Genomic DNA, 115,343 nt, shown 5'->3' with positions numbered 1-115,343 from the left:
TAATGAGACGCCATAATTATATACTTGTTTCTTAATTTAATTTACGCTTTTGATGTATTTCTCACTTTTGTCTGATAGATGACGTTAGGTTTTGTACCTACGTACTCTAATAAATGATACATACGATCTCCATCTTTCAATGCAGTAATCTCACTCTCTTTGTCATTGATATCACCGAATACCATAGCTCCATTTCCACAGGCTGCAGAACAAGCTGTTTGGAATTCGCCATCTTTAACAAGACGTCCATCACGCTTAGCATCTAGAATTGTTTTTTGTGTTTTTTGAATACACATAGAACATTTTTCCATTACACCACGAGATCTTACTACAACATCTGGATTTAATACCATACGACCTAAATCGTCATTCATGTAGTAATCAAACTCATCATTCTTGTTATATAAGAACCAGTTGAAACGACGAACTTTATAAGGACAGTTGTTTGCACAATATCTTGTTCCTACACAACGGTTATAAGCCATGTGATTTTGACCTTGACGACCATGTGCTGTTGCAGCAACAGGACAAACAGTTTCACAAGGAGCATGATTACAATGTTGACACATTACCGGTTGGAATACCACTTGAGGGCTTTCTGCTGGATTTTCTAATTCAGCAAACTCACTTAATGAACTACCTAATCCTGAAATGTTATTTTTCTTATCTAAGTCATCTTTGAAAGAATCTTCAGAAGAGTAATAACGGTCAATACGCAACCAGTGCATATCTCTACTACGTCTCATTTCAGATTTTCCAACTACTGGTACATTGTTTTCAGCGTGACATGCAATTACACATGCTCCACAACCTGTACAAGCGTTTAAGTCAATAGATAAATTAAAGTGATGTCCAATAGAACGATCAAATTCATCCCATAAATCAACATCAGGAGATGTTACGGGAGTTTCTATATGATTAAGAGACACTTGAGGAACAGAATTCCAATGTTTCTTATCTTTTGTATTAAATATCTCTAATGTGGTTTCCTTGATGATATCACCACGACCCATTAAAGTATTATGCAACTGTACACAAGCAAATTCATGCTCACCAGCTACTTTACTAATTGTTACTTCTTGAACTGAATTAAAGCCTTGGTATAATGGGTAAGCATTAACACCTGTCTTCATTTCATCTTTTAGTGCTTTGGAAGTTCTTCCAAAACCAAATGCCATACCAACCGATCCTTTAGCTTGACCTGGTTGAATTAATACGGGCACCTTAGGTACAGTAACACCGTTTACGGTAACATCTACATAGCTTCCGTTAAGACCACCATTAGCGACATTCTCGTTAATTAAACCATAAGCTTTAGCATCAGCTTGTGATACTGTAATATAATTATCCCAAGATGTTCTTGTAATTGGATCAGGAAATTCTTGTAACCATGGATTGTTAGCTTGTTGTCCGTCTCCCATACCTACTTTGGTATAAAGTGACAATTCTAAGTTACCATCTTTTGCAGAAGCTGCTAGAGCTCTTGCTGCAGTACCACCTGTTAAAACAGATGCCGTATCAACGTTATTACCGTTATTTACAGTGGTAGTAGACGTTGTTGTCTTATATCCGTCTTTGTCTTCTTCCTTTATTCCAACACCTACAGCAACATCATGAATAACCCCGCCTAAGAATGTTCTATCTTTTTTATCTTCTAATTCTGTTGTTGTAGAAGTCGTTGTAGTTGATCCATTAGAACCACTTACCGAAGTACCTGTTACAAAAACACCATCTTGAACAGCTTTATTAAATGAAGAACCATTTAACACACTTTCCGTCCAAACAGATTTTAAATAATCTCTATAAGACCCAGACGTTTCTGTCCAGCTCATTAATACTTCTTGAAATTGCTTCGTATCAAATAAAGGACGAATTGTAGGCTGCATCATTGAATAATGACCAGATTTAAATTCGAAATCACCCCAAGATTCTAAATTGTGAGGAGTTGCAGCAATATATTGACAGTTCGATGATGTTTCGCCTTGCTTCATTGAAAACGCAACCGATAAATCTGTCTTTGCTAATCCTTCTTTAAAATCTGAAGCATTTGGTAATGTATACATTGGGTTTACACCATTCATGATGATTGCACCAACTTTACCTGCCTTCATATCAGCTACTAATTGTGTAACTGCTTTATTACTTCCAAGTCTCGTTTTAATAGTTGTTTTAGGATCAAAAGCTTGACTTCTTAAGTGCTCATTAATTTCTAAAACCGTTGTTTGAGCATTCACATCCTGAATCCCAGAAACAACAACACCATTACTACCAGCTTGACTTAATTCTTTTGCTGCATCTTTTACCGCTTTATCTAAAGCCTCTGGTAAAGATCCAGGCAATGCAACACCTGTTACATAACTATATAATTTAGCAAGTGCTAATTTTTGTTGACTCGGTGTTAATGGTACACGCTTATCGGCATTGGCACCTGATAAAGACATGTTCGATTCAAACTGAATATGTCTAGACATTTTACCATTAGCAGGAATACGCTTTTTAGCATAAGCAGACTCAAAACCACCACCTTGCCAATCTCCTAAGAAATCAGCACCAATAGCTACAATGGTCATGGCTTTTGAGAAATCGTAATTAGCCATTCCTCTTGTACCGTACTTAGCTTGATATGCGTCTAAAGTTGCAGACTCTGAAACCGCATCATAAGCAACGTGATTCACGTTACCATACTTAGATTTAAAAGTTGCAATTAATTTATTTGTTGAAGGACTTGGCATCGATTGCGTTAATAACACAATTTGTTTACCATTAAGTCCATTTAATTTCGAAGTCGTTTCAGACATAAAAGTATCCCAAGATATTGCAGACTCACCTTTCATTGGTGACTTAACCCTAAGGTTATCATACAATCCTAAAACTGATGCATTAACTCTAGCATTTGCTATACCGTTAGAAGATGCATCCGTATTATTTTCAATCTTAATAGGTCTTCCTTCTCTTGTTTTAACTAAAACACTGGCAAAATCAAAACCATCTGCAATTGTAGTTGCATAATAGTTAGCAACACCAGGAATAATTTCCGTTGGTTGCACTATATAAGGAATTGACTTAATCACTGGACCTTCACACGCGGCTAAAGAAGCTGCTGCAGTACTAAAACCAACGTATTTTAAGAAATCACGACGCGATGTAGATGAAGATTCTAAGGAATCTTTATCACCCAAAAATTCATCTGTAGGAATCTCTTCCACAAATTCATTTTGTTGAAGCGCCTCAACAATAGAGCTATTCTCGTTTAGCTCTTCAACACTTTTCCAGTATTTCTTGTTTGATGACATAGTGTTTATTTATAATTTTCGATTTGCGAATTTAAGATTTAAGCTTTTAAAAACTTCAATCAATTCCATCTAAATATTTAACTCTTTAAATTTTATTTTTTTCTCTTTAATACAATCCCTAATCTCTTAAGAATTACAAAAAACGAGTTTTAGTAATGACATTTACCACATTCTAAACCACCCATTTGTGCTACAGTTAACTGATCAACACCATATTTTTTAGATAGTTCTTCGTGAATCTTAGTATAATAGTCGTTATCCTTAACTTTTACGTTAGTTTCTCTGTGACAGTTAATACACCATCCCATAGTTAATGGAGAATGCTGATACATGATTTCCATTTCTTCAACAGGACCATGACATGTCTGACATTCTATACCTCCAACTTCAACGTGTTGTGAGTGATTAAAATACGCAAAATCAGGTAAGTTATGGATTCGTATCCATTTCACTGGTTTAGACTCACCAGTATAACCAGTACCATCCCATCCGACAGCATCATATAACTTTTGGATTTCACCATTATAATCAACACTGTACTCATCCATACCCTCAGCTAACGTTTCTGGCGCTACTTCTGAGATTGACTTATGACAATTCATACAAACATTCAATGAAGGAATACCAGAAGTTTTACTCACTCTAGCAGACGAGTGACAGTACTTACAGTCGATACCATTATCACCAGCATGAATTCTATGTGAATAATGAATAGGTTGAACAGGCTCGTAACCTTGATCTACACCTACCTGCATAAAGTAACCATACACAAAATAACCACTAGCTAGTAAAAAGATAATAGCCGTAACCAATACTAAAAATTGATTTTGAACAAAAGCTTTCCATAACGGTGTTCTTTTTTCTTGCTCAGTAACAACTTTAATATCTTTAGCTTCTGCAAAACGATTTAATGTACGATTCACTAAAACCAATGCCATTGCTAATAATGCAAATAACAATGCCAATGCTCCAAGAATTAAATCATTTGACACACCACCCTCTTGCACAGGACCACCTTCCGTCGCAGATACAACAACAGGCTCAGGGGCCGGCGCAGCAGTATAAGCTAACATATCAGAAATATCCTGATCGCTTAACTGAGGAAAAGCAGTCATTGCTGTTTGGTTGTATTCGTTGTAAATCTTTACAGCGTATGCATCACCACTTTTAATTAATGATGAACTATTTCTAATCCATGCGTTAAGCCATGCTCTATCTAAACCTTGCTCATCAGCCAATCTAGCCTCAACATTACGTAAAGCGGGACCTGTCATAGGCTTATCTAATTTATGACATGCTGCACAATTAGAATTAAAGAGCGATTTTCCGTTCACCGGATCACCTTCTTGAGCTATAAGGGAGGTTGAAAAAGAAAGCAATAGAACAAGACAAAGACTAAAAATCTTCGAGGTTAAACTACAGTAAATCACCTGTTTCATATTATAAGTTGGATTATCTTCTAAACTTTGGTACGGTTTTTTCATTAAAAAAGTGAAAAAAGATGTTTGTAAAAAACTCAGGCAAAAGTAACATTTAAAGTCGATTTTGAAAATCTTAGAGAAGTGTTAATAGATAATTTATACTAATTCTAAATAAACTATTTTAAAATTTTATGTGTGAATATTCGTTCCTTAAATATCGACAGCTTGAATCGCAATTGATTACCATTGAAATGACAATAAAAAAAATAGCAAAGGTTACATTGAAAATTTTACCTTTGCCTAATAAATTTAACTTATGAAATTAAAAAATAAAACTTTTGCGCTTATAATTTTAGGTTTAAGCCTAACCTTTGCGTTGCCTGCACAAGAAGGTGTAGTCAATGTAAGCCAAGATAGTGATATTGATAAATTACTAGAATACAAGAAGGATATTAAAACTACTAAGGTATTTAGAATCCAAGTATATCAAAATGTCGATATTGATATGGCGCAACGCGAAAAACAAAACTTCCTAAACTTATTTGATGAATGGCCAGCGGAAATTGTTTGGAACACTCCAAATTATAAAGTTTGGGTAGGTAACTTTGTTAATCGTTTAGAAGCCGATCGTGCATGGGCAAAAATTAAAAAGGAATATATGAACGCTATTATTTTTCAGCCTAAAACGGACTAATAAGATTTCATTTAACTGCATAAAAAAACCGACAATCACTTGTCGGTTTTTTTGTTTTTATAACTTATGAAGTTGTTATTTCAACTTTTTCTTAACTTCTACTTCTTGGAATGCTTCAATAACATCACCTTCTGAGATGTCGTTATAACCTTTAATTTGCATACCACAGTCGTAACCTTTAGATACTTCTCTAACATCATCTTTAAAACGTCTTAAAGCCTCTAATGTACCTGTATGGACAACAACACCATCTCTAATAATTCTGATTCCAGAGTTTCTATAGATTTTACCATTCATAACCATACAACCTGCAATGTTTCCAATTTTAGATACTTTAAATATTTCTCTAATTTCAGCAGTACCTGTCACCTCTTCTTTAACTTCAGGAGATAACATACCTTCCATAGCATCTTTAAGATCATTAATGGCTGCATAGATAATTGAGTATGTTCTGATATCAATTTCTTCCTTATCAGCAATCATTCTTGCATTTCCAACAGGTCTTACATTAAATCCGACGATAATAGCGTCAGACGCTGTTGCTAATAACACATCACTTTCTGTAATGGCACCAACACCTTTATGTATAATATTGACTTGAATTTCTTCAGTAGATAATTTCTGGAATGAATCTGTTAATGCTTCCACAGAACCATCAACATCACCTTTAAGGATAATATTCAATTCTTGGAAATCACCAAGAGCGATACGTCTTCCAATTTCATCAAGTGTAATATGACGTTGCGTTCTAACGGATTGCTCACGTTGTAACTGTGCACGTTTAGTAGCAATTTGTTTCGCTTCACGTTCATCAGAGAAGACATTAAACTTGTCACCTGCTTGTGGCGCGCCATCTAAACCTAAAATAGATACAGGGGTTGCAGGACCAGCTTCTTTAACATCATGTCCTCGCTCATCTTGCATGGCTTTTACTTTACCACTATTCTTACCAGCTAAAACGTAGTCACCAACTTTTAATGTACCTGCTTGTACTAAAATTGTTGATACATAACCTCTACCTTTATCTAAATATGCTTCTACAACTGTTCCGCTTGCTGCTTTATTAGGGTTCGCTTTCAACTCTAAAAGTTCTGCCTCTAATAATACTTTTTCTAATAATTCTTTTACACCAGTTCCTACTTTAGCAGAGATGTCATGAGATTGAATTTTACCACCCCAATCTTCTACTAAAAGATTCATTTGTGCTAAACCTTCTTTTACTTTTTCAGGATTTGCATCTGGTTTATCAATTTTGTTAATCGCAAATACGATTGGAACTCCCGCAGCTTGTGCATGAGAAATCGCTTCTTTTGTTTGAGGCATTATAGCATCATCCGCAGCAACAACAATAATAGCAATATCTGTAACTTGAGCACCACGCGCACGCATCGCTGTAAAGGCTTCGTGACCTGGTGTATCTAAAAATGCTATTTTTTGACCGTTTTCTAACTGTACCCCATAAGCACCAATGTGCTGTGTAATACCACCAGATTCACCAGCAATTACATTCTCTTTACGTATGTAATCTAATAATGAAGTTTTACCATGATCAACGTGACCCATTACGGTAACAATTGGTGCTCTTTCAACTAAATCCTTAGGATCGTCTTCAACAACTACAATGGATTCTTCAATATCTGCTTTGATAAATTCTACATCAAAACCAAACTCTTCTGCAACAATAGTTAATGTTTCTGCATCTAATCTTTGGTTCATGGTTACCATCATACCTAAAGACATACATGCTGAAATAACTTGTGTTACTCCAACTTCCATCATCGTAGCCATTTCGCTTACAGTAACAAACTCAGTAACCTTAATAGTTTTACTTTCTGCTGCTGCAATCTCTTGGTCGATTTCAGATTGTTGACGGTGTTGATCTCTCTTATCTCTACGATATTTGGCTCCTTTACCTTTATTAGATTTTCCTTGAAGCTTTTCTAAAGTTTCACGGATTTGTTTTTGAACATCTTCTTCAGTTGGCTCTTCCTTAACCACTTTTGGTCTTGCAGCATTATTACCACCGCGACCTCTTGGTGCACCTCTTTTATTATCAAAGTTTGGTTTACCAGGTGTATCAGTACCCGTTTTGCTAATTCTACGTCTCTTACGCTTGTTAGCATCACCAGGTTTAGCCGTTTCTACTTTTTTCTTCTTAGGCTTATTAAATTGAGATAAATCAATCTTTTTACCTGTAGTAACTGGACCAGTAAGTTTTTTATATTGTGTTTTTAGTGTCTCTTCTACAGGAGCACTTGGAGTCGTTTGAGCTTCCTCTTTTTTAGAATCTACTTTAGGTTTTGGTTTATTAGCTTCAACCTCTTTTTCAATTTTGCTAACCTCCGCAACTTTTTTAACCTTTTCAACTTTCTCTACCTTTTCAACTTTTTCAGTCGCCTTCGGTTTCTCAGCTTCTTTCGGTTTCTCAGCAACTTTTGGTTCTTCCTTAGGTGTTTCAGACTTTACCTCAGGTTTTTCTGCTTTAGGTTCTTCCTTAACTTCTGGAGCTTTAGGTTCTACCTTCTTTTCGGTTTTAGGCTTTGTATCTAAGTCAATTTTACCGACTTGTTTTGGGCCACTTAACTCAGCTTTAGCCTTAACTACAGATTCTCGTTCTGCTTTTTGCTTTTGCTTCTCTTCAATTTCGCGTTCTCTTTGTTCGCGAAGCTCCTCTTTTTCTTTGAGTTTTGCTTCACTTACCTCTTGAGCTTTTTCACGCTTAGATGCATCTGTCTGAAATCCATCTGAAAGCGTTTTGTAAACCTCTGCCGAAATTTTAGTATTAGGGCTTTTCTCAATTTCCACACCTTTGGATTCTAAAAAATCCACAGCACGATCTATTGAGATATTCAATTCCCTTAATACTTTATTTAATCTTGTTGTTTGAGCCATAAATTGCCTGTAAAATACTTAAATATATGTTATACCAATTCAACTTCAAAATGAATTACAAAATTCATTCCAAAGTAAATGGATATTATTCTTCAAATTCCTCTCTTAGAATTCTAATGACATCTAAGATTGTTTCTTCTTCTAAATCTGTACGCTTCACTAAATCAACAATATCCTGTTCTAAAATACTTTTTGCAGTATCTAAGCCAGCTTTGCTAAATTCTGAAATTACCCAACCTTCAATTTCGTCGGAGAATTCTTTTAATTCCACATCTTCTTCTGCACCTTCTCTAAATACGTCAATTTCGTAACCTGTTAGTTGACCAGCCAAACGAATGTTGTGACCACCTCTACCAATAGCTTTTGACACTTCTTCTGGTTTCAATAACACTTCTGCACGCATGTTTTCTTCATCTAATTTTAAAGATGTTACTCTTGCTGGGCTTAATGCTCTTGTTACAAAAAGTTGAATATTGTTAGTATAGTTAATAACGTCAATGTTTTCATTCCCTAACTCACGTACAATACCGTGAATTCTTGAACCTTTCATACCAACACAAGCACCAACTGGGTCAATTCTATCATCATAAGAATCTACTGCAACTTTCGCTTTTTCTCCAGGAATACGCACCACCTTTTTAACTGTAATTAAACCATCAAAAACTTCTGGTATTTCTTGTTCAAATAATTTCTCAAGAAATACTGGAGATGTTCTAGACATTACAATTGCCGGTTTACTACCCTTTAATTCAACGCTTTCAATAATCCCTCTTACATTTTCTCCTTTTCTGAAGAAATCTGAAGGAATTTGTTTGTCCTTTGGAAGTATAATTTCATTACCGTCGTCATCTAACAAAATAATTGCTCTGTGACGGATGTGATGTACTTCTGCTGTATAAATCTCACCTTCTAGCTCTTTAAAGTGCTTATAGATGTTTGTATTATCGTGTTCGTGAATCTTAGAAATTAAATTTTGTCTTAAAGCTAAAATCGAACGTCTTCCAAGGTCAATTAATTTTACTTCTTCTGCAACATCTTCACCAACTTCGAAATCAGGCTCTATTTTCTGAGCTTCTGATAATTCGATTTCTTGATTTGGTTCTTCTACCTCACCATCTGCAACGACAATACGGTTTCTCCAAATTTCTAAATCACCTTTATCTGGGTTTATAATGATATCAAAGTTATCGTCATCACCATATTTCTTCTTCAATGCATTACGTAATACATCTTCAAGAATTGCCATTAGCGTAACTCTATCTATTAATTTGTCGTCTTTAAATTCTGAAAATGACTCAATTAATGCTATATTTTCCATATATTGATATGAATTAAAATTTTATTTTAACTTTCGCTTCTTTAATATTATCAAAAGCAATAGCTGCTGTTTTAGCGACTGTTACTTTTCCTTTCCCTACTGGCTTAGGTTCTCTCGCTTTCCAGCTTAAAACCACCCCATCTTCGTTCACTTCTGTAAGTTCACCTTCTAAATCTTGATGATCTAAAGTTTTTACTTCTAAATTTCGGCCAATGTGCTTATTGTACTGCCTTGGCAAAATTAATGGAGTTGCTGCACCAGATGATAAAACTTCTAAAGAAAAATCGTGTTCTTCTCTGTCTATGTCGTGTTCAATTGCCCGACTTATAAACATACAGTCTTCTACTAACACGCCATTATCACCATCTATTATGATTTTGACTGCATTATCCCCAGACAAAGAAAAATCTATTAAGAACAGATCTTGCCTTTCTTCTAATGCGTTTTGTAATAAGTCTTCTACTATTTTCTTAAACATTTGTTGATATAAAAAGAGAGGACTTTTCGTCCTCTCGCTTATTCATTTTTAGTAAATAACGGTGCAAATATACGTAATTTATATTAAATCACCCAAGCTATGTAATATGGATTTATTTCCTTAAATTTAGAAAGACTAACATAAACCAACAAATATGAATAGAATACTCGTCCCAACAGATTTCTCTGAGCAAGCAGAAAACGCTTTAAAAGTAGCGGCTATGCTTGCCAAAGCTCACAATGCAGAGATCTATTTATTGCACATGATGGAGATTCCGATGCAACAAACTGATCCCGGTCATGCACAAAGTGATATTCCAGAAACTTTATTTTTTATGAAGTTAGCGAGAAAAAGATTTGAAAATTTGATGGCACAAGACTATTTAGAAAATATTCCTGTTCATGAAACCGTAAAAGCAGACATCACTTTTAACGAAATTAAAAACTCTTGTAAAGAATACGATATTGATCTAATTGTTATGGGATCTCATGGAGCTACAGGAATCAAAGAAATGTTTGTAGGTTCTAATGCTGAAAAAGTGGTTCGTTTTTCTGATGTACCTGTATTGGTCATAAAAAACGAACACAAAAGTTTCAATGTATCTAACTTTGTTTTTGCATCAGATTTTAAAAATGACAATAAAGAAACTTACAAGCAAGCCGTTAAATTTGCGCAAGCTTTCGGATCAAAAATTCATTTATTATTGGTTATTACCTCTAGTAATTTTATGACATCTTACGAAGCCAACACAAGAATCAACGATTTTATAGCAGGACAATCATTTGATAATTACACCATTACCATACATAATGACAACACGGTTGAGCAAGGCATATTAAATGTTTCTAAAGACTTAGATGCCGATCTTATTGGAATAAGCACACATGGCAGACAAGGTATTGCTCATTTTTTTAATGGCAGTATAAGTGAAGATTTAGTCAATCATGCAAAGCGACCCGTGATCACTTTTAAGATATAAACAACAGCAAATCGCTGCGATCTAAAACATTAAGCCTTATCGAATATTATAAAAACGAAAAAATCCTAATCAATACGATTAGGATTTTTTTCTTTTGGTTGGCCTACTAGGTTTCGAACCTAGACTCTTCTGTACCAAAAACAGATGTGTTAGCCAGTTACACCATAGGCCAATCTCTTATTTTGAGGGTGCAAATTTAATACAAAGTTTTACTTTTGCAAAATAAAACAAGAAAATTTTTAAAAATACTTAACGTTACCTTAAAAATGAGCACGTTTAGGTAATAATTAGTAAATTCGCCAGCATTAATAAGCAACGTTTTCATGAAAGATTTTAACTTTAAAAAGTGGAATAACATCTTAGGATGGTCTGTTTTTACCATAGCAGTTGTAGTTTACGGACTTACTATAGAACCAACCGTTAGTTTTTGGGATGCAGGGGAGTATATTTTAACCTCATCTAAATTACAGGTAGGACATCCACCAGGAGCACCATTATTTCAAATGTTTGGTGCCTTTTTCTCCATGTTTGCTTTAGAACCTTCGCAGATTGGAGCCATAATGAATATGATGAGTGGCGTTGCAAGTGCATTTACCATTCTTTTTATGTTTTGGACAATTACTCTATTGCTTGTAAAACTTACCAAATACAACGAAGACAAAAACACGAGCAAAGCTTATGCTATTTTAGGAAGTGCTTTAGTAGGCAGTTTAGCTTTTACATTTACCGATTCTTTTTGGTTTAATGCTGTAGAAACAGAAGTGTACGCCATGGCTACACTAATAATGGCTGTTTTATTTTATTTAGGACTACGTTGGGAACAAGACATGAACGAACCTCGAGGTAACCGTTGGTTAATACTCATCGCTTTTGTTATTGGTTTATCCTTTGGAGTTCACTTTATGGGATTATTAACGATTCCTGCAATTGGATTACTCTATTATTTTAAAAATTATAAAACCATTACGGTAAAGAATTTCATTATTGCAAATATTGCTTCGGCCGCAATTTTACTTTTTATATTTAAATTACTATTGCCTTCAACCTTAAAGCTTTTTGGTTATTTAGAGGTGTTTTTTGTAAATTCTATTGGCTTACCGTTTAATTCAGGAACTATTATTACAGGCCTAATGGTTATCGCCTTATTTTATTTTGGTCTGAATTATACGCGAAAAAATGGCATGAAGCACACCAACACTTTAGTGTTATGTCTAATGTTTATTTTTATAGGTTTCTCTTCTTGGATGATGCTTCCTATTCGTGCGAATGCCCAAGTTGTTATTAATGAAAATAACCCATCGGATGCGAGAGAACTTTTAGCCTATTACAACTTAGAACAATATCCTGAAACACATTTATTCTATGGGCCATTTTTTACGGAAATATATTCTGGAGCAGATAAAGACGAACCATTTATTGACGATAAAAAGAATTATGAACGCGATGATGAGGCTGGGAAATATGTTATTATAAACGACTGGGAAAAGAGCAAGCAGAATTACAACCATGAGCATGCGTCTATACTTCCAAGAATGTGGAGCTCAGAACATGCTGAAAACTACATGATGTTTACAGGCTTAATTGATTTTAAAGTTGACCCTAGTTTACAAACACGCGCGTACAATGAAGCACTTAATGCTGGTTTAACAGAAGAGCAATCTGCACAATATGCCCTTGGAGAAAAACAACAATTTGACCAACTAGTCAATGAATTTAGAAGAAGTGTTGCCAATGGAGAAGTGGACTACGATGGTTATAATCAATTTCTAAAACGTTATGGGCAACAGTATCTGATTATAGAGAAACCTACCTTCATGGATAATATTATGTACATGTTTCAATACCAATTTGGCTACATGTATTGGCGTTATTTTATGTGGAATTTCACAGGACGACAAGATGATATTCAAGGAAGATACACACACAAAAACGGAAATTGGATTTCAGGAATTAACTTTATAGATTCATGGCATATAGGCATGTCTCAAGATAATTTACCAACAGATGTGCTAGACAACAAGGCGAGAAACACCTATTATTTCTTACCCTTATTATTAGGATTAGCAGGTTTCTTTTTCTTAATGTATTCTGATTTAAAACGTTTCTGGGTACTATTAGTATTCTTTTTATTGACCGGTTTAGCTATTCAGTTTTACACCAACGTTAGGCCATTTGAACCTAGAGAACGTGATTACTCCGTTGTCGGCTCATTTTATGTGTTTGCTATCTGGATTGGTTTTGGAGTGTACGCTATTTATGACCTTTTACAATCGCGCTTCAAAACAAAACTTTTAGCTCCTGTAGTCACATTAGCTTGTCTTGTTATTGTTCCTGGAGTTTTAGCAGCAAATAATTGGGACGATCATGATCGCTCTGGTAAGTACACTACAAATTCTATGGCTCGTAAGTATTTAGAATCTTGCGCACCAAACGCTATTCTATTTACCATTGGAGATAACGATACATTCCCTTTGTGGTATTTGCAAGAGATAGAAGGTGTTCGTACAGACGTACGTGTTGTTAATACGAGTCTATTTCAAACAGATTGGTACATTGACCAAATGAAACGTAAAGCTTATGAAAGTGATCCGATTCCTTCACAGCTTACGCACAATCAATATAGAGGTGGCACAAGAGATGTTATTATTAGAAGAGAAATCACCAAGGACACTTTACCTATTAAAGACTTTATGGATTTTGTTTCTAGTGAAAAACCTAGTACTAAATTTAAGTTTGTAGCCGAAAAACAAGGTGAAGATTCTAGTCAGTATCCAAAGCATTTATTGAATTCTAATTATTTTCCTACGCGCAGTATCAGTATTCCTGTAAATAAGGAAATGGTTCTAAAAAATGGTGTCGTTAAACCAAAGGATGCCGATAAAATAGAAGATAACTTGTACACTCAAATTGAAGGTAGTTACATCTATAAAAACCGTCTTTTAATGTTAGATATTATCGCTAATAATAATTGGGAGCGTCCTATTTATTTTACAGGAGGTGCATTTGGATCGGAAGACTACATTTGGCTAAAAGATTATTTACAGCTCGATGGTATGTGCTACAAATTAGTACCAATTAAAACTCCTGTAAACAAAGCAAACCCATATGATATGGGTCGTGTAGATCCAGACCTTATGTACGATATGGTTAAGAACTGGGAATGGGGAGGCAGTGGAGAAGAGATGTACTATGATATTGAAACGAGGAGAAATGGTATCACCTACAGAGGAAATTTAGCACGTTTAATTGAAAGTCTTATTAATGAAGATCAACTAGATAAAGCCGAAGAAATAGCAGATATCGCTATGGAAAAAATGCCAGTAGACAAATTTGGTTTTTACTCGTTACTAGAACCGTATGTTAGTGCATACTATGAAGTAGGAAATGTTGAAAAAGGTCGTGCACTCTACAAAGATGTTGCGAAGAAATATCAAGAGAATTTAGTGTATTACAGCAGTCTTTCAATTGAGGATCAAGATCGTATTGTTGGAGAAGATATTTACGTAGACATACAGCGCTACAGAGCCTTAATCGATATTTTAGTCATCTACAACGATAAAGAATTTGCCTTACAAGAAACAAAAACATTTAATAGTTATTTGAGCTTGTTTGATGAACTTATGAATCGTTATAGCCAAGATGAGCTTCCAGAAATACCAAGTGATTTAGATTTTAATGAAACTATTAAGGACACTGTAGATTTAACAGCTCCAGAGAATTAATAAGGTATGCAGATTATTCCAGCTAAAACGCCAGACTTTGTAAAAGTAGTGTTCCCAAATTTTATCTGGAATATCAATACAAAAAACAAAGAACTCTATTTAACGTTTGATGATGGCCCAACTCCTGAAATTACAGATTGGGTACTTTCAACATTAAAAGTTTACAACGCAAAAGCCACCTTTTTTTGTATTGGTAATAATATTGAAAAACATCCAGAGATGTTTCAAACTATTATTAATGAAGGGCATACCATTGGCAACCACACTTACAACCATTTAAAAGGTTGGAAACATAAAGCCAAGGACTATATTAACGATGTTGCATTAACGCAATCCTTAATAGATTCTACAATTGTAAATTTAGAAGTCGCTAATCAGAAGTCGTCAATCTCACCTCTTTTTAGACCTCCATACGGTAAATTTAAATCTAAGCAAAGCAAACAACTTCAAGAATTAGGCTATAAGATTGTTTTATGGGATGTTTTGTCTTATGACTGGGACAGTTCAGTAACGGAGGAAACTTGCCTTAAAAATGTAACCTCTGCTGCTGAGGAAGGTAGTATAATTGTATTTCATGACAGCGTAAAGGCCTCCCGAAATTTAAAATATGTGCTCCCTAAGGTTTTAGAATATTACAGTGAGCGTGGTTTTGAATTTAAAAGTATAAATTAAAATCTGTCTTGTTGTATCTTCAAAAAACTAAGATCCGACTAAATATACTCTTGTATTATATTAATTAAGGTATTAGCATCTTGTTCACCACTATGTCTCCATTTCATTTCACCATTTTTGTAGATGATTAAAGTTGGTAAACCTTTAACTCGCAATGCTTCTGCAAGCTCTCTATTTTTCTCTACATCAATCTTAATCACTTTAGCTTTATCACCTAATGCAGCAGCGACATCTCTAAGTATAGGATGCATAGCTAAAGATTGATCTTCTCGTTCGGTGTAAAAATCCAGTAGTACTGGAATCTCAACATCTATTAATTCCCCAAATTTTGACATACGTTTTAGTTTTAGTCAAATATATAAGTACTTCAAACTTGCATATACTCTTAATAAGTGAACACTGCAAGTAAGATACTCATATCATAAAAATAAGCAATTCTTTACAATTACGCACTTTTCGAGCCTTTTTTGAGCTCAATCACTGTGATTTCTGGCCAAATACCAACGCGACCAGGATATCCTAGATAACCAAAACCTCTATTGACATTGATATGCTGACCTAATTCTGTATAAATTCCTGCCCATTGTTTATAACGCCATTTTGCGGGACTCCATTTTATCCAGCCCGGAATTTCAATCCCAAACTGCATACCATGTGTATGACCACTTAAGGTTAAATGGTAGTGGTAAGGATCTTTTAGCACTTTCGCTTCCCAATGACTTGGATCGTGTGACATTAATATTTTAAAGTCATCTGCCTGAATTTGAGATGCCGCTTTATTTAAGTCTCCTACTTTTATAAAACCTCCCTTTCCCCAATTCTCTACTCCAACTAATGCAATACGTTGACCATCTTTTTCAAGATAGCGACTTTCGTTTAACAATAAATCGAAACCTATATCTTTTTGTATCGTTTTTAAATCTTCAAGATTTTGAGCTTTTTCTTCAGGTGAATTCCAATCAACATAATCCCCATAATCATGATTTCCTAAAACAGAAAATTTCCCATCCTTGGCTTTCAATCTTCCAAAAGTTTCCAACCAAGGCAACATTTCAGAGGCTTTATTATTCACCATATCACCTGTAAATAATAACACATCAGATTTTTGTTCATTGATTAGGTCTACGGCATATTCTACCTTTTCATGATTATCAAAACTACCTGAATGAATATCACTAATCTGCGTTATTCTATACCCATCAAAAGCGTCAGGCAAATCTTCAAAATGAAGCGTATAACTAAGAACTCTAAAATTGTATTTTCCTTTAAACATACCATACAACAACGAAGACAATGGTATTGCCGCTAAGCCTAAGGCAACTTGACTCACAAATTTTCGTCGAGATGGTAAATAAAACGTATCGTTTTTAGTTACAAACTTATCGTACACACTAATAGCTCCTCTAATAAAATCTTCACCTATTAAAAACGGCAACAACACCATATTAAAAGCCATAAATGCCAATAAAAATCCGAAGGCAAAACTTTTGGCGGTTGTTAACACACGACCTTCACTAGTCGCAGTAAATTGAAAAATAAAATTCCCAACCACGACAATAGCGACACCCAAAAACAGATAATAAACCCAAGTTTGTTTTGTTACTGTTTTTATAGCTTGAAAACCATAAACCGTAAGTATTATAAATAAAATAGCAAATAGTAGCCAGCGAATCATTTTGTTCTTTTTGAATTTACAAAATTAAGGATATGCGATACTACTTATCTTATGAAAGTGTTAAAGGTTTTTCTTTAAGGACTTTAAAGTCATCTAAACTTTGCTATTTTAAATTTACACTAACAAGATCTATAATGTAAAAAGGAATATTGTAAGAACGTTCTTGGCCTGTATTTTACTATATTAGAGGCATTGAAATAAGATTTTTTTTGATGAACTTTAAACTAAACGCCTTTTTATATGCTTTCATTTTCGTAATAGCTTGTCATAGTTATATCCTTTGTTATGGCTATAAGAATTCTAAAAGATTCATATATGAAGCGTAGAAAGTTTATAAAAGCAGCATCTTTAACGAGTGTTGGTTTGGCTGTAGGCGGTTCTTTGATGAGTTGTAATGAAGCAGTTTCTAAAGAATCAAAAGAACAAAACGAAGAAGCTATCGCGGATTTAAAAGGATTACCATTAGTTGTTGCGACATGGCATGTTAAAGCGGCTACAGCGAAAGCAATGGAGATTCTCCAAACTGGCGGAAACGCTCTAGATGCAGTAGAACAAGGTTGCAGAGTTGAAGAAGCTGATAAAAAAAATCAAACTGTTGGCAAAGGCGGATTACCTGATAGGGATGGCAAGGTCACCTTAGATGCTTCTATAATGGACAAACATGGCAATTGTGGGTCTGTAGTATATCTTCAAAATATTACACATGCCGTTTCAGTAGCTAGAAAAGTGATGGAAGATACTCCACACGTCATTCTTGCTGGTGAAGGTGCCAAACAATTTGCCCTTTCCAAAGGTTTTGAACCCGAAGATTTGTTGACAGAAGCCTCAAAAAAAGCTTGGGAAAAATGGAAGGTTGAAGCCCAATACAAACCCATCATTAATATAGAAAATCACGACACCATCGGATTACTCGCCCTAGATAAAAATGGAGACATTTCTGGTGCTTGCACTACTAGCGGCCTAGCTTATAAGCTCGGAGGGCGTGTTGGTGATTCTGCTATTATTGGCTCCGGATTATTTATAGATAATGACATTGGCGGTTGTGTAGCTACAGGTTTGGGAGAAGAGGTTATAAAAACTGTTGGAAGCTTTTTAGTCGTAGAATTGATGCGCCAAGGTAGATCACCTCAACAAGCCTGTGAAGAAGCGATTCATAGAATTGTGAAGAAACCGAATAGTAATTTTATGGATTTTCAAGTGGGTTATATAGCCATTAATAAAAAAGGCGAATCTGGGTGCTACTCCATTCACCAATGGTTCAGCATGACTAAATTTCAAGATGGGGTGAACGCGCAAATTCAATCCGATTACTTTAATAAATCCTAAAACCACTTAATAGTTAACCCTGCTAATATCTCCTTAAATCCTGTATAAGGAGGAAATAACAATTCAGTGACTCCAAACGTATGTTGTTTCATTACGGAGCGTTCATTACTAAACGCTTTAAACCCGAAAAACCCATGACTCTTACCAATACCACTATTATTAACTCCTCCAAAAGGTAGATTATGGTTGGTATAATGCAATACACTATTATTAATACACGTACCTCCTGCCCTGGTGTTATTTAAAATCGTATTCGTATTGGCTTTACTGTTACTATATATATAAAGTGCTAATGGTCGTGGTTTAGAATTAATGTACGCAATGGCCATATCCAAACTATCATAAGTAACAATCGGTAAAATGGGTCCAAAAATTTCGTCTTCGAGCAATTTAGCTTCTGGTTTTAAATCTGAAATTATAGTTGGTTCTATATATTTTGAAGCACTATCGGTTTGTCCACCGACTTCAAATTTAGCATGTAGCGTTTTTGCATTTTCGAGATAAGAACTTAAGCGCTCAAAATGTTTATCGGTGACTATCCTTCCATAAGAACCGGATGCTTTTGGATTATCGCTGTAAAACGTATCAAGCCACTTTTTACACGCCTCTATAAATTGAGTTTTTACACCTGCATCAATCAACACATAATCTGGAGATACACAAATTTGTCCACAGTTCAGAAACTTAGCCCACATTATTTTCTTTGCGGCTTTATCTATGTTAGCTGTTTTATCTATTATAGTTGGTGATTTCCCACCCAATTCTAAGGTTACAGATGCTAAATGTTCCGATGCGGCTTTCATTACAATCTTCCCCACATTTGGAGAGCCTGTAAAAAAGATATGATTAAAAGGTAGCTTTAATAATTGTGTAGAGACCTCAACTTCACCTTGAAGCACTGCAACTTCATCTTCAGAAAAAACATCTGAAACAATCTTAGCCATGAGATGAGATGAATTTGGTGTCATCTCAGAAGGTTTAATAATAACGGTATTACCAGCTGAAATTGCAGAGACTAAAGGCCCAAAGGTGAGATTGAAAGGAAAATTCCATGGCGAAATAATTAAACACACCCCTTTAGGCTGGTACTTTATATAAGAACTAGAGCCCAACATCGCTATAGGTGTGTCCACCCTTTGTTTTCGCATCCATCTATGCAAATTCTGCTTAGCAAATTTTATATCACCAATAATAGCATAGATTTCTGTGAGCTCTGTTTCTACAATGGGCTTTCCTAAATCTTTTTGTAAGGCGTCTTGAATTTGAGTCCTATATATAACCTCAATAGCGTGTTGAAGTTTGTTTAAAGTTTTAAGCCTTTCCTTATAACTACGATTACCTACAGCATATTGATTGATACTTTGTTTTGAAAACAATTCATAATACGGGTTATTCCTAAAATCATTCATAATAATTGTTTATTTACAGGTACTTCAAGCTCATTTTGAGCACTTCGTCGATATTTTTTATTTAGAAGTGTATTTAATCTAACAAATCATATCATTTAACTTAAAACGCAACGCATTTAAAGGGCTACAAGCGCATATAGTGCATTTCATCGGTATTTTTTACGAGCGTTTTCCACTTAACAGTTTATCGACCTATTTCATCTAAAACTTTCAATCACGTTGAATATGTTGCGTTTCTTTGACTCGAAGTTAAAACAAATATAGCTTCCTACAATTATGAAAAAAGGTTTATTCATCATATTATTTTTAACAATGTCTCTTACAAGTTTTGCACAACAAGATGTAAAAACGACTAACGAAACTACAATTGTTGAAACTACTAAAACGGAAAAGCCTGAAACTAATGAAGCTGCTATTTCTCCAGAAATTAAAGCTAAAGTTTTAAAAATGAATCGTAAAAAGAATAACGAAATCATCAGTATCAAATCTTTCAGAAAAAGTCTTCAAATTAGAGTAAAGACTATAAAGCTTTGTTAAACCATTATAAAAAACGCTATTAACCATATTAAAAAAGCCGAAACTCACGTTTCGGCTTTTTTATGTTTATAGAATTCCTAATGGATTAATCTGCATAGTTTAATTCACCATTCGCTTCTTGCTCTTTAAATTTCTTTACCAATTCTAAAGCATCAGGTATCACATCACTACATAATATAATCAATGAACCTTTTACAGCATTTCTAACGGCAAATTTAATCGCTTCTTTTTCTGATGGAATTATAGTCGTTTTCTTATTTGGATCGCGCCTCTTAATCCCATCATCTAGCATCTTAATTAATTCTTGCTCTGTTTTACCTCTTAAACGCTTGTCTTGTCTAATAATAATCTCATCAAACATATCAGCCGCAATCGCTCCCATTTCATTATTATCTTCTACACGTCTATCTCCAATACCTGCAATAATACCAACTTTTACGGTCGCTTCAAGTTCATTAGTAAACGCTTGTAAGGCTCTCATTCCTGCTGGATTATGAGCATAATCGAGTAAAATAGTAAAGTCTTTAAATTCAAATAAATTTAAGCGTCCAGGTGTTTGTGATGCAGAAGGGATAAACGTTTCCAAGCCTGCTTTCATGTCTTCAATACTAATACCTTGTACATGTGCTCCTAAAACGGCTGCTAGCACGTTCTGAATCATGAATTTTGCTTTCCCACCATAAGTCAACGGAATATTTTCAGCCTTCATTAAGCGCATTTTCCATTCTCCTCTACATATGGTTACGTAACCATTTTCATAAACTGCTGTTATACCATTTAAGCGTTGTAAAGCTTTAATATGCGGATTGTTTTCATCCATTGAAAACAAAGCAACATTACAATCTAAACTGCGTCGCATATCGTAAACCAAATCATCATCAGCATTTAAAATCGCATAGCCATCTGGTAAAACCGTTTCTGGCACTACTCCTTTTACTTTTGCTAATTGCTCTATTGTATGAATCCCTTTTAAGCCTAAATGATCTGCAGCCACATTAGTTACAATAGCGACATCACATTTTTTAAAGCCTAAACCAGCTCTCAGTAAGCCACCTCTTGCACATTCTAAAACGGCAAAATTCACTGTCGGGTCTTTCAATACAAATTCTGCACTTGCAGGCCCCGTACAATCCCCCGTCATTAATAAACGGTTCTGAATATAAACACCATCACTAGTGGTATAACCCACACGATAGCCATTCATTTTGGCAATATGAGCCATTAATCTAGACGTCGTTGTTTTTCCGTTAGTTCCTGTAATAGCTATAATTGGAATACGCCCTGTGTCTCCTTTGTTCGGAAATAATTTATCAATTACCGGAGCGGCTACATTTCTTGGTAATCCGGATGTTGGTGCTAAGTGCATTCTAAATCCAGGACCAGCATTAACTTCTAAAACAGCTCCGCCGGTTTCGGATAAGGGCTGTGAAATATCAGTGGTCATAATATCAATTCCACAAATATCTAAATCAATAATTTTAGAAATACGCTCTGCCATACTTACGTTTGCAGGATGTATAATATCTGTAATATCTTCTGCGGTTCCTCCTGTACTTAAATTGGCGGTGTCTTTTAATATTAGACGTTCACCTTCTGCAATAACAGATTCTAAAGTATAACCCGCATCTTTTATAATAGTTAGCGTTAATTCGTTCGTAGTGATTTTTGTCAATACATTTTCATGACCAAACCCACGACGTGGATCGCTATTCACTTTATCTATTAATTCTTGAACTGTAGATGTCCCATCTCCAATCACATGTGCCGGAGTTCTAATCGCTCCAGCGACTAACCTATTATTAATAACTAGTAATCTATAATCTTGACCGACAATAAACTTTTCAATGATAATGGCTCCACTTTTAGAACTTTCTTTCGCATGGTGAAAAGCCTCTAGTGCATCCTCATAATTTTGAATATCTACAGTAATCCCACGACCATGATTACCATCAATTGGCTTAATTACCAAAGGATAACCAACATAATCACAAGCCTCTTGTAAACTGCGTTCACGACGAATAATATCTCCACGAGGTACTTCAACCTCAGCTTGTTCTAATAAAAATTTAGTGTCTTCTTTATCGCAAGCCAATTCTACTCCAATACTACTCGTTTCTGAAGTTACGGTGGCTTGAATTCGTTTCTGATTCGCCCCATAACCCAACTGGCACAATGAATATTTATTTAGTCGTATCCAAGGGATACCTCGTGCTTCCGCTTCTTCAACAATAGACCCTGTACTTGGTCCTAAACGATCGGCTTCACGCAATTCTCTCATTTCCTGAATATCATCAGTCAAGTCGTAAGCTTCACCTGCAATTAAGGCTTCACATATTCTCACTGCAGACTTTGCAGCAAAACGCCCAACGGACTCTTCCATATAAGAAAAAACCACACTATAAACGCCATGCTCTCCGTAACCTCTAGTTCTTCCAAAGCCAGTATCCATACCAGCAAGGGTTTGAATCTCTAAAGCAATATGCTCTATAATATGCCCCATCCAAGTCCCATCATCAACGCGTATAAAAAAACCACCTTCACAACCTTCAGAACAACGGTGTGAATACATTGTAGGAAACATAGCTTTTAATCGCTCCGGGAAACCTTCAATTTTATTAGAAGGTAATTCTTCCATCTCTTCAAGATCGAGAACCATTACAATTAATTTATGTCGTCTTACAGACCAGTAATTAGGTCCTCTCATCGCATTAATTTCGCGTATTTTCATGTTCGTTGGTTTGTTTTAGTTATTGAAAGATTCTAAATATAGTATTTTTCACTAAAAAAAATGGCTTATTTTTGGGCAATATTTTTAGATACAAATTATGCAGAAGATAAAGGGAACTTTAATACCTATTGGAGGAAATGAAGATAAAGGGATTGAAGAAAGCGAAATCTACACACTAGAGTTTATTGACGAAGGTATTTTGTACCACGTCGTTAAAGAAGCTGGAGGAGTTGACGCCAAAATTGTGGTGATACCAACAGCATCTAGTATTCCTGTTGAAGTTGGCGAAAATTATCTAACTGCTTTTTCAACTTTAGGTTGTAAAAACGTTGAAGTTTTAGACATTCGCTCTAAAGAAGATTCTGAAACGGAACATGCTATTGAACTTATAAAAAGTGCTAACTGCGTTATGTTTTCTGGTGGTGATCAATCTAAGATTACCGATAAAATTGGTGGAACGATAATACACACCATTCTAGCGGAACGCTTCGTTAATGAAGCTGGTTTTGTTATTGCAGGCACAAGTGCAGGTGCAATGGCAATGGCCAACGAAATGATTGCTGGCGGAAGTGCTTCGGAATCGTTTATTAAAGGCGCTGTGAATATGTATAAAGGTTTAGGGTTGATTCCTGAATTGATTATAGACACCCACTTTATACGTCGTGGTCGCTTTGGAAGACAATCGGAAGCTGTTGCTAAATTCCCGAATTTAATAGGGTTTGGACTCGCTGAAGATACAGGTATGATTATTAGAAATGGAAATGATTGTACCGTAATTGGGTCTGGAATGGTCATTGTTTTTGATGGAAGCACATTAACGCATAATAATGAAAAAATACTAGAAGAAGGGACGCCAATGACTATGGCAAACCTTACGATTCATGTATTATCTAATGGTGATGAGTACAGTATTAAAACTCGAAAAGTAAAAGTATTGCCTATTGAAGCTCCTTTCATCTAACACTAACATCCCTTTGAAAAAAGGGATCTCATTACTATATACTAGATTTTACTGATTTTTATAAACGTTTCCCAAAATCACACTTCGCGTCTTAGCGCCTTTGCGAGAATATTACACAGAGATGCTCAGAGGTTTCACGGAGATGCGCAGAGAGAAAGATCTTAAGAACAAACAAATTAACAAATAACTAAATATCAATTTTCAAAAACCTGTTGCACAACCAAACTTTGCGCCTTTGCGAGAAAATTGCACAAACACCCATTGGAAGCAATATCTTAATCGTTTTCAACTTTGAAACTCTGAGACTTTGAGACTTTAGAACCTCACAAACCTATCCATAAATAGAAACATCATCAACCCCATCAGAAGATTTCTGTCCACGATACATCCCTTCCGTATTAAATGGCATCGCAATGTTCCCGTTAGTATCCACAGCAATTAAGCCACCATCACCTCCAATTTCTAAGATTCTTTTATGGATGACTTCACTTGAAGCGTCTTTTACCGACATGCCTTTGTGCTCCATTAAACACGCTACATCGTAAGCTACAACACCTCTAATAAAAAACTCACCACTTCCTGTACAACTAATGGCGCAGGTTTTATTGTTGGCATAATTTCCCGCTCCAATCATCGGGCTATCTCCAACACGTCCCCATTTTTTATTGGTCATACCTCCAGTAGATGTTGCTGCAGCAATGTTACCATCTTGGTCGCAGGCTACCGCGCCAACGGTTCCGAATTTGGAATCTTTTTTTGTAGCATGATCTAACTGAAAACCATCAGTATCCTTAATGTCTAACCATTGTTTGTGTCGAAACTCATCATAAAAATAAGATGCATCTTCTAATTTATAATCGAGTTCTTTAGCAAACTGCATCGCTCCGTCACCGGCTAAAAACACATGTTCGCTTTTTTCCATGACATCACGAGCCAAAGACACCGGATTTTTAATTCCTGTTATTAAACTCACGCCTCCAGCATTCAAAGTTTTACCATCCATGATAGAAGCATCCATTTCATGCGTTTCGGTAGCTGTAAACACAGAGCCTTTTCCGGCATTGAATAAATGCGAATTCTCTAATAATTTTACGGCTTCTTCAACAGCTTCAACTGCCGATTTTCCATCGTCTAATAGTTTATAACCTTCATTTAAAGCCGACTGTAATGCCGATTTATACTGTGCTTCCAATTCAGGAGTCATCATCCCTTTTACTAAAGTTCCTGCGCCTCCGTGAATGGCTATTGAGAATGTTTTCATGGGTATCATTTAAGTTTGGAAAATTACAAATTGCTTTTTAAATAAACGCTTTAGTTTTTGTAATTTGCAGGCTGTTCTCATTAGCACAATCAAAAACATTTTACACTATTAGTTTTAAGCACATTTGAGAAATGTCAAAAGCTATAGTACGTAAGCATTTCGACTGCGCTCAATGTGACATTCATTTTCAAATTAACGCAATATCATTTTTTGTTTAGGTTAGCTGACACAAAAAATGATGATTTTTTTAGATGATGCGAGAAAGAAAAATTAAACATAGCCATAGCTACGTTTCATTTTTATTTTGAAGCAGAAATGAAAAAAGGGTGTTTTTTGAAGCTCACTTAAATAAAATATGATATAACATGTCAGATCAAAAACGCCTATTTCTAGTTGATGCTTACGCTTTAATTTTCCGCGGGTATTATGCTTTTATAAAAAATCCAAGAATCAATTCTAAAGGGGAAGACACCTCAGCCATTATGGGCTTTATGAATTCGCTTTTAGATGTGATTAAACGCGAACGACCAGATCATTTAGCCGTTTGTTTTGACAAAGGAGGTAGTGTAGACCGCGTGGAAATGTTCGAAGCTTACAAAGCCAACAGAGACGCAACACCAGAAGGCATTAAAACGGCCATTCCGCATATTTGTAATATTCTTGAAGCCATGCACATTCCAATCATGGTGAAAGAAGGTTATGAGGCCGATGATGTCATTGGTACCTTAGCTAAAAAAGCCGAAAAAGAAGGTTACAAAACCTTTATGGTAACTCCGGATAAGGATTTTGCACAACTCGTTTCAGAAAACATCTTTATGTACCGACCTGTTTTTGGAGGTGGTTACGAAACTTGGGGCATCCCAGAAGTACAAAAGAAATTTGAAGTTACCGATCCTCTGCAAGTCATTGACTTTTTAGGAATGATGGGAGATGCCTCTGATAATATTCCTGGATTGCCAGGCGTTGGTGAAAAAACAGCAAAGAAATTTTTAGCGGCTTATGGCAGTATGGAAAACCTTTTTGCAAATTCACACGAGCTAAAAGGGAAAATGAAAGAGAAGATTGAAGCTAATCAAGAACTCGGTTTATTATCTAAACAATTGGCGACCATTATGCTCGACGTCCCTGTAGAGTTTAATGCAGAAGATTTTGAAATGTCAGAACCTGATATTCCAAAAGTGACTGAAATTTTTCAAGAATTAGAATTTAGACGTCTCATTGATAATTTTAATAAAACCTTTGCACCCAAAACAGAAAACACAACAAATTCAAGCTCGAGTTCAACTTCGAGTTCAACTTCAACTTCTGGCGCAGGCGAAGGTCAATTCTCATTATTTGGAGGTGGAGAACCTTCAGCAACTGAAACTATTTCCGAAAATACTAGAAAAACGTCAGCAACCTATTCTCATTTTTACCAAAGCGTCGCGCCTGGTATGGCAACCAAACTGTTTGTTAAGAACTTAATGAATCAAACGTCTGTGTGCTTTGATACCGAAACCACAGGCTTAAATGCATTAACCGCAGAATTAGTCGGGATTGCATTTTCTTGGGAAGTTGGCAAAGGATTTTATGTCCCATTTCCAGAAGATAGAAATGAAGCGCAAGAATTAATTGAAACCTTCAGACCATTTTTCGAAAATGAAACCATCGAAAAAATCGGTCAGAACTTAAAATACGACATCAAAGTATTAGCCAAATACAATATCGAGGTTAAAGGCAAACTCTTCGATACCATGTTAGCGCATTATTTAATTAATGCCGATATGCGTCACAATATGGACATCTTAGCAGAAACCTACTTAAACTATACACCAATTTCTATTACAGACCTCATTGGTAAAAAAGGAAAGAATCAATTGTCTATGCGCGATGTGCCGTTAGAAAAACTAACCGAATACGCCGTAGAAGATGCCGATATTACCTTACAATTAAAAGAACATTTCACAACGGAATTAGGCGAAGCTAATACTCAAAAATTATTCGATGAGATTGAAATTCCGCTACTGCGTGTCCTAGCAGCCATGGAATTAGAAGGCATTAATCTCGATAAAGAATTTCTAGACTCCTTATCCGAAGATTTGAATAACGACATCGCAACGCTCGAACAAGAAATTTATGCCACAGCAGGCGAGGAATTCAACATTGCCTCTCCAAAGCAGTTAGGTATTGTGCTGTTTGAAAACATGAAACTCGTTGATAAACCTAAGAAAACGAAAACAGGGCAATATGCGACTGGCGAAGATATCTTATCCTATTTAGCAAAAGACCATGATATCATTCAGAAAATTTTAGATTTTAGAGGCCTTTCAAAATTAAAGAGCACCTATGTAGATGCGTTGCCTTTACAAGTAGAATCCTCTACAGGTCGTGTGCATACGGATTACATGCAAACTGTTGCAGCAACTGGACGTTTAAGTAGTAACAATCCTAATTTACAGAATATTCCAATTCGTACCGAACGTGGTCGTCAAGTGCGTAAAGCCTTTGTGCCAAGAAACGAAGAGTACATCTTACTCGCTGCCGATTATTCGCAAATAGAATTACGAATCATTGCTGCTTTAAGTGAAGAAGAAACCATGATTGAAGCCTTTAAAAACGGTGAGGATATTCATGCTTCAACCGCATCCAAAGTATTTAATGTGCCATTGGCTAAAGTCACCAGAGAACAACGTAGCAATGCCAAAACTGTTAATTTCGGAATCATCTATGGTGTGTCTGCCTTTGGGTTAAGTAACCAAACCGATTTATCGCGTGGTGAAGCCAAAGAACTTATTGACACCTATTACGAAACCTATCCAAAATTAAAGGCTTACATGAGTAAGCAAGTCGATTTTGCAAGAGATCACGGCTATGTCTCTACCGTTTTGGGACGTCGTCGTTATTTAAAAGATATCAACTCGCGTAACGCTGTAGTCAGAGGTGCTGCAGAACGAAATGCCGTTAACGCACCCATACAAGGAAGTGCTGCCGATATTATTAAAATAGCGATGATTAATATTTTCAACAAGCTAGAAGCTGGACATTATAAATCGAAGATGCTCTTACAAGTACATGATGAATTGGTCTTTGACATCTACAAACCAGAACTCAAAGAACTCACTACCTTAATTAAAACCGAAATGGAAAGTGCATTTATTATGGATGTGCCGCTTGATGTTGAGGTGGATACGGGGTTGAATTGGTTGGAGGCGCATTAAAGAGAATGATTCTCAAAGGGATTTTTATAAAGGTTTGAAGAATTAGTAAGTTTTTTTTAAGAATATATAAGGATTAGCAAATTAATATATATTCAGTTAAACACTTAACCTTATTAATTATTTAAGCTAAAGTTGTTATCGCTAAACGTGACTTTCTCTTTGTCTTCTTTCAATTTCATTTAGTTTACTCGTCAATAATCTTTTTGCTTCCCATATACTATCTTTTCTTAGAGGTACTCCAAAAATTAATATTGTATTTTTTACTTCGTTTATACCATTTTTAAACTGTATGCTTTTTATTTCCATTTCGTTTGAAGGGTAACAAAGAAATCCATATTTTAAATTAGTGTTACTAAAAGATGAGTAGGCCATTATTTGATGTAAGTCGTGACGATGGTCAGCCTTCAATATTTCGCTCTGACCAAACTTATTATAAAGGTTTGATTTGTATTTGGCGTCAATAAACACTAATAAATTTTCTTTCTGAAAAATAGCATCCGGTTCAATATGTTTCAATTCCCAAGAGTAATGCTTTTTTGTACTAGATTGGAATTTAAAATTTGTATAAAGTCGCCCACCAGTTTCTTTTGCGACTTCCCTAAAGATATGTTGTATAAATTTCTCAAATACATCTGAGAAATCAACACGCCAAGATGTACTATCAACAAGGTTATAGTTTAAAATTTTATTAGCTTGCTCCTTACAGTTTTTGACTATTGGACTGTCTGAAAACCGAATAACCATTTTATTAGTTGCTTTTGAATTGTGATGATGTAATCGTTTTTCAAGAAAGTTTAACTTATTTCGAAGTGTATTTTTTATTCTTTGCGGCGTATTTGCCGATAAGAGTTCGCTTTTACAAATATCAAAAACATATCTAACTTCAGCATATTCGCTATGAAATTCACTTAATACATTGATTCTAGATGGAAACTTTAAACGGTTTTCAACTTTATATTCCGAATTAATATATTTATTCCAATTTATTTGTCCAGTTGGTTGGTTTGAAACTTTTTCAATATTATCAAACTTACGCCATGGTCTCATTGCTAGTGTTTCAAGGGACGAAATGAATTTTACAGCTTCTAAGTACAATGGCGGCCTAAAGTTCTTACCTGATGCTAATGGCAAACTGTCAACTACTTCAGGGCTAATTTCTGTTCCTAGCAAGTTTAGAATTTCAATATAATCTTCAAATCTATCACGACCGGTAAATCTCGGCATTACCACAAAGTCGCCTATTTGCTTTCCAGTATCAGATGCTCGTAGTGGAATAGAACCAATAAAACCAGATGAACGAAACGTTAGTGCGGTACTTTTGTCTGTGCCAATTATATAAGGTTGAACACCCAAGAATTTAAATTGCTCTGAATTATAATCAATAAATTTTTGAAGATATTGCCCAATAACTCTTTTATCTGCTGATTTAAACCATTTTTTTTGCAATATAATTCCTCCTAACTGCCGTGATTGTTCAGTTAAACAAGGGATTTCACAAAACACATCTAATAGTTTTGTCATTCGAAAAGGGATAAATTTATTCGCGATGAGAAGTAGTTATTGAATTCTTCTTTGGCGTTACGCAAGAGTCCTTCCTGCAAATATTCTTTAATTAACGGGAATATTTCGTATTTGATTCTCTTTAGCATTTCGATTTCACTTCCAGCAATAAAATAACCCTCTCCCGGCTGAAGGTTTAATTCAGTGCTTGATGCATACCAATTAAAAATTTCTTCAATTGCAGCAAAATCTTCTTTAAAGAAAAACTCTCCCTCTATTATTTTATTAACAGATACATTCTGAAGCCTTTTGCTTGAGCCTTCAATAATTTTAGGAGTCATAGTATACCAAGCAAACCTTCTTCTTAATGCAAAATCAACGACGGCCAGACTTCTATCAGCTGTGTTCATAGTTGCGATTACATAAAAATTGTTTGGCAGTTTATTTACTTTGAAATTTGGTGAAATCTCAATTTCTACATTTGAGACATTCATCTTGTGCTCGAATAAATAAAAAATTGGTCCTAAAACATTTGAGAGGTTAGCTCTATTTATTTCGTCAATGATTAAAATGACTTTCTCTCTGCTATTTTCAACTGCATACTTCAATGCTTTGGTGAAGTGGCCCAAATATTCCTTATACCGCAGTTTTTCGTTTGCATTGTCAGGTCTAATTCCGAAAATGAAATCTGAGAAACTAGTCTCTGCATGAAATTGTGTAAAAAATGTCCTTTTACCAATTTTGTCTGCAACACTTTTTGCCATTCTTGTTTTTCCCGTACCAGGAGGCCCTTGAAGTACAATATACTTTCTCTCGCTTAGAAGATTTTCTATTTCTATTTCTTCGTTTTTAGTTTCCGTCTTAAGAAAAGGCTCTAGGGCTTCTGAAATTTCTTTACGGTGGCCTTTATTAGAAGGCCAATCTCTGAGTTTAGCATAGCCTGCGACAAAAGCTGAAATAACCTGTTTTCCCTCTTCACTTTCTGGGTCTTCAACAATTTGGCACGTGGGTAAAACTTTAGTATAAGTCTTAATTGTGTTTTTTATGTGCTGCAATTCTGAGCTTCCTACTATTGATTTTGGTAAACCAGTTTCTATATCTGAAAAATCGGATTTACAAAAGCCTCTTTCGTCGGTAAGCTTTGTAAACAATCTTCTAAGTCCTGGATAGGTTGCGAGCTCGTAATCATTTTTAAAACCACTGGAACCAATACCGAGACAAATTAACCAAGGTTTATTCTGGTCGTTGGGAAATATTGTTAATGAAAAGTCATGAAATGGTCCAGATACTTCTTCTTCTGGATGAATAAAACCAAAATATGCACCATTGTCTTTGAGTGCTTCCTGCCCAGTGTTGTTTCTTTCAACATACGGCTTGTTAAATTCGTTATCTGTCTTAGCTCCGAATTGTTCCGCTTTTGCTTTTATGAATTCTCTAATATTTTCTATACTCATGTGTTATATTTAAGTGTCGTATAATAATCTCTAGAAACAAAAGTTTTAATCTTCAGTTTTTAGTTTGTATTGTTTAAATAACTTTTCTGAGTTATCAAACTTCAACAATCCATCAACTGTTAAATTGAATGCTTTAGCAAAAATCGCCATATTGGTTAAGGATATATTTCTCTCACCCCTTTCTATCATTCCAATATAGGTACGATGAAATCCCGTTTTAAAAGAAAGCTGTTCTTGACTCAAATTTTGTTGAGTTCTTAATTTTCGAATTCGTGTACCAAATTCTTTTAATAGAAACTTGTTTACCATACACCGAATCTATACATATTGTATGCAGCAATCAACATACAATATGTATCATTCTATTATATTTGATGTAAATAATTTACTCAGAATGAAAAGATCTAGAAAAACTTTATTTGCCATTTATAAGCATGGAAAACATTTAGGAAATGAAAGAGGAAAAGATGAAAACGATGCCATTAAAAAATATTTGATAGCAGCATTATTTAATGAATTATCAACTGATTTAGAGTTTGCATCCCTTTATCGGGCGAGAATTGCATTGAAAAACATTCATTATTAACTTACTTATGTTATAGAAAGTATTATCACTACTATAATGACTGTTATCGTTTCTAATATAAATATGAATTCCCTTCCACACCCCTAAAGTCCCCTCAAGGGGACAATCCTAACCAAGAAACATAAGCACAAAAAATGAATTTTGTGTACCCAATACACAATCTAAAAATCCTATGAGTATGTTTTTTTCCTTTATCAAATGTCCCCTTGAGGATTATTGAGATGAAAATATATTTTCATTGAAGATACCGAGCGTAGCTCTTTAGGGGTGTTTAGGAATATTTTGAGATGTTCCCCCTAGTTAATCACGCAATTCCCCAACCTTCGCCTCAATAACCAACAACACACTAAACATATTCTTTTTAACGTCTTCATTAGAAAACCTCAAAAAAGCAACTCCATAAGCCTCTAACTCCGTTTGCCGTTTAGTATCATATAAAAAACGATGCTCGTGACTGTCACCATCAATTTCAATAACTAAACCTATTTCGTGGCAATAAAAATCTGCGATGTAATTTAGCATTGGTACTTGCCTATGAAACTGAACATCGTAAGCACGTTGTTTTATATGTTGCCAAAGTAATACTTCAGGTAAAGTACTATTTTTTTCTTAGTTGTCTGGCGAGTTGCTTTAGTTCTGGATTGTATGGAATGATTTTGTTTTTCATTTCACTAATTTATCACTCTTCTTTTTACACCCCTAAAGTCCCCTCTAGGGGACAATATAGACCAAGAAACTTTTGTGTAAAAATTAGTTTTTATTGTTACCATTCATAATATACAATTTTATGAATAACATGTTTTCCTTAAACAAATTTCCCCTTGAGGATTATTAAGGTAAAAGAATTCTTTTATCAAAAATACCGAGCGTAACTCCTTAAGGGTGTTACCCAACCAATCCCCCTAACATTCTCTTCAAGATTAAACAACACACTAATTTAGCAAAAACATCAAACCAAAAAAAAGCCTCAATTATAAAATAATCAAGGCCATTTAAATAAGATTTACGTAACGCTATTTTTTCAAAAGCTTATCTGTATGCGTTTTACCATCTACTGTTACAACATTTAACATGTAAACTCCTGCAGCAAGACTACTAACATCTAATGCATCTACAGAAGTGCGTTCCATCAATTGCTGTCCATTTAAATTATAAATAGACACCTGTGCAATCTGTTCGTTCTGAATACCTGTAATTTTTAATTCATCAGCAACCGGATTTGGATAAATGTGCAACACTGATGCATCCGCAAAGTCTTCAGTACCTAAGGTGCCGCTTTCAAAACTAAAATTATCGTAAAAAGCATCACCACCATAATTGTTATGTAACATATTAAAACCTACAATATCCACAGACGTAAAATTGCTACGTGTGTGTGCTAAAACATCATTCAAATAATACTTTAATTCTGTGGCAGTGACTTCAATTTTAATATTTAACCATGTGTTTGGTGTCCAATCGGCACCTTCAAGATCAACAGTTCCATAATTTATATCATCTATGACATAAATAGATTCTCCATATTCCATAATAACCCCTGCAACAGGAACAAAATCATCATTGGCATCAATACCAAAAAGGGTCATTTCAAAATCAGATCCATCACTTTCTGTTACCATAACATCATACGAAAATGTAAAATCTTCAAATGATTTTGGAGCGTTAAAGTTTTTTGCAGCACCAAAAATTGAGTAAAATTGAGGATTAAAACTCGGCTCATAAGAATTTTTAAAGGCATAAATGCCATCAGTAGCTCCCTCATCAGATACCACTTGATTCTGAAGAAAGACACCTTCGCTATCTACCGAAACTTCCCAACCATTTTGGTTGTTTAGTGTTCCTAAATTATAAGATTCACTGGTTTCAAAGGAAATTGTTTCCTGACTAAAGACACCTCCGGTAAGTAATAACATGAAGGCAATTGTGTAGTTTTTTATCATTTTATTTGTTGTTTAGAGCAATAAAATTAATATAAACACAATGGAGAAACGAAATAATTAACACTTGAAAAAGCCACAATTCAGTAGTCAATTGAGTTTCTGACACCTATACTTTTTAAGATTTAAGAAAGTAAGAACGCTAATACGTTTTCACAGTAATAAAGCAAGAATCACTAGCTATTTAAGAACGGACTATTGCAAGGGTTCACCCGTAGTTACTCCATATCTCCTCCGTATGTACTCCGTATCTAAGTCGGATCATCCTCGGGTATATACCAACCAAGCCTTAGCTGTAACCCTAAGTCTTAACCATACAATAAACTAATGAGATTGAAGTAAACGAACTAAGACTAACGTCGCTTCTTCTTATTTCGCTTCTTACCTTTAAATCGCACCTTATCCTCAGCCGTACGCTGATTAAAAGGCACCGCATCATTAAAGGTGTTTTTAGCGTCACCTGTAGGTTTGTTTTTACGCCATTTTTCAGTTTTCTCAGGCAATAAAACGCTTAGTAAATCCTCACGACCCAATTTATTTAAGGTCTTCTTAATCCACGCTTTATTTTCATCCTTGTACCAGAAGAAAAAACGGTGTTGTTCGTCCTTTTCCTTTTTAGTAATCGGCGTGTTTACTTTCTTTAAGGTGTAAGGATGGTACCCACTGTAATAAATTACCGTAGCAACCGTCATTGGTGTTGGTGTAAAGCCTTGTACTTGCTCTAACTGGAAACCCATATCTTTAGTTTCGGCAGCTAGATTAGCCATATCTTCCACTTCACAAGCTGGGTGATTCGATATAAAATAAGGGATCAATTGAAGCTTCAAGCCTTTCTTAATGTTTATCTTATCAAAACGTTCTTTAAACTTATGGAAGTATTTAAACGACGGTTTACGCATCAATTTCAAAACCGGGTCACTTGTATGTTCTGGAGCCACTTTCAATCGGCCAGAAACATGCTTGGTCATCACTTCTTCGGTATAATCATCTAACTCTTTAGGATCGGCATTTTTATTAAATTCTGGCACCAACATATCATGTCTAATCCCTGAACCAATAAATGATTTCTTCACCTTTGGATGCTTATCTACCGCTTGGTACAATTCCGTTAACGGCTTATGAGAGGTATCTAAATTACTACAAATCACGGGCGAAATACAACTAGGTGCCACACACTTGTCGCAAATAGATTGTACTTTCCCTTTCATCTGATACATATTGGCACTTGGCCCACCAATATCAGATAAATAGCCTTTAAAATCTGGCATATTTGCCACTGTATCTACTTCTTTTAAAATAGATTCCTGACTACGAGACGCAATAAATTTCCCTTGGTGAGCAGAAATAGTACAAAAGCTACAACCACCAAAACACCCACGGTGAATGTTGATAGAGAACTTAATCATTTCAAACGCAGGGATTGGTCCTCGTTTATTATATTTAGGATGTGGTAATCGGGTATAAGGATAATCGAAAGAGGCATCAATTTCTGCTTCCGTCATGGTTGGGTACGGTGGATTAATCATCAAAGTCTTATTCCCTATTTTCTGAAAAATTCGTCGTGCCGCTAACTTATTAGATTCCTGCTCAATGACCTTAAAATTAGAAGCATACTTCTTCTTGTCTTTTAAACAAACTTCATGCGAAGAAATCTCAATATCTTCCCAATTACTATTCTTCGGTATTTTTTCATCTTCTTTTAAAAGAACTGCTGTTTGTAAAACCGTATTGATGCTATTAAAAGGCACTCCTTTTTCTAACAAACGTACCACTTCACGCAAAGGCTGCTCACCCATACCATAAACCAACATGTCTGCTTTAGAGGTTTCTAAAATAGACGGCATTAACTTATCACTCCAAAAATCGTAGTGCGTTACACGACGCAATGATGCTTCAATACCACCGATTAAAACCGGAGTATCTGGCCATTTCTCTTTTAGAATATTAGTATAAACAGTAGTCGCATAATCTGGTCTAAACCCAATATCTCCATTCGGAGTATAAGCATCCTTATCTCTACGTTTCTTATTCGCGTTATAATTGCTAATCATAGGATCCATACAGCCACCTGTTACACCAAAAAATAATTTTGGGGCACCAAGTTTTACAAAATCCTGAAGATTATCATTCACATTAGGTTGCGGCACAATAGCGACACGTAACCCAAAACTTTCTAACATACGTCCTATTACTGCAGGACCAAACGTTGGATGATCTACATAAGCATCTCCGCTAAACAGAATCACATCGAGTGCTTCCCATCCGCGAATTTTCACCTCTTTGTTTGTGGTAGGTAACCAATCTGAAAGTTGTAATTCGTTCTTCACGTTGCAAAAGTAGTTAAAATATTGCCGCTTAGGCAGTACAAAAAGTTAAGGTGTATAATTTGGGCGTTACCCAGGGGTCGTGCTTTCGGCAGTCGCTTTTTTGTGTTGCATATACGCAACAACACAAAAAGAGCTTCAACAAATGCCTCAATCACTAACGCAGGCGTATTTGCCCGCGTCCGAGACTAAGTACAAAGCTATAGTTTACTTATAAATCTAAACCTTTTAAGCTCTCTACACGGTTTCTAATTAAGAAATCATCAATGGTTTCAAAATGCTCAATCACGCGTTTTTCTTTAAACTCAAAGACTTTCTTAGACAAGCCTTGTAAGAAATCACGATCGTGAGACACTAAAATCAAAGTACCATCAAAATTCTGAAGCGCTTCTTTTAATACATCTTTCGATTTTAAATCTAAGTGATTCGTAGGCTCATCGAGAATTAATAAGTTTACAGGTTCTAGTAAGAGTTTCACCATAGCTAATCTGGTTTTTTCACCACCAGACAACACGCTTACTTTCTTATCAATATCGTCCCCTCTAAACATAAAACCACCTAAAATACTTTTAATCTGAGTTCTTACGTCGCCTTGAGCTACTTCATCAACCGTTTGAAAAATCGTTAAACTCTCATCTAACAAAGCTGCTTGGTTCTGCGCAAAATAGCCAACCTTTACATTATGGCCTAAGCTACACGTCCCTTCTACATCAATCTCACCTAAAATGGCTTTTATCATGGTAGACTTCCCTTCACCATTTCGACCTACAAAACAAACCTTCTCACCTCTAGCTATAGACATATTAGCATTGTTAAACACCACATGATCATCATATGATTTAGAAACCTCTTTAACCGTCACTGGGTAATCCCCAGAACGCTGCGTAGCTGGGAAACGTAATTTTAAGGCTGATGTATCTACATCATCAATCTCAATGATCTGTAATTTCTCAAGCATACGCTCACGAGATGTTACTTGATTGGTTTTAGAATACGTCCCTTTAAAACGTTCAATAAACTGCATATTATCTGCAATAAACTTCTGCTGTTCTTGGTAAGCCTTTACCTGATGCGCACGTCTGTCTTCTCGTAATTGTAAGTAGTGCGTATAGTTTGCTTTATAATCGTAAATACGACCCATCGTCACCTCTATAGTTCTATTGGTAATATTATCTACAAAGGCGCGATCGTGAGAAATAACCACAACAGCATTCGCTTTATTCAATAAAAAATCTTCTAACCAAATAACCGATTCTATATCAATATGGTTGGTCGGCTCATCTAGTAAAATTAAATCAGGTTTTTGTAATAAAATCTTAGCCAATTCAATTCGCATACGGTAACCACCAGAAAACTCATTAGTTTGCCTTGTAAAATCCTCTTGTTTAAACCCTAACCCTTTTAATGCTTTCTCCACTTCCGCATCATAATTCACATCTTCTAAAGCGTAGTATTTCTCACCCAAATCAGAAACACGCTCAATGATTTTCATGTACTCGTCAGATTCGTAATCGGTTCGCGTTTCCAATTGCTTGTTGAGACCTTCCATTTCGTCACGCATTTCATACACATGCTTAAATGCTTTGGACGCTTCATCAAAAACCGTAGTATTATCTTCCGTTAATAAATGCTGCGGTAAATACGCAATAACAGCATCTTTAGGACACCTCACATTACCACGCGTTCCACTCTGAACACCAGCAATAATTTTCATCATGGTAGATTTTCCTGCTCCATTTTTGCCCATTAAGGCAATCTTATCGTTGGCATTAATAGTAAACGACACATCGCTAAAAAGGGTGTGTCCACTAAATTCTACCGCCAAATTATCTACTGAAATCATAATCAAAATTTTGAAGCTGCAAAACTACTAAATGGAAAGTCAATATCTTTAATTGTGCATAAAATAATATGAATAGGCTTTTCAGCTAATTCTAATAGTAATTACGTCAAGTACACAACTCACAATCATTTAATTTTATAAAAGATTTTACACTAACAATAAATAAACCCATATGATTATCACCAAAGTATTAGGATTAACAAGTGCACTCACTAGAAGTAAAAAAGCCAAAATTGCCATTTTAGGTCTAGAGATGGCCGTATTAGGCTATGCACTTTACCAACAAAATCAGGAAAAGAAAAATAAGCGCCTTAAATCTTAGTCGTATGAGTTTTTGAAGTAATTTTGTAGTAGGATTTTTAAGATTATGAGTATTATTTCAAAAGACATATCAAAAGCGATTCAACTTTTAACAGCTGAGGATATTGTTGCTATTCCAACAGAAACAGTATATGGTTTAGCAGGAAATATCTATAGCGAAAAGGCCATAAAAGCCATTTTTGAAACCAAGAAGCGTCCGTTTTTTAATCCGCTTATTGTTCATATTCCTTCTATAGATGAGCTTTCTAGTATTGTGGAGTACATCCCAGCAAAAGCACAACTCCTAGCCGAAGCCTTTTGGCCAGGACCAATAACGTTGGTTTTAAAAAAGAAAGCGATTATTCCAGATTTAATAACAGGAGGAAAAGATACCGTTGCCGTGCGTGTGCCTAATCACCCAACAACGTTAGAATTATTACACCGCTTAGACTTTCCATTAGCAGCACCAAGTGCCAATCCTTTTAGTAGTATTAGCCCAACTACAGCGCAACATGTAGAAACGTATTTTAAAGATGATATTAGAATGGTTTTAGATGGTGGAGCGTGCACAAGTGGTATTGAATCTACTATTATTGGTTTCGAAAATGACGAACCTATTATATATAGACTAGGTTCAAAATCATTAGAAGATATTGAAGCCATAGTTGGAACGATTGAAATTAAAAATTCGGTTAAAAGTCAAACGGAAGCTATTCCGGATGCACCAGGCATGTTAGAACGTCACTACGCACCAAAAACAAAAACCATCTTAACAAATAATATTTTAGAAGCAGTAAATCTTCATAAAAACAAACGTATTGGACTATTAACGTTTCAGTATGAAATTGAGCATCCTAATATTGAGGTTCAAATAGCACTTTCAACATCTGGTGATTTAGTTGAATCGGCTTCAAATTTATATGATGTGCTTCATCAGTTAGATAAGATGCATCTTGATATTATTATTGCTGAAGAATTCCCAGATTACGGCTTAGGAAAATCTATAAACGATAGACTCACAAGGGCTACAAAAAGTTAAAGTCTGCGGTCCATTTCTAAACCATCTGATTTTCAGCACAAAAATATTTCAATCAAGGTTTGGTAAATCAATACTTTATCGTAAATTTGCAAACTCTTTTTTAAAGAGAAATGTTTAATCTATTGTGTCATTTAAGACACAATTATAAATCAAATTAGTGTGGATACATTAAGCTACAAAACAGTTTCAGCAAACAAAGCTACCGTTAATAAGGAGTGGGTTTTAGTTGACGCTGAAGGACAAACTTTAGGTCGCTTAGCTTCGAGAGTAGCAATACTTTTAAGAGGTAAGCACAAGCCTAATTTCACGCCACACGTTGATTGCGGTGACAACGTAGTTGTTGTTAATGCAGAAAAAATCAACTTAACTGGTAACAAATGGACGGAAAAAAGTTACATCCGTCACACAGGTTATCCAGGTGGACAAAAAAGTCTGACAGCTACTGAATTGTTTGAGAAAGACCCAAGCAGATTAGTAGAGAAGTCAGTGAAAGGAATGTTGCCTAAAAACAAATTAGGAGCAGCCCTTTTTAGAAATTTAACTGTTGTTTCAGGTACAAAGCATGCTCATGCAGCTCAAAAACCTAAAACAATGACATTAAACGAAATTAACTAAATGGAAGTAATTCACAAAATTGGCCGTAGAAAGACGGCTGTTGCTCGTGTGTACGTTGCCGAAGGTAGTGGCAAAATCACAGTGAACAAAAAAGACATGGCGGATTATTTTACTACTGCAACATTGCAGTATAAAGTAAACCAACCTTTAGCCTTGACTAACAATGATGGCAACTTTGATATTACTGTTAACGTATATGGAGGTGGTATCACCGGCCAGGCAGAAGCAATACGTTTAGGCCTTTCTCGCGTTATGTGCGAGTTAGATCCTGAAAACAGATTAGTATTAAAGCCAGAAGGTCTATTAACGAGGGACCCAAGAATGGTAGAAAGAAAGAAATTCGGACAAAAGAAAGCTCGAAAGAAATTCCAATTCTCGAAACGTTAATATCCAAACAACACTTAATTCAGAACTTGATTTTTCAGGTTCTGAATTATTTTATTTTATTGAAAAGATTCTGAATCAACTTTGGAATCAATTTAAAATATTTCAAAATAAATTTGAAATAAAGTTTAGCATCTAAATGAAGCCAACAGCCTATAGCTAAAAGTTAAAAGCCCAACGGAACATTGCTAATTTAACAGAACGTAAACTATTACAAAATGGAAAAAGTAGAAGTAAAAGAATTACTTGAAGCAGGTGTACACTTCGGTCACCTTACACGTAAGTGGAACCCAAACATGGCTCCTTACATCTATATGGAACGTAACGGTATCCATATTATCAACCTTTATAAGACAGCAGCAAAAATTGAAGAAACTTCTGAAGCTTTAGCTAAAATAGCAGCATCAGGAAAGAAAATCTTATTCGTTGCTACAAAAAAACAAGCTAAAGACATCGTAGCTGAAAAAGCTGGTGCAGTTAACCAACCTTATATTACTGAGCGTTGGCCTGGTGGAATGTTAACTAACTTTGTTACAATCAGAAAAGCCGTTAAAAAAATGGCTTCTATTGATAGAATGAAGAAAGATGGTACATTCAACTCTTTATCTAAAAAAGAGCGTTTACAAGTAGATCGTTTACGTGCAAAATTAGAAAAGAATTTAGGTTCTATTTCTGATATGACACGTTTGCCAGGTGCTATCTTTGTTGTAGATATTATGCGTGAGCATATTGCAATAAAAGAAGCTCAAAAATTGAATATTCCAATTTTTGCAATGGTAGATACAAACTCTGATCCACGTGAAGTAGATTATTTAATCCCTTCAAATGATGATGCTTCTAAATCTATAGACAAAGTCTTATCTATCGTAACTTCTGCTATTGCTGATGGTTTAAACGAAAGAAAAGCTGAACGTTCAGATAAAGAAGGTAAAGCTCAAAAAGGAGAAGCTAAAGCTAAGCCTGCTCAAAAAGCAGAAAAAGCAGCTGTATCTGAAGAAGAAGAATAAATAACATTTATACAATACTAAAAGTCATTTGGTTCTTTTCTTTTTGAAAATTAATTAAATGACTTTTTAAATTTAAAAATTATGGAAAATACTGTAAAAATTACAGCAGCAGACGTAAACAAGCTAAGACAAGCAACTGGTGCTGGGATGATGGATTGTAAAAAAGCCTTAGTTGAAGCTGGTGGAGATTTTGATAAAGCCATTGACGTTTTACGTAAAAAAGGACAAAAAGTTGCAGAAAAAAGAGCTGACAGAGATTCTTCTGAAGGTGCTGCTGTTGCTAAAATAAATGCAGATAATACATCTGGTGTTGCTATCGTTTTAGGTTGTGAAACTGATTTCGTTGGTAAAAACGACACTTTTGTAGCATTAGCTAACCAATTAGCTGATATCGCATTAAATCATGACACAAAAGAAGCCTTTTTAGCTGCTGATTTTGGTGGTATGACTGTTGCAGAAAAATTAGTAGAACAAACTGGAGTTATCGGTGAGAAATTAGACATCACTGCTTTCGAAAAATTAGATGCTCCTTATGTTGGACAATATGTACACATCAACAAAATTGCTGCTTTAGTAGGTTTATCTGCTAAAGTTGATAACGTTGAAACTTTAGTTAAAGATGTTGCAATGCAAGTTGCTTCTATGGGAGCATCATCATTATCTTACAAAGATTTTGACCCTGCTTTTATTGCATCTGAAACTGAAGCGCGTATCGCTGTTATTGAAAAAGACAATATCGAATTAGGACGTTTAGGTAAAACCTTAAAGAATGTACCAAGTTACATCTCTATGGCTCAATTAACTCCTGAAGTTATTGCTGAAGCTGAAGAAGCTGCAAAAGCAGAATTAAAAGCTGAAGGTAAACCAGAACAAATCTGGGATAGAATTTTACCTGGTAAAATGGAGCGTTTCATTTCTGATAACACAACTTTAGACCAAGAACAATGTTTATTAGATCAAAAGTTTATCAAAGATGATAAGCAAACTGTTTCTGATTACGTTGCAACTTATGGTGACGTTACTGTTACTAGTTTTAAACGTGCTACAGTAGGATAATTAAGTAACTGCAAAAGCAGAATTTACATATCTTTTAAAAGTCATTATCCAAAATATGGATAATGACTTTTTTTTTAGCGTTTTTTTCACTTTTACAGATGCTAATAATTACGTAGCTTTGCTCAACTTTTAAATCATCTATTGAAATGAGCCAGGATGATACTAATTTTAAAAGAGTACGTACTTGGCAAATTTTACACAGACTAAAAATAGCAACAGAAACTATCTAATGAAATATAAAAGAATATTACTAAAATTATCTGGAGAAGCCTTAATGGGAAATCGTCAATATGGTATAGACCCTGAGCGACTTTCAGAATATGCTCTAGATATTAAAGAAATAACAGAATTAGGTGTAGAAGTAGCTATAGTTATAGGTGGTGGAAACATTTTTAGAGGTGTCGCAGGTGCTATGCACGGTATGGATCGTGTGCAAGGTGATCATATGGGTATGCTCGCCACTGTGATAAATGGTTTAGCTTTACAAAACGCATTAGAAGATAAAGGTATCAAAACACGTTTACAGACTGCTATTAAAATTAATGAAGTTGCTGAACCGTTTATAAGACGAAAAGCAATGAGTCATCTTAATAAAGGTCGTGTTGTAATTTTTGGTGGTGGAACAGGAAATCCTTATTTCACAACAGATTCTGCTGCCGTATTACGTGCCATAGAAATAGAAGCTGATGTAATCTTAAAAGGAACGCGTGTTGATGGTATTTATTCAGCCGATCCAGAAAAAGATAGTACAGCCGTTAAGTTTGATCAAATTTCTTTTAAAGATGTCTTACTTAAAGGTTTAAAAGTTATGGATACAACCGCATTTACTCTAAGTCAAGAAAATGAATTGCCAATTATTGTTTTTGATATGAATAAAAAAGGAAACTTACTAAAAGTAGTTTCTGGAGAAAATATAGGAACAGAAGTCAATGTTTAAACTTTGGCTTAAACTTTGATAACTCTCAATTAAAAAGTTAACACAATGAACGAAGACATTCAATTTATAATAGACACCACAAAAGAAGCTATGGATGCTGCTCTTAAGCATTTAGCTAAGCAATTCACAAATATTAGAGCAGGTAAAGCTAGTCCTGCAATGTTAGGTAGCGTCATGGTAGATTATTACGGCTCACAAACTCCGTTGAGTCAAGTGGCAAATGTAAATACACCAGACGGAAGAACAATAACAGTTCAGCCTTGGGAAAAAAATATGCTTCAAGAAATTGAACGTGGAATTATGATTGCTAATCTTGGTTTTAATCCCATGAATAATGGTGATACAATCATTATAAATGTACCACCACTAACTGAAGAGAGACGACGCGATTTAGCAAAACAAGCAAAATCAGAGGCTGAAGATGCTAAAATTGGGGTAAGAAGCGCACGTAAGGATGCTAATCATGACATTAAAGATTCGGATGTATCTGAAGATTTACAAAAAAATGCTGAAGCCGATGTGCAAAAGCTTACCGATACTTATGTTAAGAAAATAGACGAAGTTCTAGAGCTTAAGGAAAAAGAGATTATGACCGTGTAATTTTAACACGCATAAAATATAACATCCCATTACAATTGGGATGTTTTTTTTAATATCACAATTAAACATTTTAAATGCGAAAGCACCTGTTTGTCGTTTTACTTATAACGCTTGCATCTTACAGTTATGCACAGCAAACACTTGTAAGTAAAAAAGACTCAACAAAAACAGTTCAAGATTCCATTAAGAAAACAGAATTCTTAAATCATATTGGTAACGGATTTCTTCCTTTTAATTATTTCAATTTAGATTTAAAATACCTTATTAAGTTTAATCAATACGAAGGTGTAAGAAGCGGATTAGGTGGTGTTACTAATAACCGATTTTCTGAACGTTACCGCATCGATGGCTATTTGGTTTATGGTTTTAAAGATAAAGAAATTAAATACAAAATCGGTGGCGGATTTAGAGTTAATGAAGCAACAGACACATGGATTAATCTTGCTTATACTGATGATTTACAAGAAACAGGAAGTTCAAAATTTTTAACCGATAAGCGCTTTTTTACCTTTTTTGAACCACGTTTACTAAACATTGATTTGTTTCATAAACACATTACAAAATCGGTTTCAATACAACACAAAATAACTAATCATTTACTTTCAGAAACGCAATTAGCGACTTCTAAAATAGAGCCAACCTATTTTTACAATTTTGCCATAAAGGATAAAACCTACTCTACCTTTGATTTAAGTACTGTTAAAGCAAGTTTACAATGGAGTCCGTTTAGCACCTATACCACCGAAAATGACAAGTTGAAAGAGACCAAGGATGGTTTTCCAAAATTTACACTTCAATACACACAAGCCGTCAGATCTATTTTAGGTAGTGATTTTAATTTTTCTAAACTCGATTTTAGGACCGTACAACAATTTAAACATAAAAATGATGCCATAACAAGTATTACACTTGTTGCAGGTATTGCAGAAGGCAACACTCCAATAACACATTTGTATCACGCTTATCCAAATAACATTAGAAAAGAAACCATACTTCAGCGTTTTTCTGTTGCGGGTTTAAATAGTTTTGAGACGATGTATTTCAATGAGTTTTTTAGCGATCGGTTTTCAACATTACAACTAAAGCACACTTTTAATCGTTTTAATATTTCGGATCGTTTTAAACCACAACTGGTTTTAATATCGCGCTATGCTGTCGGAAACATGAATAATATTAGCAGACACCAAGGCATTGAGTTCAGTACTCTCGATAAACTCTACTCTGAATCTGGTTTTGAAATTAACAAATTGCTCTTCGGTTTTGGACTCAGTTTTGCCTACAGATATGGTGGTTATCACTTGCCTAATTTTGAAGATAACATTGCCTTTAAGTTTACCTTCAATATTTCACTTTAGTATAAATTATATTACTGTTAATTAACCTACAAATCCTTAGGTTTTTTCTACCTTTGCCGCTCATTTCTCTCGCTAGACGAGATTTATGTAGAATGATGGTTTCATCAAAACAATAATGTTTATTTCAATCAATTTCTTATGAGCTTGCTCTAAGGCAGTTTTACTACAGCATGTTTAAACTTTTTACCACAGGATTTTGGGAAGCTATTGCAAGACTTATTCTTCGTAATAAAATCTTTATTCTTATTGCTATTATCTTAGCAACTATATTTTTCAGCTCCCAATGGAAACACATGCGTTTTTCATCTACGGAAGCGAATTTACTACCAGATGACCACGAAGTAAACCTTGTTTATAACGAATTTTTAGAAATTTTTGGAGAAGAAGGCAACCTTGTTGTACTCGGTGTCAAAGATTCTACACTATTCTCTGTAAAACAACTGAATGCTTGGAATAAACTTGCAGATTCCTTTAAAGGCTATGATGAAGTTGAAGCTGTTTTATCTATAAAAGATCTAAAAAAACTAGTTAAAAACACTGAAAAGGTACAGTTTGAATTAGAACCTTTTATAACGGATTCCATAAGTAGTATTGAAGAGGTTAACAAACTTCAAGATGAACTTTTTAATCAATATCCTTTTTACGATAATTTCTTATTTAATGCAGAGACCAAAACTATAAGAACGGCACTCTACTTAAAGAAAGATATTATTAATACACCTGCTAGAAAAGCATTTATTTTAAATAACCTTCAGGAAAAAATTGATGCCTTTGAAGCCCAAACCGGACTCGACGTTAGAGTTTCGGGAATGCCTTATATCCGAACTTTAAGTTCGCAGAGCATTATAGATGAAATTCCTATTTTTATTGGTGGAGCACTATTTGTAACCTCATTAATTTTCTTCTTGTTCTTTAGATCCTTTAGAGCGACTTTTATTTCGCTGGTGGTAGTTTGTATTGGAGTGATGTGGACCTTTGGAATCTTAGGTATACTAGGTTATGAAATTACAGTACTAACGGCTTTAATTCCACCTTTAATCATCGTTATCGGAATCCCAAATTGTATTTTCTTAATCAACAAATTTCAACATGAAGTAAAATCTCACGGAAATAAAGTAAAGTCGTTACAACGTGTAATTACTAAAGTTGGTAACGCTACTTTAATGACTAATGTAACAACGGCTTCTGGTTTTGCTACATTTATACTTACAGAAAGTACACTACTTAAAGAGTTTGGTATTGTTGCTTCGTTGAGCATTCTTGCCATTTTCACATTGTGTTTACTCATTATTCCTATAATGTATACGTTCTTGCCTTACCCTAAAGAACGCCATTTAGAACATTTAAATAAACGTTGGATTGGTGCCTTTGTGAATTGGATGGAATCCATGGTAAAGAATAAAAAGATAACAATTTATATTACTACTCTTATTCTAATTGTTGTTAGTATTATTGGTATTCACCAAATTAAAATTTCGGGTAGTCTCATTGAAGACATGCCTCAAAACACAGAATTTTTTAAGGATATTCGATTTTTCGAATCTGAATTTAATGGTATTATGCCATTAGAAATAATGATAGATACGAAGCGTAAAAAAGGAGTTATGAAATTAGCGACTTTAAAACGTATGGATGAGCTTGAGGAATTAATTACGGATATCCCAGAATTATCGCGACCAATTTCGGTGGTAAGTCTTGTAAAATATAGCAAACAAGCCTATTACAACGGTAATCCTAAATATTACCAATTACCAACAAGTCAAGAAAATAGTTTTATCTTATCGTATGCTAAAAACTCAACCTCGAATGTTGATATGCTTAGCAATTTTGTAGATAGCACAGGCCAATATGCACGTATTACTACGTTTATGAAGGATATTGGTACTGATAAAATGGAGCGTATTCAAGAAGACCTTCAAGCTGAAATAGACAAGTTATTTCCTAAAGAACGTTATAATGTAATCATTACAGGTAAAGCTTTAGTTTTTCAAAAAGGAACTAAATATTTGGTTAAAAACTTAGCCATTTCATTGACACTTGCCATTGTACTTATTGCGCTATTTATGGCGTATTTGTTCCGTTCTTTTAAAATGATAATTGTATCCTTAATTCCTAATTTACTACCACTTTTAGTAACAGCAGGAATCATGGGTTACATTGGTGTACCTATAAAGCCTTCAACTATTTTAGTGTTTAGTATCGCTTTTGGTATTTCGGTAGATGATACTATTCACTTTTTAGCAAAATACAGACAAGAGTTACAAGCCAACAATTGGAAAATTAAAAAATCTGTTTATGCAGCACTTAGAGAAACCGGCGTTAGTATGATTTATACTTCAATTGTATTATTCTTTGGGTTCTCGGTATTTACCATTTCTAGCTTTGGTGGCACCGTAGCTTTAGGAGCTTTAGTTTCTATAACCTTACTATTTGCCATGCTGTCTAACTTACTCTTGTTACCGTCGTTATTACTATCTTTAGAGCGCAATATTGCCAATAAAGAAGTCTTAAGAAAACCTTCCATCAATGTTATTGCTTTGGAAGATGATAACGAAGACGACAAATCAAACTAAGCATATCATTATATTTTAGCCTTAAAAAATTATTAAAAAAATGACTTCAAAAACTGTAGCACAATTATTATCACAAGATGTCACCTTACAAGACGTTAGCATTAAAGGGTGGGTAAGAACGTTTAGAGCCAATCGATTTATAGCTTTAAATGATGGTTCTACCATAAATAATATTCAATGTGTTGTTGATTTTGAAAATTTTGACGAAGCCCTTTTAAAGCGTGTTACTACGGGAGCTGCAATTCATATTACAGGCGAGTTAGTAGAAAGTCAAGGTAAAGGACAATCGGTTGAAATTGTTGTAAAAACATTAGAGGTTCTAGGCGATTCTGATCCAGAAACCTACCCTATTCAACCCAAAAAACACTCGTTTGAATTTTTAAGAGAAAACGCTCATTTACGTACAAGAACAAATACGTTTAGTGCTGTAATGCGTTTACGTTCTTCATTATCTTTTGCTGTTCATAAATACTTTAATGAAAATGGCTTTAACTATATGCACACACCTATTATTACAGGAAGTGATGCTGAAGGTGCAGGTGAAATGTTTAAGGTTACCAACTTAGATTCAAAAAACCCGCCATTAAATGAAGATGGTTCTGTAAATTATAAAGAAGATTTCTTCGGAAAAGAAACAAATTTAACGGTATCTGGTCAGCTTGAAGCTGAATCTTACGCTATGTCTTTAGGGAAAGTGTATACGTTTGGCCCAACGTTTAGAGCAGAAAACTCTAATACGTCGCGTCACTTAGCTGAATTCTGGATGATAGAACCAGAAGTTGCTTTTATGGACTTAGCTGGTAATATGGATTTGGCTGAAGATTTCATGAAGTCTGTATTGAGCTATGTTTTAGAAAACAATAAAGAAGATTTAGAGTTTTTAGACAAGCGTCTTTTAGATGAAGAAAAAACAAAACCTCAGGCAGAACGCAGCGAAATGAGCTTAATTGAAAAAATTAAGTTTGTTGTAGATAACAACTTTAAACGTGTAAGCTATACAGAGGCTATAGATATCTTAAAAAACTCTAAACCAAATAAAAAGAAGAAATTCAATTATATTATTGAAGAATGGGGAGCTGATTTACAATCTGAGCACGAACGTTTCTTAGTAGAAAAGCATTTTAAATGTCCAGTAATATTATTTGATTACCCAGCCAACATTAAAGCCTTTTACATGCGTTTAAATGAAGACGGAAAAACGGTAAGAGCTATGGATATTTTATTCCCCGGTATTGGCGAAATGGTTGGAGGATCGCAACGTGAAGAGCGCTTAGATGTCTTAAAAGAAAAGATGAAAGCTTTAGATATTTCTGAAGAAGAGTTATGGTGGTATTTAGATCTACGTAAATATGGTTCGGCAGTACATTCTGGTTTCGGATTAGGATTTGAACGCTTAGTTATGTTTGCTACAGGAATGGGAAATATAAGAGATGTTATTCCTTTTCCTAGAACACCACAAAATGCAGAGTTTTAATTTCTAAATAATATACCTGATAGGTTTCAAAAACCTGTCAGGTTTTTTTATTACATTTATAATCAACAGAAATTTTATGTCTCTAAAGCAGTTTTTATCATTTAAACTATCTCAAAAGTTATCTCCACAGCAGATACAACTTATGAAGTTGATTCAATTGCCTACACAGGCTTTTGAGCAACGTTTGAAGCAAGAGTTAGAAGAAAACCCCGCCTTAGATACCGGAAAAGAATCAGAAGCGTCTGAAGACAATGTAGATGAATTTGATAATTCTGAAACGGATTATGATGACAATGAAACGATTGAAGCTGATGATATTAATATCGACGAATACCTAAGCGACGATGAAATCCCTGAATACCGTACGCAAGCCAATAATTACAGTGCTGATGATGAAGATAAGACGATGCCTTATGCTGCTGGGACTTCATTTACGCAACATTTAATAAATCAGTTAAACACCTTTAGATTAACCGAACAAGAAGAAGAAATTGCGTATTTCCTGGTTGGTAGTGTTGATGAAAGCGGTTACATACGTCGTTCTCTAGCTGATATTACAGATGATTTAGCTTTTACACAAAATGTGTATACAACAGAAGAGGAAGTTGAAAAAGTACTAAATATTGTGCATCTATTAGATCCTGCAGGTGTTGGCGCTCGTAATCTTCAAGAATGTTTAAGCATTCAGTTACATAGAAAAGAACAGCATCCAGATGTTGAATTGGCAACAACTATTATAGATAAAGGCTTTGAGCAATTTACCAAAAAGCACTATAAGAAGTTAATGCAAAAATTTAATATTAACGAAGAGCAACTCAAAGAGGCTATAGAAGAGGTCGAAAGACTTAATCCTAAACCTGGTGGTTCTTATGCTGGTAATAACAAAATCGTAGAACATATTGTACCAGACTTTGCTATAAAGATTGTAGATGGAGAATTGGAACTTACTCTAAATGGTAGAAATGCACCAGAATTGCATGTCTCTCGGGAATACAATAATATGCTTAAAGGTTATAAAGAGACTAAAGAAAAGTCTAGAGCCCAAAAGGATGCAGTAATGTTTATAAAACAAAAATTAGATGCTGCTAAGTGGTTTATTGAAGCGGTAAGACAACGCCAGCAAACTTTATTTGTTACCATGAGTTCGATTATGCATTACCAAAAAGAATACTTCTTATCTGGTGATGAGCGTAATTTGCGCCCTATGATATTAAAAGATATCGCTGACGAAATTGAAATGGATGTGTCTACCATTTCTAGAGTTGCCAATAGTAAGTATGTTGACACTCCATACGGCACAAAATTAATTAAAGAATTCTTCTCAGAATCGATGACTAACGATCAAGGTGAAGAAGTTTCAACTAGAGAAATTAAAAAGATTCTAGAAACGGTTATAGAAGAAGAAAGTAAAAAGAAACCTTTAACTGATGAAGCGCTTTCTAAAATCTTAAAAGAAAAAGGTTATCCAATAGCAAGACGGACTGTTGCTAAATATAGAGAGCAATTAGATATTCCTGTGGCGCGATTGAGAAAGGAACTTTAAGTTTTTAATTAGTACAACTTTCACAATAACTTCTGCGCAAATAATCGTTTGCCAATAGCTGAAACGTGACTCCTCCATTTTCAACAGCATTAAATATTTTACAATATCTTTTACTGTTAAGGTTTATAGCGTTTAACATAATTGCTCTATAAGCATCAGTCTTAGTGAGCTCATTATCTGTTAGTGTTAAGTTTAAGTAGTAAAATAGTAGATCTTCATCAACATCTATAGAACGTGCCTTTTTAGTTAATAATTCAGCCGCTTTATCCGTATTTGCATAATACACCAAATACTGCGCTAAACTAAAATAGTCAAAATCAGAAAGGGATACTTTCTTATAGGCATTAGTAATGTAATTTACCGACTTATCTTTGTTTTTGTAATCGCGCTCGCGCATATACTTTTCACTTTTAATGATGTGATAATTAATCATCATCCTATCGATAAGCTGCTGGTCAATACCAAAACTTTTTAGAGCGTAAATTTCTGATTTAAACGTATCATCATTTACAGGTTCAATATTGTGACGCCAAATTAAAAATTTCAAGGCAACTAAATTATAACGCACTTTTGGATTCTTAGCTTCTAATTTTTTAAGAGCTTCTAGTTCATTCCTTACGATAATAAGTTGCTTTTGGTCTAATTGGTATTTAATGGCACTATTGTTATTTAAGAAATCAATGAATTTCAACTGTGCAGGAATTTCCATATTTTTTAAAATATTTGGTGATACTTCCTTATTCTTTAGTTTTTCAAAAATTGAATTCTGTATTTGGGCAGCTTCATCTAATTTACCATCCTTTATGGACGAATTAAAGAGTCCCACGAGCTCTGTTGTAGATTTTGCCTTATAGATATCTTTCCGTTCCAATTCTAACGTAATAATCGCTTTTCTATGGTTTTTTAAATACGGCTCCATATCTTGAGAAAAAGCACCTACAAGCTTAGATTTTAATTCACTCTTACTTAGAGCCTTTAGGTTCTCGTGTTTTGTACCTTCAATATCATTTAAAAATTCAACCCAATTTTCTGAAGAAGATATAGTTGTTTTGATATTGGGTTTCTGATATGATTGAATGGCCTTGGCAATACTATTAGCTCTTTCTTGTTGCAATTCTATATTGCGTTCTAAACCACCTTCAATAGATGAATACGCTTTGATGTTTATCGTCTTTATATTGAAATTTGTTAAGTTCAATGAATCGTAAACTGGCTTTATATCCGCTGATGAGTATTGTGTCTTATTCTTCTCAAACGGTATTTTAAACCGAAGCGTTTTGTACTTTATTTGAAATGACTCATCTTCAGTATCTGCAACTTTTTCATTTTTAAAACTTATAGAATTTAAATACATGCCCATATCTAGCAAGTCCCATTTATAGGCTTTAATATCATAGATAATTTGATAGCGACACAGTGTTTTATTACCTAAGAAAAGCATATTGTATTCTAGTTCTTTATTCTTCAGGTTATCTGGTAATTTACCCACTAATACACGATAGGAATTTTCACCAATAGATTTTAGGCCGCTTTTAAGTCGAGAGGCATAGACAGGTCTTAACAATTCACCCCTAATCTGATCCGTTTTAATGGTTTCTATGGCGCAATCATACATATCCTTAGAAACGACATCAATAGCAATACCATCCGTATCACTTTTAAATAAACTATTGAACCACGATTTGTCATTGGTATGAAAGTACAAATTACCATTGTCATTTTTTATAGTAAAATTTACTTCTTTAGGTTTTTGCTGAAATGCCGAAAAACAATTCCTACAAGCTCGATTTCTTTCAGATTCCGATTTGGGGAAAATGATTCCATAATTACCTTGAGCCAAGGTATAATTTAGACTTAGTAAAATGAGTAAACTTAGAGTGATGTATTTTTTAATCATTCGTTGTTTTTTATAAAAGTAAAATATATAATCTACTTATAAACTATAGCATCAATATTTTGAAGATAAAACTTTACATTTGTTATTACACATGAAAGAATTTATTTTAAAAGGTATATCGTTTGTTTTTCACCCATTAATAATGCCATTATTGGGTATATTATTTTACTTTTCTAAAACTCCACGTTACATTCCAGAGCCGATAAGAAATGCTAAAATATTTTCGATTGTAATCCTTACAATCATTTTACCGATCCTTTTATTCTTCCTACTCAAAACGATCAATAAGGTTAATTCTATCTATCTAAAAAGTACCAAAGAGCGCTTAATACCATTATTTATCAATTGTATTATAATTGTGTTGATTCTAATACGCGTATTAACACCAGATGAAATTATAGAATTATACTACTTCTTTTTAGGTATTCTATGTTCTACTTTAACATGTTTTATATTGGCTGTGTTTAAAATAAAAGCCAGTATTCATATGATAGCTGCCTCTGGCTTTTTTATGTTCGCTGTTGCATTAAGTTTGCATTATCATATAAATATCATTGGTACAATTGCGCTAATGATGATTATTCTAGGTGCCATTGCCACATCGCGTTTACATCTAAAAGCGCACACCCCTCAAGAATTGATAATAGGTGTTTTTACAGGATTAATGCCGCAGTTTATCCTTCTTAATTATTGGTTATAGGACATAAAACATCAATCCTATTTTTAAGGATTTCATATCTATACTTTCACCTTCGAACGCTATGTCATTATCAAAAATTGAGTTTAAACCATAATACACATGAAAATTCCAAGTACTATAACCAGCACTCAGAGTTAAACCATATTGAATTTTATTAAAGCTATCTATATTAGACAGTTTCTCATTAGCCAAATCACTCTTAAAAGTTGTAGTATTATATAGTAAGTACCCTATTTTAAACCCTGTGTAAATACGCCAAAAATTATAATCTTCTGGATTAGAAGTTCTCCATCTAATTTCTAAAGGCACTTCTACGAGGTACGTAGCAAACTTATTCTTAGATACATTATAGTCACTTTCATCTATTTTACTAAAGGATATCGTCTTATTAATTTCTTCAATCAATACGTTTTTTTGGTTATAAGAATTAGTAGAAACCCCTAAACCTAAACCTATCGAAACATTACGTTTTTCGTTAATTGGCATATCTCTTATAAAACCAAAATGAAACCCCGATGAAAAACCAGATTGAGAGACTCCATTCGGCTTTTCATTCAGTATATTATAGGTTACTGACGCATAGAATTGGTCCTCTCTGTAATCTTTATATAATTTGGACGCATCTGTATTCTCATTTTGCGAAAACCCCAAAAAACCTATTAATATAAATATAAGTAGCAAGTAACTTTTTATGTGTTGATACCGATACTTTTTTAGATTGTGATATGCTCTCATTATAATCTTTTATTTAGAGATAACGTATTTAGCATGATTGTTAAATATTGATAAAGCTACAAAATCTTTAATATCAATTAAACAAAAAACGCCCTGAGATTGTTTCTCAGGACGTTTTTATATAAAATTAAGAATTTATTATAAATTTTCGTTTTTAGTATTAGCTATATACATCACTTTTAATGCATTAGCCTTACGCAATTCTTGCTTAATATCTGATACTAAACCTGCATTGGTTTCTTTATCGATTTTAAGACCAATTACGACTCTACTTTGTAAGTCTTCGTTCAAATCGTTTATACCCTGAATAACTGATGATTGCACATCTTCTACAGTAATATAAGCATCATTAAATTGAATCCTTGGTTCTTTACCAAATTGCTTGTATAAATCGCTTGGTTTTCCTGCATAAATAAAGATTGTTCTGTCTTTTTTAAGTTTTTCAACCTGATCGGCACTAGGCAATCTGTTTTCAATCATTAAAGTACTGTCTCTCATTACAGTTGCAACCATAAAAAAGAAAAGCAACATAAATACAATATCTGGAAGTGATGCCGTTGAAATTGCGGGCAATCCACCTTTATCTTTTTTTCTAAACTTAGACATAATTGTTACTTTTTATTATTTTTCAGGTTCTGCTTCAGACAATTTCATTGGGAATAATAACTTAACGGTTTCAATTCGCTCATTAAGTACTTCATCCTTACTAAATTGATTCTTCTCTTTCTCTTCAAGCATAGCGGTAAACACCTTATCAGCATCTGGATAATACTTTTTGTATAGTCTTTCTGCTTCTCGCTCTCTTAAGAAATTATAGGCTGCAACCAACTCATTTTGTACATCGATGTACTTTTCATAAGTGGTTTCTCTATCGTGCTTCATTGAGATAATTGCTTTATCTGGATGGTCTGAGGAATCCTCTAAACGCTTTCCTTTACAATAATCACAAGACTCACCTTCTGGGTTAGTTCCGCCTCCATTATCTAAAAAATCAATAGCTGCTTGTCTTAGTTCACTAATCGGAATTTCCTCCTCTTCTACTAAGAGTTGGTTATTACGGTTAATATTAACAGTAAATAGATTTTTTTGTCTAATAATTGGTGGTTCAACTTCAGTGTCATCAATAGGTGGCAAACTTCTTAATAATCCTTTGTCCTTTTCAATAGTAGTTGTTACTAAGAAAAAGATAAGTAATAAGAAGGCAATGTCAGCCATTGATCCTGCATTTACTTCGGGTGCTGCTCTTTTTGCCATGTTATATTATTTACTAATTACTTTTTTAACTCCTGAGAAAATCATAGTTATTGCAGCAATTGCTAATAATACATAGAATGCAATTAAACCGGCACCAACCATGTGAGACTGTCCTTCTGTTGCCAAATCGTCACCACTTTTGTATACTATTGTATCTCCTCCAGATAAAGCATAAGAAATGGCTAATACAGCTACAAACGCACCAACACCAATTAATGTACTTTTAAGAGAAGCCGTATTTGTAATTAGATTTTGTACAACAAAAAATAATACAAATGCAACAACTAATCCTAATATCACGTAAGCACTGTAGGCCATAGGCTCAAACAAACCTGCTTCACCACCTGTTTCCATAGCTTCGTCACCAGCAACAATAATTCTCACAAGAGAAATGATACCAAACAAACTAAGAGCAGCGGCAATAATTTTAAATATTTTGTGCATAATTAATTTTTATTTTTTGTGTCTTACTAATAAATCCATCAAAGTAATTGATGCATCTTCCATATCATTTACAATACTGTCTATTTTCGCAATGATATAATTATAAAAAATTTGAAGTATAATCGCTACAATAAGACCAAATACAGTTGTTAAAAGTGCGACTTTAATACCACCTGCTACTAATGATGGGTTCATATCACCTGCAGCTTCAATTTTATCAAATGCAGAAATCATACCAATTACCGTACCCATGAAACCAAGCATTGGCGCCAAAGCGATAAATAATGAAATCCAAGACACATTCTTTTCTAATTGTCCCATTTGTACACCACCATAAGCTACAACAGCTTTTTCAGCAGCATCGATATCTTCATCGGCTCTGTCTAAACCTTGATAGAATATAGAGGCAACAGGTCCTTTTGTATTTCTACAAACTTCCTTTGCTGCTTCGATACCACCAGAGTTTAGTGCATCTTCTACATTTTGAGTTAATTTTTTAGTGTTTGTAGTCGAAAGATTTAAAAAGATAATTCTCTCAATAGCAATTGCCAAACCAAGAATTAAACATAATAGTACAATACCCATAAAGCCTGCACCCCCTTCAATAAAACGCTTTTTTAATACTTGATGGAAACTCAAATCTTCTTCTGCCGCAGCATCATCACTTTGAGTTACACTTGTTACAGTTGCTGTTGCACTTGCAAAGGCTGTTGTTGCATTGGCATTAACAGTTCCGATAGCCATTAAACATGTTATGGCAAGGATAGAAAATAATCTTTTCATTGTTCTGAATCTTAATTTTATTAGTTAAAGTGTTAAAGGTAAAAAAAAATATGCAATAATCACGTAAAATATCAGCAGAGAGGAAGGGATTCGAACCCTCGATACCCTTTTGAGGTATACACACTTTCCAGGCGTGCGCCTTCGACCACTCGGCCACCTCTCTCTAAATTTATTTCAAATTACATAGTGCCAAATAACGAAAAAATCTTCAAACACTAAAATTTATAGTGTTATTTTCTGTTATTTTTAGGACATTTCACCTCTTAAGGACGTTTCGAAAATAGTTTTGAATTCTTTTCCTTCAATTTTCTCGCCTAAAAGGTACATCATTTTGGCTATCGCCGCTTCTATAGTAATATCTTTTCCGGAAATAACACCAATCAATTTTAACTGTGAACTGGTTTCATATTGGCCCATATTTACACTACCTCCTGCGCATTGGGTGACATTAATTATATGAAGACCATTGTTAATTGCTTCACTTAATAATTTTATAAACCAAGCTTCGCTTGTCGCATTGCCAGAACCGTAAGTTTCTATAATAAGTCCTTTAATTAATTTACTTCTAAGAATGGCTTCACATATTGGTCTAGAAATACCTGGAAACAATTTTAAAACCCCAATATTAGTGTCCATGGCTGTACGCAAAATCAATTTTGTGTTTGGCGTTGGCTTCCATAAATGTTCAGAATTGACTTTTAAATGAACTCCAGATTCTGCTAAATGCGGATAATTTAACGACTCAAAAGCTTCAAAATGTTCAGCATTTAATTTTGTAGTTCTATTGCCTCTGTATAATTTATATTCAAAATACAAGCCTACTTCTCTAATGACAGGTATACCTTCAATATTTAAAGAGGCCATCTGTATAGATGTAATTAGATTTTCCTTTGCATCTGTACGTAAATCTCCAATTGGTAATTGTGAACCGGTAAAGATTACTGGTTTTGCTAAATTTTCTAACATAAAACTAAGTGCAGATGCCGAATAACTCATCGTATCACTACCATGCAAAACCACAAAACCATCATATTTTAAATAATTCTCACCTATAATCGTCGCTATATCTCCCCAATATTTAGGATTCATGTTGGATGAATCTATGGGTTCGTCAAAAGAAATGGTGTCAATGGTACAATCTAGTAATCGTAATTCTGGGATCTTAACAAGCAGACTATTAAAATCGAATGCTTTTAGCGCACCAGTTTCAACATCTTTAATCATACCAATGGTGCCACCGGTATATATTAATAGAATATGTGGTTGTTTTGTCATTTAAATTCCGAATATAGCTTTTGAATTTTCTGTAGTAATGGTAGCGATTTCTTCTTCACTTATTTCATAAAGTTCTGCTAATTTTTCTAAGACTTTATATATATGAGCACTTTCATTTCGTTTTCCTCGGAATGGTTTTGGTGCCAAATAAGGCGAATCCGTTTCTAAAACTATGTGCTTGAGATCTATTTGATTGATAAATTGGTCTATTTTACCATTCTTAAAGGTAACGACTCCTCCTATTCCTAATTTCATATTATAGGAAATTGCCTTTTCCGCTTGCTCTAAAGTACCAGTAAAACAATGAAAAATCCCGAATAAATCATCAGACTTCTCGTGTTCTAAAACTTCAAAAATTTCATCGAAAGCGTCCCTACAATGAATAACGATAGGCAACTTATATTGTTTTGCAAGATTTATTTGATGTTTGAAGGCTTCAATTTGAATATCTAAAGTCGTTTTATCCCAATACAAATCAATTCCAATTTCTCCAATAGCACAAAATTTTCGTTGCGCTAATAATTCGTCCACAAGACGCAATTCCTCTTTATAATTATCTTTTACAGAAGTAGGATGCAAACCCATCATTAAAAAGACATGTTCAGGGAAATCTTTTTCGAGTTGAAGCATAGATTCTGTATAGGTAGAATCTATTGCCGGAATGAAAAACCGTGTTACGTTAGCATCTATAGCTCGCTGAATCATTTCTGCCCTGTCTTCATCAAAAGCCTCACTGTACAAATGGGTATGGGTATCTGTAATAATCATTTTGCAAAAGTAAAAAAGTCATCTTGGATTTGATGACTTTCGTTTTAGTATTTATTTTAAAGGGCTATAGCGCTATATTACTAGCGTTTAAAGTTTAGTCTAATTTCTCCAATAATTCTTGAGCCGTTTTGTAATCTTCTGCATCCTGAGGTATCGTTTTAAGAACTTTAATACACTCTGACTCTTTATCTTGTTTTAAATAATTTAAGGCCAAAATCCATTTTGCTTTATTTTGATAGGCTGAATTCCCATTCGTTATTTTTCCTAATAAAATCTCAGCTTCTTCAAACCGATTGGTTTCAACCAAAGCCATAGATTTATATAATTGAATTTCTAAATTGGTAAAATCATCTTCTAAAATAAGATTAAAGACCTTTATAGCTTCTTTATAATTCTTTGCATTAAAGCTCTGTTCTCCTTTGCTAAAATTAGAATCATCAGAACTTCTAACCGTTAAACTAATAGGATCAAAGTTATTATAATCATCATATTTAGGACCTCCAAACTGGTTAAAAACAAAGAATCCTAAAAGAACGACCACAGAGGCTGCAACAGCATACTTATAGAAATTAGATTTTGGAGACGGCTTAACTACGAGTTCCTTATCGTGAATGGCATTAAAATGCTGACTAGAAATAACATCTAAATTGGCTTTGAAATCAAAAATTTCGCGTTCGTTTGCAATTTGATGTTCTAGATTTGAAGATAGATCTTTATAAATCTCAAAAGACTTATTAAATTCAGGATCTGATTCTAATCGCATATTAAATGCTAATAAATCCTCCTCAGACAAATCTCCAACGAGGTAAGCTTCAAACTGTATATAATCTTGTTCTTCCATAATATTAATAATTAAGTCGGTTAAATTTAGGGGATGCTTTCACAAGTTTTGTTAATTGCCCTATGCATAACGATTTTTTCTTTCGTGCATAAGCATAAGTGATGTCGAGACTTTTAGCAACGTCTTCCATAGATTTTATTTTAAAAGATGCTTTAAGTAAATCTTTACAGGCATCTCCTAATTGTTGAAACATCTCATTAAATAAGGCTTGTTTATTTTCGAAAATCGAAGTTTCAAAAGACAATACTTGTGCATCATCATCCTTAGATAACACCTCTTCATTAATTGTTACCTCTTTCCCCTTACTTTTCTTTAATTGATTTAACCACTTTCGTTTACAGAGCAAGAAAAAATAAGCATCAAACGGACATGTTAATTGTAGTTTCTTTTGTTTCGCTTGGTTATATATGGTTATAATAGTTTCTTGAATAACATCTTGTGCATCATATGCATCTCCACTATTCTGCTTGATATAATTAATCACCTTGGGCGCAAACTTATCATAGATCGCTTGAATAATAAAGGCATTGTTGTCGGCTAATCCATCAATATATTTTTGGTCTTCGTGTAATTTTTTATCGTTCATGAACCCTTTATTTTCAACGAATTTAAAGAATATTTACAAATTGAGGGTAACAATTTTAAATGTGTTTTTATATAAGGGTGTAACGGTGAAACAAAACTGAACAAAACAAAATCAAAATAATTAATTCAAAAACCCTCGATTATGAAACTTACAATTTTATTTTTTGCAACAGTAGTATTAGGTTTCTCAACTTTAAACGCTACAACTAAAAGCACGATCGCAACTAATGAAACGTCATTAGAAATTACAACAGACAATATCATAAAAGTTTATGATTGGATAGTAATCACTAAAAGCGGTAAAAGTGAAGGGACCTCACTAAACCTTGAAGATGCAAAACGCATGATTACCCTATTCAGCTCTGGAGAAATCATCTTAAAAAAGCAAATTAAAAGCTTTAAGGTTTTAAAATCTGAAGCAAACGACACATCAAAAAGGCTTTACTTATGGATCGTAGAAAGTAGACATAGTAAATCTCAAGGCTTTGCATCATCCAAATCTGCAGCAGCAAGAATGATTACGTTAGCTTCAAAAGGCGATATAATAACCTATAAGGTAATCGCAAGCAGCAAATATTAAAAAAAATCAAAAAACAGGGTAACAATTTCATTACCCTGTTTATATAACAACAGATAACCATAAATTCAACTATTATGAAAACAATTAAAAACATTCACATCAGAACAAGTACAAAACGTATTTTAAGTAAAAAACTATTCAGCCTTTTTGCCCTATTATTAATAACCTCAATACTTGCTACTAGCTGTAATCCTAAAGACGATGCCGATGACAGCCTACTAAATGAAGGACCACCTACAGCTCAAGAATTTAAAAACATTAGAGACATCGCACTAGATAACCATACTCAACTATTTAGTTTTAATACAGACGATGGTTACATTTCATTAACCTCAGAAAACGGTGTTCAAATTAATTTAAATGCAAATTGCCTTACCGACAATGGCAACCCAGTTTCTGGGGACATAACCTTAGAATATGTTGAAATTTTTGAAAAAGGTAGTATGTTAACGACCAATAAACCTACTATGGGAAAATTACCAAATGGTGATAAAGCCTTAATAATTACTGGGGGAGAATTCTTTATTGAAGCCACTCAAAATGGGACTGTTTTAGATACAAACTGTGGCTTACAATTAATGATTCCAACAAGCTTAACAGGAGGCGCTGATCCAGACATGAGCCTTTGGACTGGCGAAATAGATGCAGATGGCAACTTACTTTGGGATGAAATTGAGGATAACACCAATGGAGATGGAGGTCTATTTTTAGAAGGTGAAAATTATTATGGGATTTTGGAAGGATTTGGCTGGACCAATGTCGATAAATTTTATAATGATCCAAGACCAAAAACAACACTTCAAGTACAACCACCAGCGGGTTACGATAATCAAAACAGTGCAGTGTATTTATCTTACGATGGCGAATTACCAGCCTTAGCACAATTAGACACTTACGATGATACTTTAAATCTTTTTAGTGAACATTACGGACAAATACCAATTGGTTTAGAATGTCATGTTATTTTTATTTCTGAATCTGATGGAGAGTGGAGATATTCTATTAAACCAGTAACTATTGTTGCTAACGAAATTATTACGTTTTATTTAGGGGAGACTACAGTAGGAACGGAAGCTTCATTAACAGCTTTAATAAATGATTTACCATAAATCACGCTTACCTACTTAGTTTATAAAAGTCAGAAATTAATTTTTCTGACTTTTTGTGCTATCTATAAACAACCATAAATCCTTTTTACTTGATAATTAGAACCCTATTAGTTATTAATTGTTAAATTTAATCACAATAAATTCACCTCCATGAAACCTATAACTCTATTTTATTTCGTTTTTAGCTTTTCAGTTTTTAGTTTTGCACAGCAAGACATTGCAAAAGATACCACACGTAGAACGGCAAGTATTGAACATAAAAATCTTGGCAACCAAATTGAATTTAAGGCAAACGCACCAGAACTCAACCAGATTGCAGGTGCACCAAAAGCTTTTTACACTAATTTCTGGGAGTTTGGAGATGGTACATTTAGCAAAGAAAAAGAACCTAAAAAAACCTATAAAAGAAATGGAGACTACACCGTTAGGTTATGGGCAACCAATAATTACGATACCGGAAAACCTCCATTAACACGTCCTAAAAAAATAAAAGTTAATAATGCTACTGACGATTACAAAGATGAAGCATCAATGGATAGTGCTTTAAACCTTCAACGCAATAGAGAGCCCATGCCAAATGAGGATATCGTCATTGTTTTAAGTTATAAAAACACAAAATCATACACCACCAATGGAAAATTCTTTTTGTTTTACAATGAAGCGAAATACAAAGCAGACAACTTCAACCTTATTGAAACCAGACCATATCACAATGAAAAAGAAATAGAGGACGCTATTGTGTATGCCTCAAAATTTGATTCTGATGTGTATTATGCCTCAGCTGAAGATAATCTACTCTCTCTAAAAGCAAAACCTCAAGATACAACGGTACGAAAAAATCTACCTCAAACTTTAGACGATGCTAAATTCGCCTATAGAAACTCAAGTCAACTTCGATTTGACAATATGGAACCAAATGAAGAACGCCATGTGTTTTACAGCTTAAAGACTACCAAGGAAATGCTAAAAGACACTTCTGCGATTATTTCTGTTAGAGGTGTCTATGTACCAGATAACAGTTACGACAATCACCATGTAAAAGATATGGAAATGGAAATTGTAACGTCTCACGACCCTAATAAAATGTCGTCTAATGCCTCATTTCTAAATTATAGGTTAGTACGTTTTAAAAAGCCCAAATTTAAAATTAGATTTCAGAATAATGGTGAAGGTCCGGCTACAACGATTCGTTTAGAAACGGATATTCCAGATATGTTTGATAAATCGAGTATTGAAGTTTTAGACATGTATCCCAAGGTGAAAATTTGTCCAAAATATGATGTTGCCTATAGTTGCCTCGACACCACTTATACTGCAAAGCAAGCGATTTTTACATTCAAGAATATCTATCTTCCTGGAAGCGAACAGAAAAATGTAAAAGAATATGATTCAACAAAAGGCTTTGTAAAATACAGATTAAAGTTCTCTGATGATTTTCATAAAAAGAAAACGAAATCGCGAACAGCCATAATCTTTGACAAAAACGAACCAATAATCACCAACTATTCTACAACACGATTTTTACCAGGTATTTCTATTGGTGTAAAAGCAGGTTACAATTCATTTGCGGATTTAAAAAATTCGGAAAGTTACTTTTTAGGAGCTACTATTTCACCTTATAAATCCCATCGTTGGTATTGGCAGGTTGAATTATTAAACAGTATTCATAAATATGACACTAATACAGAAATAAGAGAAGAATTTATAGATGATGGCGCAGTCGGTATTCCATACACCCAACGCACAACAACAAGCAGAAGCTACAGCAATATAGATTGGGAAATCCCAGTATTAGTGCGATATAATGTGAATAATTACATCGGTTTAGGAGCCGGAATTATTGGTACCGTTTCGGTAAACGAAAAACAAAAGCGATCCGTTTTAATTGAACAATTTGAAGGCCAAGGTGCCGATCTTTTTCTTTTTGATAGCCGCACCACTAATGAAGAAGTCACAGAATCCTTCACTAATTTCAGAAAAGGCTTCTTAGTCGAAGCTACAGCTGGCTTTGCGCGTATTGGCCCGAGTCTTGGAGCACGTTATGTGTTTAATTTAGAAGACGATTATAATTATTTACAACTTTATGCGATTTGGAAATTCTAGTTTAAAAACGGTTCTATAATAAATGAAAAAAGGACTCATCTTAATTTTTATGCTGGTCTTCGGAACTTGTTTTGCTCAAGATTTAGAAGAGGCTATCTATGTAGCTACTGAAACGTTTAATCAAAACCAAACAGATAAAGGTTTAACGGTATTACATAAAAACAGTCTTCAATTTGAAACACAACTTAATACAAAGGATGAGTACTATGCTTTTATAAATCTATTAGTTAATAAAGCGTACTATCTCGATAAAACAAACAGAAAAAAGGAAGCGATTAAGAGCTACGAAAAAGCCCATCAACTTTATAATGACCACAATATTTCAACTTATGATATTGTAGAGTATTGTTTGATTCCTTTAGGTATTCTCTATCATAAAACGAATGCCTATATAAAAGCAGAACAAATTACCACCTATTATCTTCAACTTGCCGAAAAACAAAATAACAAACAACAACAAATTTCTGGTTACATTAATTTAGCAAAGCTCTATCAATCCTTACATAAACATCAGCAAGTTATAACTATTGTAAATAAAGGCCTTAAAGTTGAAGGCATAATAAAACATCAAAAACAAAACCTCAACTATATAAAAAGAAAAAGTAATCTACTTATAAAAAGCAATCAAAAGCGATTGTTTTTGGAAAATGATCTCATTGTTCTAGGACGTGATATTGGTAATCTTGAAGACCTTCAACTCCACTACGAAACGGCTTTAAACAATGAAGATTATGACAAAGCCTTTTCTTATTTAAATCGTTTAAGACCTCTAACAATTAACAACCTTTCCTCTGCACGAAGTAGAGCGCAATTTAGTTTTCAGGAAGCACAATTAGATTTTAAACGAAACCTAAATGACAAGGCCATTGCTAAATTAAAAAATTGCTTAGCCATTTTATTACCCAATTTTGACGGCACTCAATTACCAAAAACAACTGATTTATATCCCGAAAATACCTTTATTGATGTTTTCGATTTATGGGCCGAGTTAGAAACAGAATCCGAAAACGCACTGCATTATTACGATTTAAGCTTCTATGTTTCTGACTTACTCACACAAGAAAACACCAGCCAAGAAAGCTATATTCTTAATGCAAGCATTAACAAAGGCCGTAGTGAAAAATGCATAGCCATATTATACAATATGTTTCAGCTAAAAGGGGAAAGCGACTATGCCAAACGCGCTTTTAACTACGCAGAATACACTAAAGCTTCAGCTCTAAAATGGTATATTAACAAAAAGACACTTTTAGAAAAACATCCAACCGATAGCCTTCTTTTAAAAGAACATTATTTATTAAAACAGCAACAACAATTATCTAACAGATTACTTAATAGACCTATAAATAGAGCGCAATTGCAATTATTAGATCGCGATAGTTTACAATTACAACTCATAACCACAAGCACTAAATTAAAGCAATTACAAGATTCTATTAATAAAAAATATCCTTCAAATTATTCGAAGAGTATAAATATAACCAACCTAAAATCGAAATTAAACATAGACAAAGCCTGTTTAATAGAATACTTTTATGGGAAAAATAACTTGTATCAATTTGTATTTACACCAAATCATATTGATTTTCAACACATAGAATTATCAGAATCCAACAAACTTAAAATTTCAACATTTATAGATTATTTTGATAATGCGTCAGTCATCAACAATGATATCTCTCAGTTTACAGATCACGCGTTTCAACTCTATGAATTTTTAAAATTGAATAAAATTAGCGCCTATGAAAATGTGGTGATTATTGCAGATGGCTTTTTAAATTTTATTCCTTTTGAAACTTTATTAACGGAACAAACGGCAACTTCTAATTATTCAAAAATGCCGTTTTTAGTGAAGAAACATCGCTTAGCGTATCATACAAGTGCTTTATTTTATACGAATACAAAACCTTATCAGTTCAAGAATTCTGCTTTGGGTGTGTTTCCTGTTTTTGATAATAGTAATTTAAAACTCACCTATTCTTTAGATGAGGCAGAACGTATAGACGATGAAATTAAAACCGAGTTTTTAATGTACAATGCGGCCACAAAAAAAGATGTGTTAGATCAAATAAACCAGTATAGTATTCTGCACCTTTCGACGCATGCTAATAGTGGTGATTTTACAACTCCTGCCAATATCGATTTTATAGATTCAAAATTATACTTACAAGAGTTGTACAATCTCGATTTAACAAATGACTTAGTGGTTTTAAGTGCATGTGAAACTGGTGTCGGAATGCTTCACAAAGGAGAAGGCAGCATGAGTTTGACTCGTGGTTTTAAATATGCAGGAGTTTCTAACTTAGTGGTTTCACTTTGGAAAATCAATGACTTATCGACCTCGCAATTAATGTCTAATTTTTACAGCGATCTCAGAAAAACCGAATCTGCTTTTTCTGCCAATCAAAACTCCAAATTAGCGTATTTAAGTAATCCTGACATTTCCAATATTAAAAAGTCACCCTATTATTGGAGTGCATTTGTCTATTTTGGAGACTTAACGGTATCAAAACCTTCTAGCAACTACAATTTGTATGTCTATTTCATCTTAGGCTTGATAGTTGCATTCTTATGTTGGTTATTAATTTTTAAACAAAAGACATGGAAACGCTAAAAGACTTCCTCTTAAATAAAGGCTATTCTAAAATAAAATTGAAATTTACTAAAACGAATCACTTTGAAATAAAAGCCAGTATTAACGGTGTTAAAGGACGATTTATATTAGATACAGGGGCTTCAAATAGCTGTGTTGGTTTTGAAGCTATTGAGCGCTTTAATCTTAAAGTTAAAGATTCTGAAATTAAAGCTGTTGGTGCAGGTGCATCTGACATGTTGACGCAAATCTCTACGTCCAACGCTATAAAAGTTGGGAAATGGAAGAAAAACCGCATCGCTCTAATCCTATTTAATTTATCTCATGTAAATAATGGCTTAGTAAACCATAATGCAGATCCTGTGGATGGTATTATTGGGGCAGACATCTTAAAAAAAGGTAAAGGCATTATAGACTACGATAAGAAATACTTGTATTTAAAGTTATAACACCTTTCTAAGATTAAAATGGTTTCAGAAATTTTATTTGCTGAAGTTTCTTACTACCTTTAAGATTCTTAATAGCAAAGAATGAACCCCACAATCATTATTGCAGATGACCATCCCTTGGTTCTAAAAGGTCTGCACGATTTTTTAATAGAGAAAAAGTTTAATGTACTTGCGAGTGCTAAAAACGGAAAAGAAGCATTAGCGCTTATAAAAGCGCATACTCCAGATATAGCCATATTAGATATAAAGATGCCGTTCTTAACAGGCTTACAGATTGCTGAGCAATGTAAAACTGATAAACTGCCGACTAAGATTGTACTTATCACTTTCGAAAAGGACGAAAAAACATATTATGATGCCAAAGCATTAGGTGTTTACGGCTATGTTTTAAAAGAATTTGCATTAGTAGAAATTGAAAACTGTATCTCGTCTGTTATAAAAGACAAGGCATATTTTAGTCCAGAACTACTGAAGTTTTTAGAATTACACGAACTACCTGATAATTTTGACTTATTAACTAATCACGAAAAAGGAATTGTTAAGTTAATATCTCAAAATAAAACTGGAGTAGAGATTGCCGACTTGCTTTTAATTTCTCCTCGGACGGTAGAAAAACATAAAAGTAATATTATAAAAAAACTCAAATTAGAGCGAAAACAAAACAGTTTATTGATTTGGGCAAAAGAAAATTCAGCTTTTTTCGACACTTAAATCTAAAAAAAACACAAACTACGTAAAGTTACGTATAGTATGGTGTTGTTTTTTTTATGACCTTTACTTCATGTTACAAATGTAGGGGTTGTAACATAAAATTTTGCTATTAGTTAATTCTAAAAAAACCAGGATTGATTAATTCTTAGGGATTATTAGGCCTTGAACTTTTGTTCGAGGCCTTTTTTTGTGGAATAAAATCAAAAAATACGTAAAGTCACGTATAGTATTGTGTTATAATTATTTGCAACTTTACATCAGCTATTAATTTAAACCTCAAATACAAACCTTATTAGCTTTGAATTGTATTATAGTTCGAAGTTTTTAAAAATACAATAAGTCCATGGAAACAATGAAAAATGAATCAACCTCAAAAAATGACAAGGTATTTATTATCTTATTAATTGTTAGTTCAATAATTGTGATATCGGCAAATATTGCTGTTAATTTCTTTAGTTAATCTTAATTAGTTTAGTTAGTTGCTCTTTGTTAGGAGCAAAAAAGCGCAATCTCAATGAAATTGCGCTTTTTTTATTTATATTTTTTTAGTCTTATAATTCTAAGGCTTTCTTTACATTATTATCCATCAATAATTCTTCTGGACTTTCTAATGCTTCTTTAATAGCAACCAAGAATCCTACAGACTCTTTACCATCGATAATTCTATGGTCGTAAGACAAAGCTACATACATCATAGGATGAATTTCAACATTACCATTTACAGCAATAGGTCGCTCAATAATATTATGCATTCCTAAAATCCCACTTTGAGGAGGGTTTATTATTGGAGTAGACAACATACTACCAAATACACCACCATTAGTAATTGTAAATGTACCACCAGTCATTTCATCAACCGTAATTTGACCATCTCTAGCTCTCAATGCTAAACGTTTAACTTCAGATTCAATTCCTCTAAATGATAAATTCTCTGCATTTCTAATTACTGGTACCATTAATCCTTTAGGACCTGAAACGGCAATACTAATATCTACAAAATCGTAAGTCAACATTTCCTTACCATCTATCATAGAATTCACAGCCGGATACATTTTTAGTGCTCTAACAACAGCTAAAGAAAAGAAACTCATAAACCCAAGGCCTACTCCATGCTTCGCTTTAAAATCTTCTTTATACTGCTTACGTAATTCAAAGATTGGTGTCATATTAACCTCGTTAAATGTGGTTAACATTGCTGTTGTATTTTTAACTTCCACTAAACGTTCAGCTACCTTACGACGTAACATAGACATTTTGCTATGCGATGTTCCTCTATTTCCACCAGTTGGAGTTCCCATTGAAGGTACCGCTTTTACAGCATCATCTTGAGTAATCCTTCCATCTTTTCCTGTACCTGAAACAGCGCTAGCCTCTATTCCTTTTTCAGCCAATACTTTCTTAGCTGCCGGACTTGCAACTCCAGAAGCATAAGTGTTTTTAGCAGGGTTTGAAGCTTTTTCGCCTGTATTTGGAGTTTGCTCTTGTTCCTTCTTTAATTCGTCCGCAACATTTTTGTCACCACCACCTTCATCACCACCTTTGTAAGTTTCAGGAGCATCCCCTCCACCTTCTGGTTTCGCTGCACTTGTATCGATTAAACAAACAACGGCACCTACTGCAACAGCATCACCTTCTTCTGCTTTAAGAGTAATAGTTCCACTAGCTTCTGCTGGTAACTCTAAAGTTGCCTTATCGCTATCCACCTCAGCAATAGCTTGGTCTTTTTCTACATAATCTCCGTCTTGCACTAACCATTCTGCAATTTCCACCTCAGTAATTGATTCGCCTGGTGAAGGCACTTTCATTTCTAAAATCATATTGTTTTATTTATAACCTATGGTCTTACGTTGTTTTTGTTTGAAGATATCCTTTTTTGATACCCTAATTTTATTATCTCTGGTTGTTTTTGGTTTTATCGAAAACAAAATCAATCACTTCTTTATGTCTTTTCTTAGAACGCACAGAACTTCCTGCTGCTGGTGCACCATAAGGCCTTCTACTTGCTGATCTAAACTGTCTAGCTTCGTCAAAATGCATTAGTAAATGACTATAAGCGCCCATGTTTCTTGGTTCTTCTTGCGCCCAAACAACATCATCTGCATTTTTATACTTTTTAAGTATAGCTCTCATATCTTGAGATGGCAAAGGAAATAATTGCTCTATTCTAACTAAAGCGACATCATCTCGTTCTAGATTTTCTTGTTCCTCTAATAAATCATAATAAAACTTACCCGTAACAAAAACTAGTGTTTTTACTTTGTCTGCTTTAGCATTAGCATCATCAATTAACACCTGGAAACTACCATTTGCAAATTCATCAACAGTAGAAACTACTTTTGGATGACGTAATAAACTTTTTGGCGTAAAGACAATTAGAGGCTTTCTATAATCTGCTTTTATTTGTCTACGTAATAAATGGAACATGTTCGCTGGTGTTGTACAATCGGCAACAAACATATTGTCTTTAGCACACAATTGTAAATAACGTTCCATACGACCAGATGAATGCTCTGCTCCCTGACCTTCATAACCGTGAGGCAATAACATTACTAATCCGTTCTGTAATTTCCATTTATCTTCTGCTGCAGAAATATATTGATCTAGCATTATTTGTGCTCCATTACTAAAATCACCAAACTGTGCTTCCCATATCGTTAATGTTTCTGGACTTGCCATGGCATAACCATAATCAAAACCAACCACACCATATTCCGATAAAAGCGAATTGTATATAAAAAATTTACCTTGTTCGTCGCTTAATTTATTGTGTAAGATAATTTCTTCCTCACTATCCTCCACTTTTACAACGGCATGGCGGTGAGAAAACGTCCCACGTTCTACATCTTGCCCAGAAATACGAATATCATTACCGTCTAATAATATAGAACCATAAGCCAAGTGTTCTGCCATTGCCCAATCTAATCGATCTTCATCAAACATGGTTTGTCTCGATTCTATTAAACGCTGAATTTTTCTTATGAATTTTTTATCCTCTGGTAGATTAGATATAACCTTTGTAATTTCCTTAAGGGCTTCTTTAGGATATGTAGTATCTACAGTCTCCATCATCTTATCCTCTTGTGCCGAATTAAAATTAACCCACTCATTTTGCATAAATGGAGTAATCTCTGTTTTCTTTACCTTACGAGAATCCTCAAGTTTTTCTTCAAGCTTATCTTTGTATTCTTTTTCTATTTTAGCAACAAAGTCGTTATTAATAACTCCTTCTGCTAGTAAGCGTGCAGCATAAATATCTCTTGGATTTTTATGTTTTGCAATCGCTTTGTATAACAATGGTTGTGTAAACTTAGGTTCATCACCTTCGTTATGTCCATATTTTCTATAACCCAACATATCAATAAATACGTCGCGCTTAAATTTCATTCTAAAATGTAAAGCAAATAATGTAGCGTGTACTACTGCTTCAACATCATCCGCATTAACATGTAATACTGGAGAAAGTGTTACTTTACCAACATCTGTACAATAGGTACTAGAACGTGCATCTAAATAATTAGTAGTAAACCCAATTTGGTTATTAACTACGATATGTATCGTTCCGTTGGTTTTATAACCATCGAGTTGCGCCATTTGAACTAACTCATAAACTAAACCTTGACCCGCAATTGCAGCATCACCATGAACAATAATAGGTAGTACTTGAGATGGGTTATCAGGATATTTATCGTCTTGTTTAGCTCTAACGATTCCTTCTACAACAGCTCCAACCGTTTCTAAATGCGAAGGATTTGGTGCTATATTTAAATTAATTTTTTTACCTGCATCACTAACACGATCGCTCGTCCAGCCTAAATGGTATTTTACATCACCATCAAAAACTTCTTGCTCGTAATCTTTACCATCAAACTCGCTAAAAATATCTTTTGCAGATTTACCGAAGATATTTGTTAATGTACTCAAACGACCACGATGTGCCATTCCCATTACAAATTCTTTTACATCATAACCAGAAGCGTGCTCTATTAAAGCATCTAATGCTGGTATTAATGCTTCGCCTCCTTCTAAAGAAAAACGTTTTTGACCTACATATTTAGTATGTAGAAAGTTTTCGAAGGAAACTGCTTCATTCAGTTTTCTTAAAATTGTTTTCTTCTGATCTGGAGAAAACTGCGGGTGATTATCATTAACATTAAGCTTTTGCTGAATCCATTTAATTTCTTCAGGTTTTCTGATGTACATGTATTCTACACCAATAGACTCACAATACACTTTTTCTAAGTGATCGATGATAACTTGTAATGTCACAGATCCTAAATCTAAAACTTCACCAGCTGAAAATACAGTCTGTAAATCGTTTTTAGACAATCCGAAATTTTCAATTTCTAATGTAGGCGCATACTTACGTCTTGCACGTACAGGATTGGTTTTAGTAAATAAGTGACCTCTACTTCTGTAGCCATCTATAAGTTTTAGAGCCTGAAATTCTTTTTGAAGTTGTTCTGGTATTTGAGTAGAAACACCTTCTACTATTTCACCATCTAATCCATAATTTTCAGATCCGAAGTCGTAACCTTGAAAAAAGGCACGCCAACTTGGCTCTACAGAATCAGGGTTTTTTAGGTATTGGTCGTATAAATCAGCAAAATATGCTGTATGTGCCGCGTTGAGAAAGGAATATTTATCCATTTTACTTTTTGAGACGTTGTCGTTTCAACATAATTTATTCAAAAATACAACTTTTGCTAAATATAGATAAGGATTTATTATATTTATAACATATTGAATAGAACAAATTAAACTATGACAAATTTGAAGCAATTTCTCAAGCATAAAATAGTATTATGCACGTTATTTTTATGTTTTTTTACATTATTTTCATTTGCTCAAAAAACGAATACTAATAGGAGTAATTTTTGGAGCCAAGTAGAATATGGGGGAGGCATTGGCTTAAATTTCGGAGATGGTTTCTTTAGTGGGTCTTTAGCTCCAAATGCGCTATATAGATTTAACCCTTACGTGGCAACTGGTATTGGTCTTAATTTTTCTTATAGTAGTCAAAAAGATTTTTTTAAATCTACCGTTTTCGGAGGTAGTATCATAGGTTTGTTTAATCCTTATAGAGAATTACAAATATCTGCAGAGTTTGAACAACTAAATGTAAGTCGAAAATTTGACGATAACTTTGTAACAAACCTTGATGAAAACTATTGGTATCCCGCCTTATTTCTAGGTGCAGGTTACACCAATGGCAATGTAACTATTGGTATTAGATACGATGTCCTTTACGACGGTGATAAAAGTATTTACTCAGAAGCTTGGATGCCCTTTGTAAGGTTTAGATTTTAAAACCCTGATTTAATTTAACTTATACACCTTCCCTAACTATTAATACACTACCTTATTGGTTAACGACTTTAAATAGGATAATTTTGTCCTAAATATGATATTTATCATATTTTCTCTTAGAATTCTCTTCTATTTTTGTTAAAAATCAAACCAATGAAAACACTACTAAAACCAATTATTTTTAGCTTAACATTATTAATGTTAAGCTGTGGGGATTCTGAAAAACAAGAACAACATAGTGCTACTGCAGAAATTCCCGTCAGTAGAGAAATGATAGCAGAGCTTACGTCTCCACCAAATGTACCAACACCAGTTGGTAGACGAAAAGCCAAAAAACTTATTGTTAATATGGAAATTCTTGAAGAAGAAGGCGAATTAACAGATGGAGTAAAGTATGTATATTGGACCTTCGGAGGTTCTGTACCAGGCAGTTTTATTAGAACACGTGTAGGTGATGAAGTAGAATTCACATTATCTAATCACCCAGATAATAAACTCCCACATAATATAGATTTACATGCTGTAACGGGTCCAGGGGGTGGAGCAGAATCTTCTTTTGTAGCACCAGGCCATGAAAAAACATTTTCATTTAAAACATTAAACCCAGGACTCTATGTTTACCACTGTGCAACAGCACCTGTAGGAATGCATATTGCAAATGGAATGTATGGTCTTATTCTCGTTGAACCAGAAGGAGGATTGCCACAAGTAGATAAAGAATACTACATTATGCAAGGTGATTTTTATACCAAAGGTAAAAACGGTGAACGTGGCTTACAGCCCTTCGATATGCAAAAAGCAGTTGACGAAAATGCCGACTACGTTGTATTTAACGGAAGCGTTGGCGCCTTAACTGGTGACAATGCCATAACAGCTAAAGTAGGCGAAACGGTTAGACTTTATGTTGGTAATGGAGGACCGAACCTTGTCTCTTCTTTTCATGTTATTGGTGAAATATTTGATAAAGTACATGTTGAGGGCGGTGACTTAATCAATGAAAATGTACAAACCACGCTTATTCCTGCTGGTGGTGCTGCTATTGTAGAATTTAAAGTCGATGTACCTGGCACGTTTATTCTAGTTGATCACTCTATATTTAGAGCTTTTAATAAGGGAGCTTTAGGTATGCTTAAAGTTGAAGGTGAAGAACAAAAGAAAATCTATTCTGGTGAGATTAGAGAAGGTATTTATTTACCTGAAGGACCAGGAATCCAAAACATGCCAACCACTAATGAGATTGTAGAATCTGAAATTCCTGCAAAATCTTTCGAAGAACAAATGGAGTTTGGAAAACAAATCTATATGCAAAATTGCTTTGCATGTCACCAAAGTGAAGGTCAAGGTATTCCTAATGCCTTTCCACCATTGGCAAAATCAGATTACTTAAATGCAGATGTAGATCGTGCCATTGGAGTTGTCGTAAACGGGTTAAGCGGAGAAATTACTGTAAACGGAAACAAATACAACAGTGTAATGACCAAACAGATGATTTCTTCAGATGATGTGGCCAACGTATTAACCTATGTTTATAACAGCTGGGGCAATTCTAAGAAAGTAGTAACCAAAAAAATGGTTGACGACGTTAAAAAGAAATAATATTATGAAAACCAAAGTCTTTAGTTTGTTCATAATGTGTTTAGTGGTTCAATCCTTAATGTTTGGACAGACTAAAGACATGGTTCTTATAGAAGGGAGTCGCTATATTCCTTTATACGGAAGAGATTCTACAGTAGTTGAAGTCAAAGATTTTAATATGGATATCTATCCAGTATCTACTGAAGAATATAAGCAATTCCTAAAAGAAAATCCTAAATGGAGAAAATCTAAAGTTGTATCGTTATTTGCAGATAAAAGTTATTTAACTAATTGGAAAACCGACTTAGAACCCAAAGACTCTATTCATCTTAACAGTCCGGTTAACTATGTCTCTTGGTTTGCGGCAAAAGCCTATTGCGAATGTCAAAATAAACGTTTACCAACAATTGACGAATGGGAATATGTTGCCATGGCAGACGAAACCACAAAAGATGCACGTGTAAAACCATCTTATAACGCACAAATTTTAGCCTGGTACGAAGCTCCTAGAACAAAGGAAAACCGCATCGGTGAAACACCAAAAAATGCTTGGGGTGTTTACGATTTACACGGTTTAGTGTGGGAATGGACTTTAGATTTTAATTCGGTATTAATCACTGGAGAATCTAGAAAAGATGTCGATAAGGATAGTAATCTATTCTGTGGAAGTGCAGCAGTTAATGCAACAGATTTAATGAATTATGCCGCATTTATGCGTTATGCCATTAGAGGAAGTTTAAAAGCTAAATACTCTATGAAAAACCTAGGCTTTAGATGCGTACAAGATATTAAAAAAGAAAACAAATGAACGTTTCAAAGAAAAAGCACAAACACGTCATTCATATAAATAACGTGAGTAACTATTTAAAATTAACAATCTCAGTGTTGGTAATGTTAATGGTTGTAACATCATGCAAATCGGATGCATCTAACAATTCTGAAACTGCATTAGATATGTATCAATGTCCAATGCAATGCGAAGGAGACAAAACTTATGATGAAGCAGGTAGTTGTCCTGTTTGTAACATGGATTTAAAACAAGTAGAAACAGCTTCAAAAGACATAGAAACTGATGAGATTTCAGAGGAATCTATTTTCAACCTAACAAGTGAATGGCATACTGAAGAAGGAAATAAAATTCAACTTGAAGATCTTAAAGGAAAAACTTTGGTCATGGTTATGATTTACACCTCGTGCAAAGCAGCTTGCCCAAGATTGGTGGCCGATATGCGACATATTGAAGCTCAAATTCCTGTTGAGAATATTAAGAATGTTCAATTTGCATTAATCTCTATCGACCCAAACACTGACACACCAGAACGATTAAAAGCCTTCGCTATAGAAAACGCGATGGATGGAGAACAGTGGACCTTTTTACAAGGTACAGAAAGTGGAGTTAGAGAATTTGCCAATGTACTATCTGTAAAATATAAAGAGATTTCTCCAATAGACTTTTCGCATTCTAATATTATTAGTGTGTTTAATCCAGCGGGAGAATTAAAACACCAACAAGAAGGTTTAGGTGTAGATAATAAAGAAACTATTGAAGCCATCCTTCAGTTAACCCAATACTAATTTAAAGATGAAAACACTACTAACAATTCTTTGCTTAGGAGTTGTAATGACATCCTATGCTCAAGAATTTGAAATTTCGGCAGAATTAAGACCACGATTTGAATACAGACATGGATATAAAACGCTGATTCCAGATGATGTAGACGCTGCAACATTTATATCGCAACGTACACGATTAAATTTTAATTACGGAAGTGAAACATTGAATGCTTTTGTGTCGTTTCAAAATGTGAGAGTTTGGGGCGATGTTCCAACTACGTCTTTGGAAGACAAAAACGGAATTACACTGCATGAAGCTTGGGCAGAATTAGTTTTTAATCCAAAATTAACTGTAAAATTAGGTCGACAAGAAATCAATTACGACGACCACAGAATTTTTGGAAATGTAGGCTGGGCACAACAAGCCAGAAGCCATGATGCTATAGTTACCACTTACCAACCAAATACAACGAATCGTTTCGATTTTGGTTTGGCTCTAAATGCAAATGAAGAAACTGTTTTTGACACAGATTACGCCGTTAATAATTATAAGGCATTTCAATATATTTGGTATCATACTAATCTAAAAAATGTTGGATTAAGTGTTTTACTATTAAACAACGGTTTAACCTATATGGATGAAAACGATGAGCAAAAAGTAGATTATAATCAGACTATAGGTTCTAGAATGACCTTCCAAAAAAACAAATGGCAGACTGATGCGTCTATCTATTTTCAAACTGGGTCATTGGCAAACACAGATTTGAGTGCTTTTAATATTGCGGCTAATGCCTTTTATAAAATTAATACTGAATTTAAAACGGGATTAGGTATAGAATATCTTTCGGGTACTGATATGAACACTACTGAAAACAAGCTAAAATCATTTAATCCATGGTTTGGTACCAATCATAAATTTAATGGATTGATGGATTATTTTTATGTGGGCAACCATTCTAATTCTGTAGGATTAGTAGATCTTAATGCGATCTTAGAGTATCAAAAAAAGCAATTTTCAGCAAAACTAACGCCTCATATATTTTCATCTGCGGCAACTGTTGTAGACCAGACAGGAAAAGAAATGAGCAATGCATTGGGCACCGAATTAGATTTGGTATTGGGTTATAAGTGGACCAAAGACATCAGTTTTAACGTAGGCTATTCGCAAATGTTTGCCACAGAAACGATGGAGGTTTTAAAAGCGGGCCATAAAGACAATGCTAATAATTGGGCTTGGTTAATGATTACGGTTAAACCAAGTTTATTTAAAACAACACTGAATAATTAAAGCTTAGCATAATTCCCAATATTAGGGGAAATTTAAAAAGAAACAGCAGTGTGTTTCAATAGTTTTATAACGAATTTTAAAGACACAGCCGTAGTCTTTAAGACTTAGGAAGTCTATTTTAGTCATGTCTTATTTTCCCTGTAAATTCTTCAATATTTATAATAAAGATGGTAGGAATGTCGTCAGAATCTATTTTAGCAGAAAATTCACTAATAAAATCTAAATCGCGTAACTCTTTTCGCATTATAACATCTTTTACTCCTAAAGAAAATTCATGTAACATGGCTTTTGCACTACTGCGTTCCAGTTCTATAAATTGACCATGCGCTGCAACAGATCTCCAGTTGGTAATTGAGGTTATTTCAGCAACTTCTAGTGCTACTTTATCATGTTGACGCATGGCGCTAATTTTATGTCCATCACCTGAGTAACAAATAATTCTATTATCTGAATAAAAATAAGTAATAGGTACAACAAAAGGTTTGTTTTGATAAATATATGCTAGATGCCCTATGTAATTTTGGCTCAAAATCAATTGGCACTCTTCTTTATTTAAGGACTTTATCATAATTTTTTACGGTTTGGATTTATTTTAACATAGGTTTAATGACAGTGCAATACTAAGAGTGGTAATTTCATTCTAGATGTTAACTCTTTACTTGGAGAGGCACTAAATAAGCGTTTTAAAAAGGATTTATCTTGAGTAATAAAAGCGGTTATATCTATGGGGTTGGTTTGTATGTAGCTTGAAACAGCATAATCTATGGGTACACCTTCTACAAGGTGGTATTTAGAATCTAATAATGCAATGCTTTCCTTATCTTGTAATGAAATGTTAGAGGCATCATTTTCTGAGCTAATTCTAAGAATGTGAAGTTTCAGTTTAAAATCTTCTATAAAATCTATAATATGTTCTAGTAAGTGACTATTAAAACTATCATCTGTATTTAAGGATACCAAAAATTGTTTAACAGGCGAAAAACTATAATTACTTGGTACAACTATGGTTTTACATTTTACTTTCTCAACAACATTAATGGTGTTACTACCAAAAACAACTTCTTTTACATTAGACGCTCCGTTACTTCCCATGACTACAAAATCGATAGAAAATTTCTGAACCACCTGGTTAATTGCATCGGTAAACACATCAAAATCTATTATCGTTTCAAAATGATAATCTTGAGTTTTGGTATCATTTTTTAATTTTTCGATTAAGGCATCGAGTTTTTCTTGTGGTTTTTTAGTAATAGAATCGTGAATAGAATTTTTTGGAGACATTAATAAATCGTCTGTAACATATCCACTTACTTTATGTACATACATAATGCAAAATGTACATGTTTTAGACTCAAAAAACTGCATTGCATACCTAATTGCATTTGTAGCATTCTTAGAAAAATCTGTAAGTAAAAGTACTTTTTTCATGATTAAAAAACTTTTACTTAAAGTTACGGAAACTTATTAATAGCTGCAATGACATAAATCATGTATTGAATTTACGATTTCCAAAAGACATCACTTTCGTTGTCTTCAAATTTTTCAGGTTGATGTATAATTTCAATATGACGTAGTTGTGCTTCAGTTGCTGCTTTCTGAATTTCGGGAAACAAGATGCGTTCTTCAAATCGGATGTGCTGTTCTAATTCTTCTTCAATTTTACTCAAAATTTTTAAGTCGTCGTCACGATCTTCAAACAAGCGCTTTAATCTTCTGTGTTCCGCTAATGCGCGTTTTATTAATTCGTTTTCAGGCTCTAAAATGGTGAAAATGTGAGTTTCTTCTATTTCAAAATGGGGAATTAAGTGATTTTCAAAAAACCAATCGGCATAAGCTCTAATGCGTTTAGGGGCGATGTCTTTACTAAATCCGGCTCTAATTTTCCAAGATAATAATAAGCCATGATGATGTTCTCTGCTTAATGGTTGAAGTGCTTTATGGCGTTTTTGTGGTTTAGGTTGCATAAGTTTCTTGTTTAATAATAGTGAATAATAGAGCACTGATACCTAAAGGTAAAAGGATGCTAAATAAAAATAATAACAGGTAATAATGAGGTAGAATTCCCGTTCCGAAGTAAAACATAATTCCTTGAATTAACAGCAGCACTTCAGTTAAAACAAAGCCTAAAAGGAAACTGTACACACCAAAATTTAAAGTTTTAGAATTGCTTACGAAGTTGCTTTTCAAAATAAAAGCAAATAAAAAACCTGAAATGACACCCAGCATAAGTAGGTGAATAAATCCGATAACAAAATTGCGGTGATTGTAAACAACTGCAGAGAACTCTGGTAAAATAGATACGGTTTGCAACAGTACTTTTAAGATAAAACAGACCAATGCAAAAGTGTACATATAAGTCACAAGCTTTGGTTCTTTGCGCCATACTAAATACGGATTAAGCTTTATAAGTTGAAAGAATTTATAAAGCATTAAAACTTGAAGTATAACACCCACACCATTAATCCATGGCAAGCTAATATGAGGAGCAAACCATTGAATTGGCAAGGCAAATGTTAGTATTGCAGATGCAATTAACAACCTGTAAAACTGTCTGAATAGCTTAGAGTCTTCAACCTTTAATAGGTGGAAAAATACAGTAATAACAGCAATTAAAAACCAACCGTTAAACTGAAAGTGTAAAAAGAATTGAATGGCAATGTGATAAAAGGCCGAAGTTGGCCCCAGTATGGAAACTGCAGGTCCTAAACACCAAACTCCAATGGTAGAAATCACCATAAATAGGAGTGATACTTTTAACAATTTTTCGGTTGCAGTAGACCTAGTCTTAAGATGTTTCCAAATGAGATACACAAAGTAGTAACTACAAAAGATATGTAATGTTGAAAATGTTATGGATAGTGCCGCATAACCTTGTATGGGGAAACTAATCATCATACCAACAACCGCAAGTTCTGTGAGCCAAAACAAGCGATTAAAAATCTTAGGTTCATTAGGAATAAAATAATGAACAAACAGCGTAAACAGCATTAAATACACCCAACCTAACATGGCAACATGAGAGTGTGCATGTGTTAAAAACCGATAATTTATACCAATAGATTCTAAAAATGAAAAGCGCAGTGCCAAACCCATTAGGGCTGCAACTAGAAAATTAATTAGACATATGACAACTAACTTTTTTTGCATCGTTAAGATTACGATTTAGAAATATACAGATTAATAAGAAGAAAATCCCAAAATGCAAGAGATAACATTTTAGGATTTTCAAGTTTAGAAATGTATTAAGAGCTTGCTATTAATTAAACTGTTGCTCTAATTTTATAGCTTCAGGGAATAAAATATTATTCTCTAAATGAATGTGTAAATGCAAATCTTTTTCAAATTCATCTAACATCGCAAAAGTGACTTTATAGGTGTTACATGCATCTGCAGGTGGAGTGTAATTATTAGTAAGTGCATCAATTTCTCTAAATCGTGCTCCTTCGTTATCATGCTCTTCCATCATCATAGCAATAGGGTTTTCTACCGTACCGAATTGGGGAGATTGCACTACTCCATCTTCTAATTTAGCTTTCATCATCTTTTTAATGAATGGAAAAAGGATGAGTTCCTCTTTTTTCATGTGTGATGCCAATTCTCCCGCAGAAGCTGTAAATAATTCATTGATTTTAAACAATTCTGGATGACGCTCGCCGTGCACACGACATAACTTATCTAAAAACTGACGAAGCACAGGGATTTTTTCTTCGACATATCGGTGATGTTTCTTTTCTATATATTCAGCCAATAAATCTAAAGGCCAAGATTTGTAATCTATAGTTTCAGCTCCTTTAGAATTTAAAACCTGATTAAGTTCATCGATGAGCTGATTGCTATCAATACCTTTTTTATCGCAAGCTTCTTCTACTGTTCGATTACCATTGCAACAAAAATCAATTTTGTATTTAGAAAAAATAGCTGCGGTTCTAAAATCGTCAGCAACGTATTGTCCTATTTCTTTTTGGGTATTTTCTTGAAGTGTTTCCATATTGCATTTTTTATTTCGGATAGATTTATCCTATTTATATTCAAATTTTTTTTTAAATTTTTAAAAATGAGACTCCAGATTTGATATCTAAAGCTAATTGCTCTAAAGTTGTATTTTCTAGCATTTCTCTTAGTTCTTCTCTAACGACTTTAAATTTATCATGTACAGGACAAGGATGATTTTCATCGCAGGTATGTAAACCTAATCCACAGCCTTTATAGATATTATCGCCATCAATAGCAAAAACAATTTGAGAGAGTTTGGTTGTGGCAATTTTATCTTTTTCAATTTCAAAACCACCATGAGCACCTCTAACAGATTGCACAATGTCATTCCGAACTAAGGCTTGTAAAATTTTTGCGGTAAATGCCTGAGGTGAATCAATCTCTTCTGAAATCTCCTTAGGACTTACACGTCTATGTTCTGAAGAATTAACAGCAATAAAAATTGCGGCTTTTATTCCGTATTCACAAGCTTTAGAAAACATCTTTTAATGTTATTTTAGAATACAAAAATACAACAATTTTTTAAATAGGATAGATTTATCCGATATAAATTATTCAAAGATTGTAATCACTGATTAAAAATATTAGACATTCGTTTAAAGGTTTGGATGAATTAACGTTTCCTAGCTTTAAAGTTAATACACCTTTTTCTTATAGAAATAATGAACAATGCATTCAATTTTCTTACTCTGTTAGGTTAGAGTTTTAGTCTTTGTTCCAGATTCTAGCCATGCAGCGGTCCTTTAGCTTTTATAAAACTACTATTTTTAAGAATGTTTCGCCTTATACCAAACCTTTTGCCATTCCCGTTGTAGAATCATAAAGGTCACGTCTTCTGATAACCTTAACGCATCGCTACCATCTAGATTTCTGATTTTAGCCTCAGAAACATCGATAATATAAAGTAGGTTTAAATAATCCGAAAATTTAGTATTTATAAGATCATAAACGGTTTCTTGAAGCACTAATTTTAAACTGGTAGGCAAAGTTTCTTCATTCAATTCTAAGTCAATATTAGCGTATAATAAATCCTTATTCAATTGAATAATTAATTTTTTATATAAATCTAACGCTTCTGCTTCAACAATTAAATCTTCAAAATTTGAGGGTAAATTCATCCGAAATTAAACACGTCTATTCATTAATTGTTCTCCAAATATTCTCAGCTCTTGCTTTTTGTCATTAGAAATATTTAAAGTTTCTAAGACTTCAAATGCCTTATTGGTATAATCCTTAACAGCGTTTTGAGTAGCTGCAGAAGCACCAGAACTAACGAATATCTCCTTTACCTTTTCAACTTTATTACTATTAGGAAGCTCTAAATTTGAAATAAAGGTCTTCAAATTCAAGGTGTCATCGTCAGACCCTAGCTCCATTGTTTTTAAGTATAAATATGTTTTTTTATTTTCAATAATATCTCCACCGACTTGTTTTCCGAAGGTTTCAGGATTTCCAAAAGCATCTAAATAATCGTCTTGTAACTGAAATGCAATGCCTAAAAGACGACCAAACTCATAAATAGAATTTTGATCTTCAATCGAAGCTTTAGCTACAATCGCCCCCATTTTCATGGCAGCACCAACCAAAACAGCTGTTTTGTATTCAATCATTTTTAGATATTCGGGAATCGTAACATCATCTCGAGTTTCAAAATCAATATCATATTGCTGACCTTCACAAACCTCCAAAGCGGTTTTACTAAATAATTTAGCCAATGCCTGAAATATTTGTGGCTCATAATTTTCGAACAATTGATACGCCATAATAAGCATGGCATCACCAGAGAGAATTCCTGTATTTAAATTCCACTTTTCATGAACAGTTTCTTCCCCGCGTCGTAAAGGTGCATCGTCCATAATATCATCGTGTACCAAAGAAAAATTATGAAAAACCTCAATAGACAATGCTGCATCCATAGCGGTATCAGCGTTTCCACCAAAAATATCAGCTGTCATTAAGGTTAAAATTGGCCGTAGCCGTTTTCCTCCTAACTGAAGAATATAGTTTATAGGATTATATAAATTTCCAGGCTCTTTATCTACTGCAAAACCTTCTAAATATTTTAGAAAAGGCTTTTGATACTGTTCTATATGTTGCATTTGACAAAAATAATGCTTTAAACATATTTTAAGCTAATGTTAGCTGTGTTAAAAAATCATTAAAACTTTGGAAACTTTTTTGGTTTTCAAAGTTTCCCGTTGTAAATTTGCAGCATAATTAAAAAAAAGACCTTCCGCTTAACAGGAATACAAAAATGAAAAATAAAATAATAATAAAGTCTACAGACCTGTTCTTAAACTTAGGTTTTAAGAGCGTCACTATGGACGATATTGCTAATGAAATGGGTATTTCTAAAAAAACGATTTACCAACATTTTCAGAATAAAACTAAATTAGTTGAAGCTACTGCCATGCACGTTTTTGAAAATATATCACATGGTATTGATTGTATTTGTGAGTTAAACACAAACCCGATTGAAGAAATATATGAGATTAAGCGGTTTGTAATGCTTAACCTAAAAGATGAAAAATCATCACCACAGTATCAGCTTCAAAAATATTATCCTAAGATTTATGCTTCATTAAAAAGAAAGCAATTCGAAAAAATGATTGGCTGCGTCACTCGTAATTTAGAGCGCGGTGTTACACAGAAACTTTACAGAGATTCTATAGAAATAGATTTTATAGCTCGCCTTTACTTTAACGGTATGGTTTCTTTAAAAGATCAAGATATTTTTCCACGAGACACGTATGCGATACACAACCTAATGAATAATTATATAGACTATCATTTAAGAGGCATTTGCTCAACCAAAGGGTTAGAAACACTAACAGAATTAAACACCAATTTAAAATAACGTATGAAAAAAACATTAACGCTAATAATAGGCTTTATTATTTTTCAAACAGGCTTTGCACAAGAGCAACCAACACGTCTTTCGCTTCAAGAAGCTATAGATTACGCCTTGGAAAACAACAGATCTACCATTAATGCTTCAAGAGATATTGAAGCCGCTAAACAACAGAAATGGGAAACTACAGCTAGTGGTTTACCTCAAGTAAGTGCAAGTATAGATTATCAGAACAATTTAAAACAGCAAGTATCATTATTACCTGCTTCTGCTTTTGATCCATTAAGCGGAATAAGACAACTAGCTGATTACTACGACTTAGAAGACTTACAGACTCAGCAACTACCCGATGTGCCTCAAGGTTTTTTACCGATTACATTTGGTACCAAACACAGCATGACGGCCTTTGCCACCTTAAATCAAAAAATATTTGATGGGTCTTACCTTGTGGGTTTACAATCTGCGAAAGTTTTTTTAGAAATATCTAAAAACGCCAAAATAAAGACCGATTTAGAAGTCAGAAAAGCGGTTATTGAAGCTTACGGAAATGTACTGTTAGCAGAAGAAAGCATCAAGATTTTTGAAAGAAATATTGATGTCTTGGAAAAAAATCTTTTCGAAACACAGAAAATTTACGAAAATGGATTGGGAGAAGAAGAAAGTGTTGAACAATTGCAAATAACCTTGTCTGGTGTAAAAAGCAACTTGAATAATGTTGAAAGACTAAAGAAATTGGCCTATCAAATGCTAAATATTAATTTAGGATTAGATGTTCAAAACACAATGGTGTTAACCGATAGTCTAGAAACATTAACAGATCAAAACATCTCGTTATCTGATTTGGATGCAGAAAATAATCCGGAAAACACCATTGATTATTTAATTGCCCAAAACGATACTAAAGCAAAAGAGTTATTGGTTAAACTAGAAAAAAGTAAAGCCTTACCAACGCTTAATGCCTTTATTAACGCAGGTTATTCTGGCTATGGAGACGAGTTTAATTTCGCTAAGAAAAGTCAAGATTGGTTTGGGTCTTCACTATTTGGTTTTAGTTTAGATATCCCCATTTTTAGCTCAGGTATGCGAAGTGCTTCAACACAACGTGCAGCAATCAATCTTGAAAAAGCACAAACAGAATTAACAGAAACCGAACAACGTATTAAACTTCAGATTGAATCCGCAAAGAGTGATTATCAATTTGCTATTGAAGATTATGCAAACAAAAAAGAAAATTTAGGTTTGGCAGAACGCATAGAAACTAAAAACCAAACCAAGTTTTTTGAAGGTATTGGTTCTAGTTTTGAGTTGAGACAAGCACAAACACAATTATACACCGCACAACAAGAATTACTTCAAGCCATGTTAGATGTTATAAACTCTAAAACCGCTTTAGAAACCGTTCTAAATACACCAATCAATAATTAAAAATCACCAATAAAATGAAATATATATATCCATTATTAATCGTTGCAATAGTATCGGTTTCATGTTCTGGCGAAAAGAAAAATTCTGTAGAGCAAGTCATTCAAAGCGACAATCTCGAAACTGTAAGAACAAAAAGAGGTCAACTAGTTGCTGAACAGGAAGCCATCAACGATAAAATTAAACTTTTGGATGAGAGAATAAAAACGTTAGATACCACAAAGCACGTGCCTTTAATCACCACATTTAAAGCACAATCTGAAGTTTTTAATCATGTTTTAGAATTACAAGGAAACGTCACCACTAAAGACCTTTTAACCATTACACCAGAATACAACGGTATTTTAACTAGGGTCTATGTTAAGGAAGGTCAGAAAGTTAATAAAGGCCAAATTTTAGCAAAGATTGATGATGGTGGTTTAAGCCAACAACTGGCACAATTAAAAATTCAAGCAGAATTAGCAAGAACAACTTACGAGCGTCAACAGCGACTTTGGGAACAGAACATTGGAAGTGAAATTCAATTTTTACAATCAAAATCTACTTACGAATCGCAACAAGAAGCCGTAAACCAATTAAACCAACAAATTGCGAAAACAAACGTTACAGCACCTTTTTCTGGTACTATCGACGATATCATTACAGAGCAAGGAAGTGTTGTTGCTGCCGGGCAATCGCCATTAATGCGTATTGTAAATTTAGACAATATGTATATTGAAACAGAGGTACCAGAACGTTACGTTTCAGATGTTACAAAAGGAAAAAGTGTAAGTGTTAATATTCCTGTTTTAGGAAAAACAATAGAAACAAATATTCGTCAAGCTGGTGATTTTATAAATCCTGCAAACCGAACATTTAAGGTTGAAGTTGGCATTCCAAACAAAGACAAATCCATTAAACCAAACTTATCTGCGCGTTTAAAAATTAACGATTACACCAGTGAAAAGGCCTTATTAATTCCGCAAAGCGTGGTGTCTGAAAATTCAGAAGGAGAACAATATGTATATGTTGTTACGGATAAAAATGCAAAAGGAATTGGTACCGCAAAACGTGTGATTATTGAAACCGGAAAAACTCAAGACGATATTATTGAAGTCTTAAAAGGTCTTGAAGATGGATCTGAAATCATTAAAGAAGGCGCACGTAGTGTAAGAGATGGACAATCTGTTGAAGTTATTAATTATGAAACTAAAAACTAATGACTGAAAATAAAAAAAATACCGAAAAGGAATTTGGTTGGTCATCGTGGGCAATTAACAACAAAACCACAATGTATGTGCTTATTGCTGTATTTTTCTATTTGGGAATTTCAGCTTTTTTCGACATGCCAAGAGAAGCATTCCCAGAGGTTAATGAAACTAAAATTTACGTTAGTACCATTTATCCAGGAAACACTGCTGAGGATATCGAAAAGTTAATTACAGACCCTGTAGAAGACAAGCTAAAAACAGTAAGTAATGTTGTAGAAATCACCTCAACATCACAAGAAGATTATTCTATGGTGGTTATAGAGTTTGATGAGAACATTACTGTAGAACAAGCCAAACAAAAGGTTAAAGACGAAATCGATTCGGAAACAGCTGGTGAAGATTGGCCAACATTTAACGGAGCCAAAGTAGAACCTGATGTGTTTGAATTAAGTCTTTCGGAAGAAATGCCAATTCTTAACATTAATATTTCCGGGGATTATCCTATTGAAAAATTAAAGGATTATGCTGAATATCTTCAAGATGAAATAGAAGATTTACAAGAAATTAAGAAGGCAGATATCCGTGGCGCACAAGAGAAAGAAGTTGAAGTAGCGGTAGACATCTACAAAATGATGGCGGCCAAAGTAACGTTTAATGATATTCTTGGTGCTATTGGAAATGGAAACATTACGCAATCTGCAGGTAACTTAAAAGCCAGCGGACAACGACGTACCATACGAATTATTGGAGAAATTGAAAAACCGTCAGAACTTGAAAATTTCGTTGTAAAATCAGACAATGGCAGTCCTATCTATTTAAAAGATGTGGCCACTGTTTCATTTCATGAAGAAGATAAAACCACATTCGCAAGAAAATCTGAAAAACCAGTAGTAATGTTAGACGTTAAAAAACGTGCTGGTAAAAACATGGTTGCTGCTGCAGAGCAAACACAGGTTATTGTACAGAATGCTATAGATAATGTATTCCCAAAGGATTTAGAGGTCACTATTACAAACGATCAATCACCGGTAACGATTGGGCAGGTAGATGATTTGGTAAACAATATCATTTTTGGTGTCATTTTAGTAGTTACTGTTTTAATGTTCTTTTTAGGCTTTAAAAATGCCTTATTTGTTGGTTTCGCCATTCCAATGTCCATGTTTATGTCGCTTATGATTTTAGGTCTTATCGGCTATAGTTTAAATACTATGGTACTTTTTGGACTTATTATGGGGCTTGGAATGTTGGTTGATAATGGTATTGTAGTTGTTGAGAACGTCTATCGTTTAATGGAAGACGAAGGTATGGGCCGTATTGAAGCGGCTAAAAAAGGAATTGGAGAAATTGCATATCCTATAATTATTTCTACAGCAACAACGGTAGCAGCCTTTGTACCTTTAGGACTTTGGCCTGGTATCATGGGAGAATTCATGAAGATTTTACCAATTACTTTATCCATCGTTTTAGGATCCTCTTTAGTCGTTGCTATATTTTTTAATTCCGTGTTAGTATCGCGTTATATGACTACCGAAGACAAGGATATGCCTTTAAATCAAATCATTAGAACTACAATTATTGTAGCTGTAATTGGAATTCTTATTTTAATTTTTGGAGGTACATATCGTGGCTTAGGAACCATCATGATTTTTACGGCGATTATGCTTTGGGCATATCGATTTTTCATTAGAGGATGGGCAAATAGTTTCCAAAACAAAGCTTTAGTAAGATTAGAGAATTGGTATGAGCGTCGTTTACGAAATGCATTGTCCAAAAGGCAACCTTACATTTTAAGTATTGGAACGTTTCTACTGTTAATAGCTGCGTTTATAGCTTTCGGAATTTCATTATCTACGCAACGTACAAAAGTTGAATTCTTCCCCGATAATAAACCCAATCAAATTATTGTCTATATAGAATATCCACAAGGTACAGCCATTGAAAAAACTAATGCCATTACCGCACAAATAGAAAAGCGTGTGGATGCGGTTATTAATGCAGACCAATACATGGATGGAGGCAGAAACTTTCTAGTAGAAAGTGCTGTTTCTCAAGTTGGTGAAGGAGCCGGAAACCCGCAGACAGATATGGGATCTGGTGCTGAAATGCCACACAAAGCTAAGATCACAGCGTCTATGCGCGAATATAAGTTTAGAAAAGGTGAAGACAGTGAGCTTTTACGCCAAAAAGTACAAGAAGCTTTGGTTGGTATTTTTCCTGGTGTATTAATTTCTGTTGAAAAAGATGCCAACGGACCACCTGCAGGTTCCCCAATTAATATTGAAATAGACGGTAACGACTACAACGAATTAATTGCGACTGCAGAGCAAATGCGAACTTTTATTAACTCTAAAAATATAGCAGGAATTGATGAGCTTAAAATAGATGTTAATAAAGACAAACCTACCATGTTGGTTGAAATTGACAGAAAAAAAGCAGGAGAATTAGGGGTTACCGCAAAACAGATTGGAGATCAATTACGTAATTCTATCTTTGGATCTAAAGCCGGAATATATAAAGAAGATGGAGACGATTTTGATATCTATGTCCGTTTTAACGAAGCCAATCGTTATGATAAGAGTGCTCTTTTCAACCAAAATATTACATTTAGAGATAATACTGGTCAGATAAAGGAAATTCCATTATCTACAGTTGCGAAACAGAAAAACAATTCTGGTTTTAGTGCCATTAAACATAAGGATACCAAGCGTGTTGTTACCGTTTATTCGGCTTTATCACCAGGATATACAGATGCTGGCGCCATTGTAACTCAGATTCAAAATGAAATGAGAAGCTATGAAGGCTTAGCTGATGATATTCATATTGATTATACAGGTCAGATTGAAGAGCAAAATAAACAAATGGCCTTTTTAGTTGGTGCCTTTTTCACTGGACTCGGTTTAATTTTCTTCATCTTAATATTTCAATTTAACTCCATCTCTAAACCAACCATTATTATGATTGCTATTTTCTTGAGTTTTATTGGTGTCTTTGGTGGTATTGTAATCTCAGGAAGTGCTTTTGTTATTATGATGACTATGGTTGGTATTATATCGCTAGCCGGAATTGTAGTAAACAACGGTGTGGTCCTTTTAGACTACGCGCAATTATTGATTGATAGAAAGAAAAATGAACTAGATTTAGTGGAATCTGATTACTTAACTACAGAAGATCTTTTTGAAAGTATCGTTAAAGCCGGTAAAGCCCGTCTAAGACCTGTGTTATTAACTGCAATTACAACTATTTTAGGCTTAATACCTTTGGCTATTGGACTAAACATTAACTTCTTTACGTTGTTTGCAGACTTTAATCCAAACATATATATGGGTGGAGACAACGTTGTATTTTGGGGACCTTTAGCATGGACTGTTATATATGGTTTATTTGTTGCTACATTTTTAACCTTGATTGTGGTACCAATCTTATTCTTTTTGAGTATAAAACTTAAAATGTGGGGACGACGAAAATTCACTTCTCAGCCTTTAAGAGCTTTAGAAGTTGAGACTATTGAGCAAATTGAAGCTTAAACCCAGATAATAATCAGGACTTAAGATCTAGTATAAATAGTGATTAGCAAAAAAAGCCTCAACAATTGTTGAGGCTTTTTACTATCTAAAAACTTAATTATTATTGATTTTCGTTTGCAGGAATTGGAACCGCTATTGGCACTGAATCCGTTGTTCTATCGTTTGGCAATTCATTTAATCTATCAAATCGTCTCATGTCAACCCAACGATGTCCTTCACCAAACAAAGAATAGCGTCTTTGAAATAAAATTTCATCTTCTAATGCCTGTGGAGTTAAAGCACCACTATAGCTTCCTAAACCGGCCTCATTTCTAATAGCGTTAATTGCCATTACAGCTTCAGAGGGGTTACTTAGCATATTTGCTTCAGCATAAAGAAGTACTAATTCTTCATTTCTCATAATGGGTACCATATCAACATTAGATTGATAGATGAAAACATCATACTCCCCTATTAATCCAGTGGCTTCAACAGGATCATTTCTCAATACCACCTTATCAACTCGCGAATCTAAAGGAAGTGCATCGTCAACAAAACTTGAATGCGACACCCTAACATTAGATGTTTGATTTAAAGCTAAATATAGTGGGTTTGGCGTATCAGCACCTGAAAGTGAAAATGTATGATAAACCCCATTATAGAAATCACCATTCATCTCCATAAAAGAATCCTCCAATAAACTTAATACGCTCGTATAATTTCCTCTATACGCTTCAACTCTTGCATTTAATCCTTTATTAAATTTTAAGAAATCACTAGGCGTATTAAAACCTGAGTATCCTGTAGTTAAATCAAAAGCAAAGCTTCCTCCTGCATTGGCCAAATCAATGGCTGCAGTACTCAACAGGTCACTAATTGCTAGTAAAGCGTCTTCATAGGTAACAAATGGCCCTAGATTATCAGGATCTGATGTATCTATTCTCATTCCGTTTGTATACTGATTATTAGACACCATTAATAATTCATGTGCTTTAAGTGTATTTAAAACACCTTTAATACCAGCAATCTCTTCATCTGAAAAAATGTCAGTAGTGTTTTCAAGACCTTGAAGCGTTAGATTAACATCTTTAATCACAGCATACCTAGAGAGGTATGGACTGGTCGTATAAAACGTATTATTATCTAAATTTCCAGCAACAACATCCCCTTCAAATCTAGGGTCTGAACTTGTGAAATAATAATACTCTCTACCAAAAATACTCTGCACATCAACTTGATTATCTAATCTTGTCCGCATTGCCGACAATACACCAGTTACAGCCGATGGTAATTCTCCTCTTGACAAATCATCTGATATAGAATTTGTATTTGCTCCGTTTAAACTTTCGCCACCGTCAAGCTCACAAGACGTAAATACTGTGACACTTATAGCTAAAAGAATAATATAATATTTTTTTGATATTTTCATTTTTATAGATTTTTAATTTTAAAATTGAGCTGATAAATGGAACATATATCTCTTAGAAGACGGGAATGGCATCACATCTACACCTGTAGATAAACCAGTACCTCCGAAGTTAGACACCTCAGGATCATACCCATTATAGTCAAAAATGTTAATTAGATTATTACCAGATACGCCAATTTTTAAATTTGAGACGACTCCCTTAAATACTTGATCTATAGTTTTGGTTGGAAGACTGTAATACAATCCAATTTCACGTAATCTTAAATAAGTCGCATCCTCAACAAAAGGCCTAGCATTAGCAGCGAAAATACCATTGTTTACCCTGTATACCCCATTAGGAATTACGCCGTCAGGGTCAAGAGTAATATCATCATAATCGGCACTTGTTCCTCCAAAATCTGATAATAACGTAGATAAATTAATATTATCACCGCCTTTTTTCCAATGCCATAAGAATGATAACGTAAAGTTTTTATATTCAAACTTATTGTTAAACGTCATTTGAAAATCTGGTTCTGCATCACCTAAAACAGATACTGCTGTTCCTGGTCCGGTGGTACCAACGATTTGTGTTACACTTGCGCCTTCTTCAATTTGAAACTGACCTAAACTGTTTCCAAAACCACCTAAATTAAAGGTTGGCACATTTAGCTCTGTCATTTCAGACTCGTTCTTAAACCAGCTAATTCCCGAATCCCATCTAAAATCATCAGAATCAAAAGCTGTGACATTAATACCTATTTCAACACCTCTGTTTTCTAAGGTACCTGCATTTACCCATTCTGTACTAAAACCGGTTGAAGGAGCTATATTAGCCTGTAATAATAAATCGTCTACTGTTTTTTTATAATATGTAAATTCTAAAGACACTCTATTATTTAATAAACCGGCGTCAAATCCAACTTCTAGTTCACCTTGTCTTTCTGGTGAAATATTAGGGTTTCCTCTCGTAATTGGTACTGATATACCAATATTACCATCAATAGCAGAACTAACATAAGTCGTATATAGTGACCCAAATGCGGCAAAAGTACCCGCTTCACCATAAGCGATACGTGGCTTAAACCTATTAATAACATTAGTATCACCCCAAAAATCGAAGTTGTGCAAGTTAACCGCTAAAGACGCTTTTGGATAGTAAAACAATTCATTAATATCCCCATTATTAGTAGATTTATCACCTCTAATTCCCAATGTTCCTATCAGTTTATCTTGATAGTTTATTGATTCTTGAACATAAAAACCGAAATCTTCTTGTTCTAATCTAAACTGATTTACAGTTTGGTTTGATGCCTGATCTAGATTGGTTTCTGAAGCAATTAAATCCGTAGCAACAACTCTCACAACATTCTGCGAAAACTGTTCGTTTGTAATACCTGCTTGCGTTGTAAAACTCAGGTCGCTTTCAGTTGTATAATTGTGAACTAAAAAAGCAGAGTAATTTGCATTGGTGTTTGTTGTTGTTGAAAGTCCAGATACACCGTTTAAACCACCATTTTCTGGTAACATAAACTGTAACGATTTTGGAAAAATCACTGTCCCTGTTAACGTGTAGTGATCTGCACCAGCTTTAGCTACAAATTTTAAATCAGAATTCTCTCCTCTATATAAATTGACATCTAAGGTTCCACCCGTTATAAATCTTTGTGTAGATTCATTATTAGTCATTAAATCTCTAGTTTGAATCGGATTTGATGAATTGTTAGGATGTTCTGGGTAGTTACCGTTAGCATCTGGCAACAAATAATCCCAAGGACGTGTATTTGTTAAAGCAACTCCTATCGTTGCACCCGTATTATCATTATTAAAAAAGCCTCTATCAGCACTGGAATTAATATAGTTTGTAGTCACTGATAATTTAATATGGTCCGTAAAATTGTGGTCTGCGTTTAACCTCAAAGAGGTTTTATCATAGCCCGTTCTTTTAACAATACCATCTTCTTGATTTCGTGATAATCCAACATAGAATTTTGTTTTTTCAGAGCCACCAGACATACTTAAGCTAGTGTTACTAATAAATCCTTTTTCGCCGTACATCTCCTCTTCATAATCTCGCAAAGTTCCATTATTTAAAGCGGCTGTATATAAAGCACCTTCTCCGAAAGCACTTTCTGCTAACTCTGCAGTCCAATTTCTTTGTCCTTGTAAATTTATAACTTCATTAAACCCTATAGATTGAGAAAAATTTAATCTCGTTTTACCTGATTTTCCTTTTTTGGTAGTAATAATAATAACGCCGGCAGCACCACGAGACCCATATATCGCAGACGCAGATGCTCCTTTTAAGATTTCTATATTTTCAATATCATCTGGATTTATGTCAGCAATCCTATTTGTTGCGTTATCTTGAGACGACGGATTTCCACCTGTTGCTGCTCCTGAGACCGCATTTATACCACCCGATGCAATACTACTGTTATCAATATAAACACCATCAATAATATATAGTGGTTGCGAATTACCATTAATAGATGTAATACCTCTAAGCTTTACAGATAACCCACCACCTGGCGCACCAGAATTTGAAGTAACCAATGCTCCTGTAAATTTACCAGCTAAAGCTCCATCTAAAGTTTGTGCAGGCGTAGTACCAGCCAAATCTTCTGAAGACAAGCTAGCAACACTATTGGCGGCATTCGTTCTTTTTACGGTAGATGCCAAACCAGATATAACAACTTCATCTAGGCCTGTGGCAGACTCTCGCATGCTAACGTTAACCACCTTAGCTTCATTTACACTAACTTCAATAGTTTCAAACCCTAAAGAAGAGAATACTAAAATCACAGGAAAATTTTCTACGTTAATACTGAAATTCCCATCAAAGTCCGTTACAGCTCCTGTAGCTGTTCCTTTAATAATAACATTAACACCAAGTAAAGGCATATTAGTTGTGCCTTCAACGACTTTTCCGGTAACTTGTTGGCCAAAGCTCAGCAACGGGATAAAAATAATTGAAAACAAAAGCACCTTTAAAGATAAAGTGTAGTTCATAATTTTTAATATTTAAAAGATTAGTCTTGTTAAATATCGTCATAATTAACGATTTAACAAAAATTTAGTATTAATATTATCAATTTCCTATTTTGAACCGCAAATAAATACAACTATCCTAATTACCCGTAATACTAAACCTTCCGTTATCTTAATTTTATTAAAACCACCTTAATAATTAAACTTCTATTAAATAATTGGCAATAACAGATTTTAAATCTTTTAACTTATTAAATTTGCACCTTCAAAACACCATAACCTTTAAATATGGTGTAAACTATAGGATTTTATTATGTACAGAAGTCACAATTGTGGTGAATTAAGAGCATCACACAGTAATACAGAAGTTACACTTTCCGGTTGGGTTCAAGGTGTTCGCGATAAAGGATTTATGATTTATATCGATCTTAGAGATCGTTATGGTATCACACAACTCTATTTTGATGAAGAACGCACACCGAAAGCTATTATAGAAAAAGCGCAAAAGCTTGGACGCGAATTTGTAATTCAAGTAAAAGGAAACGTTATTGAACGTGCTTCTAAAAACCCAAATATTCCAACTGGGGATATTGAAGTTGTAGTTTCAGAATTAACCATCTTAAATAAAGCTTTAGTGCCTCCGTTTACTATCGAAGATAAAACGGATGGAGGAGACGACATAAGAATGAAATATCGCTATTTAGATATTCGTCGTAATCCGGTGAAAAACAGCTTAATTTTTAGAGCTAAAGTGGCTCAAGAAGTGAGAAACTATTTGTCCAATGATGGTTTTATTGAAGTTGAAACTCCATACTTAATCAAATCAACTCCAGAAGGAGCAAGAGATTTCGTAGTGCCTTCTCGTATGAATGAAGGTCAATTTTACGCACTTCCACAATCGCCTCAAACCTTTAAACAACTATTGATGGTTGGTGGCATGGATAAATACTATCAGATTGTAAAGTGTTTTAGAGATGAAGATTTACGTGCCGACAGACAACCAGAATTCACTCAAATTGATTGTGAAATGGCCTTTGTTGAGCAAGAAGATATTTTAAATGTTTTTGAAGGTTTAACACGTCATTTACTAAAAGAAGTGAATGGTGTTGAAGTTGAAAAATTCCCAAGAATGTTATACGACGACGCTATGCGTTTGTACGGAAACGATAAACCAGATATTAGATTTGGAATGGAATTTGGCGAATTAAATGCCGTTACCCAACATAAAGAATTTGGTGTTTTTAATAATGCTGAATTGGTCGTTGGTATCGCAGTTCCTGGAGGAAACGCTTATACAAGAAAAGAAATTGATAAATTAATTGATTGGGTAAAGCGTCCACAAGTTGGTGCTTTAGGCATGATTTATTCACGTTGCAATGACGATGGAAGTTTTAAATCTTCAGTAGATAAATTTTACGACCAAGAGGATTTAGCAAAATGGGCAGAAGTCACTGGTGCAAAACCAGGAGACTTAGTTTGTGTTTTATCTGGTGATACTAATAAAGTAAGAGCGCAATTAAGTGCGTTACGTATGGAATTAGCAACACGTTTAGGATTAAGAGATCCTAAAGTATTTGCACCATTATGGGTAATTGATTTCCCATTATTAGAATTAGATGAAGAAACAGGGCATTACCATGCGATGCACCACCCGTTCACGTCTCCTAAACCTGGACAAATAGAATTGTTAGATACTAACCCAGGCGATGTAAAAGCTAATGCTTACGATTTAGTATTAAACGGTAACGAAATTGGAGGAGGCTCTATTAGAATTCACGATAAAGCCACTCAAGCTATTATGCTAAAACATCTAGGTTTTTCTGATGAAGAGGCTAAAGCACAATTCGGATTCTTAATGGATGCTTTTGAATATGGAGCACCACCACATGGAGGTTTAGCTTTTGGGTTAGATAGATTGGTTGCCATTTTAGGAGGCCAAGAAACGATAAGAGATTTTATTGCGTTCCCTAAAAACAATTCTGGTCGGGATGTGATGATTGATGCGCCTGCACCAATTGATGATGATCAACTAAAAGAATTGAGTTTAAAACTGAATTTAAAATCATAAAAAATATTAATCCTGCTTCTGGCAGGATTTTTTTATAGATTAATTTTATGCAAACAAAACATCCTATATTTAAAAGACTATTGATATGGCGAGCTAAGCATATCTCGCATAAGCAATTTGTATATCTATTGAGTATTTTAATTGGGTTTACGTCTGGTATTGGTGCTGTCGTTCTAAAAAATTTAACGCATTATATTCAACTTTTATTAGAAGGTAAATTGGTTCAATATTACCATCAAGCGTTTTACTTTTTGTTTCCTATAATTGGATTGACTCTTGTTTATTTAATTATAAAATATGTGATCAGAGAAAAGGTAAGTCATGGTATTCCTTCAACATTACACGCCATTTCTAAACGCAAAGGCATCATAAAAGGCTATCAAATGTTTGGGTCTATTCTTACAGCTCCATTAACTGTTGGTTTTGGAGGTTCGGTAGGATTAGAAGGTCCTGCTGTTGCAACAGGAGCCGCAATTGGTTCCAACATTGCTCGGCTTTTTAGAATGAATCAAAAAACCAAAACCTTGCTAATTTGTTGTGCCGCAGCCGGAGCCTTATCTTCTATATTTAAAGCACCAATTGCCGCTATTATTTTTGCAATTGAAGTCTTCAGTTTAGATTTAACAATAGCCTCTATGCTACCTTTATTGTTAGCTTCTCTTTCGGCTATTATTACATCCTATTTTTTCTCTGGAAACGATGTGATATTACCTTTTAGAATTGAAGATACCTTTAGAATTTCTGATGTACCGTTTTATGCTTTTTTAGGAGTCTGCGCTGCATTTACCTCTATTTATTTTGCCGAAGTTTACGAGCGGATTCAAAAGCTTTTTGACAAACTAAACTCACCAATTAAAAAACTTCTTGTTGGTGGTATTGCGATTGGTGTCCTTGTTTATTTTATTCCACCACTTTATGGTGAAGGTTTTGATGTGATTAATAATCTTATTGTTGGAAATCCCGAAAAGGCCTTAGTCAATAATTTTCTGAATTTAGATTTGACTAATATATGGATTGTTATTGCCCTTTTAGCTGGACTCGTATTCTTCAAAATTATTGCTAGTGCTTTAACTTTTGGAGCAGGTGGTGTTGGTGGAATTTTTGGACCAACGCTTTTTATGGGAAGCATTATGGGGAATTGCGTTGCTAAAATCATTAACAATTGTGGGTTGTTTAGCACCCCTGTTTCTGAAAGCAATTTTACGCTTGTTGGGATGGCTGGTTTATTAGCAGGAGTTCTTCATGCACCCTTGACAGCTATCTTTTTAATTGCAGAACTTACAGGCGGATATGACTTATTTATACCTTTAATGATTACTGCTGCAATTTCATTTGGGATAACAAAATACTTTGTTTCGTATTCTGTTTACACGATGGAATTGGCTCGAAAAGGTGAATTAATCACACACGATAAAGATCATGCTGTTTTAACTTTAATGGACATAAACAAAGTTATAGAAACTAACTTTATTCATGTGACCACCAATATGACATTAGGTGAAATCATAAAAGAAGCGGTTATTAAATCGAATCGAAATATTTTTCCGGTAATAGATGAAGAAGACAATACTTTAAAAGGTATAATTTTATTAGATGATATTAGACCTATAATGTTTGACCAAACCCTATACGATAACGTATTTGCTATAGAAGTAATGCAAAAACCACCCGCAATCATCGATATTGAAAAAGATAAAATGACCGTAATTATGAAAAAATTTCAAGATAGTAGTGCTTGGAATTTGCCAGTAGTGAAAAATGGTACTTATATCGGATTTATTTCAAAATCAAAATTATTGACGGCATACCGGAGAGAATTAATTAATTTTACATCTTAACCTGAGTTAAGAAACCTTATAGTTAAGGTTTTGAATTACAAAACAATAGTACTAACAGGTTTTTTAATTTATGCCAACAAAAAACTTCATAAGACGATTACTTCTATTGCGATACAAATATATATCGCAAAAAAACTTCATTTATATTTTAAGTATTGCTGTTGGCTTATTAACTGGTATTGCTGCCGTAACTCTAAAAAACATTACTTACGCCATTCAATCTGGCTTAGAAGAAGGCATTATATTTTCTCAAAACCAACTCTATTTTATCCTACCTGTTATTGGTTTGTTTTTGGTATTTCTATTAACAAAATATATGTTTAACCAAGGAATGACACCGTCTATTCCTCCATATATAAAACGTGCCATACCTTCACTACTCTATTCGTTGCTAAGACAGAAAGGACTTTTATCGTATAAACTTATTTATCATCCGTTAATAATGGCACCGTTAACCGTTGGATTTGGTGGGTCTGTTGGATTATTAGGACCTGCAATAACCTCAGGCTCTGCATTAAGTTCTAATTTAAGTCGAATTTTACATGTCGATAAAAAAACAAGGACACTTCTTATTGCCTGTGCGACTGCCGCTGCTGTGGCATCTATGTTTAAATCTCCCATTGCAGCGATTGTATTGGCTGTAGAAATTTTCAGTTTAGATCTTACGTTTGCGTCCTTATTACCATTATTAATTGCGTCTATATCTTCCGTTTTAACGTCTTATTTTTTCTTGGGAGATGAATTGCTTTTCAACTTTAATGTCACCGAAAAATTTAACCCAAGAGATACGGCTTTTTATATGCTTTTAGGGTTAGGAACAGGTATAACATCTATATATTTCACCAAAATGTATTTTGCTATCTATGCCTTTTTCGATCGATTTAAAACAAAGTTTACAAAGCTTCTGGTGGGTGGTATCGCCATTGGTATTATGTTATATTTTATTCCGCCACTTCATGGTGAAGGTTTAAGTTTTACCAAAGATTTATTTGAAGGCAACTATTTACATGCACTCGGCTCTAATCCGTTTGATAAATACACGGATAATATTTGGGTTGTAATCGTATTACTTATCGGTTTTACCATATTTAAAGCAATTGCAATGACGACCACTTTTGCCGCTGGAGGTGTTGGTGGAGTTATTGTACCGACTATGGTAATGGGAAGTGCTTTGGGTAATGTTGTGGCCAAAATAATTAACAACATCGGATTTGGTCATCAAGTATCTGAGGCCAACTTTACGTTAATTGGTATGGCCGGGTTAATTGCAGGTGTGATCCATGCACCTTTAACGGCTATATTTTTAATTGCTGAAATAACAGGAGGTTATATCCTCTTTTTACCATTAATGATAACGGTTGCCATTTCATATATGATTACTAAGAATTATATGGAGCACACTATATACACCAAAGAATTAGCCGAACGTGGAGATCTATTAACGCATGATAAAGATCAAAGTGTCCTAACCGTAATGACCTTAGATTCGGTGATAGAAAAAGATTTTATTGCTTTACATCCCGAAATGAGCCTAGGTGAAATGCTAAGAAAGGGAGTTTCAAAATCGAGTAGAAATTTATTTCCTGTTACGGATTCTAATGGTATGTTTGTTGGTATTATTTTGTTAGATGATATAAGGTCTGTAATGTTTGATCAAAGTTTATATGAATCTACCACAGTTGAAACGTTTATGCATCAAGCACCAGATTATATTATATATGAAAAAGATGCCATGCATACCGTAATGAAAAAATTTCAAGATTCAAAAGCCTGGAACCTCCCCGTAATTAAAGACAATAAATATTACGGCTTTGTTTCAAAATCTAAACTATTAACGGCTTATCGCACCGAATTAATTAACTTTACATCCTAAATATTAATTGGTATTTTAGATAAATTCACTCAAATGAAACCCATAAAAATTATAACATTTATTCTCTTTTTAGCCTCATTTATCAGCATCGTTTGTGGCTTAACTTTAGACTTAGAATATTCTGAAAAACTCATAGGTTTCGGAGTTCTAGGTTTATTCTTTATCGTTTTCCCATTGTTTTCTTATTACAGATGGAAAGATAAAGACATAAAAGAATATATGCTTACTAAAGAGAATCTTGATAAAATGCGTAAAAATCAACGCGATTTAAAAAAGTAATAGAATAAATTTTAAGGCAAGAAAAAGGCTATTAAACAAAAACATTTTTTTAACATTCGATTTTTATTTTATCTTTGTACTTTAATTTTTATTTATATTATAATGACTGGAACAGTTAAATTTTTTAATGATTCAAAAGGATTTGGATTCATTACCAACGAAGAAACAGGAAAAGACATCTTCGTACATGTATCAAACCTTAATGGCGTAGAATTACGCGAAGGAGACACAGTAGAGTACGACGAAGAGGAAGGAAGAAAAGGATTAGTAGCTGCAAACGTGCAGGTATTATAAGTATATATCTTACAAGTTTCAACGCTCAACCAATGGTTGAGCGTTTTTTTTTACCTTATTTTTTAAAGTGTGAAATGTTCTACATAATTACAGGGTGATTTAAAACCTCTATTGAAACATAATAGGCAAGGCTGTTTTAGAAATCTTAGCAATATAAAACGGTTGTGTCATTACACTAGTTGCATATCCTGAAGGGCTAATGTATTTTACAGTAACAACTGTGTTATGCTCTAAAGAAGTAGAAACCTCTAACTCTATATTACTACCTCCATTTCCTTTTACATCATTAAATACCGCGATAATAGCATATTTTGAAAAGTCTATTTTTGTTTCTGTAAAGCTATCCGAAACTTTATTCGCTGCATTCATTTGAGCCATTAATTGCTCCCAATCACTCTGATTTTCTATAACAGTGTTTTGCTTAGCGATACCTTCTTCTCCAGCACCGTAAAGATTCCCTTTGGCAATTAAAGTAAGTTCTGAATGTTTCATATTAGGATTATTTTCTTCGATTTTACTGCTTTTACAATTCAAAACAAATACTAAGGGTAATAGTAGTAAGGCTTGTATTTTCATAATTAGTCTCTATTTAAAATCTTTAATTCTCTTAATTCAAATTACGCCTTTCAATAAAAAAGCGTTTCATTAGTGCTGAAGCTTCTTTTGCTAAAATGCCACCTACCACTTCTGTTTTAGGGTGCAATTGTGTTCCCATAGTTTTAAAACCTCTTTGTTCGTCCGAAGCCCCATAAACTATTTTAGAAATCTGACTCCAATACAAGGCTCCTGCACACATTTGGCAAGGTTCTAAGGTGACGTACAAGGTGCAATTGTTTAAATATTTGCCTCCTAAAAAATTAGCTGCAGATGTAATGGCTTGCATTTCGGCATGTGCTGTAACATCGTTTAGTAATTCTGTAAGATTATGTGTTCTGGCAATAACTCTATCTTCTACTACAATTACTGCGCCAACTGGTATTTCACCTTTTTCATAAGCAGCCTCAGCTTCCTGAAGTGCTTTTTTCATAAAGTAAGTATCGTCAAATGGGTTTATCATGGTTGTAAAAATACGATTCTAAATGAATAATAAAATACATTTGCTTATACTACATTTGTATTTGAATGAAAAATCTCTTAAAACATATCAATCTTCCTGAAGATTTACGTCAACTCGCACCCGAAGCCTTACCTCAACTTGCCAAAGAGTTGCGCCACTTTATTATTAATATAGTCGCCACAAAAGAAGGCCATTTAGGAGCTAGTTTAGGCGTGGTAGAACTGACTATTGCTTTGCATTATGTTTTTAACACACCAGAAGATCAACTTATTTGGGATGTTGGCCATCAAGCTTACGGCCATAAAATCTTAACCGGAAGAAAAGACATTTTTGACACCAATAGACAACTTGGTGGTATAAGTGGTTTTCCAAAGCGCAGTGAAAGTGCGTATGATACTTTTGGAGTCGGACATTCATCAACCTCAATTTCGGCTGCTTTAGGGATGGCAATTGCCTCGCAACTCAAAGGTGAAGATAAACACCATATTGCTGTTATAGGTGATGCCTCTATTGCTAGTGGAATGGCTTTTGAAGGCCTAAACCATGCTGGAGTTACGGATGTGAATCTACTCGTTATCTTAAACGATAATGCCATTGGTATAGATCCTAGTGTTGGTGCCTTAAAACAATATTTAACCAACGTAAAAAAAGGAACTGAAAAGCAAGACAATATTTTTGAAGCCTTAAACTTTAATTATTCTGGTCCTATTGATGGTCATGATTTACCTTTATTACTTTCAGAACTCAAACGACTTAAAACCGTAAAAGGGCCGAAGTTCTTACATATTATTACTACCAAAGGAAAAGGTTTAAAGCAAGCCGAATTAGACCAAGTAAAATACCACGCACCAGGAAAATTTGATGCCAAAACAGGAGAACTCCCCATAAAATCTGAGTTGAAGCAACCTCCTAAATTTCAAGATGTGTTTGGTGAGACGATTGTAGAATTGGCTTTAAAAAACGATAAAATTGTGGGTATTACTCCTGCGATGCCAACAGGTAGTTCGTTAAAATATATGATGGAAACGATTCCGGATCGTGCTTTTGATGTGGGTATTGCAGAACAACACGCCGTAACATTGGCTGCAGGAATGGCAACACAAGGTCTCATTCCATTTTGTAATATCTATTCCACCTTTTTACAACGTGCTTACGATCAAATCATACACGATGTGGCTTTACAGAATTTACCTGTTGTTTTTTGTTTGGATCGTGCCGGATTGGTAGGTGAAGATGGCGCTACGCATCATGGCGTTTTCGATTTAGCCTATCTTAATTGTATTCCTAATCTGGTGATTTTCTCGCCAAGAGATGCCATAGCACTTAGAAACATAATGTATACGGTACAATTAGGTATTGATTTCCCTATAGCTATTCGTTATCCTAGAGGTCGAGGCCATTTATTAGACTGGAAAAAACCATTTAAAGCTATTGAAATAGGAAAAGGTATATGTCTAAAAACAGGAACCAAAATTGCGATACTATCTATTGGTACTATTGCTAAAACAATTACAGATGCTATTAATGCTTTAGATGAAAAAGACGCGATTAGTCATTATGATATGCAATTTGTAAAACCTTTGGATGAACGCTTATTGCATACAGTATTTAAACAACATAAAGCGATAATTACCATTGAAGACGGTACTATCGTTGGTGGTTTTGGCAGTACAATCCTAGCATTTGCTAACAAGAATAATTATTCTCAAAAAATCACAATCTTAGGTATTGAAGATCAATTTATTGAACATGGCACTACAGACCAATTAATGCAGTTACAGAAACTAGATGTAACATCTATTAAAAAAGAAATTAAAGATTTAATCCTCAGTATCAATAATGGCTAAGTCCGATGTATTGTCAATCTGCTCAATATGAATAGAATCATAAGTTGTTTGCTCTAAACCTTCGCTTGAAATATCGTCTAACATCAGTAAACACGTTACTACAACTAAAAAAATGACAAGTCCTCCGAGTATATTATTTTTCATAAGTAGGTAGGTTAATGGGTTGATTATGAAGTAAATTAAAACAATATATCGTTCAAAAACAAATTTATTCGATGAAATGCACACTTATAATATTTGACCTTGAATTTTTTTATGCAATAACATCGCATTAGTGTCCGATAATTTGGAGACATAAAGGCATACCGCTAATAGGTTTTCGTACAATGACTTAGTACTAAGTTTTACCGTTTCTGGCAAAGTACTGCGTAATAACTCATCATAATTAGACATATTTTCTTCATAACAATGCTGTGCCATTTTTCCAAAAGATTCTAATAATTGATTCAAGATTTTATAACCCGCAATTTCTTTATTGATTACCTCTTTAGACCGGTATACATTTTTGATACTTATATTAATAATGTCTTTTATCTGTGCTTTATACTGACTAACATCTAACAAAGCCGTTTCAAATTCACCTGCCAAAATAGCTTCTTCATGTATCATAAACAGTGTCGCCGCTTCATCAATTAATCTACCGATGGCTAATGCACGCAAATAACTTACACGATCTTCAGTTGTTTTTAAGACGTGGTAGTTCTCGGTTTTAATACTGCCTCTAACCAGATTAATTAAGTATTCTAGGGCGTACTCTTCTTCAATTAAACCCAGATTGATTCCATCTTCAAAATCAATAATTGTATAACAGATATCATCAGCAGCTTCTACTAAAAAGGCTAAAGGGTGACGTTGATAGCTGGCATGCTCATTACTTCGTTTTGCTAAACCTAATTCTGAAGCTATAGTTTCGAACATTGCTTTTTCGCTTTGAAAGAACCCATATTTTTTATCTACAATATGGTTGGTTGGCTTTTTAGGTAACGATTCTTTTGGATACTTTGTAAAAGCACCAAGAGTCGCATAACTTAATCTTAATCCGCCTTCTCTACCCTCTCTACTTTCCGTAAGAATTTTAAATCCATTGGCATTTCCTTCAAAATCGCACAAATCTTGATACTCTTTTTCAGTTAAGTGCTTTTTAAATTCGGCACCTTGTCCTTCTTTAAAATAAGCGCCAATCGCTTTTTCTCCAGAATGTCCAAATGGTGGATTTCCGATATCGTGTGCTAAAGCAGCTGCAGCCACAATGGCACCAAAATCATTCATTTTATAACCATGAACATTTTCTAATTGCGGATGCTTCTTTAATAATAACTGTCCTACTTTTCGTCCTAAAGACCGTCCTACCACACTAACTTCTAAACTATGTGTTAAGCGCGTATGGACAAAATCGGTTTTAGATAAAGGCACCACTTGTGTTTTATCTTGTAGCCCTCTAAATTCTGAAGAAAATATAATACGGTCATAATCAACCTCAAAACCCAAACGGGTTTCATCTTGTTCTTTTCTTAATCTTTTATTGGTATCGCCAAAGCGCTTTAAAGAGAGTAGTTGTTCCCAGTTCATAATTTAATTCTTATAAGATGCAAGATAAATAAATTGGTATACAATTGATTATATTATGCCTGGTTAGATAAAACAAATTTCAATGTTAGCTAATTGTTTCCTTAACATAAATTGTCTTAATACTAAGCTAACACTCCACTAACCTTTTCATTACAAACCTTTAATTTTCAATTAACCTACAAGTTAGTTAATCATGTTTTCTTTGCGGCATAACATTTAATGAACAAAAACAAAATGAAAACAACTAAAAACTTATTTTTCTTACTTGCATTTTCTCTTATCGCATTTAACTGTAGTAGTGATGATGATAACACTACTGATGATGATGGAGGAAATACTAATGACTTGATTCAGAAATCAGGTATTTTGACAGAAGATGAAACATGGACATCAAACAACATTTATCAATTAAATGGAAAAGTTGTTGTAAACGATGGTGTTACTTTAACAATTGAAGCTGGTACTATTATTAAAGGTGCTGAAGGCCAAGAGTCATTAGCTTCTGCTTTAGTTGTTGATCAAGGAGGAAAAGTTATGGCAGAAGGTACTGCTAGCAACCCAATTATAATGACTTCTATTTTAGATAATATTACTGTTGGACAAACAGCAGGAACAAACTTAAACCAAGCTGATACTGGTTACTGGGGAGGATTAATCATCTTAGGTCGTGCACCTATCTCTGTTAGTGGAGATGTTGAAACTGCACAAATTGAAGGGATACCAGCTACGGAGCCTTATGGACAGTACGGAGGAACAATCTCAAATGATAACTCTGGTGTTTACAAATATATCTCTGTAAGACATGGTGGTATTACTATTGGAGACGGTAATGAAATTAATGGTATCACAATGGGTGGTGTTGGTAATGGAACTACTATGGAAAACTTAGAAGTAGTAGCGAACCAAGATGACGGTTTTGAGTGGTTTGGTGGTACTGTAAATGGAACCAACTTTATCACTTGGGCACATGGTGATGATGGTTTAGATGCTGACCAATCTTGGTCTGGTACAATGACTAACGCAGTTGTTATCCAAACTTCAGAATCAGGTTCTCCTTTAGAATTAGATGGCCCTGAAGGATCTGCAGCAACTGAAGCGGGTTACACTTTTAATAACATTACGTTAATAGGTGATGCAGCAACAAGTCACTTTACAGATTGTAGAGATGGTTTAATTGCTAACTTAAACAATATCTTAGTATACAACTTTGGTGCAACTTCTGACATCAGATTTAACGACGAGGATACTCAAACTGAATTAGCTGCAGATAGATTAACTTTTTCAAATTGGGAAATTGTTTTACCTACAGGAGTTGCTCTTGCTGACATCATTGATGGAGCTAATGGAAACGAAGCTAAATTCTCAGATAACGTTACAACTATTGAAAATTCTGCTGCTGCAACAGTTGGAGCAAATACAACAGTATTTGGTTGGACTTATGCAGCGTCTCAAAACGCATTCTAAATTATCAAACATAAATCTCAAAATGTCCGGAAATTACTTTCGGACATTTTGTATATTTTAAAATCATATTAAAATGATTAAATCTATATCTCTTTTTTTTGCAATCTTATTATCCTTTTCTTTCTCAGCAGCACAGCAAACCGGAACTGTAACAGGTAAAATTTTTGACGGTGAGTTTAACGATATACTTCCTTTTGCTAACGTCGTAATTCAAAATACCGCTACAGGAACCACTACAGATTTTGATGGTGAATATAAATTAGCATTAGATGAAGGCACTTATACCTTAGTGTTTTCATTTGTTGGTTATGAAACAAAAGCTATTACAGATGTAAAAATTGAAGCTAATAAAGTGTTAGAACTCAATGTGACATTAAATCCATCGTCGTCTGCATTAAGCGAGGTTGTAATTACAACTTCCGCACGTAGAAACACGGAAGAGTCCGTTTTAAATCTTCAACGTAATTCTGCGGTTTTACTCGATGGCCTTTCTATAGAAAGCATCAAAAAAGCAGGTGCAAGTGATATTGCTTCTGCTATTAAAAGTGTACCAGGTGTTTCTGTACAAGGAGGTAAATATGTATATGTTAGAGGTTTAGGAGACCGTTACACTAAGTCTATTTTAAATGGGATGGACATCCCAGGGCTTGATCCTGACAAGAATACGATTCAGATGGATATATTTCCAACCAATATTTTAGAAAACATAATAGTTATAAAATCTGGATCTGCTGATCTACCTGCAGATTTCACAGGAGGTGTTGTAGATATCATCACTAAAGATTTTCCATCACAAAAAGCGATGAGCTTTTCGCTTTCTACGAGTTACAATCCAGACATGTCGTTTAATTCTAACTATGTGACTTATGAAGGTAGCGGAACAGATTTTCTAGGTTTTGATAGTGGAGATAGAAATTTACCTATTACACCTACAACCTCAACACCTAACCCTGCCTCGTCAAATAATAGTAGCTTAGAAGGCATTACACGTTCATTTAATAGTACTTTAGCTACTGAACGAAAAACTAGCTTACCAAATTTTAGCTTAGGATTTAATTACGGAAATCAATTTGATATAGGTGACAATAGATTGGGTTTAATTGCTTCTATTAATTACAAAAATGAAACCTTATTTTATGAAGGTTTTGAAAATGGAGTTTACCAAAAAAATGAAGATCGTGATATCAATGAGCTTAGATTTGACCGTAGACAAACTGGTGACTTAGGCGAAAACAATGTGTTATTAAGTGGATTGGTAGGTTTATCTTTTAAAACAGACAACTCTAAATACAACTTTAATGTGTTGCATATACAAAATGGAGAAAGTAGAGCTGCATTATTTAACCAAGTAACCCAAATCTCAAATGCTATTACTGTTGATAAGGATAACTTAGAATATACGCAACGCTCTTTAACCAACTTTTTATTTGGAGGACATCATAGTCTTGCAGAAAATGATTTTATTATAGACTGGAAAGTATCACCAAGTTTTAGCCGCGTTTACGATAAAGACGTAAGATTAACGACGTTTATTTTAAATAATGATGGCACCACAAATATTAGCTCTGACGCTGGATTTCCACAACGTTTATGGAGAGACTTAGAAGAATTTAATGTTACAAGTAAAGTTGATTTCACAAAAAAATACGACTTATTTAGTAACCAAGCCTCACTTAAATTTGGTGCGTTAGCAAGTTATAAGAAACGTAATTATGATATTTATAAATACGAAGTTGCTTTTAGAAGTGTAAATACTTCAAGCTTTAATGGTGATCCTAATGCTATTTTAGACCCTAGCAATATTTGGACCCCTGAAACCAATACTGGTTCTTATATCCGTGGAAACTTTGAGCCAGCCAACTCTTACGAGTCTATACAAAATACAGCCGCTGTATATGTGTCTAACGAATTCAAAATTATAGATAAATTAAGATCTATAGTTGGTGTTCGAGCAGAATACTTTACAACATTATTCACAGGACAGAACAATTCAGGAACTGAAGTTTTCGATAATGAACAAACTATTGAAGAATTAGATTTGTTCCCTTCTGCAAACTTTATATATGAAGCTAATGAAAAGTCTAATATCCGTTTATCGTATTTCCGTACCGTAGCTAGACCAAGTTTTAAGGAGTCTTCAGTAGTGCAAATTCCTGATTTATTGACAGGAATTATCTTTTTAGGTAATATTGATTTACAACCGTCTTATATTAACAACTTTGATATAAGATATGAGTTCTTCGGTGAAAAAGCACAAATGTTCGCAGTTAGTGGGTTTTACAAAAAGTTTAAAGACCCTATTGAATTAGTTGCATTCTCATTTGCAGCACCTAATCAGTTTACACCAAGAAACTCTCCAGAGGCACAAGTACTCGGATTAGAGTTTGAAGGTCGTAAAAACTTTAATTTCATTGCTGAATCTTTATCTGATTTAAGTTTAAACGTCAATGTTTCAATTATTAAATCTGAAATTGAAATGGCGAAAGGGGAAGGACAAGAGTATGAATCTAGGCAGCAATTTGCAAGAAATGGAGAAACTATAGATGATACTCGTGAGTTACAAGGGCAATCCCCATTTTTAGTAAATGTCGGTCTTAACTACAACAACTCTGAATCTGGTTTTGAAACTGGTCTTTTCTATAATGTTCAAGGAAAAACGTTAGAAGTTGTAGGTTTTGGTAAAAATCCAGATGTGTATACACAATCATTCAACAGTTTAAATTTTAATCTATCCAAGAGCTTTGGAAAAGACAACCGCTCTAAACTCAGTCTAAAAATAGATAATATTCTTAACGATGATAGATTAAGTCAATATGAATCTTATGGTGATATTAGCGCTGACTTTTCTTCAAGAAATCCTGGCACGACATTTAGCTTAGGCTATAGTATGAATTTATAGGATCACATTAAATGTTATATACAAAAAGAGCTGTAATTCAATATTACAGCTCTTTTTATTTCGTATACTTATCTAGTTGATTTAATCTCTAGAGACTAAGGTTCTATCATTAGACCATTCAACCACACTTACAATAGCGTTGTCTCTATAATCTACTTCTTTTAGCGAATCACCTTTCCAAAAGAACCACTTTCCAACTTTTTTACCAGCATCATATGTTGCAACGGCTAATTTATTGCCTTCCACATCAAAACTCGTCCATTTACCTTGCAGTTTACCATTGGCATCAAAGGCACCAGTTTGCTGTATTTCACCGTTATCATGAAAATATGTAGCGATTAACAAATCACCTTTCTTTTCTAATTGAGGCTTATTTTTATTTTGAGCATATGTGAACCCTACACTCAACATTACTAATATTATGACTATCTTTTTCATATCTATTTGGCTTTAATTCATACTTGTCTTACGAATATAGCACTTATTTTACATTTAGACAATATTCTCATAACATTAAGTTAACATTAAAACCGTAGTTAGCTGATTTATAGATATATAGATATTTCCTTAAAATTCACACATTAGACAATTAATGAAATACAGCGTTAAAACAATGCCATACAGCTTAACCTACATATCACTAATCAACTACAATAGTGCTTATTCAAAACAAAAACTCAAATGCTTTCAAATTAGATGACGGTAAAAACTGGCTGACTTCCAAAATCATTTATTAGTTGGATATCACTTTTAATAATAACATTTAGATAACATACACCTAAAACCATATAAAGATCTTTACACGTTTATTTTTAACTAAGAATTATGGATAATATTTACTTATTAATGATCATTGCTTTAGTCATTTTGGCCGTTGCCGATTTGGTAGTTGGAGTAAGTAATGATGCTGTTAACTTCTTAAATTCTGCAATGGGTTCTAAGGCTGTTTCTTTTAAAACAGTCGTCATTATTGCGAGTGTCGGAGTTGCAATAGGCGCAATTTTCTCTAGTGGAATGATGGAAGTCGCACGAAAAGGCATCTTTAATCCTAATATGTTTATGTTTAATGAAATCATGATTATTTTCATGGCAGTAATGATAACAGATATTCTATTGTTAGATTTCTTCAACACTATAGGCTTACCAACCTCAACTACAGTATCTATCGTTTTTGAATTATTGGGAGCTTCTGTAGCTATGGCATTAATTAAAATTGGGCATGATGGTGGTCAATTTTCAGATGTAATGCACTACATAAACAATGAAAAAGCAGCAGAAATAATTATAGGAATATTGCTTTCTGTAGTCATTGCGTTCTCCATTGGTGCCGTTGTACAATGGTTCACCAGGTTGCTACTTTCTAATAATTTTGAACAAAAAGCAACTTGGGTTGGTGCTGTTTTTGGCGGTTTTGCCCTAACAGCTATTACCTATTTTATATTTATAAAAGGTTTAAAAGGAACGTCCTTCGCAAATAATAGTTACGATATTTTAGGTGGTCGTACGATGGCATATTTCTTAGAAAATCGTGTATTTACCATTCTTGCTGTTAGTTCTGTCTTTTGGTCGCTTTTATCTTATGCGGTAATTACCGTGCTAAAAACTAATATTTATAAGTTGATTATTATTGTTGGAACCTTCGCCTTAGCATTAGCATTTGCTGGTAACGACTTAGTGAATTTCATTGGAGTACCAATGGCGGCTTATAATGCTTTTGAGCTTTGGGGAGCATCTGGATTGGCTGCTGATCAGTTTCCAATGGGAGTATTGGCAGAAAAAGTTCCGGCAAACAACTGGCTATTATTTGCTGCAGGAATGATTATGGTTCTAACCTTATGGTTTTCAACTAAAGCAAAAAACGTTGTAAAAACATCATTAGATCTTTCTAGCCAAGGAGCAACAGAAGAGCGTTTTCAACCTAACTTTCTATCAAGAGGTTTTGTGAGAAGTGCTATGGCTATGTCTCAAATGTCTGAATATGTCTTACCTAAATCATGGCAACAAAAAATTGACAAACAATTTGAACCAAGACTCATTTCTAAAAAAGTAAAAGCAGCAGATTTACCAGCGTTTGATATGGTAAGAGCAGCCGTAAACCTAATGGTTGCTGCCGTTTTAATCTCTATTGCTACGTCTTGGAAATTACCTTTATCTACTACATATGTTACCTTTATGGTTGCAATGGGAACCTCTTTAGCGGATAGAGCTTGGGGTGCAGAAAGTGCAGTTTATAGAGTTGCTGGAGTTATCAACGTTATAGGTGGATGGTTCTTTACAGCATTTAGTGCCTTTGCAGCCGCAGCATTAGTGGCTTATTTATTGAGCCTTAATTTAGAGGTTATGTTTCCAATTTTGTTATTGGCTGCTATTGGTCTTTTAATAAGAAGCTCAATTGCGCACAACAAAAAATCTAAAGGCATAATAGCTGAAGACAGCTTAACAAAAGCAGGAAGCAGTTCTGTACAAGGTGTAATTTTAGAAAGTGCAGATAATATTTCTAATGTTGTAAAACGTGGAAATAGAATTTACACTAACGCTATAGAAGGTTTGGCAAAACAAGATTTAACCTTACTTAAAAAGAATAAAAAACAGGTTACCAAACTCTCTGATGAAGTTGATATTCTTAGGGATAATATATTCTATTTTATTAAAAATCTAGATGAAACGAGCTTACGAGCTAGTAGTTTCTACATTAATATTTTAGGCTATTTACAAGATATGACGCAATCTTTAGAGTACATCTCTAAAACAAGTCATAAGCATATTCACAACAACCATAAGAAGCTTAAATTTAGTCAGATTAAGGAATTGAAAGAAATTGACATAACGCTTGAAGAATTATTCAACAAGACAAAAGTTGCGTTCGACTCACATTCTTTTGAGCAAATTGGAACTATCATTAAACATAAAAAAGAATTGTTTGATTTAGTAACCGATAAAATCAACAAGCAAGTGGCTAGAACTAGAACTGAAGAATCTAGTCCGAAGAACACAACGCTTTATTTCAGTTTACTTCTAGAAACTAAAGATTTGCTAACGGCAACGATGAATCTATTAGAAGAGTATTACAACTCTCATGATAGTTCAGTAGAGCCAGCAACTATCCATATCGAAGAAGAGTAGATCCTCTATTTCATATTTATTAAAAAGCTTCAAGTCTAATTACGATTTGAAGCTTTTTTTTTAAAACAGATTTAAATCCATTTCAATAGTAACCAATTCAACACTTTACATTACACTTCAAAAACAAAAGATGTAAAATTGAGTCCATACTGAAGTCAGTGCACAGTCCTAAAAGTTAAAAATTTTAAGCGTTCAACATCCAAATACGACCTTTTGTCGTATATATAACTTTAAAACGATAATAACTAAAAATTATAAAATGAAGAAAATTTCAATCCTATTAGTAACCGCTGTAATATTAAGTTCATGTGTATCTAAGAAAAAATACTTAGCCTTAGAACAACAGCAAGGAGAAACTTTAAGTGAGTTAACTAAGACAAGAGTAGAAAAAGAAGATTTAGAAAATAAGTTTGCCGTTATTGAAGCAAGAGTTAATCAATACAATTCTAAGATACAATCTTTAAACGAAGATGTAGAAGGCTTAACTATTGAGAACAAAGCAAAATTTCAGGTGTCTGAAGATGGTACTGTAGCTTCTGGAGCAAGCAAAGAAAAAATGCGCGAAACGCTTAAAAACGTTAGTCCAGAGAAATTAGCAGGTGCTAAAACGTTAAAAGATTCAATGAATGTAGCAATACAGCACAACTTAAGTAAAGCTATGAACACTAGTGATCTTGACGAAGATGAAGATATCGTTGTTGATATCAATGAAACTGTAGTTATGATTTCTATTGCTGATAATATGTTATTTAACACAGCGAGTTACAGAGTTGGAAACAAAGCTGACAAAATCTTACAGAAATTAGCTGACGTTATTAACTCTGAGCCTAGTTTAGATGTTATGGTAGAAGGGCATACAGATGCAAGAAGCATAAACACGGATAAAATTGCAGACAACTGGGATTTAAGTGTCTTACGTGCAACGTCTGTTGTTAGAAAATTACAAAATCAGTTCAAAGTTGCACCAGAGCAATTAATTGCATCAGGACGTAGTAGCTACCAACCTTTAGTTGAAAACGACAATAATGCTAATAGAGCTAAAAACAGAAGAACACGTATTATATTAATGCCAAACATTGATAAGTTCTTCGCCATGATGGAAGAAAAATAAGTCATAAATCTTTTTAGATTTTATAACAAAAGCATCCTCCCGAACAATTCGGCATTGGGTGCTTTTTTTTGTTTGATATTATTGTAATTTGTAAAAAAATAACGACTATGAAATCTTTCCTCTCCTTAGCCCTATTCTTATGGTCTTTTTCTGGTTTTAGCCAAAACCTATCCTCACAAGAATTATTAAACAACGCCATTAATTATCACGATCCCAATGGCAACTGGGAACACTTCAATGATACGTTTACCGTGGTAATGACCATGCCTAAAGCCGCAAAGCGTACGAGCCATATTTCAATTAATTTACCTGCAGAATATTTTAGTGTTACCGCCATAAAAGATAGCGTAACAACCACATATTCCTTAAACAAGGATAAATGCACCTTGACTTATAATGGCAAAGTTTTAGACAGTCTTAAAGCTAAAGACAAAAACATGACTTGCGATAGAGCGACACTTTACAAAAACTACTATTCGTATTTGTATGGTTTGCCAATGAAGTTGAAAGATGAAGGCACTAATCTTGGTAAGGTTGAAAAGAGAACCTTTAAAGGCAAAACGTATTTGGTTTTAAAAGTAACGTATGATGAAGCCGTAGGTAGTGATGTTTGGTATTTTTACTTTAACCCGAAGACGTATGCCATGGAGATCTATCAGTTCTTTAAAACAGATGAGCATGGTAAAGATAAACCAGATAGTGGTGAATATATAATGCTTTCAGAAGAAACGCTCTTAAATGGTATTAAAATCCCTAAAGTAAGAGCTTGGTATTATAATAAAGCGGATAAGTATTTGGGGACGGATACTTTGGTTGAGGATTAAAACATATATTCTATATTGAATAAAAAAGAGGCTGTCTAAAAAGGCAGTCTCTTTTTTTATATTTTATATTTTCAAAGAAGCATTGATTTTCGTATCTT

At 34.1% G+C, this 115,343-nt stretch carries 92 protein-coding genes and 2 tRNA genes (1 of these 94 running past the window's edge); 48 read left to right on the top strand and 46 right to left on the bottom strand.

Features of this window, described 5'->3' with window-relative positions; all coding sequences use genetic code 11:
* The 3 genes from HM984_RS10610 to HM984_RS10600 form a co-directional block, all read right to left on the bottom strand.
* Positions 1-14 carry the beginning of a helix-hairpin-helix domain-containing protein gene (locus HM984_RS10610; RefSeq protein WP_179349142.1) on the bottom strand. 1,720 nt of this gene lie to the left of the window's left edge, so only the first 14 of its 1,734 coding nucleotides appear in the window; it begins with the start codon at positions 12-14; its stop codon lies beyond the left edge, outside the window.
* 27 nt (positions 15-41) lie between these two features.
* Complete coding sequence (locus HM984_RS10605; RefSeq protein ID WP_179349141.1) at positions 42-3,293, bottom strand: TAT-variant-translocated molybdopterin oxidoreductase; 3,252 nt, start codon at positions 3,291-3,293, stop codon at positions 42-44.
* A 149-nt stretch (positions 3,294-3,442) separates the two neighbouring features.
* Entirely contained in the window at positions 3,443-4,732 is a 1,290-nt protein-coding gene (locus tag HM984_RS10600; protein WP_179349167.1) for a c-type cytochrome, read from the bottom strand.
* A gap of 298 nt (positions 4,733-5,030) precedes the next feature.
* On the opposite strand from HM984_RS10600, the gene HM984_RS10595 reads away from it, so the two are divergent.
* Positions 5,031-5,408, top strand: coding sequence for an SPOR domain-containing protein (locus HM984_RS10595; protein ID WP_115810441.1), 378 nt, complete (start codon positions 5,031-5,033; stop codon positions 5,406-5,408).
* Positions 5,409-5,483: 75 nt separating this feature from the next.
* On the opposite strand, the gene infB is transcribed toward HM984_RS10595, so the two are convergent.
* The 3 genes from infB to rimP all read right to left on the bottom strand — a co-directional run bounded on the left by infB (position 5,484) and on the right by rimP (position 10,096).
* Complete coding sequence (infB, locus tag HM984_RS10590; protein WP_179349140.1) at positions 5,484-8,300, bottom strand: translation initiation factor IF-2; 2,817 nt, start codon at positions 8,298-8,300, stop codon at positions 5,484-5,486.
* An 85-nt stretch (positions 8,301-8,385) separates the two neighbouring features.
* On the bottom strand, positions 8,386-9,618 hold the full coding sequence (nusA, locus tag HM984_RS10585) for a transcription termination factor NusA (protein WP_115810445.1): 1,233 nt from the start codon (positions 9,616-9,618) through the stop codon (positions 8,386-8,388).
* A 13-nt stretch (positions 9,619-9,631) separates the two neighbouring features.
* Positions 9,632-10,096: a ribosome assembly cofactor RimP gene (gene rimP / locus HM984_RS10580; RefSeq protein WP_115810447.1), complete on the bottom strand. Its 465-nt coding sequence runs from the start codon at positions 10,094-10,096 to the stop codon at positions 9,632-9,634.
* A 154-nt stretch (positions 10,097-10,250) separates the two neighbouring features.
* Between rimP and HM984_RS10575 the strand changes: the two genes are divergently transcribed.
* The gene (locus HM984_RS10575; protein WP_179349139.1) at positions 10,251-11,075 is read left to right on the top strand and encodes a universal stress protein; all 825 of its coding nucleotides are present in this window, start codon (positions 10,251-10,253) and stop codon (positions 11,073-11,075) included.
* A gap of 95 nt (positions 11,076-11,170) precedes the next feature.
* Here the strand turns inward: HM984_RS10575 and HM984_RS10570 are convergent.
* A tRNA-Gln gene (locus HM984_RS10570) sits at positions 11,171-11,247 on the bottom strand.
* Positions 11,248-11,398: 151 nt separating this feature from the next.
* Here HM984_RS10570 and HM984_RS10565 point away from each other — a divergent pair.
* Complete coding sequence (locus HM984_RS10565; protein WP_179349138.1) at positions 11,399-14,797, top strand: glycosyltransferase family 117 protein; 3,399 nt, start codon at positions 11,399-11,401, stop codon at positions 14,795-14,797.
* Between the two features lie 6 nt (positions 14,798-14,803).
* A complete protein-coding gene (locus HM984_RS10560; protein WP_115810453.1) occupies positions 14,804-15,469 on the top strand; it encodes a polysaccharide deacetylase family protein in 666 nt (221 codons plus the stop codon).
* 38 nt (positions 15,470-15,507) lie between these two features.
* Here the strand turns inward: HM984_RS10560 and HM984_RS10555 are convergent, their stop codons facing one another.
* On the bottom strand, positions 15,508-15,804 hold the full coding sequence (locus tag HM984_RS10555; protein ID WP_115810455.1) for a thioredoxin family protein: 297 nt from the start codon (positions 15,802-15,804) through the stop codon (positions 15,508-15,510).
* A gap of 110 nt (positions 15,805-15,914) precedes the next feature.
* Positions 15,915-17,144, bottom strand: a complete 1,230-nt coding sequence (locus HM984_RS10550) for a metallophosphoesterase (protein ID WP_179349137.1) — start codon at positions 17,142-17,144, stop codon at positions 15,915-15,917.
* A 315-nt stretch (positions 17,145-17,459) separates the two neighbouring features.
* Here HM984_RS10550 and HM984_RS10545 point away from each other — a divergent pair, with 315 nt between their 5' ends.
* The gene (locus tag HM984_RS10545) at positions 17,460-18,470 is read left to right on the top strand and encodes an isoaspartyl peptidase/L-asparaginase family protein (protein ID WP_179349136.1); all 1,011 of its coding nucleotides are present in this window, start codon (positions 17,460-17,462) and stop codon (positions 18,468-18,470) included.
* On the opposite strand, the gene HM984_RS10540 is transcribed toward HM984_RS10545, so the two are convergent.
* Entirely contained in the window at positions 18,467-19,879 is a 1,413-nt protein-coding gene (locus tag HM984_RS10540) for an aldehyde dehydrogenase family protein (RefSeq protein WP_179349135.1), read from the bottom strand. The genes HM984_RS10545 and HM984_RS10540 overlap by 4 nt on opposite strands.
* A gap of 276 nt (positions 19,880-20,155) precedes the next feature.
* On the opposite strand from HM984_RS10540, the gene HM984_RS10535 reads away from it, so the two are divergent.
* Positions 20,156-20,416, top strand: a complete 261-nt coding sequence (locus tag HM984_RS10535; protein ID WP_115810461.1) for a hypothetical protein — start codon at positions 20,156-20,158, stop codon at positions 20,414-20,416.
* A gap of 85 nt (positions 20,417-20,501) precedes the next feature.
* On the opposite strand, the gene cphA is transcribed toward HM984_RS10535, so the two are convergent.
* Entirely contained in the window at positions 20,502-23,144 is a 2,643-nt protein-coding gene (gene cphA, locus HM984_RS10530) for a cyanophycin synthetase (RefSeq protein WP_179349134.1), read from the bottom strand.
* A 97-nt stretch (positions 23,145-23,241) separates the two neighbouring features.
* Between cphA and HM984_RS10525 the strand changes: the two genes are divergently transcribed.
* A complete protein-coding gene (locus HM984_RS10525) occupies positions 23,242-24,105 on the top strand; it encodes a cyanophycinase (RefSeq protein ID WP_179349133.1) in 864 nt (287 codons plus the stop codon).
* A gap of 331 nt (positions 24,106-24,436) precedes the next feature.
* Here HM984_RS10525 and HM984_RS10520 read toward each other — a convergent pair whose 3' ends face one another.
* Entirely contained in the window at positions 24,437-25,366 is a 930-nt protein-coding gene (locus tag HM984_RS10520) for an isoaspartyl peptidase/L-asparaginase family protein (protein WP_179349132.1), read from the bottom strand.
* Positions 25,367-25,731: 365 nt separating this feature from the next.
* Between HM984_RS10520 and polA the strand changes: the two genes are divergently transcribed.
* A complete protein-coding gene (gene polA / locus HM984_RS10515) occupies positions 25,732-28,563 on the top strand; it encodes a DNA polymerase I (protein ID WP_179349131.1) in 2,832 nt (943 codons plus the stop codon).
* Between the two features lie 141 nt (positions 28,564-28,704).
* Here polA and HM984_RS10510 read toward each other — a convergent pair whose 3' ends face one another.
* The 3 genes from HM984_RS10510 to HM984_RS10500 are packed head-to-tail and all read right to left on the bottom strand — an operon-like array spanning position 28,705 to position 31,826.
* Positions 28,705-30,084 carry a hypothetical protein gene (locus HM984_RS10510; protein WP_179349130.1) on the bottom strand — a complete coding sequence of 460 codons (1,380 nt, stop codon included), beginning with the start codon at positions 30,082-30,084 and terminating at the stop codon, positions 28,705-28,707.
* Entirely contained in the window at positions 30,081-31,517 is a 1,437-nt protein-coding gene (locus tag HM984_RS10505; RefSeq protein WP_179349129.1) for an McrB family protein, read from the bottom strand. Before HM984_RS10505 ends, HM984_RS10510 begins: the two co-directional genes overlap by 4 nt.
* Positions 31,518-31,562: 45 nt before the next feature.
* Complete coding sequence (locus tag HM984_RS10500) at positions 31,563-31,826, bottom strand: helix-turn-helix domain-containing protein (protein ID WP_179349128.1); 264 nt, start codon at positions 31,824-31,826, stop codon at positions 31,563-31,565.
* A gap of 85 nt (positions 31,827-31,911) precedes the next feature.
* On the opposite strand from HM984_RS10500, the gene HM984_RS10495 reads away from it, so the two are divergent.
* A complete protein-coding gene (locus tag HM984_RS10495; protein WP_179349127.1) occupies positions 31,912-32,103 on the top strand; it encodes a hypothetical protein in 192 nt (63 codons plus the stop codon).
* Between the two features lie 300 nt (positions 32,104-32,403).
* On the opposite strand, the gene HM984_RS10490 is transcribed toward HM984_RS10495, so the two are convergent.
* From HM984_RS10490 to HM984_RS10475, 4 genes are all read right to left on the bottom strand, one after another.
* Positions 32,404-32,670, bottom strand: coding sequence for an endonuclease domain-containing protein (locus HM984_RS10490; protein ID WP_371312375.1), 267 nt, complete (start codon positions 32,668-32,670; stop codon positions 32,404-32,406).
* A gap of 446 nt (positions 32,671-33,116) precedes the next feature.
* Positions 33,117-34,043, bottom strand: a complete 927-nt coding sequence (locus tag HM984_RS10485; RefSeq protein ID WP_179349126.1) for a T9SS type A sorting domain-containing protein — start codon at positions 34,041-34,043, stop codon at positions 33,117-33,119.
* A gap of 350 nt (positions 34,044-34,393) precedes the next feature.
* Positions 34,394-36,367: a YgiQ family radical SAM protein gene (locus HM984_RS10480; protein WP_179349125.1), complete on the bottom strand. Its 1,974-nt coding sequence runs from the start codon at positions 36,365-36,367 to the stop codon at positions 34,394-34,396.
* Between the two features lie 208 nt (positions 36,368-36,575).
* Positions 36,576-38,207, bottom strand: coding sequence for an ABC-F family ATP-binding cassette domain-containing protein (locus tag HM984_RS10475; protein ID WP_179349124.1), 1,632 nt, complete (start codon positions 38,205-38,207; stop codon positions 36,576-36,578).
* Positions 38,208-38,379: 172 nt separating this feature from the next.
* Here HM984_RS10475 and HM984_RS10470 point away from each other — a divergent pair, with 172 nt between their 5' ends.
* From HM984_RS10470 to rpoN, 12 genes are all read left to right on the top strand, one after another.
* Positions 38,380-38,529: a hypothetical protein gene (locus HM984_RS10470; RefSeq protein ID WP_020894707.1), complete on the top strand. Its 150-nt coding sequence runs from the start codon at positions 38,380-38,382 to the stop codon at positions 38,527-38,529.
* Between the two features lie 45 nt (positions 38,530-38,574).
* The gene (locus HM984_RS10465) at positions 38,575-39,546 is read left to right on the top strand and encodes an L-threonylcarbamoyladenylate synthase (RefSeq protein ID WP_179349123.1); all 972 of its coding nucleotides are present in this window, start codon (positions 38,575-38,577) and stop codon (positions 39,544-39,546) included.
* A gap of 159 nt (positions 39,547-39,705) precedes the next feature.
* Entirely contained in the window at positions 39,706-40,161 is a 456-nt protein-coding gene (gene rplM / locus HM984_RS10460) for a 50S ribosomal protein L13 (RefSeq protein ID WP_020894709.1), read from the top strand.
* Entirely contained in the window at positions 40,162-40,548 is a 387-nt protein-coding gene (gene rpsI, locus HM984_RS10455; protein ID WP_020894710.1) for a 30S ribosomal protein S9, read from the top strand.
* A 215-nt stretch (positions 40,549-40,763) separates the two neighbouring features.
* Positions 40,764-41,552, top strand: a complete 789-nt coding sequence (gene rpsB, locus HM984_RS10450) for a 30S ribosomal protein S2 (protein ID WP_115810487.1) — start codon at positions 40,764-40,766, stop codon at positions 41,550-41,552.
* Positions 41,553-41,633: 81 nt separating this feature from the next.
* Positions 41,634-42,608: a translation elongation factor Ts gene (gene tsf, locus HM984_RS10445; protein ID WP_115810489.1), complete on the top strand. Its 975-nt coding sequence runs from the start codon at positions 41,634-41,636 to the stop codon at positions 42,606-42,608.
* A gap of 229 nt (positions 42,609-42,837) precedes the next feature.
* Positions 42,838-43,545, top strand: coding sequence for a UMP kinase (gene pyrH, locus HM984_RS10440; protein WP_115810491.1), 708 nt, complete (start codon positions 42,838-42,840; stop codon positions 43,543-43,545).
* 45 nt (positions 43,546-43,590) lie between these two features.
* Complete coding sequence (gene frr / locus HM984_RS10435; RefSeq protein WP_115810493.1) at positions 43,591-44,145, top strand: ribosome recycling factor; 555 nt, start codon at positions 43,591-43,593, stop codon at positions 44,143-44,145.
* 74 nt (positions 44,146-44,219) lie between these two features.
* Positions 44,220-45,500 carry a DUF5686 family C-terminal domain-containing protein gene (locus HM984_RS10430; RefSeq protein ID WP_179349122.1) on the top strand — a complete coding sequence of 427 codons (1,281 nt, stop codon included), beginning with the start codon at positions 44,220-44,222 and terminating at the stop codon, positions 45,498-45,500.
* Positions 45,501-45,670: 170 nt separating this feature from the next.
* Positions 45,671-48,073, top strand: a complete 2,403-nt coding sequence (locus HM984_RS10425; protein ID WP_179349121.1) for an efflux RND transporter permease subunit — start codon at positions 45,671-45,673, stop codon at positions 48,071-48,073.
* A gap of 40 nt (positions 48,074-48,113) precedes the next feature.
* A complete protein-coding gene (gene asnS, locus HM984_RS10420; protein ID WP_115810499.1) occupies positions 48,114-49,547 on the top strand; it encodes an asparagine--tRNA ligase in 1,434 nt (477 codons plus the stop codon).
* 76 nt (positions 49,548-49,623) lie between these two features.
* On the top strand, positions 49,624-51,090 hold the full coding sequence (gene rpoN, locus HM984_RS10415) for an RNA polymerase factor sigma-54 (RefSeq protein ID WP_115810501.1): 1,467 nt from the start codon (positions 49,624-49,626) through the stop codon (positions 51,088-51,090).
* Positions 51,091-51,094: 4 nt separating this feature from the next.
* Here the strand turns inward: rpoN and HM984_RS10410 are convergent, their stop codons facing one another.
* Entirely contained in the window at positions 51,095-52,987 is a 1,893-nt protein-coding gene (locus HM984_RS10410) for a hypothetical protein (protein WP_179349120.1), read from the bottom strand.
* Positions 52,988-53,078: 91 nt separating this feature from the next.
* Between HM984_RS10410 and HM984_RS10405 the strand changes: the two genes are divergently transcribed.
* The gene (locus HM984_RS10405) at positions 53,079-53,687 is read left to right on the top strand and encodes a hypothetical protein (RefSeq protein WP_115810504.1); all 609 of its coding nucleotides are present in this window, start codon (positions 53,079-53,081) and stop codon (positions 53,685-53,687) included.
* Here HM984_RS10405 and HM984_RS10400 read toward each other — a convergent pair.
* The 10 genes from HM984_RS10400 to HM984_RS10355 form a co-directional block, all read right to left on the bottom strand.
* Positions 53,682-54,368 (bottom strand): porin family protein, encoded by a 687-nt coding sequence (locus tag HM984_RS10400; protein WP_257018487.1) that lies wholly within the window; start codon positions 54,366-54,368, stop codon positions 53,682-53,684. The genes HM984_RS10405 and HM984_RS10400 overlap by 6 nt on opposite strands.
* Before the next feature lie 192 nt (positions 54,369-54,560).
* Positions 54,561-55,028 carry an ExbD/TolR family protein gene (locus tag HM984_RS10395; protein WP_115810508.1) on the bottom strand — a complete coding sequence of 156 codons (468 nt, stop codon included), beginning with the start codon at positions 55,026-55,028 and terminating at the stop codon, positions 54,561-54,563.
* A gap of 15 nt (positions 55,029-55,043) precedes the next feature.
* Positions 55,044-55,676 (bottom strand): ExbD/TolR family protein, encoded by a 633-nt coding sequence (locus HM984_RS10390; RefSeq protein ID WP_115810510.1) that lies wholly within the window; start codon positions 55,674-55,676, stop codon positions 55,044-55,046.
* A gap of 6 nt (positions 55,677-55,682) precedes the next feature.
* The gene (locus tag HM984_RS10385) at positions 55,683-56,120 is read right to left on the bottom strand and encodes a hypothetical protein (RefSeq protein ID WP_115810512.1); all 438 of its coding nucleotides are present in this window, start codon (positions 56,118-56,120) and stop codon (positions 55,683-55,685) included.
* 9 nt (positions 56,121-56,129) lie between these two features.
* Positions 56,130-56,903: a MotA/TolQ/ExbB proton channel family protein gene (locus tag HM984_RS10380; protein ID WP_040756945.1), complete on the bottom strand. Its 774-nt coding sequence runs from the start codon at positions 56,901-56,903 to the stop codon at positions 56,130-56,132.
* Between the two features lie 75 nt (positions 56,904-56,978).
* A tRNA-Ser gene (locus HM984_RS10375) sits at positions 56,979-57,066 on the bottom strand.
* 83 nt (positions 57,067-57,149) lie between these two features.
* Positions 57,150-58,178: an asparaginase gene (locus tag HM984_RS10370; RefSeq protein WP_179349118.1), complete on the bottom strand. Its 1,029-nt coding sequence runs from the start codon at positions 58,176-58,178 to the stop codon at positions 57,150-57,152.
* Positions 58,179-58,946 (bottom strand): TatD family hydrolase, encoded by a 768-nt coding sequence (locus HM984_RS10365; protein WP_179349117.1) that lies wholly within the window; start codon positions 58,944-58,946, stop codon positions 58,179-58,181.
* 94 nt (positions 58,947-59,040) lie between these two features.
* Positions 59,041-59,787, bottom strand: a complete 747-nt coding sequence (locus HM984_RS10360) for a tetratricopeptide repeat protein (protein WP_179349116.1) — start codon at positions 59,785-59,787, stop codon at positions 59,041-59,043.
* Between the two features lie 4 nt (positions 59,788-59,791).
* Positions 59,792-60,373 carry an RNA polymerase sigma factor gene (locus HM984_RS10355; protein ID WP_179349115.1) on the bottom strand — a complete coding sequence of 194 codons (582 nt, stop codon included), beginning with the start codon at positions 60,371-60,373 and terminating at the stop codon, positions 59,792-59,794.
* A 141-nt stretch (positions 60,374-60,514) separates the two neighbouring features.
* On the opposite strand from HM984_RS10355, the gene HM984_RS10350 reads away from it, so the two are divergent.
* From HM984_RS10350 to HM984_RS10325, 6 genes are all read left to right on the top strand, one after another.
* Positions 60,515-60,952 (top strand): hypothetical protein, encoded by a 438-nt coding sequence (locus HM984_RS10350; protein ID WP_179349114.1) that lies wholly within the window; start codon positions 60,515-60,517, stop codon positions 60,950-60,952.
* 74 nt (positions 60,953-61,026) lie between these two features.
* Positions 61,027-62,061 carry a hypothetical protein gene (locus HM984_RS10345; protein WP_218845043.1) on the top strand — a complete coding sequence of 345 codons (1,035 nt, stop codon included), beginning with the start codon at positions 61,027-61,029 and terminating at the stop codon, positions 62,059-62,061.
* Positions 62,062-62,211: 150 nt separating this feature from the next.
* The gene (locus tag HM984_RS10340; RefSeq protein ID WP_179349113.1) at positions 62,212-64,164 is read left to right on the top strand and encodes a PKD domain-containing protein; all 1,953 of its coding nucleotides are present in this window, start codon (positions 62,212-62,214) and stop codon (positions 64,162-64,164) included.
* Between the two features lie 22 nt (positions 64,165-64,186).
* Positions 64,187-66,778 (top strand): CHAT domain-containing protein, encoded by a 2,592-nt coding sequence (locus tag HM984_RS10335; RefSeq protein ID WP_179349112.1) that lies wholly within the window; start codon positions 64,187-64,189, stop codon positions 66,776-66,778.
* Positions 66,766-67,206, top strand: a complete 441-nt coding sequence (locus HM984_RS10330) for a retropepsin-like aspartic protease (RefSeq protein WP_115810528.1) — start codon at positions 66,766-66,768, stop codon at positions 67,204-67,206. Before HM984_RS10335 ends, HM984_RS10330 begins: the two co-directional genes overlap by 13 nt.
* Positions 67,207-67,287: 81 nt before the next feature.
* Positions 67,288-67,917 carry a response regulator gene (locus HM984_RS10325; RefSeq protein ID WP_115810530.1) on the top strand — a complete coding sequence of 210 codons (630 nt, stop codon included), beginning with the start codon at positions 67,288-67,290 and terminating at the stop codon, positions 67,915-67,917.
* Between the two features lie 551 nt (positions 67,918-68,468).
* On the opposite strand, the gene odhB is transcribed toward HM984_RS10325, so the two are convergent.
* Positions 68,469-69,734, bottom strand: a complete 1,266-nt coding sequence (gene odhB / locus HM984_RS10320; protein WP_115810532.1) for a 2-oxoglutarate dehydrogenase complex dihydrolipoyllysine-residue succinyltransferase — start codon at positions 69,732-69,734, stop codon at positions 68,469-68,471.
* Between the two features lie 73 nt (positions 69,735-69,807).
* A complete protein-coding gene (locus tag HM984_RS10315; RefSeq protein ID WP_115810534.1) occupies positions 69,808-72,564 on the bottom strand; it encodes a 2-oxoglutarate dehydrogenase E1 component in 2,757 nt (918 codons plus the stop codon).
* A gap of 123 nt (positions 72,565-72,687) precedes the next feature.
* Here HM984_RS10315 and HM984_RS10310 point away from each other — a divergent pair, with 123 nt between their 5' ends.
* The 5 genes from HM984_RS10310 to HM984_RS10290 all read left to right on the top strand — a co-directional run bounded on the left by HM984_RS10310 (position 72,688) and on the right by HM984_RS10290 (position 77,641).
* Complete coding sequence (locus HM984_RS10310) at positions 72,688-73,224, top strand: alpha-ketoglutarate decarboxylase (protein ID WP_245940355.1); 537 nt, start codon at positions 72,688-72,690, stop codon at positions 73,222-73,224.
* Positions 73,225-73,377: 153 nt separating this feature from the next.
* A complete protein-coding gene (gene nirK, locus HM984_RS10305; protein WP_179349111.1) occupies positions 73,378-74,820 on the top strand; it encodes a copper-containing nitrite reductase in 1,443 nt (480 codons plus the stop codon).
* A 4-nt stretch (positions 74,821-74,824) separates the two neighbouring features.
* The gene (locus tag HM984_RS10300; RefSeq protein ID WP_179349110.1) at positions 74,825-75,607 is read left to right on the top strand and encodes a formylglycine-generating enzyme family protein; all 783 of its coding nucleotides are present in this window, start codon (positions 74,825-74,827) and stop codon (positions 75,605-75,607) included.
* Between the two features lie 161 nt (positions 75,608-75,768).
* Positions 75,769-76,374 carry an SCO family protein gene (locus HM984_RS10295; protein ID WP_179349165.1) on the top strand — a complete coding sequence of 202 codons (606 nt, stop codon included), beginning with the start codon at positions 75,769-75,771 and terminating at the stop codon, positions 76,372-76,374.
* A 7-nt stretch (positions 76,375-76,381) separates the two neighbouring features.
* Entirely contained in the window at positions 76,382-77,641 is a 1,260-nt protein-coding gene (locus tag HM984_RS10290; RefSeq protein ID WP_179349109.1) for an alginate export family protein, read from the top strand.
* Positions 77,642-77,759: 118 nt separating this feature from the next.
* Here HM984_RS10290 and HM984_RS10285 read toward each other — a convergent pair whose 3' ends face one another.
* The 8 genes from HM984_RS10285 to HM984_RS10250 all read right to left on the bottom strand — a co-directional run bounded on the left by HM984_RS10285 (position 77,760) and on the right by HM984_RS10250 (position 83,733).
* Positions 77,760-78,209, bottom strand: coding sequence for a pyridoxamine 5'-phosphate oxidase family protein (locus HM984_RS10285; RefSeq protein WP_179349108.1), 450 nt, complete (start codon positions 78,207-78,209; stop codon positions 77,760-77,762).
* A 35-nt stretch (positions 78,210-78,244) separates the two neighbouring features.
* The gene (locus HM984_RS10280) at positions 78,245-79,069 is read right to left on the bottom strand and encodes a universal stress protein (RefSeq protein WP_179349107.1); all 825 of its coding nucleotides are present in this window, start codon (positions 79,067-79,069) and stop codon (positions 78,245-78,247) included.
* Between the two features lie 71 nt (positions 79,070-79,140).
* Positions 79,141-79,605 (bottom strand): hemerythrin domain-containing protein, encoded by a 465-nt coding sequence (locus tag HM984_RS10275; protein ID WP_179349106.1) that lies wholly within the window; start codon positions 79,603-79,605, stop codon positions 79,141-79,143.
* The gene (locus HM984_RS10270) at positions 79,595-80,788 is read right to left on the bottom strand and encodes a hypothetical protein (protein WP_179349105.1); all 1,194 of its coding nucleotides are present in this window, start codon (positions 80,786-80,788) and stop codon (positions 79,595-79,597) included. The genes HM984_RS10275 and HM984_RS10270 overlap by 11 nt, the downstream gene beginning before the upstream one ends.
* A gap of 109 nt (positions 80,789-80,897) precedes the next feature.
* Positions 80,898-81,629, bottom strand: coding sequence for an iron-sulfur cluster repair di-iron protein (gene ric, locus HM984_RS10265; protein ID WP_179349104.1), 732 nt, complete (start codon positions 81,627-81,629; stop codon positions 80,898-80,900).
* 52 nt (positions 81,630-81,681) lie between these two features.
* Positions 81,682-82,116, bottom strand: a complete 435-nt coding sequence (locus tag HM984_RS10260) for an RrF2 family transcriptional regulator (protein ID WP_020894755.1) — start codon at positions 82,114-82,116, stop codon at positions 81,682-81,684.
* A gap of 285 nt (positions 82,117-82,401) precedes the next feature.
* Positions 82,402-82,752 carry a hypothetical protein gene (locus tag HM984_RS10255; RefSeq protein ID WP_115810554.1) on the bottom strand — a complete coding sequence of 117 codons (351 nt, stop codon included), beginning with the start codon at positions 82,750-82,752 and terminating at the stop codon, positions 82,402-82,404.
* Between the two features lie 6 nt (positions 82,753-82,758).
* A complete protein-coding gene (locus tag HM984_RS10250) occupies positions 82,759-83,733 on the bottom strand; it encodes a polyprenyl synthetase family protein (protein WP_179349103.1) in 975 nt (324 codons plus the stop codon).
* 155 nt (positions 83,734-83,888) lie between these two features.
* Between HM984_RS10250 and HM984_RS10245 the strand changes: the two genes are divergently transcribed.
* Genes HM984_RS10245 through HM984_RS10230 form a run of 4 tightly spaced genes read left to right on the top strand, consistent with a single transcriptional unit; the run spans position 83,889 to position 90,621 of the window.
* A complete protein-coding gene (locus HM984_RS10245) occupies positions 83,889-84,491 on the top strand; it encodes a TetR/AcrR family transcriptional regulator (RefSeq protein WP_115810558.1) in 603 nt (200 codons plus the stop codon).
* A gap of 3 nt (positions 84,492-84,494) precedes the next feature.
* On the top strand, positions 84,495-85,910 hold the full coding sequence (locus HM984_RS10240) for a TolC family protein (RefSeq protein ID WP_179349102.1): 1,416 nt from the start codon (positions 84,495-84,497) through the stop codon (positions 85,908-85,910).
* A 14-nt stretch (positions 85,911-85,924) separates the two neighbouring features.
* Positions 85,925-87,106 (top strand): efflux RND transporter periplasmic adaptor subunit, encoded by a 1,182-nt coding sequence (locus HM984_RS10235; protein ID WP_179349101.1) that lies wholly within the window; start codon positions 85,925-85,927, stop codon positions 87,104-87,106.
* Positions 87,106-90,621: an efflux RND transporter permease subunit gene (locus HM984_RS10230; protein WP_115810564.1), complete on the top strand. Its 3,516-nt coding sequence runs from the start codon at positions 87,106-87,108 to the stop codon at positions 90,619-90,621. Before HM984_RS10235 ends, HM984_RS10230 begins: the two co-directional genes overlap by 1 nt.
* A 100-nt stretch (positions 90,622-90,721) precedes the next feature.
* Here HM984_RS10230 and HM984_RS10225 read toward each other — a convergent pair whose 3' ends face one another.
* Both HM984_RS10225 and HM984_RS10220 read right to left on the bottom strand, forming a co-directional pair.
* Positions 90,722-92,029, bottom strand: a complete 1,308-nt coding sequence (locus HM984_RS10225) for a RagB/SusD family nutrient uptake outer membrane protein (RefSeq protein ID WP_179349100.1) — start codon at positions 92,027-92,029, stop codon at positions 90,722-90,724.
* Between the two features lie 18 nt (positions 92,030-92,047).
* The gene (locus tag HM984_RS10220; protein WP_179349099.1) at positions 92,048-95,020 is read right to left on the bottom strand and encodes a SusC/RagA family TonB-linked outer membrane protein; all 2,973 of its coding nucleotides are present in this window, start codon (positions 95,018-95,020) and stop codon (positions 92,048-92,050) included.
* Between the two features lie 292 nt (positions 95,021-95,312).
* Here HM984_RS10220 and aspS point away from each other — a divergent pair, with 292 nt between their 5' ends.
* The 5 genes from aspS to HM984_RS10195 all read left to right on the top strand — a co-directional run bounded on the left by aspS (position 95,313) and on the right by HM984_RS10195 (position 101,351).
* The gene (aspS, locus tag HM984_RS10215; RefSeq protein WP_179349098.1) at positions 95,313-97,067 is read left to right on the top strand and encodes an aspartate--tRNA ligase; all 1,755 of its coding nucleotides are present in this window, start codon (positions 95,313-95,315) and stop codon (positions 97,065-97,067) included.
* A 47-nt stretch (positions 97,068-97,114) separates the two neighbouring features.
* Positions 97,115-98,905: a chloride channel protein gene (locus HM984_RS10210; RefSeq protein WP_179349097.1), complete on the top strand. Its 1,791-nt coding sequence runs from the start codon at positions 97,115-97,117 to the stop codon at positions 98,903-98,905.
* 70 nt (positions 98,906-98,975) lie between these two features.
* Complete coding sequence (locus tag HM984_RS10205) at positions 98,976-100,778, top strand: chloride channel protein (protein WP_179349096.1); 1,803 nt, start codon at positions 98,976-98,978, stop codon at positions 100,776-100,778.
* A 33-nt stretch (positions 100,779-100,811) separates the two neighbouring features.
* Positions 100,812-101,057, top strand: coding sequence for a hypothetical protein (locus HM984_RS10200; protein WP_179349095.1), 246 nt, complete (start codon positions 100,812-100,814; stop codon positions 101,055-101,057).
* Positions 101,058-101,159: 102 nt separating this feature from the next.
* On the top strand, positions 101,160-101,351 hold the full coding sequence (locus HM984_RS10195; protein WP_020898101.1) for a cold-shock protein: 192 nt from the start codon (positions 101,160-101,162) through the stop codon (positions 101,349-101,351).
* A gap of 108 nt (positions 101,352-101,459) precedes the next feature.
* Here HM984_RS10195 and HM984_RS10190 read toward each other — a convergent pair whose 3' ends face one another.
* Entirely contained in the window at positions 101,460-101,927 is a 468-nt protein-coding gene (locus tag HM984_RS10190) for a hypothetical protein (protein ID WP_218845042.1), read from the bottom strand.
* A gap of 31 nt (positions 101,928-101,958) precedes the next feature.
* On the bottom strand, positions 101,959-102,408 hold the full coding sequence (locus HM984_RS10185; protein ID WP_179349094.1) for a nucleoside deaminase: 450 nt from the start codon (positions 102,406-102,408) through the stop codon (positions 101,959-101,961).
* A 65-nt stretch (positions 102,409-102,473) separates the two neighbouring features.
* Here HM984_RS10185 and HM984_RS10180 point away from each other — a divergent pair, with 65 nt between their 5' ends.
* Entirely contained in the window at positions 102,474-104,255 is a 1,782-nt protein-coding gene (locus HM984_RS10180; protein WP_179349093.1) for a 1-deoxy-D-xylulose-5-phosphate synthase, read from the top strand.
* 228 nt (positions 104,256-104,483) lie between these two features.
* Here the strand turns inward: HM984_RS10180 and dgt are convergent, their stop codons facing one another.
* Positions 104,484-105,824 (bottom strand): dGTP triphosphohydrolase, encoded by a 1,341-nt coding sequence (gene dgt, locus HM984_RS10175; RefSeq protein ID WP_179349092.1) that lies wholly within the window; start codon positions 105,822-105,824, stop codon positions 104,484-104,486.
* Positions 105,825-106,058: 234 nt separating this feature from the next.
* On the opposite strand from dgt, the gene HM984_RS10170 reads away from it, so the two are divergent.
* Together HM984_RS10170 and HM984_RS10165 are read left to right on the top strand one after the other, a co-directional pair.
* Positions 106,059-107,288 (top strand): beta-helix domain-containing protein, encoded by a 1,230-nt coding sequence (locus tag HM984_RS10170; protein ID WP_115810903.1) that lies wholly within the window; start codon positions 106,059-106,061, stop codon positions 107,286-107,288.
* 73 nt (positions 107,289-107,361) lie between these two features.
* Entirely contained in the window at positions 107,362-110,187 is a 2,826-nt protein-coding gene (locus HM984_RS10165) for a TonB-dependent receptor (protein ID WP_179349091.1), read from the top strand.
* Positions 110,188-110,268: 81 nt separating this feature from the next.
* Here the strand turns inward: HM984_RS10165 and HM984_RS10160 are convergent, their stop codons facing one another.
* Positions 110,269-110,625, bottom strand: a complete 357-nt coding sequence (locus tag HM984_RS10160; RefSeq protein ID WP_115810590.1) for a toxin-antitoxin system YwqK family antitoxin — start codon at positions 110,623-110,625, stop codon at positions 110,269-110,271.
* Positions 110,626-111,012: 387 nt separating this feature from the next.
* On the opposite strand from HM984_RS10160, the gene HM984_RS10155 reads away from it, so the two are divergent.
* The 3 genes from HM984_RS10155 to HM984_RS10145 all read left to right on the top strand — a co-directional run bounded on the left by HM984_RS10155 (position 111,013) and on the right by HM984_RS10145 (position 115,245).
* Positions 111,013-113,310 (top strand): inorganic phosphate transporter, encoded by a 2,298-nt coding sequence (locus HM984_RS10155; RefSeq protein ID WP_179349090.1) that lies wholly within the window; start codon positions 111,013-111,015, stop codon positions 113,308-113,310.
* A gap of 259 nt (positions 113,311-113,569) precedes the next feature.
* On the top strand, positions 113,570-114,421 hold the full coding sequence (locus HM984_RS10150) for an OmpA/MotB family protein (RefSeq protein WP_179349089.1): 852 nt from the start codon (positions 113,570-113,572) through the stop codon (positions 114,419-114,421).
* Positions 114,422-114,528: 107 nt separating this feature from the next.
* Complete coding sequence (locus HM984_RS10145) at positions 114,529-115,245, top strand: DUF6503 family protein (protein ID WP_179349088.1); 717 nt, start codon at positions 114,529-114,531, stop codon at positions 115,243-115,245.
* Positions 115,246-115,343 lie beyond the last annotated feature (98 nt).

Source organism: Winogradskyella pacifica (assembly GCF_013403915.1).
Lineage (GTDB): Bacteria > Bacteroidota > Bacteroidia > Flavobacteriales > Flavobacteriaceae > Winogradskyella > Winogradskyella pacifica.
This window is presented reverse-complemented; position numbering and strand designations above follow the sequence as displayed.

Excerpts from the sequence above, each read along its gene's own strand:
- HM984_RS10300 (WP_179349110.1), top strand. The coding sequence starts at position 74,825 with ATGAAAACCAAAGTCTTTAGTTTGTTCATAATGTGTTTAGTGGTTCAA.
- rpsB (WP_115810487.1), top strand. The coding sequence starts at position 40,764 with ATGGAAAAAGTAGAAGTAAAAGAATTACTTGAAGCAGGTGTACACTTC.
- HM984_RS10360 (WP_179349116.1), bottom strand. The coding sequence starts at position 59,787 with ATGGAAGAACAAGATTATATACAGTTTGAAGCTTACCTCGTTGGAGAT.
- HM984_RS10185 (WP_179349094.1), bottom strand. The coding sequence starts at position 102,408 with ATGATAAACCCATTTGACGATACTTACTTTATGAAAAAAGCACTTCAG.
- HM984_RS10155 (WP_179349090.1), top strand. The coding sequence starts at position 111,013 with ATGGATAATATTTACTTATTAATGATCATTGCTTTAGTCATTTTGGCC.
- HM984_RS10395 (WP_115810508.1), bottom strand. The coding sequence starts at position 55,028 with ATGTCTAAGTTTAGAAAAAAAGATAAAGGTGGATTGCCCGCAATTTCA.
- HM984_RS10205 (WP_179349096.1), top strand. The coding sequence starts at position 98,976 with ATGCCAACAAAAAACTTCATAAGACGATTACTTCTATTGCGATACAAA.
- HM984_RS10240 (WP_179349102.1), top strand. The coding sequence starts at position 84,495 with ATGAAAAAAACATTAACGCTAATAATAGGCTTTATTATTTTTCAAACA.
- HM984_RS10275 (WP_179349106.1), bottom strand. The coding sequence starts at position 79,605 with ATGCAACCTAAACCACAAAAACGCCATAAAGCACTTCAACCATTAAGC.
- rpoN (WP_115810501.1), top strand. The coding sequence starts at position 49,624 with ATGTCTCTAAAGCAGTTTTTATCATTTAAACTATCTCAAAAGTTATCT.
- HM984_RS10365 (WP_179349117.1), bottom strand. The coding sequence starts at position 58,946 with ATGATTATTACAGATACCCATACCCATTTGTACAGTGAGGCTTTTGAT.
- ric (WP_179349104.1), bottom strand. The coding sequence starts at position 81,629 with ATGGAAACACTTCAAGAAAATACCCAAAAAGAAATAGGACAATACGTT.
- aspS (WP_179349098.1), top strand. The coding sequence starts at position 95,313 with ATGTACAGAAGTCACAATTGTGGTGAATTAAGAGCATCACACAGTAAT.
- HM984_RS10335 (WP_179349112.1), top strand. The coding sequence starts at position 64,187 with ATGAAAAAAGGACTCATCTTAATTTTTATGCTGGTCTTCGGAACTTGT.
- HM984_RS10315 (WP_115810534.1), bottom strand. The coding sequence starts at position 72,564 with ATGGATAAATATTCCTTTCTCAACGCGGCACATACAGCATATTTTGCT.
- HM984_RS10160 (WP_115810590.1), bottom strand. The coding sequence starts at position 110,625 with ATGAAAAAGATAGTCATAATATTAGTAATGTTGAGTGTAGGGTTCACA.
- HM984_RS10410 (WP_179349120.1), bottom strand. The coding sequence starts at position 52,987 with ATGATTAAAAAATACATCACTCTAAGTTTACTCATTTTACTAAGTCTA.
- HM984_RS10525 (WP_179349133.1), top strand. The coding sequence starts at position 23,242 with ATGCAGAAGATAAAGGGAACTTTAATACCTATTGGAGGAAATGAAGAT.
- HM984_RS10180 (WP_179349093.1), top strand. The coding sequence starts at position 102,474 with ATGAAAAATCTCTTAAAACATATCAATCTTCCTGAAGATTTACGTCAA.
- HM984_RS10225 (WP_179349100.1), bottom strand. The coding sequence starts at position 92,029 with ATGAAAATATCAAAAAAATATTATATTATTCTTTTAGCTATAAGTGTC.
- HM984_RS10290 (WP_179349109.1), top strand. The coding sequence starts at position 76,382 with ATGAAAACACTACTAACAATTCTTTGCTTAGGAGTTGTAATGACATCC.
- rimP (WP_115810447.1), bottom strand. The coding sequence starts at position 10,096 with ATGTTTAAGAAAATAGTAGAAGACTTATTACAAAACGCATTAGAAGAA.
- HM984_RS10170 (WP_115810903.1), top strand. The coding sequence starts at position 106,059 with ATGAAAACAACTAAAAACTTATTTTTCTTACTTGCATTTTCTCTTATC.
- HM984_RS10510 (WP_179349130.1), bottom strand. The coding sequence starts at position 30,084 with ATGACAAAACTATTAGATGTGTTTTGTGAAATCCCTTGTTTAACTGAA.
- frr (WP_115810493.1), top strand. The coding sequence starts at position 43,591 with ATGAACGAAGACATTCAATTTATAATAGACACCACAAAAGAAGCTATG.
- HM984_RS10345 (WP_218845043.1), top strand. The coding sequence starts at position 61,027 with ATGAAAACAATTAAAAACATTCACATCAGAACAAGTACAAAACGTATT.
- HM984_RS10330 (WP_115810528.1), top strand. The coding sequence starts at position 66,766 with ATGGAAACGCTAAAAGACTTCCTCTTAAATAAAGGCTATTCTAAAATA.
- HM984_RS10235 (WP_179349101.1), top strand. The coding sequence starts at position 85,925 with ATGAAATATATATATCCATTATTAATCGTTGCAATAGTATCGGTTTCA.
- HM984_RS10355 (WP_179349115.1), bottom strand. The coding sequence starts at position 60,373 with ATGAACGATAAAAAATTACACGAAGACCAAAAATATATTGATGGATTA.
- HM984_RS10390 (WP_115810510.1), bottom strand. The coding sequence starts at position 55,676 with ATGGCAAAAAGAGCAGCACCCGAAGTAAATGCAGGATCAATGGCTGAC.
- HM984_RS10295 (WP_179349165.1), top strand. The coding sequence starts at position 75,769 with ATGCAATGCGAAGGAGACAAAACTTATGATGAAGCAGGTAGTTGTCCT.
- HM984_RS10165 (WP_179349091.1), top strand. The coding sequence starts at position 107,362 with ATGATTAAATCTATATCTCTTTTTTTTGCAATCTTATTATCCTTTTCT.
- HM984_RS10285 (WP_179349108.1), bottom strand. The coding sequence starts at position 78,209 with ATGATAAAGTCCTTAAATAAAGAAGAGTGCCAATTGATTTTGAGCCAA.
- infB (WP_179349140.1), bottom strand. The coding sequence starts at position 8,300 with ATGGCTCAAACAACAAGATTAAATAAAGTATTAAGGGAATTGAATATC.
- asnS (WP_115810499.1), top strand. The coding sequence starts at position 48,114 with ATGACTTCAAAAACTGTAGCACAATTATTATCACAAGATGTCACCTTA.
- dgt (WP_179349092.1), bottom strand. The coding sequence starts at position 105,824 with ATGAACTGGGAACAACTACTCTCTTTAAAGCGCTTTGGCGATACCAAT.
- HM984_RS10470 (WP_020894707.1), top strand. The coding sequence starts at position 38,380 with ATGATTATCACCAAAGTATTAGGATTAACAAGTGCACTCACTAGAAGT.
- HM984_RS10150 (WP_179349089.1), top strand. The coding sequence starts at position 113,570 with ATGAAGAAAATTTCAATCCTATTAGTAACCGCTGTAATATTAAGTTCA.
- cphA (WP_179349134.1), bottom strand. The coding sequence starts at position 23,144 with ATGAAAATACGCGAAATTAATGCGATGAGAGGACCTAATTACTGGTCT.
- HM984_RS10535 (WP_115810461.1), top strand. The coding sequence starts at position 20,156 with ATGAAAAAAGGTTTATTCATCATATTATTTTTAACAATGTCTCTTACA.
- HM984_RS10555 (WP_115810455.1), bottom strand. The coding sequence starts at position 15,804 with ATGTCAAAATTTGGGGAATTAATAGATGTTGAGATTCCAGTACTACTG.
- HM984_RS10575 (WP_179349139.1), top strand. The coding sequence starts at position 10,251 with ATGAATAGAATACTCGTCCCAACAGATTTCTCTGAGCAAGCAGAAAAC.
- HM984_RS10340 (WP_179349113.1), top strand. The coding sequence starts at position 62,212 with ATGAAACCTATAACTCTATTTTATTTCGTTTTTAGCTTTTCAGTTTTT.
- HM984_RS10385 (WP_115810512.1), bottom strand. The coding sequence starts at position 56,120 with ATGCACAAAATATTTAAAATTATTGCCGCTGCTCTTAGTTTGTTTGGT.
- pyrH (WP_115810491.1), top strand. The coding sequence starts at position 42,838 with ATGAAATATAAAAGAATATTACTAAAATTATCTGGAGAAGCCTTAATG.
- HM984_RS10280 (WP_179349107.1), bottom strand. The coding sequence starts at position 79,069 with ATGAAAAAAGTACTTTTACTTACAGATTTTTCTAAGAATGCTACAAAT.
- HM984_RS10325 (WP_115810530.1), top strand. The coding sequence starts at position 67,288 with ATGAACCCCACAATCATTATTGCAGATGACCATCCCTTGGTTCTAAAA.
- HM984_RS10370 (WP_179349118.1), bottom strand. The coding sequence starts at position 58,178 with ATGACAAAACAACCACATATTCTATTAATATATACCGGTGGCACCATT.
- HM984_RS10260 (WP_020894755.1), bottom strand. The coding sequence starts at position 82,116 with ATGTTTTCTAAAGCTTGTGAATACGGAATAAAAGCCGCAATTTTTATT.
- HM984_RS10350 (WP_179349114.1), top strand. The coding sequence starts at position 60,515 with ATGAAACTTACAATTTTATTTTTTGCAACAGTAGTATTAGGTTTCTCA.
- HM984_RS10430 (WP_179349122.1), top strand. The coding sequence starts at position 44,220 with ATGCGAAAGCACCTGTTTGTCGTTTTACTTATAACGCTTGCATCTTAC.
- tsf (WP_115810489.1), top strand. The coding sequence starts at position 41,634 with ATGGAAAATACTGTAAAAATTACAGCAGCAGACGTAAACAAGCTAAGA.
- HM984_RS10475 (WP_179349124.1), bottom strand. The coding sequence starts at position 38,207 with ATGATTTCAGTAGATAATTTGGCGGTAGAATTTAGTGGACACACCCTT.
- HM984_RS10210 (WP_179349097.1), top strand. The coding sequence starts at position 97,115 with ATGCAAACAAAACATCCTATATTTAAAAGACTATTGATATGGCGAGCT.
- HM984_RS10500 (WP_179349128.1), bottom strand. The coding sequence starts at position 31,826 with ATGGTAAACAAGTTTCTATTAAAAGAATTTGGTACACGAATTCGAAAA.
- HM984_RS10545 (WP_179349136.1), top strand. The coding sequence starts at position 17,460 with ATGAAGCGTAGAAAGTTTATAAAAGCAGCATCTTTAACGAGTGTTGGT.
- HM984_RS10250 (WP_179349103.1), bottom strand. The coding sequence starts at position 83,733 with ATGCAACATATAGAACAGTATCAAAAGCCTTTTCTAAAATATTTAGAA.
- polA (WP_179349131.1), top strand. The coding sequence starts at position 25,732 with ATGTCAGATCAAAAACGCCTATTTCTAGTTGATGCTTACGCTTTAATT.
- HM984_RS10560 (WP_115810453.1), top strand. The coding sequence starts at position 14,804 with ATGCAGATTATTCCAGCTAAAACGCCAGACTTTGTAAAAGTAGTGTTC.
- HM984_RS10600 (WP_179349167.1), bottom strand. The coding sequence starts at position 4,732 with ATGAAACAGGTGATTTACTGTAGTTTAACCTCGAAGATTTTTAGTCTT.
- HM984_RS10505 (WP_179349129.1), bottom strand. The coding sequence starts at position 31,517 with ATGAGTATAGAAAATATTAGAGAATTCATAAAAGCAAAAGCGGAACAA.
- HM984_RS10230 (WP_115810564.1), top strand. The coding sequence starts at position 87,106 with ATGACTGAAAATAAAAAAAATACCGAAAAGGAATTTGGTTGGTCATCG.
- HM984_RS10425 (WP_179349121.1), top strand. The coding sequence starts at position 45,671 with ATGTTTAAACTTTTTACCACAGGATTTTGGGAAGCTATTGCAAGACTT.
- HM984_RS10220 (WP_179349099.1), bottom strand. The coding sequence starts at position 95,020 with ATGAACTACACTTTATCTTTAAAGGTGCTTTTGTTTTCAATTATTTTT.
- HM984_RS10520 (WP_179349132.1), bottom strand. The coding sequence starts at position 25,366 with ATGAAAACATTCTCAATAGCCATTCACGGAGGCGCAGGAACTTTAGTA.
- HM984_RS10255 (WP_115810554.1), bottom strand. The coding sequence starts at position 82,752 with ATGAATTTACCCTCAAATTTTGAAGATTTAATTGTTGAAGCAGAAGCG.
- HM984_RS10380 (WP_040756945.1), bottom strand. The coding sequence starts at position 56,903 with ATGAAAAGATTATTTTCTATCCTTGCCATAACATGTTTAATGGCTATC.
- HM984_RS10495 (WP_179349127.1), top strand. The coding sequence starts at position 31,912 with ATGAAAAGATCTAGAAAAACTTTATTTGCCATTTATAAGCATGGAAAA.
- rpsI (WP_020894710.1), top strand. The coding sequence starts at position 40,162 with ATGGAAGTAATTCACAAAATTGGCCGTAGAAAGACGGCTGTTGCTCGT.
- HM984_RS10595 (WP_115810441.1), top strand. The coding sequence starts at position 5,031 with ATGAAATTAAAAAATAAAACTTTTGCGCTTATAATTTTAGGTTTAAGC.
- HM984_RS10245 (WP_115810558.1), top strand. The coding sequence starts at position 83,889 with ATGAAAAATAAAATAATAATAAAGTCTACAGACCTGTTCTTAAACTTA.
- HM984_RS10485 (WP_179349126.1), bottom strand. The coding sequence starts at position 34,043 with ATGATAAAAAACTACACAATTGCCTTCATGTTATTACTTACCGGAGGT.
- nirK (WP_179349111.1), top strand. The coding sequence starts at position 73,378 with ATGAAAACACTACTAAAACCAATTATTTTTAGCTTAACATTATTAATG.
- HM984_RS10195 (WP_020898101.1), top strand. The coding sequence starts at position 101,160 with ATGACTGGAACAGTTAAATTTTTTAATGATTCAAAAGGATTTGGATTC.
- HM984_RS10565 (WP_179349138.1), top strand. The coding sequence starts at position 11,399 with ATGAAAGATTTTAACTTTAAAAAGTGGAATAACATCTTAGGATGGTCT.
- HM984_RS10270 (WP_179349105.1), bottom strand. The coding sequence starts at position 80,788 with ATGCAAAAAAAGTTAGTTGTCATATGTCTAATTAATTTTCTAGTTGCA.
- nusA (WP_115810445.1), bottom strand. The coding sequence starts at position 9,618 with ATGGAAAATATAGCATTAATTGAGTCATTTTCAGAATTTAAAGACGAC.
- HM984_RS10540 (WP_179349135.1), bottom strand. The coding sequence starts at position 19,879 with ATGAATGATTTTAGGAATAACCCGTATTATGAATTGTTTTCAAAACAA.
- odhB (WP_115810532.1), bottom strand. The coding sequence starts at position 69,734 with ATGATTTTAGAAATGAAAGTGCCTTCACCAGGCGAATCAATTACTGAG.
- HM984_RS10550 (WP_179349137.1), bottom strand. The coding sequence starts at position 17,144 with ATGATTCGCTGGCTACTATTTGCTATTTTATTTATAATACTTACGGTT.
- HM984_RS10145 (WP_179349088.1), top strand. The coding sequence starts at position 114,529 with ATGAAATCTTTCCTCTCCTTAGCCCTATTCTTATGGTCTTTTTCTGGT.
- HM984_RS10465 (WP_179349123.1), top strand. The coding sequence starts at position 38,575 with ATGAGTATTATTTCAAAAGACATATCAAAAGCGATTCAACTTTTAACA.
- HM984_RS10190 (WP_218845042.1), bottom strand. The coding sequence starts at position 101,927 with ATGAAAATACAAGCCTTACTACTATTACCCTTAGTATTTGTTTTGAAT.
- HM984_RS10605 (WP_179349141.1), bottom strand. The coding sequence starts at position 3,293 with ATGTCATCAAACAAGAAATACTGGAAAAGTGTTGAAGAGCTAAACGAG.
- HM984_RS10405 (WP_115810504.1), top strand. The coding sequence starts at position 53,079 with ATGAAAGAATTTATTTTAAAAGGTATATCGTTTGTTTTTCACCCATTA.
- HM984_RS10200 (WP_179349095.1), top strand. The coding sequence starts at position 100,812 with ATGAAACCCATAAAAATTATAACATTTATTCTCTTTTTAGCCTCATTT.